The 113553-nt window shown below is 50.1% G+C and carries 117 protein-coding genes, 2 tRNA genes and 1 riboswitch (2 of these 120 only partly in view); of the genes, 65 read left to right on the top strand and 54 right to left on the bottom strand.

Features of this window, described 5'->3' with window-relative positions; genetic code table 11:
• Window positions 1-527, bottom strand: the 5' portion of a protein-coding gene (ssuE, locus tag GFB57_RS19270) for an NADPH-dependent FMN reductase (RefSeq protein ID WP_003035849.1). Its footprint begins 49 nt before the window's first position; 527 of the gene's 576 nt are visible here — the first part of the coding sequence; it begins with the start codon at window positions 525-527; its stop codon lies beyond the left edge, outside the window.
• A gap of 367 nt (window positions 528-894) precedes the next feature.
• Here ssuE and pyrD point away from each other — a divergent pair, with 367 nt between their 5' ends.
• Complete coding sequence (pyrD, locus tag GFB57_RS19265; protein ID WP_003035851.1) at window positions 895-1905, top strand: quinone-dependent dihydroorotate dehydrogenase; 1011 nt, start codon at window positions 895-897, stop codon at window positions 1903-1905.
• A gap of 165 nt (window positions 1906-2070) precedes the next feature.
• Window positions 2071-2613, top strand: coding sequence for a cell division protein ZapC (gene zapC / locus GFB57_RS19260; protein ID WP_003035852.1), 543 nt, complete (start codon window positions 2071-2073; stop codon window positions 2611-2613).
• On the opposite strand, the gene GFB57_RS19255 is transcribed toward zapC, so the two are convergent.
• Complete coding sequence (locus GFB57_RS19255; RefSeq protein ID WP_003035854.1) at window positions 2610-3716, bottom strand: YcbX family protein; 1107 nt, start codon at window positions 3714-3716, stop codon at window positions 2610-2612. The genes zapC and GFB57_RS19255 overlap by 4 nt on opposite strands.
• Before the next feature lie 98 nt (window positions 3717-3814).
• Here GFB57_RS19255 and rlmKL point away from each other — a divergent pair, with 98 nt between their 5' ends.
• From rlmKL to rmf, 6 genes are all read left to right on the top strand, one after another.
• Complete coding sequence (gene rlmKL, locus GFB57_RS19250) at window positions 3815-5923, top strand: bifunctional 23S rRNA (guanine(2069)-N(7))-methyltransferase RlmK/23S rRNA (guanine(2445)-N(2))-methyltransferase RlmL (RefSeq protein WP_003035856.1); 2109 nt, start codon at window positions 3815-3817, stop codon at window positions 5921-5923.
• Window positions 5924-5935: 12 nt separating this feature from the next.
• The gene (locus tag GFB57_RS19245; RefSeq protein WP_003035859.1) at window positions 5936-7843 is read left to right on the top strand and encodes an ABC transporter ATP-binding protein; all 1908 of its coding nucleotides are present in this window, start codon (window positions 5936-5938) and stop codon (window positions 7841-7843) included.
• Window positions 7844-7857: 14 nt separating this feature from the next.
• Window positions 7858-9111: a membrane integrity-associated transporter subunit PqiA gene (pqiA, locus tag GFB57_RS19240; protein WP_003035862.1), complete on the top strand. Its 1254-nt coding sequence runs from the start codon at window positions 7858-7860 to the stop codon at window positions 9109-9111.
• A gap of 4 nt (window positions 9112-9115) precedes the next feature.
• Entirely contained in the window at window positions 9116-10756 is a 1641-nt protein-coding gene (gene pqiB, locus GFB57_RS19235) for an intermembrane transport protein PqiB (protein WP_003035864.1), read from the top strand.
• Complete coding sequence (gene pqiC, locus GFB57_RS19230; RefSeq protein WP_003035868.1) at window positions 10753-11316, top strand: membrane integrity-associated transporter subunit PqiC; 564 nt, start codon at window positions 10753-10755, stop codon at window positions 11314-11316. Before pqiB ends, pqiC begins: the two co-directional genes overlap by 4 nt.
• A gap of 256 nt (window positions 11317-11572) precedes the next feature.
• Window positions 11573-11740, top strand: coding sequence for a ribosome modulation factor (gene rmf / locus GFB57_RS19225; protein ID WP_003035871.1), 168 nt, complete (start codon window positions 11573-11575; stop codon window positions 11738-11740).
• 107 nt (window positions 11741-11847) lie between these two features.
• On the opposite strand, the gene fabA is transcribed toward rmf, so the two are convergent.
• Both fabA and GFB57_RS19215 read right to left on the bottom strand, forming a co-directional pair.
• Window positions 11848-12366, bottom strand: coding sequence for a bifunctional 3-hydroxydecanoyl-ACP dehydratase/trans-2-decenoyl-ACP isomerase (fabA, locus tag GFB57_RS19220; protein WP_003035875.1), 519 nt, complete (start codon window positions 12364-12366; stop codon window positions 11848-11850).
• A gap of 68 nt (window positions 12367-12434) precedes the next feature.
• Window positions 12435-14195 carry a Lon protease family protein gene (locus GFB57_RS19215; RefSeq protein WP_003035878.1) on the bottom strand — a complete coding sequence of 587 codons (1761 nt, stop codon included), beginning with the start codon at window positions 14193-14195 and terminating at the stop codon, window positions 12435-12437.
• Between the two features lie 185 nt (window positions 14196-14380).
• Between GFB57_RS19215 and matP the strand changes: the two genes are divergently transcribed.
• The gene (gene matP, locus GFB57_RS19210) at window positions 14381-14833 is read left to right on the top strand and encodes a macrodomain Ter protein MatP (protein WP_003035881.1); all 453 of its coding nucleotides are present in this window, start codon (window positions 14381-14383) and stop codon (window positions 14831-14833) included.
• A gap of 89 nt (window positions 14834-14922) precedes the next feature.
• Here the strand turns inward: matP and ompA are convergent, their stop codons facing one another.
• Window positions 14923-15969, bottom strand: coding sequence for a porin OmpA (gene ompA / locus GFB57_RS19205; RefSeq protein WP_003035883.1), 1047 nt, complete (start codon window positions 15967-15969; stop codon window positions 14923-14925).
• A gap of 357 nt (window positions 15970-16326) precedes the next feature.
• Complete coding sequence (gene sulA, locus GFB57_RS19200; RefSeq protein WP_003035886.1) at window positions 16327-16836, bottom strand: SOS-induced cell division inhibitor SulA; 510 nt, start codon at window positions 16834-16836, stop codon at window positions 16327-16329.
• A gap of 217 nt (window positions 16837-17053) precedes the next feature.
• Between sulA and GFB57_RS19195 the strand changes: the two genes are divergently transcribed.
• Window positions 17054-17668, top strand: coding sequence for a TfoX/Sxy family DNA transformation protein (locus tag GFB57_RS19195; protein WP_003035889.1), 615 nt, complete (start codon window positions 17054-17056; stop codon window positions 17666-17668).
• On the opposite strand, the gene yccS is transcribed toward GFB57_RS19195, so the two are convergent.
• Together yccS and GFB57_RS19185 are read right to left on the bottom strand one after the other, a co-directional pair.
• Window positions 17646-19799 (bottom strand): YccS family putative transporter, encoded by a 2154-nt coding sequence (yccS, locus tag GFB57_RS19190; protein WP_008320230.1) that lies wholly within the window; start codon window positions 19797-19799, stop codon window positions 17646-17648. The two genes, GFB57_RS19195 and yccS, sit on opposite strands and share 23 nt — an antisense overlap.
• 18 nt (window positions 19800-19817) lie before the next feature.
• Complete coding sequence (locus GFB57_RS19185; RefSeq protein WP_003035892.1) at window positions 19818-20264, bottom strand: YccF domain-containing protein; 447 nt, start codon at window positions 20262-20264, stop codon at window positions 19818-19820.
• Between the two features lie 125 nt (window positions 20265-20389).
• Here GFB57_RS19185 and helD point away from each other — a divergent pair, with 125 nt between their 5' ends.
• Window positions 20390-22444, top strand: a complete 2055-nt coding sequence (gene helD, locus GFB57_RS19180; RefSeq protein ID WP_003035894.1) for a DNA helicase IV — start codon at window positions 20390-20392, stop codon at window positions 22442-22444.
• 32 nt (window positions 22445-22476) lie between these two features.
• Here helD and mgsA read toward each other — a convergent pair whose 3' ends face one another.
• Both mgsA and GFB57_RS19170 read right to left on the bottom strand, forming a co-directional pair.
• Window positions 22477-22935: a methylglyoxal synthase gene (gene mgsA, locus GFB57_RS19175; protein ID WP_003035897.1), complete on the bottom strand. Its 459-nt coding sequence runs from the start codon at window positions 22933-22935 to the stop codon at window positions 22477-22479.
• Between the two features lie 93 nt (window positions 22936-23028).
• On the bottom strand, window positions 23029-23691 hold the full coding sequence (locus tag GFB57_RS19170; RefSeq protein ID WP_003035900.1) for a DUF2057 family protein: 663 nt from the start codon (window positions 23689-23691) through the stop codon (window positions 23029-23031).
• 172 nt (window positions 23692-23863) lie between these two features.
• On the opposite strand from GFB57_RS19170, the gene GFB57_RS19165 reads away from it, so the two are divergent.
• Window positions 23864-24277 carry a CoA-binding protein gene (locus tag GFB57_RS19165; RefSeq protein WP_003035903.1) on the top strand — a complete coding sequence of 138 codons (414 nt, stop codon included), beginning with the start codon at window positions 23864-23866 and terminating at the stop codon, window positions 24275-24277.
• 61 nt (window positions 24278-24338) lie between these two features.
• Here GFB57_RS19165 and hspQ read toward each other — a convergent pair whose 3' ends face one another.
• The gene (gene hspQ, locus GFB57_RS19160; RefSeq protein ID WP_003035905.1) at window positions 24339-24656 is read right to left on the bottom strand and encodes a heat shock protein HspQ; all 318 of its coding nucleotides are present in this window, start codon (window positions 24654-24656) and stop codon (window positions 24339-24341) included.
• 57 nt (window positions 24657-24713) lie between these two features.
• Window positions 24714-25904, bottom strand: a complete 1191-nt coding sequence (rlmI, locus tag GFB57_RS19155) for a 23S rRNA (cytosine(1962)-C(5))-methyltransferase RlmI (protein ID WP_003035908.1) — start codon at window positions 25902-25904, stop codon at window positions 24714-24716.
• A 94-nt stretch (window positions 25905-25998) separates the two neighbouring features.
• Between rlmI and yccX the strand changes: the two genes are divergently transcribed.
• Window positions 25999-26280, top strand: a complete 282-nt coding sequence (gene yccX / locus GFB57_RS19150; RefSeq protein ID WP_003035911.1) for an acylphosphatase — start codon at window positions 25999-26001, stop codon at window positions 26278-26280.
• On the opposite strand, the gene tusE is transcribed toward yccX, so the two are convergent.
• Window positions 26277-26606 carry a sulfurtransferase TusE gene (tusE, locus tag GFB57_RS19145; RefSeq protein WP_003035914.1) on the bottom strand — a complete coding sequence of 110 codons (330 nt, stop codon included), beginning with the start codon at window positions 26604-26606 and terminating at the stop codon, window positions 26277-26279. The genes yccX and tusE overlap by 4 nt on opposite strands.
• An 88-nt stretch (window positions 26607-26694) precedes the next feature.
• Window positions 26695-27354, bottom strand: a complete 660-nt coding sequence (yccA, locus tag GFB57_RS19140) for an FtsH protease modulator YccA (protein WP_003035917.1) — start codon at window positions 27352-27354, stop codon at window positions 26695-26697.
• A 271-nt stretch (window positions 27355-27625) separates the two neighbouring features.
• Here yccA and GFB57_RS19135 point away from each other — a divergent pair, with 271 nt between their 5' ends.
• Both GFB57_RS19135 and GFB57_RS19130 read left to right on the top strand, forming a co-directional pair.
• Window positions 27626-29254, top strand: a complete 1629-nt coding sequence (locus GFB57_RS19135) for an ABC transporter substrate-binding protein (RefSeq protein WP_003035920.1) — start codon at window positions 27626-27628, stop codon at window positions 29252-29254.
• A 142-nt stretch (window positions 29255-29396) separates the two neighbouring features.
• Window positions 29397-29484, top strand: a tRNA-Ser gene (locus tag GFB57_RS19130).
• Window positions 29485-29638: 154 nt separating this feature from the next.
• Here GFB57_RS19130 and GFB57_RS19125 read toward each other — a convergent pair.
• The 8 genes from GFB57_RS19125 to GFB57_RS19090 all read right to left on the bottom strand — a co-directional run bounded on the left by GFB57_RS19125 (window position 29639) and on the right by GFB57_RS19090 (window position 36832).
• The gene (locus GFB57_RS19125) at window positions 29639-30442 is read right to left on the bottom strand and encodes a cytochrome c1 (RefSeq protein WP_008320240.1); all 804 of its coding nucleotides are present in this window, start codon (window positions 30440-30442) and stop codon (window positions 29639-29641) included.
• 2 nt (window positions 30443-30444) lie between these two features.
• The gene (locus GFB57_RS19120) at window positions 30445-31605 is read right to left on the bottom strand and encodes a cytochrome b N-terminal domain-containing protein (RefSeq protein WP_008320242.1); all 1161 of its coding nucleotides are present in this window, start codon (window positions 31603-31605) and stop codon (window positions 30445-30447) included.
• A gap of 1 nt (window position 31606) precedes the next feature.
• A complete protein-coding gene (gene petA, locus GFB57_RS19115) occupies window positions 31607-32158 on the bottom strand; it encodes a ubiquinol-cytochrome c reductase iron-sulfur subunit (protein ID WP_003035923.1) in 552 nt (183 codons plus the stop codon).
• Window positions 32159-32185: 27 nt separating this feature from the next.
• Window positions 32186-32626, bottom strand: a complete 441-nt coding sequence (locus GFB57_RS19110; protein ID WP_003035925.1) for a pseudoazurin — start codon at window positions 32624-32626, stop codon at window positions 32186-32188.
• A 10-nt stretch (window positions 32627-32636) separates the two neighbouring features.
• Entirely contained in the window at window positions 32637-33452 is an 816-nt protein-coding gene (locus GFB57_RS19105; protein ID WP_003035928.1) for an ABC transporter ATP-binding protein, read from the bottom strand.
• On the bottom strand, window positions 33449-34516 hold the full coding sequence (locus GFB57_RS19100) for an iron ABC transporter permease (RefSeq protein WP_016149890.1): 1068 nt from the start codon (window positions 34514-34516) through the stop codon (window positions 33449-33451). Before GFB57_RS19100 ends, GFB57_RS19105 begins: the two co-directional genes overlap by 4 nt.
• Window positions 34517-34582: 66 nt before the next feature.
• A complete protein-coding gene (locus GFB57_RS19095) occupies window positions 34583-35635 on the bottom strand; it encodes an ABC transporter substrate-binding protein (RefSeq protein WP_003035934.1) in 1053 nt (350 codons plus the stop codon).
• 220 nt (window positions 35636-35855) lie between these two features.
• Window positions 35856-36080, bottom strand: a riboswitch (cobalamin riboswitch).
• 242 nt (window positions 36081-36322) lie between these two features.
• Window positions 36323-36832 (bottom strand): GNAT family N-acetyltransferase, encoded by a 510-nt coding sequence (locus tag GFB57_RS19090; protein WP_008320248.1) that lies wholly within the window; start codon window positions 36830-36832, stop codon window positions 36323-36325.
• 317 nt (window positions 36833-37149) lie between these two features.
• Between GFB57_RS19090 and deoD the strand changes: the two genes are divergently transcribed.
• The 3 genes from deoD (at window position 37150) to GFB57_RS19075 (ending at window position 39979) form a co-directional block, all read left to right on the top strand.
• A complete protein-coding gene (gene deoD, locus GFB57_RS19085; RefSeq protein WP_003035940.1) occupies window positions 37150-37857 on the top strand; it encodes a purine-nucleoside phosphorylase in 708 nt (235 codons plus the stop codon).
• A gap of 38 nt (window positions 37858-37895) precedes the next feature.
• Entirely contained in the window at window positions 37896-39059 is a 1164-nt protein-coding gene (tsgA, locus tag GFB57_RS19080; protein ID WP_003035944.1) for an MFS transporter TsgA, read from the top strand.
• Between the two features lie 86 nt (window positions 39060-39145).
• Complete coding sequence (locus GFB57_RS19075; RefSeq protein ID WP_003035947.1) at window positions 39146-39979, top strand: outer membrane protein OmpK; 834 nt, start codon at window positions 39146-39148, stop codon at window positions 39977-39979.
• 44 nt (window positions 39980-40023) lie between these two features.
• On the opposite strand, the gene GFB57_RS19070 is transcribed toward GFB57_RS19075, so the two are convergent.
• The 4 genes from GFB57_RS19070 to dsbA all read right to left on the bottom strand — a co-directional run bounded on the left by GFB57_RS19070 (window position 40024) and on the right by dsbA (window position 42863).
• A complete protein-coding gene (locus GFB57_RS19070) occupies window positions 40024-40710 on the bottom strand; it encodes a Crp/Fnr family transcriptional regulator (protein WP_003035951.1) in 687 nt (228 codons plus the stop codon).
• A gap of 122 nt (window positions 40711-40832) precedes the next feature.
• Window positions 40833-41126: a chaperone modulator CbpM gene (gene cbpM, locus GFB57_RS19065; protein ID WP_003035954.1), complete on the bottom strand. Its 294-nt coding sequence runs from the start codon at window positions 41124-41126 to the stop codon at window positions 40833-40835.
• The gene (gene cbpA / locus GFB57_RS19060) at window positions 41126-42046 is read right to left on the bottom strand and encodes a curved DNA-binding protein (RefSeq protein ID WP_003035957.1); all 921 of its coding nucleotides are present in this window, start codon (window positions 42044-42046) and stop codon (window positions 41126-41128) included. Before cbpA ends, cbpM begins: the two co-directional genes overlap by 1 nt.
• Window positions 42047-42239: 193 nt before the next feature.
• A complete protein-coding gene (dsbA, locus tag GFB57_RS19055) occupies window positions 42240-42863 on the bottom strand; it encodes a thiol:disulfide interchange protein DsbA (RefSeq protein ID WP_003035960.1) in 624 nt (207 codons plus the stop codon).
• A 397-nt stretch (window positions 42864-43260) separates the two neighbouring features.
• Here dsbA and GFB57_RS19050 point away from each other — a divergent pair, with 397 nt between their 5' ends.
• The 17 genes from GFB57_RS19050 (at window position 43261) to agp (ending at window position 59489) form a co-directional block, all read left to right on the top strand.
• Window positions 43261-43665, top strand: a complete 405-nt coding sequence (locus GFB57_RS19050) for a VOC family protein (protein WP_003035964.1) — start codon at window positions 43261-43263, stop codon at window positions 43663-43665.
• A gap of 70 nt (window positions 43666-43735) precedes the next feature.
• A complete protein-coding gene (locus GFB57_RS19045; RefSeq protein ID WP_003035968.1) occupies window positions 43736-44098 on the top strand; it encodes a hypothetical protein in 363 nt (120 codons plus the stop codon).
• 48 nt (window positions 44099-44146) lie between these two features.
• Window positions 44147-46027, top strand: a complete 1881-nt coding sequence (locus GFB57_RS19040) for a protein-disulfide reductase DsbD domain-containing protein (protein ID WP_003035972.1) — start codon at window positions 44147-44149, stop codon at window positions 46025-46027.
• Window positions 46024-46647 (top strand): DsbA family protein, encoded by a 624-nt coding sequence (locus GFB57_RS19035; protein WP_003035975.1) that lies wholly within the window; start codon window positions 46024-46026, stop codon window positions 46645-46647. The genes GFB57_RS19040 and GFB57_RS19035 overlap by 4 nt, the downstream gene beginning before the upstream one ends.
• Window positions 46637-47143, top strand: a complete 507-nt coding sequence (locus tag GFB57_RS19030; RefSeq protein ID WP_003035978.1) for a protein disulfide oxidoreductase — start codon at window positions 46637-46639, stop codon at window positions 47141-47143. The genes GFB57_RS19035 and GFB57_RS19030 overlap by 11 nt, the downstream gene beginning before the upstream one ends.
• A gap of 195 nt (window positions 47144-47338) precedes the next feature.
• Window positions 47339-48091, top strand: coding sequence for an NADH:ubiquinone reductase (Na(+)-transporting) subunit C (gene nqrC, locus GFB57_RS19025; protein ID WP_003035981.1), 753 nt, complete (start codon window positions 47339-47341; stop codon window positions 48089-48091).
• A 272-nt stretch (window positions 48092-48363) separates the two neighbouring features.
• On the top strand, window positions 48364-50313 hold the full coding sequence (locus tag GFB57_RS19020) for an FTR1 family protein (protein WP_032933625.1): 1950 nt from the start codon (window positions 48364-48366) through the stop codon (window positions 50311-50313).
• Between the two features lie 29 nt (window positions 50314-50342).
• Complete coding sequence (locus tag GFB57_RS19015; protein ID WP_003035987.1) at window positions 50343-50870, top strand: iron transporter; 528 nt, start codon at window positions 50343-50345, stop codon at window positions 50868-50870.
• Window positions 50871-51070: 200 nt separating this feature from the next.
• Window positions 51071-52450, top strand: coding sequence for a Fe-S-containing protein (locus GFB57_RS19010; RefSeq protein ID WP_003035988.1), 1380 nt, complete (start codon window positions 51071-51073; stop codon window positions 52448-52450).
• Between the two features lie 2 nt (window positions 52451-52452).
• A complete protein-coding gene (locus tag GFB57_RS19005; protein ID WP_003035991.1) occupies window positions 52453-53736 on the top strand; it encodes an ABC transporter permease in 1284 nt (427 codons plus the stop codon).
• Window positions 53726-54856, top strand: a complete 1131-nt coding sequence (locus GFB57_RS19000) for an FtsX-like permease family protein (RefSeq protein ID WP_003035995.1) — start codon at window positions 53726-53728, stop codon at window positions 54854-54856. Before GFB57_RS19005 ends, GFB57_RS19000 begins: the two co-directional genes overlap by 11 nt.
• Window positions 54857-54860: 4 nt before the next feature.
• Window positions 54861-55556, top strand: a complete 696-nt coding sequence (locus GFB57_RS18995; RefSeq protein ID WP_003036000.1) for an ABC transporter ATP-binding protein — start codon at window positions 54861-54863, stop codon at window positions 55554-55556.
• A complete protein-coding gene (locus GFB57_RS18990) occupies window positions 55543-56028 on the top strand; it encodes a TlpA disulfide reductase family protein (RefSeq protein ID WP_003036003.1) in 486 nt (161 codons plus the stop codon). The genes GFB57_RS18995 and GFB57_RS18990 overlap by 14 nt, the downstream gene beginning before the upstream one ends.
• A gap of 24 nt (window positions 56029-56052) precedes the next feature.
• On the top strand, window positions 56053-56541 hold the full coding sequence (locus tag GFB57_RS18985) for a hypothetical protein (protein WP_003036005.1): 489 nt from the start codon (window positions 56053-56055) through the stop codon (window positions 56539-56541).
• 86 nt (window positions 56542-56627) lie between these two features.
• Window positions 56628-57383: a sulfite exporter TauE/SafE family protein gene (locus tag GFB57_RS18980; protein WP_003036008.1), complete on the top strand. Its 756-nt coding sequence runs from the start codon at window positions 56628-56630 to the stop codon at window positions 57381-57383.
• A gap of 69 nt (window positions 57384-57452) precedes the next feature.
• Complete coding sequence (locus GFB57_RS18975) at window positions 57453-58160, top strand: winged helix-turn-helix domain-containing protein (RefSeq protein ID WP_008320268.1); 708 nt, start codon at window positions 57453-57455, stop codon at window positions 58158-58160.
• Window positions 58161-58247: 87 nt separating this feature from the next.
• Complete coding sequence (gene agp, locus GFB57_RS18970; protein WP_003036012.1) at window positions 58248-59489, top strand: bifunctional glucose-1-phosphatase/inositol phosphatase; 1242 nt, start codon at window positions 58248-58250, stop codon at window positions 59487-59489.
• Window positions 59490-59527: 38 nt separating this feature from the next.
• Here agp and GFB57_RS18965 read toward each other — a convergent pair whose 3' ends face one another.
• Together GFB57_RS18965 and wrbA are read right to left on the bottom strand one after the other, a co-directional pair.
• Window positions 59528-59755 carry a YccJ family protein gene (locus GFB57_RS18965; protein WP_003036015.1) on the bottom strand — a complete coding sequence of 76 codons (228 nt, stop codon included), beginning with the start codon at window positions 59753-59755 and terminating at the stop codon, window positions 59528-59530.
• A gap of 20 nt (window positions 59756-59775) precedes the next feature.
• Entirely contained in the window at window positions 59776-60372 is a 597-nt protein-coding gene (wrbA, locus tag GFB57_RS18960; protein ID WP_003036019.1) for an NAD(P)H:quinone oxidoreductase, read from the bottom strand.
• 386 nt (window positions 60373-60758) lie between these two features.
• On the opposite strand from wrbA, the gene GFB57_RS18955 reads away from it, so the two are divergent.
• The 3 genes from GFB57_RS18955 to rutR all read left to right on the top strand — a co-directional run bounded on the left by GFB57_RS18955 (window position 60759) and on the right by rutR (window position 62705).
• Window positions 60759-60932 (top strand): general stress protein, encoded by a 174-nt coding sequence (locus GFB57_RS18955; RefSeq protein WP_003036022.1) that lies wholly within the window; start codon window positions 60759-60761, stop codon window positions 60930-60932.
• A 161-nt stretch (window positions 60933-61093) separates the two neighbouring features.
• On the top strand, window positions 61094-62008 hold the full coding sequence (locus GFB57_RS18950) for a DMT family transporter (protein WP_003036024.1): 915 nt from the start codon (window positions 61094-61096) through the stop codon (window positions 62006-62008).
• 58 nt (window positions 62009-62066) lie between these two features.
• Complete coding sequence (rutR, locus tag GFB57_RS18945) at window positions 62067-62705, top strand: HTH-type transcriptional regulator RutR (protein WP_003036026.1); 639 nt, start codon at window positions 62067-62069, stop codon at window positions 62703-62705.
• Here rutR and GFB57_RS18940 read toward each other — a convergent pair.
• Together GFB57_RS18940 and putA are read right to left on the bottom strand one after the other, a co-directional pair.
• Entirely contained in the window at window positions 62702-63097 is a 396-nt protein-coding gene (locus tag GFB57_RS18940) for a lysozyme inhibitor LprI family protein (protein ID WP_003036029.1), read from the bottom strand. The genes rutR and GFB57_RS18940 overlap by 4 nt on opposite strands.
• A gap of 59 nt (window positions 63098-63156) precedes the next feature.
• Window positions 63157-67119, bottom strand: coding sequence for a trifunctional transcriptional regulator/proline dehydrogenase/L-glutamate gamma-semialdehyde dehydrogenase (gene putA / locus GFB57_RS18935; RefSeq protein WP_003036031.1), 3963 nt, complete (start codon window positions 67117-67119; stop codon window positions 63157-63159).
• Window positions 67120-67541: 422 nt separating this feature from the next.
• On the opposite strand from putA, the gene putP reads away from it, so the two are divergent.
• From putP to phoH, 6 genes are all read left to right on the top strand, one after another.
• On the top strand, window positions 67542-69050 hold the full coding sequence (gene putP / locus GFB57_RS18930; protein ID WP_003036036.1) for a sodium/proline symporter PutP: 1509 nt from the start codon (window positions 67542-67544) through the stop codon (window positions 69048-69050).
• Between the two features lie 212 nt (window positions 69051-69262).
• Complete coding sequence (efeU, locus tag GFB57_RS18925; RefSeq protein ID WP_003036041.1) at window positions 69263-70096, top strand: iron uptake transporter permease EfeU; 834 nt, start codon at window positions 69263-69265, stop codon at window positions 70094-70096.
• Window positions 70097-70154: 58 nt separating this feature from the next.
• Window positions 70155-71282: an iron uptake system protein EfeO gene (gene efeO, locus GFB57_RS18920; RefSeq protein ID WP_003036044.1), complete on the top strand. Its 1128-nt coding sequence runs from the start codon at window positions 70155-70157 to the stop codon at window positions 71280-71282.
• Between the two features lie 5 nt (window positions 71283-71287).
• Window positions 71288-72571 (top strand): iron uptake transporter deferrochelatase/peroxidase subunit, encoded by a 1284-nt coding sequence (gene efeB, locus GFB57_RS18915; protein ID WP_290366872.1) that lies wholly within the window; start codon window positions 71288-71290, stop codon window positions 72569-72571.
• Window positions 72572-72818: 247 nt separating this feature from the next.
• A complete protein-coding gene (locus GFB57_RS18910; protein ID WP_008320287.1) occupies window positions 72819-73115 on the top strand; it encodes a hypothetical protein in 297 nt (98 codons plus the stop codon).
• Window positions 73094-73882, top strand: a complete 789-nt coding sequence (phoH, locus tag GFB57_RS18905; RefSeq protein WP_003036052.1) for a phosphate starvation-inducible protein PhoH — start codon at window positions 73094-73096, stop codon at window positions 73880-73882. Before GFB57_RS18910 ends, phoH begins: the two co-directional genes overlap by 22 nt.
• A 383-nt stretch (window positions 73883-74265) precedes the next feature.
• On the opposite strand, the gene GFB57_RS18900 is transcribed toward phoH, so the two are convergent.
• The 4 genes from GFB57_RS18900 to GFB57_RS18885 form a co-directional block, all read right to left on the bottom strand.
• Window positions 74266-75189, bottom strand: a complete 924-nt coding sequence (locus GFB57_RS18900; protein ID WP_003036056.1) for a VirK/YbjX family protein — start codon at window positions 75187-75189, stop codon at window positions 74266-74268.
• 936 nt (window positions 75190-76125) lie between these two features.
• The gene (gene rarD, locus GFB57_RS18895) at window positions 76126-77040 is read right to left on the bottom strand and encodes an EamA family transporter RarD (RefSeq protein ID WP_003036060.1); all 915 of its coding nucleotides are present in this window, start codon (window positions 77038-77040) and stop codon (window positions 76126-76128) included.
• 567 nt (window positions 77041-77607) lie between these two features.
• The gene (locus tag GFB57_RS18890) at window positions 77608-77925 is read right to left on the bottom strand and encodes a hypothetical protein (RefSeq protein WP_128295736.1); all 318 of its coding nucleotides are present in this window, start codon (window positions 77923-77925) and stop codon (window positions 77608-77610) included.
• A 293-nt stretch (window positions 77926-78218) separates the two neighbouring features.
• Window positions 78219-78306 (bottom strand) — tRNA-Ser (locus GFB57_RS18885).
• 236 nt (window positions 78307-78542) lie between these two features.
• Between GFB57_RS18885 and ghrA the strand changes: the two genes are divergently transcribed.
• From ghrA to GFB57_RS18865, 4 genes are all read left to right on the top strand, one after another.
• Window positions 78543-79481, top strand: a complete 939-nt coding sequence (gene ghrA / locus GFB57_RS18880) for a glyoxylate/hydroxypyruvate reductase GhrA (protein ID WP_003036066.1) — start codon at window positions 78543-78545, stop codon at window positions 79479-79481.
• Window positions 79482-79567: 86 nt separating this feature from the next.
• On the top strand, window positions 79568-80305 hold the full coding sequence (locus GFB57_RS18875) for a phosphatase (protein ID WP_003036071.1): 738 nt from the start codon (window positions 79568-79570) through the stop codon (window positions 80303-80305).
• Between the two features lie 23 nt (window positions 80306-80328).
• Window positions 80329-80883 carry a molecular chaperone gene (locus tag GFB57_RS18870; RefSeq protein ID WP_003036073.1) on the top strand — a complete coding sequence of 185 codons (555 nt, stop codon included), beginning with the start codon at window positions 80329-80331 and terminating at the stop codon, window positions 80881-80883.
• 101 nt (window positions 80884-80984) lie between these two features.
• Complete coding sequence (locus GFB57_RS18865) at window positions 80985-81467, top strand: DUF1097 domain-containing protein (RefSeq protein ID WP_008320293.1); 483 nt, start codon at window positions 80985-80987, stop codon at window positions 81465-81467.
• 46 nt (window positions 81468-81513) lie between these two features.
• Here the strand turns inward: GFB57_RS18865 and csgG are convergent, their stop codons facing one another.
• The 4 genes from csgG to csgD are packed head-to-tail and all read right to left on the bottom strand — an operon-like array spanning window position 81514 to window position 83859.
• Window positions 81514-82347, bottom strand: coding sequence for a curli production assembly/transport protein CsgG (csgG, locus tag GFB57_RS18860; protein WP_003036082.1), 834 nt, complete (start codon window positions 82345-82347; stop codon window positions 81514-81516).
• Window positions 82348-82372: 25 nt separating this feature from the next.
• Window positions 82373-82786, bottom strand: a complete 414-nt coding sequence (gene csgF / locus GFB57_RS18855) for a curli production assembly/transport protein CsgF (RefSeq protein ID WP_003036084.1) — start codon at window positions 82784-82786, stop codon at window positions 82373-82375.
• A 25-nt stretch (window positions 82787-82811) separates the two neighbouring features.
• Window positions 82812-83204 (bottom strand): curli production assembly/transport protein CsgE, encoded by a 393-nt coding sequence (gene csgE, locus GFB57_RS18850; protein WP_003036087.1) that lies wholly within the window; start codon window positions 83202-83204, stop codon window positions 82812-82814.
• A 4-nt stretch (window positions 83205-83208) separates the two neighbouring features.
• The gene (gene csgD, locus GFB57_RS18845; RefSeq protein ID WP_003036091.1) at window positions 83209-83859 is read right to left on the bottom strand and encodes a biofilm master transcriptional regulator CsgD; all 651 of its coding nucleotides are present in this window, start codon (window positions 83857-83859) and stop codon (window positions 83209-83211) included.
• A gap of 761 nt (window positions 83860-84620) precedes the next feature.
• Between csgD and csgB the strand changes: the two genes are divergently transcribed.
• From csgB to GFB57_RS18815, 6 genes are all read left to right on the top strand, one after another.
• Window positions 84621-85079 (top strand): curli minor subunit CsgB, encoded by a 459-nt coding sequence (gene csgB / locus GFB57_RS18840; RefSeq protein WP_003036094.1) that lies wholly within the window; start codon window positions 84621-84623, stop codon window positions 85077-85079.
• Between the two features lie 40 nt (window positions 85080-85119).
• Window positions 85120-85569, top strand: coding sequence for a curli major subunit CsgA (gene csgA / locus GFB57_RS18835; protein ID WP_003036098.1), 450 nt, complete (start codon window positions 85120-85122; stop codon window positions 85567-85569).
• Window positions 85570-85630: 61 nt separating this feature from the next.
• Window positions 85631-85963 (top strand): curli assembly chaperone CsgC, encoded by a 333-nt coding sequence (gene csgC / locus GFB57_RS18830; protein WP_003036101.1) that lies wholly within the window; start codon window positions 85631-85633, stop codon window positions 85961-85963.
• Window positions 85964-86115: 152 nt separating this feature from the next.
• Window positions 86116-86436: a type 1 fimbrial protein gene (locus tag GFB57_RS18825; RefSeq protein ID WP_003836793.1), complete on the top strand. Its 321-nt coding sequence runs from the start codon at window positions 86116-86118 to the stop codon at window positions 86434-86436.
• 100 nt (window positions 86437-86536) lie between these two features.
• Window positions 86537-87079: an O-acetyl-ADP-ribose deacetylase gene (gene ymdB, locus GFB57_RS18820; protein WP_003036110.1), complete on the top strand. Its 543-nt coding sequence runs from the start codon at window positions 86537-86539 to the stop codon at window positions 87077-87079.
• Complete coding sequence (locus tag GFB57_RS18815) at window positions 87015-88502, top strand: phospholipase D family protein (RefSeq protein ID WP_085952495.1); 1488 nt, start codon at window positions 87015-87017, stop codon at window positions 88500-88502. The genes ymdB and GFB57_RS18815 overlap by 65 nt, the downstream gene beginning before the upstream one ends.
• Before the next feature lie 23 nt (window positions 88503-88525).
• Here the strand turns inward: GFB57_RS18815 and mdoC are convergent, their stop codons facing one another.
• On the bottom strand, window positions 88526-89686 hold the full coding sequence (gene mdoC, locus GFB57_RS18810) for a glucans biosynthesis protein MdoC (RefSeq protein ID WP_003036115.1): 1161 nt from the start codon (window positions 89684-89686) through the stop codon (window positions 88526-88528).
• A 271-nt stretch (window positions 89687-89957) separates the two neighbouring features.
• Between mdoC and mdoG the strand changes: the two genes are divergently transcribed.
• From mdoG to GFB57_RS18795, 3 genes are all read left to right on the top strand, one after another.
• Window positions 89958-91493 carry a glucans biosynthesis protein MdoG gene (gene mdoG, locus GFB57_RS18805; protein ID WP_003836790.1) on the top strand — a complete coding sequence of 512 codons (1536 nt, stop codon included), beginning with the start codon at window positions 89958-89960 and terminating at the stop codon, window positions 91491-91493.
• Complete coding sequence (gene mdoH / locus GFB57_RS18800) at window positions 91486-94014, top strand: glucans biosynthesis glucosyltransferase MdoH (RefSeq protein ID WP_003036122.1); 2529 nt, start codon at window positions 91486-91488, stop codon at window positions 94012-94014. Before mdoG ends, mdoH begins: the two co-directional genes overlap by 8 nt.
• Before the next feature lie 76 nt (window positions 94015-94090).
• Complete coding sequence (locus GFB57_RS18795) at window positions 94091-94318, top strand: YceK/YidQ family lipoprotein (protein WP_003832117.1); 228 nt, start codon at window positions 94091-94093, stop codon at window positions 94316-94318.
• On the opposite strand, the gene GFB57_RS18790 is transcribed toward GFB57_RS18795, so the two are convergent.
• The gene (locus tag GFB57_RS18790) at window positions 94319-94696 is read right to left on the bottom strand and encodes a MysB family protein (protein ID WP_003036128.1); all 378 of its coding nucleotides are present in this window, start codon (window positions 94694-94696) and stop codon (window positions 94319-94321) included. It abuts the gene before it with no gap.
• 692 nt (window positions 94697-95388) lie between these two features.
• On the opposite strand from GFB57_RS18790, the gene GFB57_RS18785 reads away from it, so the two are divergent.
• Entirely contained in the window at window positions 95389-96720 is a 1332-nt protein-coding gene (locus tag GFB57_RS18785; protein ID WP_171847528.1) for a sensor domain-containing diguanylate cyclase, read from the top strand.
• Window positions 96721-96783: 63 nt separating this feature from the next.
• Here GFB57_RS18785 and mdtG read toward each other — a convergent pair whose 3' ends face one another.
• Both mdtG and GFB57_RS18775 read right to left on the bottom strand, forming a co-directional pair.
• Window positions 96784-98004, bottom strand: coding sequence for a multidrug efflux MFS transporter MdtG (gene mdtG / locus GFB57_RS18780; RefSeq protein ID WP_003036133.1), 1221 nt, complete (start codon window positions 98002-98004; stop codon window positions 96784-96786).
• A gap of 155 nt (window positions 98005-98159) precedes the next feature.
• Window positions 98160-99080: a Kdo(2)-lipid IV(A) acyltransferase gene (locus GFB57_RS18775; protein ID WP_003036136.1), complete on the bottom strand. Its 921-nt coding sequence runs from the start codon at window positions 99078-99080 to the stop codon at window positions 98160-98162.
• Between the two features lie 220 nt (window positions 99081-99300).
• Between GFB57_RS18775 and GFB57_RS18770 the strand changes: the two genes are divergently transcribed.
• Window positions 99301-100353, top strand: coding sequence for a rhodanese-related sulfurtransferase (locus GFB57_RS18770; protein WP_003036140.1), 1053 nt, complete (start codon window positions 99301-99303; stop codon window positions 100351-100353).
• 46 nt (window positions 100354-100399) lie between these two features.
• Here GFB57_RS18770 and GFB57_RS18765 read toward each other — a convergent pair whose 3' ends face one another.
• The 9 genes from GFB57_RS18765 to mdtH all read right to left on the bottom strand — a co-directional run bounded on the left by GFB57_RS18765 (window position 100400) and on the right by mdtH (window position 107146).
• Window positions 100400-100975: a YceI family protein gene (locus tag GFB57_RS18765; RefSeq protein WP_003036144.1), complete on the bottom strand. Its 576-nt coding sequence runs from the start codon at window positions 100973-100975 to the stop codon at window positions 100400-100402.
• Between the two features lies 1 nt (window position 100976).
• The gene (locus GFB57_RS18760) at window positions 100977-101543 is read right to left on the bottom strand and encodes a cytochrome b (protein ID WP_003036146.1); all 567 of its coding nucleotides are present in this window, start codon (window positions 101541-101543) and stop codon (window positions 100977-100979) included.
• A 262-nt stretch (window positions 101544-101805) separates the two neighbouring features.
• The gene (locus tag GFB57_RS18755) at window positions 101806-101919 is read right to left on the bottom strand and encodes a YceO family protein (RefSeq protein ID WP_003036148.1); all 114 of its coding nucleotides are present in this window, start codon (window positions 101917-101919) and stop codon (window positions 101806-101808) included.
• 55 nt (window positions 101920-101974) lie between these two features.
• Window positions 101975-103090, bottom strand: coding sequence for an N-methyl-L-tryptophan oxidase (gene solA, locus GFB57_RS18750; RefSeq protein WP_003036151.1), 1116 nt, complete (start codon window positions 103088-103090; stop codon window positions 101975-101977).
• A 114-nt stretch (window positions 103091-103204) separates the two neighbouring features.
• Window positions 103205-103459, bottom strand: coding sequence for a biofilm formation regulator BssS (bssS, locus tag GFB57_RS18745; protein WP_003036154.1), 255 nt, complete (start codon window positions 103457-103459; stop codon window positions 103205-103207).
• A gap of 340 nt (window positions 103460-103799) precedes the next feature.
• Window positions 103800-104045 carry a DNA damage-inducible protein I gene (gene dinI, locus GFB57_RS18740; RefSeq protein WP_003036157.1) on the bottom strand — a complete coding sequence of 82 codons (246 nt, stop codon included), beginning with the start codon at window positions 104043-104045 and terminating at the stop codon, window positions 103800-103802.
• 65 nt (window positions 104046-104110) lie between these two features.
• A complete protein-coding gene (gene pyrC / locus GFB57_RS18735) occupies window positions 104111-105157 on the bottom strand; it encodes a dihydroorotase (protein WP_003036160.1) in 1047 nt (348 codons plus the stop codon).
• Between the two features lie 105 nt (window positions 105158-105262).
• Window positions 105263-105823, bottom strand: a complete 561-nt coding sequence (locus tag GFB57_RS18730) for a lipoprotein (RefSeq protein ID WP_003036163.1) — start codon at window positions 105821-105823, stop codon at window positions 105263-105265.
• Between the two features lie 114 nt (window positions 105824-105937).
• Complete coding sequence (mdtH, locus tag GFB57_RS18725; RefSeq protein ID WP_003036166.1) at window positions 105938-107146, bottom strand: multidrug efflux MFS transporter MdtH; 1209 nt, start codon at window positions 107144-107146, stop codon at window positions 105938-105940.
• Window positions 107147-107405: 259 nt separating this feature from the next.
• On the opposite strand from mdtH, the gene rimJ reads away from it, so the two are divergent.
• From rimJ to murJ, 4 genes are all read left to right on the top strand, one after another.
• The gene (gene rimJ, locus GFB57_RS18720; RefSeq protein WP_003036169.1) at window positions 107406-107990 is read left to right on the top strand and encodes a ribosomal protein S5-alanine N-acetyltransferase; all 585 of its coding nucleotides are present in this window, start codon (window positions 107406-107408) and stop codon (window positions 107988-107990) included.
• A gap of 34 nt (window positions 107991-108024) precedes the next feature.
• On the top strand, window positions 108025-108672 hold the full coding sequence (locus GFB57_RS18715; protein WP_003036171.1) for a YceH family protein: 648 nt from the start codon (window positions 108025-108027) through the stop codon (window positions 108670-108672).
• A gap of 1 nt (window position 108673) precedes the next feature.
• Window positions 108674-109597 (top strand): Gfo/Idh/MocA family oxidoreductase, encoded by a 924-nt coding sequence (locus tag GFB57_RS18710; RefSeq protein ID WP_003036174.1) that lies wholly within the window; start codon window positions 108674-108676, stop codon window positions 109595-109597.
• Between the two features lie 222 nt (window positions 109598-109819).
• Entirely contained in the window at window positions 109820-111355 is a 1536-nt protein-coding gene (gene murJ / locus GFB57_RS18705; protein ID WP_003036176.1) for a murein biosynthesis integral membrane protein MurJ, read from the top strand.
• A gap of 85 nt (window positions 111356-111440) precedes the next feature.
• Here the strand turns inward: murJ and flgN are convergent, their stop codons facing one another.
• From flgN to flgA, 3 genes are all read right to left on the bottom strand, one after another.
• On the bottom strand, window positions 111441-111863 hold the full coding sequence (gene flgN / locus GFB57_RS18700) for a flagella biosynthesis chaperone FlgN (RefSeq protein WP_003036178.1): 423 nt from the start codon (window positions 111861-111863) through the stop codon (window positions 111441-111443).
• Window positions 111864-111866: 3 nt separating this feature from the next.
• The gene (gene flgM, locus GFB57_RS18695) at window positions 111867-112160 is read right to left on the bottom strand and encodes a flagellar biosynthesis anti-sigma factor FlgM (RefSeq protein ID WP_003036183.1); all 294 of its coding nucleotides are present in this window, start codon (window positions 112158-112160) and stop codon (window positions 111867-111869) included.
• 93 nt (window positions 112161-112253) lie between these two features.
• The gene (gene flgA / locus GFB57_RS18690; RefSeq protein ID WP_003036186.1) at window positions 112254-112913 is read right to left on the bottom strand and encodes a flagellar basal body P-ring formation chaperone FlgA; all 660 of its coding nucleotides are present in this window, start codon (window positions 112911-112913) and stop codon (window positions 112254-112256) included.
• Window positions 112914-113070: 157 nt separating this feature from the next.
• Here flgA and flgB point away from each other — a divergent pair, with 157 nt between their 5' ends.
• Window positions 113071-113487 (top strand): flagellar basal body rod protein FlgB, encoded by a 417-nt coding sequence (flgB, locus tag GFB57_RS18685; RefSeq protein WP_003036189.1) that lies wholly within the window; start codon window positions 113071-113073, stop codon window positions 113485-113487.
• Window positions 113488-113490: 3 nt separating this feature from the next.
• Window positions 113491-113553: the beginning of a flagellar basal body rod protein FlgC gene (gene flgC / locus GFB57_RS18680; RefSeq protein ID WP_003036191.1), read on the top strand. 342 nt of this gene lie beyond the right edge of the window; only the first 63 of its 405 coding nucleotides appear in the window; it begins with the start codon at window positions 113491-113493; the stop codon falls past the right edge of the window.

Here is a 113553-nt window from a genome sequence, read left to right as displayed (position 1 = left end):
TCGCGACGATGCAACGCCAGCCAGAAGGTATCAAGCGCACTGTCCAGACGCTGCTGAAGGTTGGGCGTAAACTGAGGTTTATGTTGATAATCAATTACCTGCGAATCATCGGCAAACACACCGTGCAGGATCTCCTGGGCCTTTAATGCGCTCAGTACCGGTTTCAGCGCGTAATCGACGGCAAGCAAATGCGCCACGCTGCCGCCGGTAGCCAACGGCAAAACTACTTTCCCTTCCAGCGCTCGCTCGGGGAGCAGATCGAGCAGGGTTTTCAGGGCGCCAGAGTAAGCGGCTTTATAGACCGGCGTGGCGACAATCAGCCCGTCTGCATCCTGCAATTGTTCGCTAAATGTCTTCAACGCCGGACTGTCAAAACGGGCATAGATTAGGTCTTCCGGGGCAAAGTTATGCAGGTTCCAGTGAAAGACTTCGACATCATGACCGTTTAGTTTTTCTCGGGCATATTCCAGTAACGCGCTGGAGCGAGAGGGAAAGCGTGGGCTTCCCGCCAGAGTAATGACGCGCATAATTTTAATCTCCCCTTATAACTAATTGTTTGCTTTTGCTTAACATTGATAACAATTTATGCAGTCTGGCAGAGAGATTTTGTTTATCGAAATGATTTATACGGGATAGAAAAGTCGAAAAATAAATATACCCGTCATACTTCAAGTTGCATGTGCGTTGGCTTTCCTCGCTCACCCCAGTCACGTACTGGTGTACGTTCCTGGGGATTTGCTGCGTCGCCGCCTTCCTGCAATTCGAATTATTTAGGGTGTAAAAAGCAGGGGCGAGGAAAACGATTGCTATTTATTGCCGCAGGTCAATTCCCTTTTTGCTCGCGATCGCACATAATACGCCCCCGGTTTGCACACCGGGAATCCAGGAGAGTTCATGTACTACCCCTTCGTTCGTAAAGCCCTTTTTCAGCTCGATCCAGAGCGCGCTCATGAATTGACATTCCAGCAATTACGTCGCATTACCGGCACACCGCTTGAAGCGCTTGTGCGCCAGAAAGTACCGGCAAAACCGGTTACCTGTATGGGGTTGACGTTTAAGAATCCGCTCGGGCTTGCTGCCGGACTGGATAAAGACGGGGAGTGCATTGATGCGCTCGGCGCGATGGGATTTGGTTCCATTGAGATTGGTACCGTGACGCCACGCCCTCAGCCGGGTAACGATAAACCGCGTCTGTTCCGTCTGGTCGATGCAGAAGGTTTGATCAACCGTATGGGGTTTAATAACCACGGGGTTGATAACCTGGTTGAGAACGTTAAAAAATCGCATTTTGACGGTATTCTGGGGATTAATATTGGTAAGAATAAAGATACCCCAGTAGAGAACGGCAAAGATGACTATCTGATTTGTATGGAAAAAGTCTATGCTTATGCGGGTTATATCGCTATTAATATCTCTTCACCGAATACGCCGGGATTACGTACGCTGCAATACGGCGAGGCGCTAGACGATCTCCTGACGGCAATTAAAAATAAGCAAAATGATCTGCAAACGATCCACCATAAATATGTTCCAGTGGCAGTAAAGATCGCGCCGGATCTTTCTGTGGAAGAACTGATCCAGGTTGCTGACAGTTTAGTTCGTCATAATATTGATGGCGTAATTGCGACTAACACTACGCTCGATCGTTCTCTCGTTCAAGGAATGAAAAATTGCGATCAAATGGGTGGCCTGAGCGGTCGACCGTTACAATTAAAAAGTACAGAAATTATTCGCCAGTTGTCTCAGGAATTAAAAGGCCAGCTGCCGATTATTGGTGTTGGTGGTATCGACTCGGTGATTGCTGCACGTGAGAAAATAGCTGCTGGTGCAACCCTCGTACAGATTTATTCGGGCTTTATTTTTAAAGGTCCGCCGTTGATAAAAGAAATCGTCAGCAATATCTGAATGCTACCTTAATCACAAACCAGGGCTTTATTTCTAGCCCTGGTTGTTTTATATTCCTTTACTGTTGCTTATTTAAACATTCTGAGCTTTTATTATTAGGGCAATAAACGAAGCGGCAAAAGGATACTGTCGTAACGGTGATGATTAAGGAAAGGAGAGAAACTGATGCGAATTAAACCCGACGATAACTGGCGCTGGTATTATGATGAAGAGCACGATCGTATGATGCTCGATTTAGCCAATGGCATGTTATTCCGTTCGCGTTTTGCTCGTAAAATGCTCACTCCTGATGCATTTTCTCCGTCAGGTTTTTGTGTTGATGACGCCGCGCTTTATTTTTCCTTTGAAGAAAAATGTCGCTACCTGGATTTAGCCAAAGAACAAAAAGCGGAACTGGTGCTCAATGCGCTGGTGGCGATTCGTTATCTCAAACCGCAAATGCCGAAAAGCTGGCACTTTGTTGCACACGGTATTAACTGGTCGCCGGTCGTGGGTGACGCTGCCTGTGTTGATTTAAGCGATACCGATGAACAGGTAAACCTGTTAGTGGTTGAGCCGGGTGAAAACGCCGCGCTTTGTCTGCTTGCGCAACCTGGTGTGGTTATCGCCGGGCGTACGATGCAGCTTGGCGATGCGATTAAAATAATGAATGACAGACTGAAACCGCAGGCCGTTGTTGACAGTTTCAGCCTTGAGCAGGCAGTTTAGCTCTCCAGCCTGATTGCCGTTTTGGGAACACAACTGCAGCACAGAATCGTTCCGTCGTCCCCTATCGCTGATTTCTTCAACGGGCTAACTTCGCCATCTACCAGTCGAATTCGACAGCATCCGCAAATGCCTGCCCGGCATGAATAGGGAACCCGGATACCCTGGTTTTCCAACTGCTCAAGCAATACCTGCTGATTATTTCCGCGAAAGGTCTGTCCCTGCCAGTCAATCAGCACCGTGGCATCAGGCTGCTGCTCGGCGACGGTATCATCAGATTCCGCTGCGCCGTACGCCCTGGCGGGGCCGGTTGCCAAAATCTCTATCTCATCGCCGACGCGAATAACGCCACTGTTGCGTGCGATAAGATTCTGGCCGAAATCGACATCGCCGTTATCTACCGCAGTACGGAAGGTTTGCAGTGTTGCGAGCGGTTCGCCGGATGGATGTTTCTGGCCTTTTTCCGGGCTAACGGTAGTGAAAATACAGCGGCTACAGGGTTTTGCAACATCAAAAATGACGTCGCCAATACGAATCACTTTCCAGGTATCTTCTTCCCAGGCGCCAGCTCCCGAAACCACCAGATTGGGGCGAAACTGTTCCATTTTGACGCTTGCCGGAGAGCGCTGTTGCACATCGCGCAGAGATGCTTCGTTGGCCAGCAGATAGGGATAACCATCAGCGAAGGATAAAGGAACATCAACATGTCGTTTTACACGGCGCGTCAGCTGCGGACCGACCCAGCGTAACTGCACGTCACGGGAGAAAAAACTGCTAAGCCACTGGTTAATAGCCACTGGCGCAATGCGCGCGGTAAAATGATTACCCCATACTTCAGTTGGCGCATCCTGGGTGGCGAAGTCGACAAATCGTACGAGCGCACTGCTGCCGTCTGGGGCCGTAAGATGCAGCCCATCGTGGAATGGGGAAGGCGTAAAACGGACCATTTGTGGGAACTGGCGGGCGGTTATGAACGTTCCATCAGGTTCAGTGATCATAAATATACGGTCAAAGGCGAGACCGCTAATATCTGCCAGGGCATGCGTAAGCCCAATGCCGCGCATTGATTTAACCGGATGAATAAAAAGTCGGGTTAACGTGACCACTGTACAGCCCCTCGAATGAAAATAAGCCTTCAACTTTATGACATACAGCCCATATTAGCTATAATGCGCAGCAATTTTCTCGGAGTAAAAGTGACATTATGAATTCTCTGTTTGCCAGTACGGCCCGCGGGCTGGAAGAGCTGTTAAAAACTGAACTGGAAAACCTCGGCGCGCTGGAGTGTCAGGTCGTTCAGGGTGGGGTCCATTTTAAGGGCGACACGCGGCTTGTTTACCAGAGCCTGATGTGGAGTCGCCTGGCCTCGCGCATTATCCTGCCGATGGGAGAGTGCAAGGTCTACAGCGATCTTGATCTGTACCTCGGCGTTCAGGCAATCGACTGGACAGAGATATTTAACCCTGGTGCTACGTTTGCCGTTCATTTTAGCGGCCTGAACGAAACCATTCGTAACAGCCAGTACGGCGCGCTAAAGGTCAAGGATGCGATTGTCGATGCATTTACCCGTAAAAATATGCCGCGTCCGAATGTGGATCGTGAATCTCCGGATCTGCGCATCAACGTCTGGTTGAACAAAGATACCGCCAGCATTGCGCTCGATCTGAGCGGTGATGGTTTGCACCAGCGTGGCTATCGCGATCGCGCGGGTCAGGCACCGATTAAAGAAACGCTGGCCGCCGCTATTGTTATGCGTTCTGGCTGGCAACCGGGAACCCCGTTACTCGATCCGATGTGTGGTTCCGGCACACTGCTGATTGAAGCGGCGATGTGGGCAACCGATCGCGCGCCGGGCCTGCACCGCGGGTACTGGGGCTTCAGCGGTTGGGCGCAGCACGACGAAGCCGTCTGGCAAGAAGTTAAAGCCGAAGCGCAGGTGCGTGCGCGTAAGGGACTGGCTGACTATACCTCGCATTTTTATGGATCCGACAGCGATGCGCGAGTGATTGAAAAAGCGCGCAGTAACGCTCGCCGCGCCGGTATCGCCGATCTGATGACGTTTGACGTTAAAGATGTCGCCAAACTGAGCAATCCGTTGCCGAAAGGACCGTATGGGACAGTTATCAGTAACCCGCCTTACGGCGAACGTCTGGATAGCGAACCGGCGCTGATTGCCCTGCACAGCTTGCTGGGCCGTACGATGAAAAACCAGTTTGGCGGCTGGAATTTGTCGCTGTTCAGCGCCTCTCCGGATCTGCTCAGCAGCCTGCAATTACGTGCCGACAAGCAGTTCAAGGCGAAAAACGGCCCGCTGGATTGTGTGCAGAAAAACTATCACGTTGCAGAGACCACCGCGGACAGCAAGCCTGCCACGGTCGCGGAAGATTATGCTAACCGCCTGCGCAAGAACATCAAGAAACTGGAAAAATGGGCGCGTCAGGAAGGCATTGAATGTTATCGCCTGTATGACGCTGATCTGCCGGAATACAACGTTGCTGTGGATCGTTACGGTGAGTGGGTCGTGGTTCAGGAATATGCTCCACCGAAGACCGTTGATGCGCAAAAAGCGCGCCAACGCCTGTTTGACATTATTGCCGCAACGCTGTCAGTACTGGAAATCGCGCCCAATAAACTGGTGCTGAAAACCCGTGAACGCCAGAAAGGCAAGAATCAGTATCAGAAGATGAATGAGAAGGGTGAATTCATTGAGGTAAGCGAGTACAACGCGCGCCTGTGGGTGAACCTGACTGACTACCTTGATACGGGTTTATTCCTCGATCACCGTATTGCGCGCCGTATGCTGGGGCAGATGAGTAAAGGTAAGGACTTCCTTAACCTGTTCTCCTACACCGGCAGCGCCAGCGTACATGCAGGATTGGGCGGTGCGCGTAGCACCACGACGGTTGATATGTCGCGTACCTATCTGGAATGGGCGGAACGCAACCTGCGTCTGAACGGCCTGAGCGGTCGCGCTCACCGTTTAATTCAGGCCGATTGCCTGGGCTGGTTGCGTGATGCCAATGAACAGTTTGATCTGATTTTCATCGATCCACCGACGTTCTCTAACTCAAAACGTATGGAAGACTCGTTTGATGTGCAGCGCGATCATCTGGCGCTGATGAAAGATCTGAAACGTCTGCTGCGTAAAGACGGCACGATCATGTTCTCCAACAACAAACGTGGGTTCCGTATGGATCTCGACGGTTTGGCTGAACTGGGATTGAAAGCACAAGAAATCACCCAAAAAACGCTTTCCCAGGACTTTGCCCGTAACCGTCAGATCCACAATTGCTGGCTGATTACCGCAGCCTGAAAGGAAAATTAAATGTCATTAATCAGTATGCATGGTGCATGGCTGTCGTTCAGCGATGCCCCGCTTCTTGATAATGCTGAACTGCATATCGAAGATAACGAGCGGGTCTGTCTGGTTGGCCGTAATGGCGCGGGCAAATCGACGCTGATGAAGATCCTGAACCGTGAACAGGGTCTTGACGATGGGCGTATTATTTATGAGCAGGATCTGGTTGTGGCGCGTCTGCAGCAGGATCCGCCGCGCAACGTGCAGGGTAGCGTCTACGATTTTGTCGCCGAAGGGATTGCAGAACAGGCGGTTTACCTCAAGCGTTATCACGATATCTCGCATCTGGTGATCGCCGATCCGAGTGATAAAAACCTCCAGGAACTGGCGAAGGTTCAGGAACAGCTGGATCACCACAATCTGTGGCAGCTGGAAAACCGTATTAATGAAGTACTGGAACAGCTTGGCCTGGAAGCAGACATGGAGCTGGCATCGCTTTCCGGCGGCTGGCTACGTAAGGCGGCGCTGGGCCGCGCGTTAGTGAGCAACCCGCGCGTGCTGCTGTTAGATGAACCGACGAACCACCTGGATATTGAAACCATTGACTGGCTGGAAGGGTTCCTGAAAACCTTCAATGGGACAATTATTTTCATTTCCCATGACCGTTCATTTATCCGCAATATGGCGACGCGCATTGTCGATCTTGACCGCGGCAAGCTGGTGACCTATCCGGGGAGTTACGATCAGTATCTGCTGGATAAAGAAGAAGCGTTGCGCGTAGAAGAGTTACAAAACGCGGAATTTGACCGCAAGTTGGCGCAGGAAGAAGTCTGGATCCGTCAGGGTATCAAAGCGCGTCGTACGCGTAACGAAGGTCGCGTGCGCGCACTGAAAGCCATGCGTCGCGAGCGTGGCGAACGTCGCGAAGTGATGGGCACAGCGAAGATGCAGGTCGAAGAGGCTAGCCGTTCAGGCAAGATTGTTTTCGAAATGGAGAATGTGGATTACCAGGTTGACGGAAAGCAGCTGGTGAAAGATTTCTCCGCGCAGGTGCAGCGTAGCGACAAGATCGCGCTAATCGGACCTAACGGCTGCGGCAAAACAACGCTGCTGAAGTTGATGTTAGGTCAGCTTCAGGCTGACAGCGGACGCATTCACGTCGGTACCAAGCTGGAAGTGGCCTATTTCGATCAGCACCGCGCCGAACTGGATCCCGATAAAACCGTGATGGACAACCTGGCTGAAGGTAAGCAAGAGGTGATGGTTAACGGTAAACCTCGCCATGTGCTGGGTTACCTGCAGGACTTCCTGTTCCATCCAAAACGTGCGATGACGCCAGTACGTGCGCTCTCTGGCGGGGAACGTAATCGCCTGTTATTGGCGCGTTTGTTCCTGAAACCCAGCAATCTGTTGATTCTCGATGAACCAACGAACGATCTTGACGTCGAAACGCTGGAACTGCTCGAAGAGTTGATTGATAGCTACCAGGGCACCGTGCTGCTGGTGAGCCACGACCGTCAGTTTGTCGATAATACCGTGACCGAATGCTGGATCTTCGAAGGCGGCGGTAAAATTGGTCGTTATGTCGGCGGTTATCATGATGCGCGCAGTCAACAATCGCAGTATGTGGCGTTTAAGCAGCCAGTTGCGAAAAAAACAGAGGAGCCAGCCGCTCCTAAAGCAGAAATTGTCAAACGCGGCACCAGCAAACTAAGCTATAAACTGCAGCGCGAACTGGAGCAGCTCCCCGCGTTGCTTGAAGAACTGGAAGCTAAGCTGGAAGCCTTACAGGCTCAGGTTGTTGACGCCGCGTTTTTCAGTCAGCCTCACGAGCAAACGCAACAGGTGTTAGCTAATTTGAACGAAGCGGAACAAGAACTTGAGCAAGCCTTTGAGCGCTGGGAGTATCTTGAGTCTTTGAAGAATGGCGCATAATTAAAGGAGCACCTATGTGCGAACATCACCATGCCGCGAAGCATATTTTGTGCTCGCAGTGTGACATGCTGGTGGCGTTACCTCGCCTTGAGCATGGTCAGAAAGCGGCATGTCCACGATGTGGCACTACGTTAACCGTTGAGTGGGACGCGCCCCGGCAGCGTCCCACTGCCTATGTTTTAGCCGCACTATTTATGCTGCTGCTGTCAAACCTCTTTCCCTTTGTGAATATGAACGTCGCAGGGGTGAGTAGTGAAGTGACGTTGCTGCAAATTCCCAGCGTGCTCTTTTCTGAAGATTACGCCAGTCTCGGCACCTTCTTTATCTTATTCGTTCAGCTGGTTCCGGCCTTTTGCCTGCTGACGATCCTGCTACTGGTAAACCGGGTTCAGATGCCCGAGCGGCTTAAAGCATGGCTGGCGCGCATTTTGTTTCAGTTAAAAAGCTGGGGAATGGCAGAAATCTTCCTCGCCGGCGTGCTGGTGAGCTTTGTTAAGCTGATGGCCTACGGCGATATCGGCGTGGGCAGCAGCTTTATTCCGTGGTGCTTCTTTTGCGTTTTACAGTTGCGTGCATTTCAGTGCGTTGACCGTCGCTGGCTATGGGATGATATTGCGCCAATGCCTGTCATAAAGCAGGCCTTAAAACCTGGCGTGCCTGGTATTCGACAGGGACTGCGTTCCTGCTCTTGCTGCACTGCAATACTTCCCGCTGATGAACGGGTGTGCCCACGTTGTCAGACGAAAGGTTATGTGCGGCGTAAAAACAGTCTGCAATGGACGTTGGCATTACTGTTTACGTCAATCATGCTTTATCTTCCTGCCAATATTCTGCCGATTATGATTACCGATTTGCTCGGGTCAAAGCTGCCGTCAACCATACTTGAGGGGGTGGTTTTAATCTGGAGCGAAGGCTCGTATCCGGTGGCTGCGGTTATCTTTATCGCCAGTATTATGGTGCCGACGTTGAAAATGATCGCCATTGCCTGGCTATGCTGGGACGCCAAAGGGCACGGCAAACGCGACAGTGAACGTATGCACCTGATTTATGAAGTTGTGGAATTTGTCGGTCGCTGGTCAATGATTGACGTATTTGTGATTGCGGTACTCTCTGCGCTGGTGCGCATGGGAGGGTTAATGAACATTTATCCTGCAATGGGTGCTTTGATGTTTGCTTTAGTCGTCATTATGACAATGTTTTCTGCGATGACATTTGATCCGCGTCTGTCGTGGGATCGTGAACCAGAACCAGGCCATGAGGAGTCCTGACAGCATGGAATCTAAAAGTGGGGAAGCCAAAGTGCAAAAGGTAAAAAACTGGTCGCCCGTGTGGATATTTCCTATCGTCACTGCACTCATTGGCGCGTGGGTTCTGTTTTATCATTACAGTCATCAGGGGCCACAGGTCACGCTTATTACCACCAATGCCGAAGGTATTGAAGGGGGCAAAACGACGATTAAGAGCCGCAGTGTGGACGTCGGCATCGTTGAGAGCGCAACCCTGACTGATGATCTGACCCATGTGGAGATTAAAGCGCGTCTTAACTCCGGAATGGAAAAGCTGCTGCATAAAGATTCTGTCTTTTGGGTGGTGAAGCCGCAGGTTGGACGTGAAGGTATAAGTGGGCTCGGCACGCTATTGTCCGGGGTTTATATTGAACTGCAGCCTGGCAATAAAGGCAGTAAGCTGGAAAATTACCAACTGCTGGATTCACCGCCGCTGGCCCCGCCAGATGCAAAAGGGATCCGTGTGATTCTGGACAGCAAAAAAGCCGGTCAGTTGAGTCCGGGCGATCCGGTGCTTTTTCGCGGCTATCGTGTAGGTTCGGTTGAAACCAGCACATTTGATGCGCAAAAGCGTACGATCAGCTATCAGCTTTTCATTAATGCGCCTAACGATCGTCTGGTGACCAGTAATGTGCGTTTCTGGAAAGACAGCGGGATCGCCGTAGATCTTACCTCAGCAGGTATGCGCGTAGAAATGGGTTCGCTCTCCACGCTGTTTGGCGGTGGTGTAAGTTTTGATGTGCCAGAAGGTTTAGAGCAGGGCGAGCCGGTCGCACAACAGTCAGCGTTTAATCTTTATGACGATCAAAAAAGTATTCAGGATTCACTGTATACCGATCATATCGATTATCTGATGTTCTTTAAAGATTCGATTCGTGGCCTGCAGCCTGGTGCGCCGCTGGAATTCCGTGGCATCCGCTTGGGTACGGTGAGTAAAGTACCTTTCTTCTCACCGAATATGCGCCAGGTGTTCAACAATGATTACCGCATTCCGGTGCTGGTACGCATCGAACCAGAACGTCTGAAGGCGCAGCTGGGCGAAGATACTGATGTTGGTGCTCATCTGGCGGAATTGCTTAAACGTGGATTACGGGCATCGCTCAAAACCGGGAACCTGGTGACCGGCGCGCTGTATGTCGATCTCGACTTCTACCCGAAAGAGCCGCCGATTACTGGTGTGCGTGAATTTAATGGTTATCAAATTATTCCGACCGTGAGCGGTGGTCTGGCGCAGATCCAACAGCGTCTGATGGAAGCGTTGGATAAGATTAATAATCTGCCGCTGAACCCGATGATTGAGCAGGCAACCAATACGCTGTCGGAAAGCCAGCGCACGATGAAGCATCTGCAAACCACGCTGGATAACATGAACAAGATCACGTCCAGCCAGTCGATGCAGGATCTTCCGGCGGATATGCAGAACACGCTGCGTGAACTAAATCGTAGCATGCAGGGCTTCCAGCCTGGTTCCGCGGCCTACAACAAGATGGTGGCAGATATGCAGCGTCTTGATCAGGTGCTACGTGAACTGCAACCGGTACTGAAAACGCTGAACGATAAGAGTAATGCGCTGGTATTTGAAGCGAAGGACAAAAAAGATCCAGAGCCGAAGAGGGCGAAACAATGAAAAAGTGGCTAGTGGTGATGATGGCGGTCTGGCTGACGTCATGCAGCTCCAGCGGAGAGAATAAAAGCTATTACCAGCTCCCTATCGCACAAGGCGGTGTGCAGAGCTCCGCCAATCAGGGAAACCGTCTGCTGTGGGTTGAACAGATTGCGGTACCTGATTATCTGGCCGGTAATGGGGTGGTTTACCAGACCAGCGATGTGCAATATGTTATAGCCAATAATAATCTCTGGGCCAGCCCATTAGATCAGCAATTGCGCAATACGCTGGTTGCTAACCTCAGCATGCAGTTGCCTGGCTGGGTTGTTGCTTCGCAGCCGCTGGGAAGCACTCAGGACACGCTGAATGTCACCGTAACCGGCTTCCACGGTCGGTACGATGGTAAGGTTATCGTGAGTGGTGAATGGTTGCTGAATCATCAGGGACAACTGATCAAACGTCCATTCCACATCGAAGCTGTACAGACTAAAGACGGCTACGATGAGATGGTGAAGGTTCTTGCCAACGCCTGGAGTCAGGAAGCGACGGCTATTGCTCAAGAGCTGAAACGCATCCCATAAGCTTAAATAATTGTAAATTATGCCGCCCCTGGCTCACCGCCCGGGGCGGTTTTTTTTATTTTTTTAGCCGTGGAGATAGCTGTTCTGACTGACTATTTTTGTACAAATGATTTAGAGGCTAGCTCACAAATATGACACTGGCGTGAATTTTGCGCATTGACGAGCCTAATGTTTAGGGGTATTCGTTTAGTGTGATTGCACACTTAGTAATCACTGTTTTCTTTTCCACCAGACCAAAAAATGAGGGAAACGAGGCATGAAGAGACAAAAACGAGATCGCCTGGAACGGGCACATCAACGTGGATATCAGGCCGGCATTGCCGGACGCTCAAAAGAAATGTGTCCCTATCAGACGCTGAATCAGAGGTCATACTGGCTGGGAGGCTGGCGAGAAGCCATGGGGGATAGGGTTTTAATGGCCTGATTCTGTCTCTTTAGATAAAAGAAACCTCCGCAGAGCGGAGGTTTCGCCTTTTTGCACACCAGATAAAACGGAGAAACGTTAATGTCTGGCTGCTACGCCGTCCTGGATTAGAACGCGGAAGTGTCCTGGAACAGACCCACTTTCAGATCGTTTGCGGTGTAGATCAGGCGACCATCAACCAGCACTTCACCATCAGCCAGGCCCATGATCAGGCGACGGTTAACGATACGTTTGAAGTGAATGCGGTAAGTGACTTTCTTCGCAGTCGGCAGAACCTGGCCGGTGAATTTAACTTCACCTACGCCCAGCGCACGGCCTTTACCTTCGCCGCCCAGCCAGCCGAGATAGAATCCAACCAGCTGCCACATGGCGTCGAGACCCAGGCAGCCCGGCATCACCGGATCGCCAATAAAGTGACAACCGAAGAACCACAGGTCTGGGTTGATATCCAGTTCAGCTTCAACATAACCTTTGTCAAAGTTGCCACCGGTTTCGGTCATCTTGATGACACGGTCCATCATCAGCATGCTTGGTGCTGGCAGTTGTGGCCCTTTTGCGCCAAACAGCTCACCGCGACCAGAGGCAAGAAGGTCTTCTTTCGTATAGGATTCGCGTTTATCTACCATGTTCTCTGTAAGCCTTATTTTATTGAAGCACGCAGGATAGCTAACACGTGTACGCTGAACAAGTCCGATCAGTTCGGAATAATCCAGTTCAGCCAACGTAGCGGCCATGGAAAACGGTGACGACCTTCCTGTTGCGTAGCGGTGGCAATACGCTCCTGAATGGTTTGCATCAGCGTTGTCTGGCCTTCGCCATCCCACACCAGATTTAACAACAGTGGCAGCGCATCAGTTACGTCATCCACCGCCCAGATAGTGAATTTTTCTTCTTCTATGGCCTGTAGCAGCGCGGGATGCAGGCTGAGGTGTCTGACGTTAGCCGAAGGAATGATAACGCCCTGCGTGCCCGTCAGCTCACGCTGCTGGCAGATGGCGAAGAAACCTTCAATTTTCTCATTCAGACCACCGACAGGTTGCGCCCGACCAAACTGATCGACAGAACCGGTAATGGCGATACTTTGATTAACAGGCACGTCGGCGAGGGCGCTGATCAATGCGCACAGTTCTGCCATAGACGCGCTGTCACCGTCCACTTCGCTGTAAGATTGCTCAAAGGTCAGCGAGGCAGAGAAGGGAATTTGCTGCTCAAGCTGGAGTTCCGACATCAGGAACGCCTGCATAATCATCATACCCTTGGCATGAATATTTCCGCCGAGCTCGGCTTTGCGCTCAATGTCCGTAAACTCGCCGTCGCCAATATGCACGACGCAACTGATACGAGAAGGTTCGCCAAATGCGCGTGGGTGGCCTGGAAACTCAATCACCGACAAGGCGTTGATCTGGCCAATACGCTCGCCTTCTGTCTCGATAAGGATCTGCTCTTGCAGAATTTCATCCTGCATGCGTTCAGCCAGGAATCCCTCACGCCATTCGCGCTGAGCCAGCATCAGGCTGAACTGCTCAGCGTTGCAGGTTTCGCTCTCGCATAACGGGGCCACCTCTTTGAACTGTCTGGTGATCCACAGCGGGTTAAGAGGCAATGTATCCTGTTCACCGGTATAGCGAACGGCTTCACGGATCAAAACCTGCCAGGCATCAGGAGCGGGGTAAGGCAAATTATTGCGCATGGCAGTATGCGTGACCCACTGACACCACTGCGTCATGGTTTCGGCATCCACTATCTGCAGATTATCTTCAAACTCGCTGTAAATGGCCTGTTCAGCCAACTCTGGTTCCATGTCCTGGAAATCCGCCAGCGATTCACGCTCGCCCACCAAAATCACTTTCAGTTTAAGCGGCATAGGCGGAACAGAGACAGGCAGCGGGCGAGACTCATCAAAAGCCACCCAATCAAAACGCTCGTGGCTGACAATGGCTTTCAGACGCATCCACAACAGCGGTTGGGCCAACAGCGTGCGCAATGAGATAACCAGCACACCCCCATTGGCCTGATGTACCAGACCTGGCTGCAGCGTAATTTCGCCATTGAACTGACGTAGACAGCCAAACAGTTGTTCAGCTTCGGCCCAGTCAGCGCTGACCACCTGCGTCAACGTCGCAAAATTGTCTTCCGCTTTTTCAGCTGTACGATAACGAATAGTGTGACCGGAGATGTCGTAATGGCCGCCAGTCAGGCTTCCTGCATCCGTGTGCAAGGGACGTGCAGCCTTTGCAATAAGGTTGAGATACTCAAGCTCCTCCGGTGCTTTCACCAACATGAACGAGGATGTTGTCCAGTGCTGAAGAAGCTGCTCTAGCGCGAATTGTAAACGTGGCTGAGTATCACTAAGTAAGGTGTCGGTGTCGTCAGTGACGTGCGGCTGTGCAAATACTTCCTGATAACTGTCGGTATCAGGAACCAGATCACGCCATGCAAGTTTCGTAATGGTCAAAGTTGATGTTTTTTAGTCTGTTGTAAAAAACGAGATTATACCGTAACCCTCACCACTAAACACCTGGAAAGCGCCGCGAAACGGTTGTGATGACGCGCGGCAGTTCACAGGCTGGATATTCTTTTCTTCAGATGCCGAAAAAGCTGATATTCTGATAAGAGTTACACGGTAACATTGAGATCGCAATGAAATATCAACAACTTGAAAATCTTGAAAGCGGATGGAAATGGAAGTACCTGGTGAAGAAGCATCGCGAGGGGGAGTTGATTACCCGCTATGTGGAAGCCAGCGCTGCCAAAGAAGCCGTTGATTTGTTGCTAACCCTCGAAAATGAACCGGTTCGGGTCAACGCCTGGATTGAAGAATACATGAACCCTGCACTGCTCAATCGTATGAAGCAAACGATCCGGGCGAGGCGTAAGCGGCACTTTAATGCAGAACATCAACATACGCGTAAGAAATCTATCGATCTGGAGTTTATGGTCTGGCAGCGTCTGGCAGGTCTTGCGCAGCGGCGCGGAAAAACACTTTCTGAAACTATAGTGCAGCTGATTGAAGACGCAGAGCATAAAGAGAAGTACGCGAACAAAATGTCGACATTGAAGCAGGATTTACAGGCGTTGCTGGGAAAAGACTAGCGGTTGGCTGGTGTAACAAGAGGCTTGTTTTGAGTGGAAACAGATGAAAAAAAACCCCGCATAGCGGGGTTTTTTTATAAGACGATAACTTAAGCCTGAGGCTGAGTTACAACGTCTTTGATGCCTTTAACTTCGATCTCAACACGACGATCCGGAGCCAGGCAGTCGATCAGTGCAGCGCGAGCTTTCACGTTGTCACAGGTGTTGCCAGTAACTGGGTTGGATTCACCCATGCCACGTGCAGAGATTTTGTCAGAAGGAATACCTTTAGAGATCAGGTAATCAACAACGGACTGAGCACGTTTCTCGGACAGACCCTGGTTGTAAGCGTCAGAACCGATGCGGTCAGTGAAGCCCAGAACCACTACGGAACCGTCTTTCGGATCCAGGTTGCTCAGCTGGCTGTACATCTGGTCCAGAGCCTGCTGGCCTTCTGGTTTCAGAGTTGCTTTGTTGAAGTTGAACAGAACGTCAGACTTCAGAGTGAAGTGCTTGGTCTGTACTTCTGGAGCCGGAGCCGGAGCAACAACTACTGGAGCTGCTTCTTCCTGCTGGCCGAAACGGTAAGAAACACCAACGCTCAACAGGCCGTTATCCGGACGACCACCAACGGTGTTCGCGTCACCGATGTTGTTGGTCCACTGATATTCCAGACGGGTAGCGATTTCAGGAGTAATTGCATACTCTACGCCACCAGCGAATACTGGGGATACACCAGTGTCGTGGTCTTTGAAGCCTTGGTTGTTTTTAGCGTCTGCACGCCAAACCATACCACCCAGACGGGTATAAACGTCCAGATCGTCAGTGATTGGGTAACCCAGTTTAGCGGTCAGCTGAACGCCCTGAGCTTTGAATGCGCCATTTTCAGTGTTGCCTTTGTACGGCATACGACCTAACCAGTCGTAACCCATTTCAAAACCAACGTACGGGTTAACCTGATAACCACCGAACGCACCAGCACCCAGTTGGCTTTCGTGGGTCGGTCCGTTGTTGTCGATCTGGTTGTTGCCAATGTCATGGTACTGAGACCAGCCCAGTTTAGCACCAGTATACCAGGTGTTATCTTTCGGAGCGGCCTGCGCCACGGTAGCGAAACCAGCCAGTGCCACTGCAATTGCGATAGCTGTCTTTTTCATTTTTTGCGCCTCGTTATCATCCAAAATTCGCCATGAATATCTCCGAAGAGAGATAACACGGTTAAATCCTTCACCCGGGGACCAGTTCAATAGTTGCTCTACCGATATCTGCGGCTTACGCCGAGCACCCCTGGCGATGTAAAGTCTACAACGTAGTTGAAAACTTACAAGTGTGAAGTCCGTCAGGCATATGAAAAAAAAAGGCTTGTATACATAATATTTAACATTTATTGATGACTAAATGCACTGAGGATTTCCTGAAAACCGCTTGAGACAGGCGTTCGGACGAAAAACGCGTTAAAGCTCAAAGGCAAATTGAAGCATGAAAAAAAATTCCAGGATAAATCCTAATTTTACTCAATGATACAAATTCGAGTGAATTTTTAGCCCGGAATGCTGTCTCCCCGCAAGTGACTGTGCGCAAACAGGACGCATGATAAAACCCATCGCATTACCTTCGTCAGCCGCTTTTACCAGCTCGGCATGTTCATCTTCCGTTAATTCTTCTGCCAGCCAGCCGATAACGACACTGTAATTACCTGTGCGCAGCGCACGGATCATCGATTCCAGCGTATTGCAGGGGGAGAGTTGGCTAATCTGCATTACTTTTGTCAATGGAAGTCCGGCTGACTGCACCCACTCCCGGCTTAATTTTTGCTGAGGCGTCAGCCACAGCTGCCAGCGTGATTGCTGCCCTAACTGTTGCAGCAGAGGAAGCAGCAGTAGTTGCGTCATCATGGGCTGGTCCTCGCGATAGACTACTTCACTGATAAGCCCAGCGGTTGCGTTCTCTGATGAAACGCGCGCAATGTTGCTTGATGCGGAAGAGAACGACGAAGAACGATTTGCATAGCCTGAAGTGTACATAATCAATCCAGCCCTGTGAGTTACTGTATGAATATACAGTAACCCTGCTATCAACAAAGATCAACCTTATTTTCGGAAACAGGTTCGCAATTTTTAGTCATCGTCACGGGAAAAATAAAATTCATCTTGCCCCATACGCATAAGTTGCCTATTTTCGTCATTAACGGATCCGCTACTGAAAATCATTTGCTTACGTTATGATTTAAAAAGGATTTTTATGAAAGAGCTTTCTTATGCAAGGATCTATAAATCGCAGGAATATCTGGCTTCTCTGGGGACAATTCACTATCGCTCACTGTTTGGTGGCTACAGTCTGACGGTTGGCGATACGGTCTTTGCCATGGTCGCCAATGGTGAGTTGTATCTTCGCGCCTGTGAACAGAGCGCCCAGTATTGTGTACAAAATTCTCCTGTCTGGCTGACATTTATTAAGCGGGGACGTCCTCTTGTACTTAATTATTACCAGGTGAACGATGCCCTGTGGCAAAACCAGCAGCAACTGGTGTCGTTATCGCGATATTCGTTGGATGCAGCGGTTAAGGAAAAACAGAGTCGCTTTACCCAGCATCGTCTGCGGGAATTGCCGAATATGACGTTTCATCTGGAGACTCTGCTGAATGAAGTTGGAATTAAAGATGAGGGGACAATGCGGTCGTTGGGAGCACAAATGTGCTGGCTGAAACTTCGGCAAAATAACCCGGCTCTGACGGTAAAAGTACTCTATGCCCTTGAAGGCGCGGTAGGGGGGATACATGAAGCCGCGCTCCCGGCGACGCGTCGCCAGGAGTTGGTGGAGTGGGTAAGTTCTCTTACGCCGGAACCGGGGTATTAGAAGGTAGTACGGCAATTTGCTGCTGTAATCGTCGGATTTCTGGGAGCAGAGCGATCAATAACCCAACTTGCTGAACGACCAGAGGCTCTTTACTGTCCGGGCGTGGTTCCAGGTGCTGAATTCGCTGCTTCAGCCCTTCTAACGCCTGGTATACGCGTTGCTCGTCAGCGGGTTGATGGTGAAGGGCATCATCAACATAGCAAACAGCGTCATCCAGCAATGCCAGAACGTCTGGATTGGTCAACTGTTCGCGATGTGCGCCAAGCGCAGAAATATAGCTGGTAAACGTATGGTTGAGACACAGTAAACGGAACGCCGTTTCGCGGGTTTGGGCCGTCACATCCGGCTCGCTCGACATGTTTGACACCACGGAGGCGAGTTCAGCATCACTGTTATGCGCGTCACGGCGAGCGATACGGTAGGCCAGGCGATTATCACGACCCTGATGATATTGTTCGAGAATTGCATCAAGGTAGCGGCAGTTAGCGTCAGTCGCCCGTTCAATTACCCGTGGTAGATTACGAAAACGCCAGTCTGGCCAGATGAAACTGACAGCCGCCCAGGCGATAGCACAGCCAATTAGCGTATCGATGACACGCGGCAGCGCAACCTCAAAGCCTTCGCCGAGCAGGTTAAAGCACAGTAATACCAGCAGCGTGATAAACATGGTGGCATGCGCATACTGGACGTTGCGAAAGGCAAAAAACAGTACACCAGTGATCACTAAAAGTATTAGCTGCCCTTCTAAAGAGGGCACAAACCACAGGATCGGTAAACCGATGGCAATCCCAACCAACGTGCCGATAATCCTGAGCGCCAGGCGATGTCGGGTGGCATTGTAGTTTGGTTGACAGACAAACAGGCTGGTCAGCAAGATCCAGTATCCGTGATTCATGCCGGTTACCTGGATAATGGCATAACCAACACAGAGCACTAACGACATGCGGACGGCATGGCGAAACAGTGCGGACTCTGGGGTGAAATTACGGCTCAGGCGTAACCAGATATCACTGAATCCATGGGGACTGTCATCAGCAAGCTGATTTTCAGACTCATTGCGCGAGAGTACCTGAGCCTGTTCAGACTCAATGGTGGCCAGTTGCGCATCGATAGCCCGCAGGTTCGATAGTAAGAATCCCAGCGTATTGAGCAGATCTGCAGGCTCACCACTGGCACGCATGCGCTCAAGTGCGGCATCTATATGGGTGAAGACGCGTTCAAAGTGCGGATCGTGCTGGTAAGGCGTGCGCAATAAAATACAACGAGACAATTGTGAGCAGGCTTGTCCTTGCATCGACATCAACCGCTGGAAGCGGAACATCACATCGCTGTGACGGAAATGATCGCGTAGCGTTTGATATTGAATATGTGAGGAGCTTGCGCGTTCATGAATATCCTGCGCCACAAAATAGTAATGTAGCGTGCGACGTGTTCCCCGTTGTCCACGGTCACCGCGCAGGCGAGTCAGCAGCGACACTTTGGTCTGGTTTAGCGTTGCCATCAGTTGCCCATTAGCGAGGGCTAAATCATACAACGGCGCCTGGCTTTCATCTTCTATGTCGGGATCAAAAAGACGCGACTTCAGTTCCAGGTAGTGCGCTAATTGTTCGTAGCTGCGTGCCAGATTGTCCTGTAAGGGGCGGATGGGAAACAGAAGATGTCCGGTGAGCGTCAGCAGGTTATACCAGATAGCGCCAGCGAGCAGCAGGATTGGTTGTTGATACCACTGATCGTAAAGCGAGGTGCCCAGCATCGTGTAAATGGCGATCAGCAACGCGCCAAAAGCGATGGTTGCATAGCGCTGGCCTAATCCCCCCAGCAGAATAAAACCGCTGGTGGAAAGCGTTAACCCAATAGCAAACAGCCAGGGCCATGGGAAGAGCAGTTCAACGGAGGCTGAGGCAATAAAAAAGCACACCAGCGTGATGATTAAATTGCGCAGTCGGCCCGCGAGACGATCGTCGAGATCGGTAAGTGCGGCAGCGACCATACCTAGCGTGAGAGGGATGGTCAGCTTGACGTCACCCAGCCACCAGGGCAGCGCCGTTGTACCGCATAGCGCGATAAAAATCCGCACGTAGTACAACCAGGTGCTGTTCCAGGTATAGCGTTTGAGCAGAGGACTTAACATAAAGGCCATTGGTCCTGATTATTCAAAGCGACGACGTGCATTGGCTTCACGCGCTGCACGGGCAACTTCTACTGAAACTACCCGGCGGCCCACCGGCCAGAGCGCAATAGCAGCGATTTTAAAGTTCGCAATGCCAACCGGAATACCAATAATCGTTATGCACTGAGCAATACCAGAGACAATGTGCATCAGACACAACCACCAGCCGAAGAAAATCAGCCAGAAAATATTGAGCACGGTGCCGCCGGTATTCAACAGGACGCTTTTACCGGCCGGATTCAGTTCATCGACATGTATCGCTTCGTTGCCATAGGGAAACAGCGAAAGTCGGGTTATCTCCCAGCATGAACGGGTCAAGGGTAAAGTAAAAATAAGCACGATACTGACCAGCGTTGCCAGTAACCAGGCCAGGGTGGTGGCGAACCCCCCAAGCACAAAATTTAAAATATTCAGAACAGTACGCATAAACCCTCGGTTAACTCTGGTTTTCTGTGAATTCGGCAATTGTAACGTTTTTTTGGGCTGGAGCACGTTTTCTCTGGCGGTTACACTGATAAGCAAACCTCTTCGTGTGGATCCGCTTGAGTCTTATGGAACTGAAAGCTACTTCTCTTGGAAAACGTCTGGCACAACACCCTTACGATCGGGCCGTTATTCTCAATGCCGGGATTAAAGTTTCCGGCGATCGCCACGAGTATCTTATTCCTTTCAATCAGTTACTGGCTATTCATTGCAAACGTGGTCTGGTGTGGGGCGAGCTGGAGTTTGTTCTCCCGGATGAGAAGGTGGTTCGTCTTCACGGTACAGAGTGGGCGGAAACCCAGCGCTTCCATCATCATTTGAATGCACTCTGGCAGCAGTGGAGCCAGGAAATGAGTGACGTTGCTGCGGGGGTTTTACAGCAGCAGTTGGATGCGATAGCGGCGCGTAGTAGTGAAAGTAAATGGCTGACGCGTGAACAAACGTCAGGGCTGCAGCAGCAGATTCGCCGTGCCTTTGCCGCGTTACCGCTCCCGGTTAATCGGCTGGAAGAATTTGAAAATTGCCGGGAGGCGTTACGTCAATGCAAGGCATGGTTGAAGGACATTGAAGCCTGCCGCTTACAGCACAATCAGGCGTACACCGAGGCAATGCTGGAAGAGTATGCTGAGTTTTTCCAGCATATTGAATCTTCGCCGTTGAATCCGGCTCAGGCGCGTGCGGTGGTGAACGGTGAACAATCCTTATTGGTTCTTGCGGGGGCCGGAAGCGGCAAAACATCCGTATTGGTCGCCCGTGCGGGCTGGCTGCTTGCTCGAGGAGAGGCGGCGGCTGAACAGATCCTGTTGCTGGCGTTTGGACGCAAAGCAGCCCAGGAGATGGATGACCGCATTCGTGAGCGTCTGCATACGGACGAGGTCACTGCGCGGACGTTCCATTCACTGGCGTTGTACATTATTTCGCAAGGTAGCAAAAAAGTTCCAACAGTGAGCAAGCTGGAAAATGATGCCGCCGCTCGCAGTAAACTCTTTATAACGACCTGGCGTCAGCAGTGCAGTGAGAAAAAGGCTCAGGCTAAAGGCTGGCGACAATGGTTAGAAGAAGAAATGCAGTGGTCTGTACCCGAAGGTAACTTCTGGGATGACGAAAAATTACAGCGCCGTCTGGCCTCCCGGTTGGATCGCTGGGTTAGTTTGATGCGGATGCATGGTGGAGCACAGGCGGAGATGATTGCTAATGCTCCGGAGGAGATCCGCGATCTGTTCAGTAAACGCATAAAGCTAATGGCGCCGCTGCTCAAGGCCTGGAAGAGTGCCCTGAAGGATGAGAATGCCGTCGATTTCTCCGGGTTGATCCATCAGGCTATTGTCATTCTGGAGAAGGGGCGGTTTATCAGTCCGTGGAAACATATTCTGGTCGATGAATTTCAGGATATTTCCCCTCAGCGCGCCGCCCTGTTAGCCGCCTTGCGAAAGCAAAACTCGCAGACCACGCTGTTTGCCGTGGGAGATGACTGGCAGGCCATTTACCGGTTCAGCGGAGCAAAGCTTTCTCTGACGACCGCATTCCAGCAAAATTTTGGTGAGGGCGATAGCTGTAATCTGGATACGACTTACCGTTTTAATAGCCGGATTGGCGAAGTCGCAAACCAGTTTATCCAGCAAAACCCACATCAGCTCACGAAACCGCTTAACAGTCTGACGACCGGTGATAAAAAAGCAGTCACGTTGCTCGATGAAAGTCAGTTAGATCTGTTGCTGGATAAGCTGTCGGGTTTTGTGAAAGCTGAAGAGAGAATTCTGGTGCTGGCGCGGTACCATCATCTGAAGCCAGCCAGCCTGGACAAAGCGGCCACCCGCTGGCCCAAGCTGCAGTTGGATTTTATGACTATTCATGCCAGCAAAGGGCAGCAGGCGGATTACGTCATTGTTATGGGGCTTCATGACGGGAATGACGGTTTTCCGGCTCCGGCTCGCGAGTCGATTATGGAAGAGGCGTTACTCCCGGCTGTTGAAGATTTTCCTGATGCTGAAGAGCGGCGGTTGCTGTATGTGGCGCTAACGCGTGCACGACATCGGGTATGGCTACTGTTTAGCAAAGACGCGCCATCATGTTTTGTTGATGAGCTTAAGCAATTAGACGTTCCGGTGACCCGGAAACCCTGAAAAGCAGGCGGCAGTTGCCGCCTGCTTAGCGTTTATTTGAGGCGTTCTGCAAGATAACGGGCGTAATCCGGGATCAAGATATCCGTTGCGTCGTTGAAGTTTGGCGACTGGATAATAAAATCAGCCGTTGACACGTTGGTGGCGACCGGAATGTTCCAGACTGTGGCCAGGCGTAGCAGGGCTTTGACATCAGGATCGTGGGGAACGGCGTTGAGCGGATCCCAGAAGAAAATCAGCACATCAATTTTCCCTTCTGAAATTAGCGCACCCACCTGCTGGTCACCCCCCATCGGGCCGCTCAGCATGGCGTTGACGTCCATTCCTGTCGCGCGTTGAATTAAATTTCCTGTTGTTCCTGTAGCATACAGAACGTGTTTTTCCAGTAATGGCTGGTGGCGTTCAACCCAGCTCATCAACATCTTTTTGCAGTGATCGTGTGCGACCAACGCAATATGTTTCTGCGCTGGTAATGTGCGAGTCGTTAATTCCATAGTACAGCTCCCAAGTTAACCTTGTTACAGAGTACTGGAAGCACTTGACGCTGCAAGAGAAAGACAAAAAAAATGCGTATGCGAACATAAATGTCACGATGGGGGCTGTTTCTCAGCCCATTGTAAGAAGTTACTTCGCGTTTGTGCGTCAGCCTGTTGAAACCAATATTTTAAGCGTTGCTCAGTCAGCGTTTGCGACTGAGGCGGCACGCGGTCCAGTTCAGATACCCCGGAAAGCAGCGAACTGTCATCGGCCATCATCGTGGCAAATTGCGGTAAAGACGCATGCTTAGCCGCTTTGTTATAGCGCTCTGTTTCTATTTCATAATCTACGATTTTTGCGGTGGATGTGATTGACAGAATATCCAGCTTAACCGGTATAGGCATGGAATCCCCATCCAGCAGTTCTACGCGTGGGGCATCATCAAAATGCGTTGCATCTCGCTCGTTGCTCAGACGTGGCAGGTGAAAATTAACCTGACTGACGAGTTGGGTATCAAAGCTGATGACCAGCGGGGGCGAAATATACAGACGTTCTTCGTGGCTGGACAGGCGAATGGTTTTTTCTACGCGAAACACAAGCTGGTGCCGACCATTTTCCAGCTCAATACTTTCGGCACCACGCAGTAATGAGCTGGAGACTTTTTTTCCGTCCAGCACCAGAAGGTCAATATCATTAGACAGACGTAGAGAGGTAGCAAAAACGGTTACCGGCAAACACAGGGCAATTAAGGCTGTCACAATGCCGGCTTTCATAGGTTTCTCCTGTCCAGAAAAAATCTGTATAAGATGTATCTAAATTTTTCGATAATCATGTTTACTAACATATAGACATATTTTTGAGTTTAGCTCTCATGCGCCAGTATGGGATGAATGGTCGCAAAGTCAGGTTTGTCGTACACTTTGTTAAACAGCCTGGAGGAAAACGATGAAAGAGACCGATATTGCTGGCATTTTGACAACGACCCGCACGATTGCACTGGTGGGAGCAAGCGATAAACCCGATCGCCCAAGCTATCGGGTTATGAAATATTTACTCGATCAGGGCTATCACGTTATTCCTGTTTCACCGAAAGTTGCCGGAAAAACACTGCTGGGGCAGCAGGGCTATGCGACGCTGGCAGATGTACCAGAGAAAGTGGATATGGTAGATGTCTTCCGTAATTCCGAAGCGGCGTGGGGTGTTGCTCAGGAGGCAATTGCCATCGGCGCGAAGACCCTATGGATGCAGCTCGGCGTGATTAACGAGCAGGCAGCCGTACTGGCTCGTGATGCAGGGTTGACGGTGGTAATGGATCGTTGCCCGGCGATTGAGATCCCGCGGCTGGGACTGGCGAAGTAAGGTTGATCTGTAGCCGAACAAAACGCACAGACCCGATTAGCTAATCGGGTCTGTGTTTGCATCAATTGCGCAGGCGCGGGGCCTGAAGCTGTTTTCGAATTGTTCGCGCCAGTTCATCCATCGACGGTTGCTCCGGATGTTCTTCCTGTAGCTCGCTACTCAGTTGTGCTTCGGCCAGATACGTATGTACTGGCAGACCATTATCGTCTTCCATCACCACGTGATACCAGGGAGCGGCGCGAAGTTCGTCGTTAACCGCCAACTCATCGGCTGACGGTTGATCAAGCGAATATTCCGGGTCGATATCCACGACCACTCCGAGGTAACCTAACAGGGAATGGCGGACCTGCTGGCCGATACCGAATTTGCTGGCAATCATAGTCACCTCCCGGGAAATAGATACCCTCTATGTAAGGGTAATATTCCACTTTTCAAGTTACATGATGCGACAGGCAAACCCTTTCAGATACAGCCCTTCCGGGTAGGTAGCGATCACCGGGTGATCGGCGGCCTGACGGAACTGCTCTATAAATTGTACATCACGACCAGCATCTATTGCGGCATCAGCGATGATTTTCTGAAATAAATCGGTGGTCATAAGCCCAGAGCAGGAGAAAGTCAGCAGTACGCCGCCCGGATTGAGCAACTGAATAGCCAGCATATTGATGTCCTTATAGCCGCGGCAGGCGCCCATCAACTGGCTTTTGTTTTCGACAAATTTCGGCGGATCCATCACGATGACGTCGAATTTCTCACCACGATCGCGATAAGCTCGCAGAAGTTTGAACACATCATCACGCACGAACTCAGCTTTGCTCAGATCCAGCTTGTTCAGTTCCACGTTTTGGCGGGCAATATCGAGCGCTTCCTGAGAGGTGTCAACGCTGACGACCTGACGGCATCCACCCATTAATGCTGAAACCGCAAATCCACCGGTATAAGAGAAACAGTTCAGCACACGCTGATTTTCCACATAACGACGCGTGGCCAGGCGGCTATCGCGTTGATCGAGGTAATAGCCGGTTTTGTGACCATGCTGAATATCAACCAGCAGCTTCATGCCGTGCTCTTCAATTGGCAGCAGTGCTGGCGGAAGCTCGCCCGTTACTGGCCCTTGAGTCAGCTCCATACCTTCTTTTTTTCGCACCGCTACGTCGCTACGGTCATAAATGGCGCAGTCCGGGAAAACAATTTGCAGAGCGCTAATCAGCGCGGCGCGTTGGTATTCAGCCCCCGCACTGAGCAACTGCAACACCAGGAAGTTGCCGAAGCGGTCAATGGTGACACCCGGCAGACCATCGGATTCGCCGGCGATCAGACGGTAGCTATCCAGACCGTCTTTTTTCGCCAGCCAGTCACGCCATGCCTGCGCCTGCTGCAGACGACGGGTGAAGAAATCAATATCGATGGACTCAGACTTGTCAAATGTCCAGACGCGTGCACGGATCTGCGACGCGGGTGAGTACGCGCCGCGTGCTAACCATTTACCCTGATGGTCAACAATATCGATGGTTTCACCGAGGTTGGCTTTACCTTCCATACGTGCGACAGCACCGGAAAATACCCACGGATGGCGGCGCAGTAATGATTTTTCGCGCCCTTTGGCTAACACTAAACGTACACTCATAATTTACTATTCTGTCAATTCAAAGAAATGGGCGCCATTGTCCTGAGTTTTACGCATATTTGCAACGCGCGCAGTGATGATAAGGAGAACCGCAATGTCGAAAGTCTGCATAATCGCCTGGGTCTATGGCCGGGTTCAGGGGGTAGGATTTCGCTACACCACCCAGCATGAAGCACAACGGCTGGGATTGACCGGATACGCGAAGAATATGGATGACGGCAGCGTAGAGGTTGTCGCCTGCGGTGAAAGTGACCGGGTGGAACAACTGATGAAGTGGTTGAAAGCCGGGGGACCGCGAAGCGCCAGGGTAGACAGAGTTCTCAGCGAACCCCATCGTCCTGGCGACGAGCTAAAGGGATTTAGTATCCGTTATTAAATACATTTCACCGGTTTCGGCAGGCCGGCAATTTTAGTCGCCTGCTTGGCCGGACCTTTCGGGAACAGGCGGTAGAGATAACGGCTGTTGCCTTTCTCTTCGCCAAACTTGTTGGCCATCGCTTTTACCAGCATGCGGATAGCGGGGGAGGTATTAAATTCCAGATAAAAATCGCGGACAAAACGCACCACTTCCCAATGTTCTGCGGAGAGCGTAATGCCTTCGTTTTCGGCGATTTTCTCGGCCAGCGGCTCGCTCCACAGCGTGGTATCTTTCAGATAGCCTTCGCTATCGGTACTGATTTCTTTACCTTCAAAGATCAACATAATTCGTCACTACGTTAGTCAAACTGGCGGCAGTTTACCAAAAAAGAAAGCCCCGCATAAGCGGGGCTGGATAGTGCGAGTTGACAACTTAGTCGCGGCTGGCGAAGCCCAGAATGCTCAGCAGGCTGACGAAGATGTTGTACAGCGAAACATACAGGCTGACCGTTGCACGGATGTAGTTGGTTTCACCGCCACGGATGATATTGCTGGTTTCAAACAGGATAGCGCCTGAAGAAATCAGAATAAACACCGCGCTGATGGCCAGATGCAGAGCTGGCAGTTGCAGGAAGATATTCGCAACCATACCAATCAGCACCACCACGATACCTGCCATCAGCATACCGCCGAGGAAGGACATGTCTTTACGGGTGGTCAGCACATAGGCAGAACAGCTGAAGAAGACCAGAGCAGTGCCGCCCAGCGCCATACCGATAACATCACCCATGCCTGCAGACAGGTAGGTGTTCAGAATCGGTCCCAGAATGTAGCCCAGGAAGCCGGTGAATGCGAAAGCAGACAGAATTCCGACCGGCTTATCCGCAGTTTTATATGTCAGGAACATCAGACCATACATACCCACCAGCGTCAGGATTAGACCCGGGGATGGCAGCATCAGCACGGTGCTTGCCGTTGCGGTGATGGCAGAAAACGCCAGCGTCAGGCTGAGCAGAAAATAGGTATTGCGCAGCACTTTATGCGTGCTGAGTAGCGATGTACGGTCGCGCGAAGAACTAATAATACGATCCATGAGTCACTCTCTTATGACAGATGTAATTAATGACGGAGGATAATGAAATCACGGGTAATGACACAGCGATTTTACCCATCTTTACGCATTTTAACCCGCTAGACTTAAGCATTTTATTTCAGCAAAAGTGCCTAAATTAGATGTTACCACTTATTGTTTGAAAATGTCAGATCGACATCTTATAGGTCACTGAAAAATATTGCGTTATTTACTGTATCCCTTTATGAGTGATTGCGGTGTCATCACAAAACAGAACAATAAGGTGCAGGGAATGACTCAACACAAATCGAAGGTATTTACGTTTACGCTGTTGGCCGCCTGTGTGATATCAATAAACGGCGCGGCATGGGCAGCTCATGTTCCCGCAGGAACAGCATTGGCTGAAAAGCAGGAACTGGTGAGAAATAACGGCAGTGAGCCGGCATCGCTGGATCCGCATAAAGTCGAAAGCAACGTTGAGTTTAATTTAATCAGCGATATGTTCGACGGTCTGGTTGCTGTTAATCAGGATGGGTCTATCGAGCCCCGCCTTGCGGCATCCTGGGAGAATAAAGACAATACTATCTGGACCTTTCATTTACGTCCGGGCATTACCTGGTCTGATGGCTCTGCGATTACCGCACAGGATGTTGTCTGGAGCTGGCAGCGTCTGGTCTCGCCGCAAACGGCTTCACCTTATGCTTCGTATCTGGGCAATATGCATGTTGCGAACGCGGTTGATATTGCCCAAGGGAATAAAGATCCCGCTACACTAGGGGTCAAAGCCCTGGATGATACCACGCTGGAAATTACCCTGACGCAACCGACGGCGGCGTTTCTGGCGATGCTGGCGCATCCATCGCTGGTGCCGCTGGATAAAGTTCTGATTGGGCGTTTTGGCGACAAGTGGACCCGACCAGAACATTTTGTCAGCAGTGGGCCGTACAAACTATCGCAATGGGTGGTCAATGAGCGCATCGTTGCCGAGCGTAACCCACATTACTGGGACGATCGGCATACGGTTATTAATAAAGTTACTTATTTGCCCATCAGCTCAGAGTCGGCTGACGTAAACCGCTATAAGGCCGGTGAAATCGACATTGTTTATAGCGTACCGGTCAATCAGTTCGCCCAACTGAAAAAAACGATGGGCGATGAACTGCATGTCTCACCCCAGCTTTCAACGTATTACTATCAGTTCAATACAACCCGCGCGCCGTTTAATGATCCGCGCGTGCGCCGGGCGCTGAATATGGCGTTGGATAAAGACATCATTGCGCAAAAGGTGATGGGGCAGGGGCAGCGAGCAGCGTGGGTTATCAGCCAGCCGGAAATAGGTGGGGTGAAACTGCATGCACCGGAGTATGCGTCATGGCCGCTCGAAAAACGTATTGCTGAAGCCAAAAAACTGCTTGCTGAAGCCGGTTTTGGTCCTGAGCATCCGCTTAGCTTGAATTTGCTCTACAACACCTTCGAAACGCACCAGCGTATTGCGATTGCCGCATCGTCGATGTGGAAGAAAAACCTTGGCGTCGAGGCGAAGCTGCAAAACCAGGAATGGAAAACCATGCTGGACACTATGCACACCGGTAATTTTGACGTCGTGCGCTATGCGTGGATAGCCGATTATGATGATGCTTCAAGTTTCCTCAATATTTTCCGTACCGGTGATAGCGAGAATACTACCAAGTACAGCAATCCCGCCTTTGATGAAGCGATGCGTAATGCGGCGAAAGCAAATTCACTGGAAGAACGAGGCAAATACTATCAGCAGGCTGAAGATCTTTTAGGTGATGATGTCCCTGCGATTCCGGTTTACCACTATGTCCGCACGCATCTGGTGAAGCCGTGGGTGGGGGGATTTGCGCCGGATAACCGGGGAAATTACTACACCAAAGATATGTACATCAAAAAACATTAAGCGTTGTAGCTGGTATTTGTGCTGATTAAATGGTCAATCTGTTGTTATTTCAGTCGATTAACAATATTTTGGCTGTTTTTCAGGCAAACGAACACATTGGTGCTTTACAGGCCCGTTCGGGATGTTTATAGTGCGCCTCATTGGAAGCGTGGCCGAGCGGTTGAAGGCACCGGTCTTGAAAACCGGCGACCCGAAAGGGTTCTAGAGTTCGAATCTCTACGCTTCCGCCAAACATAAACCCCAAGCTATCAAATAGCTTGGGGTTTTTTCGTTTTGCTCGGTTTATATTTTGTCTTCCTTTACTCGTCTTAGTCGCGCAAGAGCAACAGTGCTGCTGACCGGTTGAATGCTGGTGAACTGAGTAATCACCCCGCCTCGCAAAAGCTACATGAGCGAACGTCTCTTCATTCGTCGTAATATCCATAGCAGCCCCAGCATAATAGCCAGATAGCCCATAACGTAAATCCCTTGCTGTTTTCGTTCAGAGAGCGCCGGATCGGCTGCCCATGCCAGAAAGGCGGTAACATCCCTGGCGTATTGCTCCTCAGTTTCAGCTTTCTGCGACGCCGGACTCCATTGGATCTCTCCGCTATTCAGTGGTTTCGGCATGTTAATCACGCCGCCCGGAAAATAGCGGTTAGCCTTCAGTTCGGGATCGTCAGGAAGATAGCCGGTGAGTAGCGCGTAGACGTAATCAGCTCCCTGGTCCGTGTAGGGCAGAAAAGCATCTAACAGGAATTGCGGAAATCCACGATCGTATGAGCGGGCGCGGACGATATAGCTCAGGTCAACAGGTTCTGCGCCATTATTAAGGTATCGAGCTTCCCGCTCGTTTAAATATGGCGATATAAAGCTGTCATTTAGCGTCCCGTCCCGCTCACCCATCTGGCCGTCATCCTGAATCTCAGGAAACTGATAGCCGTTAGCGATACTTCTTGCTTCTTCTTCTGTGAGTTCCGGGCCGCCGGATCTGGTCAAGGTTCGAAAGGTAAGGTGCTTCATGCCGTGACAAGCGCGACACTTCTCTTCATAAACCTGCAGACCACGCCGAAGCTGCTCTTTATCATACTGGCCATTGATGCCGCTGAAACTCCATTCCTGTCGTTCAGGCGTGGCTTCTTGCGCATAGGTGGAGCCCAGTCCCAATAGAGAAAAACACAGAACACTGAATTTCAATAGTCGTTTCATCATCAGTCCTGTTTTTCCAGAAAACGACGGCAAGGTAATACGATTAAAAACCAGGCAAACCAAATCAGCGTCGAAAGCTGGGACGCGGCACGTATCCAACCTTCTTCGTTACGAAAACCGTCAAGAAGGTCGGGGCCAACCAGCGCTTTCGATCCTAACCAGCCTAAAAAGCAGGCATTGATGACCCACAGCCAGAATCCGCATTTGACCAGCTTGCTGTAATGGCGAAAACGAGCCCGGGAGGTATCAAGCCAGGGAAGAAAATAGAAAATCAGTATCGAACCGCACATCGCGGCTAGTCCTACGAATTCATTCGGGAAGCAGCGCAAGATGGAGAAGAAGGGAAGGAAATACCATTCTGGCGCAACAATTGCCGGTGTAATCGTTGGGTCTGCGGGAATAAAGTTATCGGCGCTGCTCAGATAGTGCGGAGCAAAGAATAAAAACCAGGCGAAGAGCATCAAAAAAAGGGTGATTTTGATGGCATCGAGATCGGTAATTTTGTAATCGAACAACAGGCTCCTGGACTCTTTCTCGCTGAACTTCTTTTTCATCGCCTGGGCAAACGCTGACTGTACGGTTCGTATATGAAAAACCGTTGCCACGACAATCACAAAAGGAAGAATAAAGTGGATAACAAAAAAGCGGCCAAGCATCGGTGTTCCCGGCGTATGGCTACCGACTAAATATGCGTATAACGTATCACCCACTAGCGGAATGGCCTGGGCAAAGCGAGTAATGACCGTTGCCGCCCAGTAGCTTTTTTGCCCCCAAATAAGACTATAACCAAGAAATGCGGTTATCATCAGGAGGATATACAGCGTGACGCTAATCAACCACATTGTTGTCCAGGGCTTGCGGTACACGTTGTAGTACATACCGCGAAAAATATGCAGATAACAGGCAAAGAAAAAGAGCGATGCGCCAATAGCATGCATATTGCGTATCAGTTCTCCGTGGCGAACCGCACGCATAATATGAATAATGGAGTCAAATGCCAGCCCGGCTGTCGGGACGTAAAACATCGCCAGTACGATACCTGTCAGGATCTGCACGCCGAGCATAACCAGCAGGATTGCGCCGATAGCGAACAGCCAGAGTCCGGTAATCGAGCGAGGAAAAGGAATTCGCCAGCGAAGCGAATAGACGCGCTCACTCATCATGTCAGGCTTCCTTAGTGCCGATACGCACGATCTGACCATCAGAATGAAAGGCGTAATCCGGGATTGCCAGGTTGGTCGTTGCGGGGCCGCGCGTCACGCGCCCGGAGGTATCAAATTCCGAGCCGTGGCACGGACAAATCCAGCCCAGCCCTCCCGGCTGGGCGTTGGGGACACATCCGGCATGTGGACAGTACCCTTGAACCACCAGCCATTGGGGATGAACCGCAGAGACCCTCTCGCTGTCAGACTGTGGATCAATAAGCGTATGCCAGTCGGCATTTCTGGCGGCGACAATCTCTTCCTGCGTGCGGTGGTGAATAAGAATCAGCTTTCCCTGCCATATGCGCCTGATGGTTTGTCCAGCAGCGACACCCGCAAGAGAAACATCAATCGGTTCATTTTCCCCTAGCGTTTTCTCATCCGGGCTTAAGGCCGAAACCAGCGGCCACACAGCAGCCGCGATGCCCGCCGCGCCGACGAATTTCGTCAGTTTACACAGGCATTCCCGACGCTGTTCCTGGATTTCGCCATCTGCAAGTTTTTTGTCTGCCACCTTGTATTTCTCCCAGAGTAATGCGGATTATTGTTTGTCGATACGCGCGTAAATTTCCTGAAAGCGCTTATCAGCAATACCTGGCGCTTTGAATGCCCGATAGCTGTCCGGTAACGTGGTATCGCCAACCTTAATCATCATCACCATGCCCTGAGCGTAATGCGGTGAACATTTGATGCCGTAAAATCCAGGGTTGTCATAAGTCACCTCGATCTCTTCATCTATTTTTCCCATGAAACCGGGATAGTCAGCTGGAGACAATTCAGCAATTGAAGCCGCGTTGTGGCTCTTATGCTTACGGATAAACTTCACCGTATCACCGGGTTGGATCTCCAGATAATCCGGCTCGTAGACCATCGGCCCCGCAGACCCACGATTCTTCATCAACACTTCGTGAGTTTGCGCGAAGGCTGAAGAGGCGAGGGCGAGTAAACACAAAACTTTCAGACTCTGTTTGAGGTATTTCATCGATTCTTCCTTAAAATTCATCAGGTCTTTGATAACGAATAAAACAGTTTTCACTACCCGCTTCATGTTCGACAACGGCGTCGATACCAAACCAGGCATGGAGATTTTCGCGGGTAAAAACGGTGCAAGGTTTACCCTGCATCGCCATATGTCCGGAGGTCATTACGATGATGCGATCGCAGAACATCGCGGCATGATTAAGGTCGTGCAGAGCAGCAATCACCGTGAGCTTTTCACGTTTAACCAGACTCAGCAGGCCAATCTGATGTTGAATGTCGAGATGGTTGGTGGGTTCATCCATCAGCAACAATTGAGGCTGCTGCGCCAGCGCCCGTGCGATATGCAAGCGCTGTTTTTCTCCCCCGGAAAAGGTATGCCAGCAGCGGTGCTGGAATTCACTGAGATCGACCTTCTCCAGCATCGTTTGTACGATATCGTCATCTTTGGCAGACCAGGGGGTGAGCAGGCTAAGCCAGGGGGTCCGTCCCAGAGAAACGGCTTGTAAAGCGGTAAGCCGCTCGCTGGTTTCAGCCTGTTGTTCGACCAGCGCCACCTGTTGCGCAAGATGACGCCGCGAATAGTGCTGGAGCGCTTTTTGCCGCAGAGTGATGTGCCCGGAAGTCGGCTTCAGCAAACCGGCCAGCAGTGAAATCAGTGACGTTTTGCCCGAGCCGTTGGGACCGATGATACCGACAAACTCGCCGGGAGTTACGCGAAGAGAAATATCATCAACAATCGTCTTACCCTTTACCTTCCAACGCAGATTGCAGGCTTCAATAACGGCTTGCGCAGAGGTAACAAGTGGCTGTACGAGGTTTACCGTCATTTGTTCTGGTTTCCTCTTATCAGAATGATTGAAAACGCAGGCGCGCCGACCAAAGCCGTGATCACCCCAATTGGCAGTACCTGACCGGGTAGTAACGTGCGGGAAATAACATCGGCGACAATGAGGAAAATGGCGCCGGTAAGCGCACTAACCGGCAGCAGTCGATGATGCTGGTTGCCGACCAGCAAACGAGCGGCATGAGGGATCACCAGACCGACAAAGCCGATCGCACCAACAATGGAGACCATAATCGCTGTCATACCGGTGACAGCAGCAATCAGTACTGCGCGGGTACGTTTGACCGGAATGCCCAACGATGCCGCGGATTCAGCGCCAAAGGAGAACGCATCAAGGTGGCGGACATAACAGAAGCACAGCGCAATACCGACCAGAGCGGTAGGAATAGCTAAGACAACATCGGGCCAGCGTACACCGCTCAAATTGCCTAACAACCAGAACATAATTCCGCGTGCTTGCTCGGCGTTTGCTGAGCGGGTGATGATAAGCGACGTAATCGCATTGAACAGTTGCGAACTGGCGATCCCGGCAAGAATGATTTGGGTTGTAATCCCGCCGCCTTGTTTACCGCCAGCGGCCATCGCCAATAGCGCAACGAACAGAAATGCCGTCAGCGCACCAATGAACGCCCCTAAAGACATACTGATGATGCCAGCCCCCAGTCCCGTGAGCGCAATCAGCACCGCACCGGTAGATGCTCCGGCAGAAATCCCCAGTAGATAAGGTTCGGCGAGCGCATTGCGTAGCAACGACTGTAACACTACGCCGGAAACAGCCAGGCAGGCGCCGCAGCTGGCTGAGACCAGTGCTCGGGTCAGGCGGTAGTTCCAGACGATCCCCGCATCCAGTGCATCGACAGGATAGTGGGTATCGAAAAGATGATTTGCCAATGTGCTGAGTACGTGCCGCCAGGGGATAAACGTTTCGCCGATGGAAATCCCCGCCAGCAGTACGCAACACATCAGCGCACTGACCCAAACGGCATGACCACCGACTCTCACCGCAAGCTGACCAACAGCGCGACGCATCCTGCGAGAATCACTCATGATTATCTGCGTTCCTGAGTAACGGAGATGCGCTATACCGTGCCGTGATATAGCGCAAAATGTAGATTAATGAGCAGCCTGCGGATGCGCTAAGCCATATTCAACCAGAGCGTCAGCCAGTTTTTCCACTCCATCAATAGTTCTGATCCCGGCATTCATTGTCTGTACGTCAATGGCCGGCAGATGGTTTTCTTTGACGGCAGGAATCAGTTTGGTGACAGGATCGGACTGGAGGTATTCCATCTTGATCTTCCAGTCATCTGCCGGGAAGCGTCGGCGGCTCATCTCACCGAGCACAATGACAGAAGGGTTAGCTTTAGCGATGGTTTCCCAGCCCACCGTTGGCCACTCTTCAGCAGAATCAATGACATTTTTCACACCCAACGTTTGGGCTATCCATGCTGCTGGGCCAAACTTCCCGGCAACGTAAGGATCGAGCTGTAAATCGGCGCTTGAGAACCAGAACACGGCGGAAACATTCTTATCCATGCCGGTAATTTTATTTTTTGCTGCTGATTCACGTGCTTTAAGGCTGGCAATCAGCGCTTCGCCTTTATCCTGAACATCAAAAATTTTTGCCAGATCGGCGACTTCCTGATACACCATGGCAATATCAAACATGCCCTTACGAACACCATCACCCCCATCTTCGTTATCCTTAGCACAGTCAGCTGGTGCAGTGTAAACGGGCACCTTCAGTTCACTAAACTGTTCGTATGAGGCAACTGTGCCAGCAGGGCCGATTTGCCACTCAAATTGGCTGGCAACCAGATCTGGTTTTTTAGCCACAATTCCTTCAAAGCTGGGAATATTTTGCGCAATAACGGCAACTTTTTCATTTGCTGCTTTGTAAGCATCCAGTACTGGGCCAAACCACAACGAAGTACCCACGACACGATCGGCCAGTCCCAATGAATAGAGAATCTCGGTACTGTTCTGACCCACCGTTGCCACACGCGTTGGTGCCTGATTAAAGGTAATATCGCGGCCACAGTTTTTAATCGTCAGAGGATATTCGGTTTTTGCCGCGTTAGAAAAACCGGAAGTCAACAGTACAGTGGTTCCAACAATAGCCAGAAGCGTTTTTTTAGAAGAGAAAAATGTAGAATTAGCGTGCATTATCATCGTCCCGTTGATGCCAGAATCTTAAAGTCTGGTCATGGCTCATTTCATTCCATATATCGGGAGGAGACATGAAGATAGATGACATTGAATCGTGAATTTTAAGAATGAAGATATGCAACAAATGCAAATAAGCCTTACTTAGCCAAAATCTTATTCATAAATACACTACTGCTTGCGTCAAATAATTCATCCCATGGACCATCCCGTCCACTTAATGGTATACATCGTTGACAGCAGGTCTCCTGACTCACGGTAATCAGAATATCGGCCTTCCCATAAAGACGAGCTTTACAGTGACCTGTGGCTTATTAACCACACAAGGATATTCTGCATCCGCCTACAGTTGCGGGGGCAGTTATGGAATTGAATTGAATAATTCTCACCATATTCCTATTCATATACAAAAATGTAATGAAATGCTGTCAAAAGCGACTCTAACGGCAATTGTTAACGAGGTCAACCGTATGAATAAACAGGGAAAACCTCATACCTCTGGTAAAATTGTTATGTTTTACAGTTGGTTATGCTTAAATCCTTTATCTCGGATGTATACATGAAAATAACAATAAAAAGCTAAATGAGAATTGATTGATATTGATCAAGCTATAAACGCGGTTTTATTTTTTCAATTTAATCATATTGATCGTTATCAATAACGCAGTTAATTAGCGTTGGGTTAATTTAATAATGTGATCTCTGCATATGTACCAATTGCCATTCATCCTGCATATCCATAACGACGCTAAAATCTTTACGCAACCAAAAATGATACCCTCCAGGCAAGAAATGATGAGTATGAAGATATAAGGTTTTATATTTTTGCTGCTGGCAGAACATTTGAGCTAAAGCAAACAACCGGCTTCCGATTCCCTGTCTGCGGTAGCGCGCATCCACGTAGCAACGACAAATTTCTGCCGTTTCAGGCAAATTATAGTGCCCACGTAGCTCAGTGATACGATCATCATATTGACATACCGCAAGTGTAGCGATGAGCTCTTGTTTTTCACTCCATGCGCAAAGTAATAGATTTCTTTCTTGCAAAATATACTGCTGCCTGAGATCGAAGATATCTTCTTCAGCAGCAGGCATGACTCTCCCGGCATTGAAGAACAAATTAAGATGCTTAATAAGGAACGACTGAACAGCAGGTATATCGGCGTGAGTCATCTCACTAAACCTTAATCGGGTCATGGCAGGCATCCAAGCTTAGAGTGGAATACGATAATAACAATAAGACCACTTTCAAAACAATATTGACGCTGCTATGGCTACTCGCGCCAACGCGGTAGTCACCAGCGATTTGGGGGCTAATCTGTTCTTTTATTGTTCTGGGTCTTGCTTTTCCTAACTGTTGCCGGGGCATAGTTTTCCTCTGCATCCTAAGCCTGCAACTCTAACTCTCAGAAATGAGAGGCCGATCCTTTGAGCAGGACTTTTGTCCTCAATCCTCTGCAAACGTCTGGTTACAATCCCTGCATATCTCCAATACCCATAATTCAGGAATTGTTATGACTGCACATATTAATGCTAAAGCGGGTGATTTTGCGCCAACTGTGATTATGCCGGGCGATCCGCTGCGCGCAAAATTTATTGCCGAAAATTATCTTATGGATTACCGCGAAGTTACCAACGTGCGTAATATGCTGGGCTATACCGGTCTTTATTTTGGTCAACCTGTTTCGGTGATGGGACACGGTATGGGTATTCCGTCTATGACGCTATACGCCCATGAGCTGGTACATGATTTTAATGTGAAGAGAATTATTCGCGTCGGTAGCCTGGGGGCAACACAACCGCATGTCAAAATGCGCGACATTATTCTGGCTCTCGCTGCCGGAACGGACTCTGTCACAAATTTAAAACGTAGCGCGGGCTACACGATGGCGACATCCGCTCACTTCCCATTACTACAACAGGCGTGGATGCTGGCGCAGAAGGCCGGAATCGACATTAAGGTCGGTAATGTTTTCAGTGGCGATCTTTATTACGATCCTGACGAAAACCTCATTCCTGCACTGGAAAAGTTTGGTGTACTGGGTGTGGATATGGAGGTGGCCGGCTTATACGCCTTAGCACACCAATTTAATATTGAAGCACTGGCTATTTTAACGGTGTCCGATCATTGCCTGACAGGCGAAGAAACCACGGCAGAGGAACGACAATTAACTTTTAAAAATATGATTGAGCTGGCGCTAAATACAGCCGTTACGGCTTAGCATTGGCTTTTAATTGAACCAATCAGGGATGTCATTATATGAAGAATAAAATAGCACTTACACTGATTAGTTTTCTGGCAAATTTTATTATGGCGGGGTTTGCCAGTCAGTTTGGAATGCTGATTGAACCGATTGCGGTACGTTACAGTGCTGATGTGAATACCGTTGCCTCGATATTTTCGCTGCTTAACGGTGGGGCATTAGCCGGGACCATCGCCGCCTTTTTCCTGATAGAAAAAATTGGCGTCAAGCGAATGACGTTTATTATCTATTCGATAGTGTTCCTTTGTTCGCTGGCAATGCACTTAAGCCCCGGCTTATGGCCGGTGATGGTTGCCATGACTTTGGTGGGCTTTTGCGGTGGGATTGGCCTGTGTGTGGCAGGAACGATTGTCGTTTCGGTATGGCAGGATCGCATTCAAAGTACAATGTTGGTGGTACAAGACGCCACCTTTAACGTCGCAGGCGTGGTTTTTCCGCTGATCACCACCTACGCCCTGACGCACAATATGTCATGGAGTTACAGCTATCTAAGTGTTGGCATGGTGGCCTTACTTACGTTAGGTGTGGTGGCGCTCACTCGTTTTACTGCCTGTGAAACCGCGTCTGCGGAAGATCGGACAGACGCGGTGAAGTCTGAGTGGAACCCAGGGATTATTAGCGGAGGTATTGGTCTGTTCTTAGGTATGCTGGCGCTGTATACCTTCCTGACCTGGGCACCATTATTTGTGAAGAATAAATTTGGCATTCCATTTGAAGAAGCCGGTAATATTATTACGCAATACTGGGGAGCGGCGTTGGTTGGGGCGCTAGTATCAACTGTCATTGTTTCTCGAGTGAGGATACATTATTTCCTGTTGAGTATTATTTTTCTCGCTTGCGTTATTACGACCATTATTGTAACGAAAGACAACATCTCGGGGCTTGATTATCTGGCTTATAGTTACGGATTCGTCTGTGCGGCGCTGTATAACTCCTTTATTGCCTACGGAGTTTCATTTGTGAAGCGCGCAAGTAGTCAGAATGTTTCATATATTTTAATTAGCGGTAGCGCCGGGGCTATGTTTAGTCCAGCGATCAGTGCGCTAATGGAAAAAACAATGGGCTTGCAGAAAATTATGTACGCAATACCAGTATTATATTTAATAATCTTTATCATGTTGATGGGTACATTAAAACTTAAACGTAACAAAGCACAGTAATAACACTTACCTCTCTAATTAGATAGTCAGTCGCCACACCATTTATTTGGTGGGGCGACACTCAACCTTGCTCAAAGGAATTGAAAATGATGAAGAATAAATCAATGATTAAAAAAACAGTTCTGGGCGCAATCGTTGCAATGAGCTGTACGCAAGCGCTTGCTGCTGATTATACCGATGGCAACGTCCGTAAAAATGATTTTAACTGGATGCAGATGAACTTAATGCAAAGTGTGGATGCGAAAGTGCCTTATGGTATTCGTAATGACACTTATCTGGAACTGGAGTTTGGGGCGCGTTCCGGAATTATCGATCTGTATGGTTATGTCGATTTCTTTGATATTTTTGACCGCAAGCAGGATGACCGCCATGGCGGCGATAACTTTTTCGCCAAGATATCCCCACGGTTTTCCCTGGATGCTATTTTTAATAAAGATTTATCCGTTGGGCCATTTAACGAATTCTATATCGCAACGGTAAATAACATTGGCGACCGGGAATTATTTGAACATTATGTCGGTCTGGGCACAGATGTTAAGGTTCCGTGGTTTGGTCTGGTGGGAATGAACATCTATGCGCATTATGTGCGTGAAAACTACGGTGCGGATAACGAAGGCAAGTGGGATGGCTACATGTTCTCGACTAACTGGTCGACGCCGTTCTATACCTTTGCCAACGGCAGCTACCTGAACTATCAGGGTTACTTTGACTATCAGTTCGCCGCTAACAAGATTGCTAATCAACCGTTATACAGCAATAACGCGATTGAATGGTATAACGGTATCTACTGGCATTCAGAGCATTATGCGGTGGGTTATGGCCTGAAGTATTTCCGCAATATGGCATTGATGGAAAATCACGGCGGAGCAGGGCGCACCACCGGACTCGGTCACTACTTCAACCTTACCTATAAATTCTGATTGCGCTGAACTGACACACCAACCTTCTCTACGGGGATGGTGTGTCAGTCAATGATGTCATTGCCGAGGAATTTACGCAGCCCATCCAGATCCTTAATTTCCAGTCCTTGCTTCGTGCGCGTTACCAGTCCGGCATCCGTCAGGGCTTTAACCGCCCGCCGATAGACCCGATCGGTGGTGCCGAACCGTTCTGCTTCCTGGTATTTTTTATGGAAACCATCCATCGGCTGTTTGTTCTGATGCTGGCGATACAGATCATACGCCACGTTATGAACGATAGGGTAGAGCATCCGGTGCAGGAAGATTTCCAGCATATCCTGATAATCAATCGCCATCGCACTGGCAAAAAATATCGCCAGTCTCGGGTGCTGGTTTAGCGCTTCTTCCAGACGATCACAGCTGCACACCGCCACGGTCAACGGCTCTTCGGCCACGATATCAAGCTGGCAGCGATACCCGGTAAAAAACTCCATTTCACCAAATAGTTGCTCATCACATTCCATTGCGCCCAACTGAAAACGGCGACCATTTTCCGCGCTGTAACGCAGGGAAATTCTGCCTGATTGCACCATGATAAGTCGATCGACTACCTGTCCCTGGCGATAGAGATACTCATCTTCGTGGATCATCTGCGTTTCAGAGAGCAGTTCCTGGAATATCTTCTCAATTAAGGCATCATCTTGCTGCCAGATATTGTTAAAACGACCTTTTGTGAGGGGCTTAAGCTGCATGGCTCAACGTCTTATTGTTTGAGATAATTCTTATCGCTGACTGTATGCCATCTACTGCTTAATGTCATTAAGAGCAGGTTTCGGGACAATAAAAGGGCCAGCACCATGCTGGCCCTGACGCACTAAGGATGGCTGATAAAACGGGACAGCCGCTGGCGCAGCAGGCGGTTTTCCTGACGCAGCTGCGCGTTCTCTTCCAGCAACGTCAATGCAACGGCAATCCCTGGCCAGTCAAGTTCCAGCTCCTGACGCAGGCGCACCGCGCGACGCATTACGGTCAGCGCATGATCGTCAAACGTCTCGTCTTCGTAGGGTTCTATCACCCCTAAGCCGACAACCTCATGCAGTTCTTCTTCTGACACACCGGTGTACAGACAAAATTCGGTAATGGTAAAAGTGACGGTAACGTTAGCCATTATGCTTTCCCCCACTCTTTGCGCGGATCAAAGGTCTTTTGTGCATCTGCCAGTTGTTGCCACAGGGCGGCACTGGTGTCGTCAGGTTTCGGTGGCATGACGATCTTGATCACCGCATACAAATCGCCTGTATGTTTTTTACTTACCAGACCCTTGCCTTTAATGCGTAGCCGCTGACCGGCCTGGCTGCCTGCAGGAATGGTCAGCAGGATGCTCTCTTTCAGCGTCGGAACGGTTACTTTCGCACCCAGCGCAGCTTCCCACGGCGCCAGAGGAACGACAACTTCCAGATCCTGATTAACGATATCGAACAGCGGATGCGGCGCAATATGAATCACCAGCCACAAATCACCGTTCGGCCCACCGTTTTCGCCGGGCGTACCCTGACCTTTCAGACGGATACGCTGGCCGTTACCGACGCCAGCCGGAATTTTCACGTTCAGTGTTTTAGGAATTTCTCGTTCTACCATGCCAAACGCATTGTAGACTGGCAGGTTGTAACTGATAGTGCGGCTATGCTCAGTAAGCGTTTCTTCGAGGAAGACGGCAACTTCTATTTCGATGTCATGCCCGCGGCTGGCAGGGCGCTGGCGCGACTGGTGCGCACGCTGACCAAAAATGGAGGAGAAGATATCGTCGAAATCTTCGGCGCTGTAGCTTTGCCCCTCTCCTTGCTGGAATTGACGGCTGAACTGAGGGTCGTTGCGATGCTGCCACAGTTGGTCGTACTCGGCACGTCGCTGTTCATCACTCAGGACTTCCCAGGCTTCAGCAACCTCTTTAAAACGGGCCTCAGCGTCAGTCTCTTTGCTGACATCAGGATGGTATTTACGGGCGAGTCGACGATAGGCGGTCTTGATTGTCTTGAGATCGTCTGTCGGTTTCACGCCCATAATGGCGTAATAATCCTTTAATTCCATAGCGTTCTCTCGTGTAAATCAACACTTGAAGAAGGTGTACCCCGACAACAGGTAACACCGCTAAGTTTAGGGTAATCCTGATAACGGCGAATGCCAACCGGGAAGAAAGGATATTGGACTAAATGATGTGATTACGCACCACCAACAGCGCTTTTGACTGTTGTGTGGTGCGAAAAGTGAGATTAGCGAAACGTCAGGATTTGGTGATCAGATAGCGAACCGTATCCGCGTAGCTCTTCACAAAAGAGTTTAGGTCGTCAGATTTCAGTCCTTTTGGATTGATCATATATTTACCGTTGATAAAAATGGCGGGCACACCGGTTAAATCTACCGCTTTAGCCATTTCTTGTTGTTTAGCGGTCAGGGATTTCACGGCAAAACTGTTCCAGGCGGCATCATAATCACTGGCGCTGACGCCCGCGCTGATAAATACGTTACGAATATCATCCGCTGTTTTAACGGTTTGTTTTTTCTGAACGGCATCAAAAAGCAACGGTTTAACTTTATCTTGTACGTTTAACAGCATGGCGACGGACCAGGCGTGCGTCATGTCTTGCCCCAGCGGACCTAAAAAGTCGACGTGGTATTCGGTGAGTTTGACATCAGCAGGCAGTACTTTTTTCACGTTATCCGTGATTTCAAAAACTTCATCGTACTGATAACAGGAAGGACAGTAAAATGAGAAAAACTTCAGCGCAGCTGGGGCGGAAGCGACGGGTTTTTCCAGGGTGATATACTCTTTACCGTCGGTAAATGATGCTGCCTGAGCGCTAACTGTAAAAAGTAACCCAATCAGGGGTAATAAATATTTTTTCATTTCCATATACTCTAAATAACATTTGATAAACAAATTATCTGCTAATGAATACGTTATTCATTGCGTCTGGATATAATAAGGAAATCCCCAGAAAATGCGCTGACCCTTACTTTCATTTACGCATCAGTACGTAGCGGGCATTATTTGTGTGCTGACATTGAAATATTCTCTGGCATTCTTCGTAAATAGTGAATGATAACTTCCGTGATATTTTCAGGGGTGTTTTTAGCAATGTTATAGTGTAATAAACAAAGACGAAAATATGATTAATTATCATTTCGCTTTTAAAGCGTGAATGGCAAGGTATTGCGCTAAGTATTTGCAAATACCCCTGTAGATTGTCTTTTTCTTGTCGCGCGTGAATGAATAGGGTAAGTGTCAGAGATGAGCAATCCAAATGGATATCACTATGATCGACCACCTGGATCACCTGGTACTAACCACCAATCATGAAGAGGCTTGCGTTCGTTTTTATGTCGAGCTTTTAGGCATGAGGTTGGAAACTTTCGCACAAGGTCGGAAAGCCTTCGTCTTTGGCAATCAGAAAATCAATCTCCATATTCGGGGAAAAGAGTTTGAACCTAAAGCCTACGCGCCAACGCCGGGGGCGCTGGATTTGTGTTTTATCACCACGCGTACACTGGAAGAGGTGACAGAGACGTTTCAAACCCATGGAGTCGAGATTATTGAAGGGCCCGTTGCACGAACCGGTGCGACAGGACCGATTCGCTCGGTTTATGTCAGGGATCCCGATCTCAATCTGATTGAAATCGCGGTATATCCAGCAGATGCCAGGACATAACTTTACAGCGCAAAGGTTGCCAAAAACCGGCGAGTGGTTAAGATAACTCGCATCAATGAGTGAGGGTATAATGGCGAAACGTCAACGGATGGGATGGTGGTTCCTCTGTCTGGCATGTGTTGTGGTGATGGTTTGCACCGCACAACGCATGGCGGGTCTGCACGCGTTGCAGATGGATACCGCTGTTACAAGCGTTGTCGCCAGCGCACAAGTGCAGACCGATGAAACCTTACCCGTTACCCCTTGTGAACTGAGCGCGAAGTCATTACTGGCTGCGCCACCCGTACTGTTTGAAGGTGCTATTCTGGTGCTGTGCCTGCTGCTGTCGTTGCTGGCGCCAGTGCGGGCGTTTCGTCTACCTTTTTTCCCACCGCGAGCCATCTCGCCGCCCACTCTCCGGGTGCATCTCCGATTTTGCGTCTTCCGTGAATGACAGAACAGCCGTTGCTGACTGTTAGATAATTATTCACGGAGAAAAACTATGATGACTGTTTTCAGGCAGACACTGCTCTGTCTGTTATTGCTATGGCTGCCCGTATCCTGGGCGGCTGAACCCGGCTGGCTGCGTTCACCCGATAACGATCACGCCAGCGTGCGGTTACGCGCTGATACGTCCGCTGGCGGTGAAACCCGTCTGTTGTTGGATGTCAAACTGGAGGACGGCTGGAAAACCTACTGGCGTTCTCCGGGCGAGGGGGGCGTTGCGCCTGCTATCGCCTGGAAAGAGGAAATGCCTGCGGTCGACTGGTTCTGGCCAACCCCAGCTCGTTTTGAGGTCGCCAATATCACTACCCAGGGGTATCACGATAAGGTGACGTTCCCGATGGTGGTGCGAGGTAGAGCGCCCGCCACGCTCAGCGGCGTTTTGACGCTATCCACCTGTAGCAACGTTTGCCTGTTGACGGATTTTGCTTTTTCCGTAACGCCCACAGCCCAGGACCCGACTTTTGCACATGACTATGCTCAGGCGATGGGACAGATCCCACTTGCCAGCGGCCTGACCGATGCTCTGAGCGCCGGCGCACGGGCGGGAGAGTTAGTCGTCGAGGCTCACCGTGCGGGAGGCTGGACTGCACCAGGGCTGTATCTGGATGCTGTTGATGATGCGGATTTTGGCATGCCGCAAATCCATGTTGAGGGGGAGACATTACGCGCCACGGTACCTGTACATGACGGTTGGGGAGAAGGCGCGCCGGATCTGCGTGGTAAGTCAGTCACCCTGGTGCTGGCAGATAACGGTGTTGCCCAGGAAAGTCGTCTTGCGATTGGCGAAGCCCCGGTTGTTGAGAACGCCTCACTCCCACTGTGGCAAGTGGTGCTAATGGCGCTGCTGGGCGGTTTGATCCTCAATCTGATGCCCTGTGTGTTACCGGTTCTGGGCATGAAGCTGGGCTCGATTTTGCTGGTCGAGGAAAAAAGTCGTCGCCAGGTCCGTCGTCATTTCCTCGCATCGGTAGCCGGAATACTTGTCTCATTTATGGCTCTGGCTCTATTGATGACGGTGCTGCGTTTAACCAATCAGGCGCTTGGCTGGGGGATCCAGTTTCAGAATCCATGGTTCATTGGCGTGATGGTACTGGTGATGCTGACGTTCAGCGCCAGCCTGTTCGGGTGGTTTGAATTCCGACTCCCTTCTGCGATGACTACCACGCTGGCGACTCACGGCGGCAACGGTCTGTCGGGACATTTCTGGCAAGGTGCATTTGCGACGCTGCTTGCTACGCCGTGCAGTGCCCCGTTCCTTGGAACGGCGGTGGCGGTGGCATTGACCGCTTCGCTGCCGACATTGTGGGGATTGTTTATCGCACTTGGGCTGGGAATGAGCTTACCGTGGCTGCTGGTGGCTCTGCGTCCCGGTCTGGCGCTGCGTTTGCCGCGGCCAGGACGCTGGATGAATATGTTGCGGCGTCTGCTCGGCGTGATGATGCTGGGTTCCGCTATCTGGCTTGCGACGTTGCTGCTCCCGCATTTCGGGTTCGTAGGGCAAAGCACCGGCAAAGAGAGCGTGAACTGGCAACCGCTAAGCGAGCAAGCTATTGAGGATGCGCTGGCGCAACATAAGCGCGTGTTCATTGACGTCACAGCAGACTGGTGCATCACCTGTAAGGTAAACAAGTTCAACGTCTTGCATAAAGATGACGTACAGGCCGCATTGCAACAGCCGGATGTGGTGGCGCTGCGCGGCGACTGGACACTCCCTTCTGAAGTCATTACCGAATTTCTAAAAAAACGCGGCCAGGTTGCTGTGCCGTATAACCAAATTTATGGCCCCGGTCTGCCGGAAGGCCAGGTGTTACCCACGTTGTTAACCCGCGATGCGGTACTGCAAACGTTGAACGATGCCAAAGGAGTTACCCCATGAAGATGATGATTGTTCTGCTGTTAACCCTGTTTTCTGCCGTCAGTATCGCGAAAGAGCCTGCACCGTTTACCCCGGAACAGGAAAAGCAAATTGAAGCATTAATTCAGGAAGCCCTGTTTAACGATCCCAACAGCCCGCGGATTGGCGCAAAGCAGGCAAAACTGACCCTGATAAACTTCACCGATTACAACTGCCCATACTGCAAGCAGTTGGATCCAATGCTGGAAAAAATTGTGCAGAAATATCCTGACGTGGCGGTAGTGATCAAACCGTTGCCGTTTAAAGGTGAAAGCTCGGAACTGGCGGCGCGGACCGTGCTGACGACATGGCATCAGCATCCGCAGCAGTTTCTGGCGCTACATGAAAAACTGATGCAGAAGAAGGGCTACCATACCGATGTCAGTATCAAACAGGCGCAGGAAAAAGCGGGGGCCAGTCCGGTGACGCTGGACGCCCAAAGTGCTGAAACGCTGAGCACTAACCTGCAACTGGCGCGACTGGTGGGTGTACAGGGAACCCCCGCAACGATCATTGGCGATGAACTTATTCCCGGTGCGGTGCCGTGGGAAACGCTTGAGGAAGTGGTAAAAGAAAAACTGGCGGCGGCCAATGCTCAGTAAACTGCGCCGCTGGCTGCGCGAAGGGCTGATCTTACTGGCTCTGTTGGCGGGGGCGATGCTGCTGATGGATGCCTGGCGCGCGCCGCAGCTCCCTGCCTCTTTTGACAGTACGCCTTTACAAACGTTGGATGGTGAAACCGTCACGCTGGCGGCGCTCAGCAAAGACGAGCCAGTGTTGCTTTATTTCTGGGCGAGCTGGTGCGGCGTATGCCGCTTCACAACGCCGGAAGTCGCCAGGCTGCGCTCGGAAGGGGAAAATGTGATGACCATTGCGTTACGCTCCGGAAATGAAGCTGAGGTATCTCGCTGGCTGTTGCGTAAAGGCGTGGAATTTCCGGTCATCAATGATGCGAATGGGGCTATTTCCCACAGTTGGGCGATTAGCGTCACGCCCACGTTGGTGGTGATGTCAGAAGGTCGGGTGGTATCAACCACCAGCGGCTGGACCAGCTACTGGGGCATGAAACTTCGGCTGTGGTGGGCGAAAATATTCTGATATTTGTGCCGGGGGAACCCGGCATTTTTTTACGATAAAAAGGTAAGAAAAACATGTTGTTCTGATATTTGATCCTAAAGCTACACACTAATAGTTATATATTTTTGATTTTTTTCTGTAGTTGCAAATTCACAAGGATAATGGCATATCTGATGATGTTTTAAATATCTTATTTCTCGCAGGGATTATAGAATAATGCGCAAGGGTAAAGTTATTGTTATATCAATGATGTTTTTTTGTATCCTTATTTTTATTGCTGCTATTGTCTGGTTTATGATGTATCAGGGGGAACTCACTGAACCTACCAGTGAAGAGAAATATGCCGCCATTCTGCATGCTTCAGGCCTGTTGAAATCAGATGAGCACGATAAAAAAACAATTAAAAATTTGTATCAACGTTATATTTTAGCGCGTAAGGTTAATCTGGATTCCGGTGAATGGGTAGCTGATGACGTCCAGACGCAGGGATGTAAAAAACTCGCTCCGGAACATGATCCCGCGAAGATCCATCAGCGCTGTACTATTGCAGATGTATATCTTGTAAAAGATAAAAGTAATAAAATTCAACAAATTATACTCCCTGTTTTCGGTGAGGGTGCGAAGTCAATGATGTATGCCTTTCTGGCTCTTGACCCAGACGGACGTACGGTTAAAAACCTGTATTACTATCAGCAGCGGGAAACTCCTTTTTTGGGAGCCAGAGTGGAAGATGAAAGTTGGCGCAAGCAATGGCCGGGTAAAAAAGTGGTTGATAATAACTGGATGCCAGCGCTAAGAATAACTCAGGAGAAACCAGAGAATATCGATGAATATACAGTGGATGGTATTTCTGGCGCGACCCTGACATCGAATGGGGTTGAGAGAAGCATCAACTACTGGACAGGCGAACAGGGTTACGGCCGTTTTTTGCAACGGATTACTCGTGGTCCTGATATAATAGTTCCCTGATCACTTTTGTCTTAAATAACGTTTATCTTCATACTCACTGTTGGCCTCATTTGCGTCAGTGAGTATGGGGCAACTCTATTCCATATCACCGATAAATTCTCCTGTATTGACGGCATCACTAATCAATCCCAAATGTCTCAGTTTCGTATTCATCACATTTTCATGAGATAAATTTACATAACTTGTTACCCGTTGACATTTTTATGATCCAGGTCATGTACAACGCAAGCTAAAATCGATAATGATAATAATTATCATTTGTATTTTACGGGATGCGTACCGTGCGTAAGTTCTGTGTTTTCCTGCTGACCACTTTGTGTAGCCTGCTTGTAAGCCTTCATGTATGGGCCGCAACAAACTATGCTCCATTCATTGAGGATATTGAGCAACGTCTTGATAAAACAGCAGAACTTTACTCTCAGCAACAAACTGATGAAGCGCGGCGAACGGTGCAAATGGCCTACTTTGAGGTATTTGAAAACCTTGAAGGTCCTATTCGAATCAACATTTCCGCCAGCAAAAGTTATGAGATGGAAAGCGCTTTTGGTGAGATCCGTCGCATGATTGGCGCAAAAAAATCGCTCTCTGACGTGCAGTCTAAAATCGACTGGCTCAAAGCCTCGCTGCGCGAAGTTGAACCTGTGTTAGATGGCGGACATCGCCTGGTTGCCGAAGAGCAGCACAATGCGTTTTCCAGGACAGATATCGCCGTACACTGGCAAGAGAGTTTTCGTGTTATCGACGATTTGTTGGCCCAGGCAGTAAATAACTATCAGGCCGGGAATTTAAGCGTAGCCAGCCAAAACGTTCAACAAGCGCACTATCAGGGTTTTAAAAACTCAGAGATGGAAATGTCGGTCAGACAGAATCGATCGGCAAAAGACGCTGCTGCGATTAACCAGCAATTTTCTGCGTTGATTGCGCTCACCGCAGAGCCAGATCGCCTTAATGATGTCTCTTATCAAGTCACTACGTTGTTACAGGATATTGAGGATCTTCTGCCTGGTTTGCCTACTACCCGTGACGAACAGCAGGTCACGGCGGTGCAAAATACGGGGAATACGCCCACGGCACAGGATGATATAGCCCGCGCAGACTGGGCTGCCGTCTCGTTGGGTATCCATCAAAGTATTCAGAAAGCGATTGCCCGTTACCAGGAGGGCGATGCGAAGAATGCCATTCTGGATGTGCAAGACAGTTATTTTGACCGCTTTGAAGCTAGCGGTATGGAAAACAAAATCGGTTCTCGCGATTCGGCGTTTAAAACCTCGCTGGAGGCTTACTTCACGCGTCTGGTTAGTCTGATGAAAGCGGGTCAGCCAGTGGAAAGACTCAACGCCGAAGCCAGCGCACTGGAGCAGGATTTACAAAAAGCGGTGGTGATGTTGGGAGAAGGAGTAGAAACCCAGTGGAGCCTGCTGCTCTACAGCCTGATGATCATTGTCCGCGAAGGACTGGAGGCCCTGCTTATTGTGGCGGCCATCGTGGCTTATATGGTGAAAAACAATCACCAGGATAAGCTTCCGTTAATTCGCCAGTCGGTGATTGTTGCATTATTCGCCAGCGTCATTACCGCTGTGATATTCCAACTCCTGTTCACGAATTCCGGCGCCAGCAGAGAACTGCTGGAAGGCGTAACGATGCTGATTGCCGTCGTCATGCTGTTCTTCATGAGCTACTGGTTACTGTCTAAAGTCGAGGCTCGCCACTGGAAAGCATGGCTGGAAGGGAAACTGTCCCACTCACTTTCCCGTGGTTCACTGGTTGGACTGTGGCTTACCAGTTTCCTGGCGGTTTACCGCGAAGGGGCGGAGACCGTGCTGTTTTACTACGCCCTGATCGGGGATGCGAATGATATTTCTGGGCATATGGCGATTGCGGCAGGTTTTGTTATCGGCTGTGTTGTTCTGCTGGTCGCCTGGCTCATTATGCGCTACTCGGTTGTACGCCTGCCTTTGAAGCCGTTCTTTATGTTTACCGGCAGTTTTATGTACCTGATGGCCTTTGTATTTGCGGGCAAAGGGGTTCTGGAACTGGTGGAAGGTAAGCTGTTCCAGCCAACGTTGATTAACGGCTTCCCCGAAATCAGTTGGTTGGGAATTTATCCCTACGTGGAAACGTTATTACCGCAGGCCATATTGCTACTTGCGGCGCTGGCGGCGCTGTGGGTGATGCGGAGGAAAAGCACTGTTCCTGGGGAAACGATAAAAACTAATCTATAGCTGTTATTTGAGACGAGAGGATATGTCTGATGACCATGAAGAAAACCCTGATTGCCAGTGCAGTGATGGCCGGTATTTTCACTGCTCCGGCAGCGTTTGCCTTTAAGGAGTATCCGGCAGGTGAGCCTGTCACCATGAATGAGATGGAACTGGCCGCTGTTTACCTGCAGCCAATCGATATGGAACCGCGTGGCATGGGATTACCGGCAGCAAAAGCCGATATTCACCTTGAGGCGGATATTCATGCCGTGGAAGGCAGTAAAAATGGTTTTGGCGCAGGCGAGTGGATCCCTTATCTGACTATCAGTTACACCTTGATTAACAGTGATACGGGTGAAAAACAAGAAGGTACGTTCATGCCGATGGTTGCCAGCGATGGCCCTCATTACGGTGCGAACATCAAAATGATGGGGGTGGGTAACTATAAAGTGACCTATCACATCGAACCGCCGTCAAAAGCAGGTATGCACCGTCATACAGACAGTGAGACCGGCGTTGGTCGTTGGTGGAAACCATTTGACGTGAGTTATGAATTTAAATACGTCGGCCTGAACTAAGCGCTTTTCCATCAGGCTGCTTGATTTGCCATTTTGGACCGGGCAGTGCTCACAATCTTACGTACGAAGTGTACCCACGATTTGTTTTGCGCTGCTCATGTCTTAACTGACCGCGAACTTATCCCCCTGATGGGCTGGCTCTAAATTATCGATGTACCTGGATAGTTACATCATTCAATCCGCCGTACAGAGTCGATGTTATGAGTTATTTTTTTGTCACGACGCTACAGGTTTTTTTCTGCATTGCGCTGCTCTCCGGGGTTCTCTGGAGTCGCATCGATCCCCCTTCTTTGCGCCCACTCGTCTGGACCTTACTCACAGGTTTAATCGTTGGCGTGCTGGTGGGACTTACCCTCCGTGGCTCGCAGCCAGTGCAATTGTTGCTGGTTGGCACAGAAGTGATGATTACGCTGCTGTTTGTGTTGAGCTTCTGGTGGGTATCAAAGCGCATTCGCTACCTGTGGCAGGGGATTTTGGTGTTTGGCGCAGCCCGACATTGGGCTTTGGATCCCAATCTCGGCGGATTAACCAGCACCCATGTGCTAAATACCGATCTGCTGTTGAATCTGACGGCAATGCTATTGGCATTTGCGATCCTCTGCCTGGTTGGGGTACTGAGCGCCATGCTGTTGCGTCGTATTCGTGGACTCTACTGGCCGTTGACGCTGATTCTGATGGTCATGATTTGGCTGCCATTAAGCGGTAATTTGTTGCTACTGCTAATGAAACTGCAGGTGCTACCGCTGGCGAAATCGCTATTGAGTTTCGTGGCCAAAGTGACAAACAACGCGGCGATGTATAACTGGTTGGGGGCCGCCCTATTACTTGCTCTGGCACTGTGCTGGGTACCGGCGTTGTTATGCGCGTTCCGCCAGACGCGTAAAGCCGATGAGCCGATTACTTATCGACTGGCGCTGGCGCATCGTCGAAATGCGTTTCGTCTTTGGCTGGTCACGCTAGGTTGTGCGGTGGTGGTGATCGCCGGACAACTGTGGTGGGAAAAAGTCGCCTCTCAACCGCCGCAGTTGTCAGAAGCCATTCCGGTACAACTTGCCAGTGATGGCATGGTTCATCTGCCAATAGAACGACTCCGTGATGGCAATCTGCACCGCTTTGTTTGGGTGGCTGATGATGGTAAAGCGGTACGTTTTTTCGTGATTAACCGTTATCCCGACAAGTTGCGTTTGGGGGTAGTTTTTGATGCCTGTCTACTGTGCGGCGATCAGGGTTACGTGATGGAAGGTAATCAGGTTATCTGCGTGGCATGCGGGGTACACATTTTCATTCCTTCGATTGGTAAACCTGGTGGTTGCAATCCTGTGCCAATTGAAAACTGGCGTAATGATGAGAAAGAGCTGGTGATCCCAGGTAAAGAGCTGGCTGCTGGCGTGAATTACTTCTCGACGGTCATGACCATCAAGGTGACCGACCCGGTTGATGGTTCCACATTGACCAATACTTCTGCTGACTACAAATACAGCTATGGTGGCAAAACCTGGTTTTTCTCGTCCGAGGCCAATTACGATCGCTTCCGTAAAACCCCGGAACAGTTCGTCCCTGCTGAATTGAGGGAGGAGTAACAATGCTGTGGAGAATGTTACGACAATCCTGGGGGCGTAATCTCCGACGCAAGGGGCTGGCTATTATGACCGTCTTTCTTGCGTCCAGCCTTATCTCCGCCCTGCTGGCGGTGTCGATTGATATTGGCGATAAAATGTCCAGAGAATTGAAGTCCTATGGTGCCAATATTTTGATTGAACCTGCCGGACAGGCGGCGCTTCCTGCACTTTTCAGTGAAAACAGTAATCCACTATCAGGACAGGATTTCCTTGATGAAGCGGAACTCCCCAACATTAAGGATATCTTCTGGCGCAACAACATTGTCGGCTTTGCCCCTATGCTTGGCGGTGATGTCGACGTTAACGGCAAAGAAGTACGTATTCTCGGCACCTTCTTCAGCCAACCGGTAGATATTCCAGATGAAGAAGGGTTTGAGACGGGGCAAAAAACGGTAAGCCCGTTCTGGCAAGTGACAGGCCACTGGCCGCAAGAGCCTGCTGGTGATGCTCCTCAAACACTGGTAGGGCATGCGTTGGCACGACAAACGGGCTGGAAGCCAGGCGATAAACTGCTGATCCGTACCAGCAGTACAACGTTGAATGTGGCCGTCAGCGGCATTCTCTCCAGCGGCGGGGACGAGGATAACCAACTGGTTATGCCGTTGAGCACGGCGCAAACGTTGCTGGATTTACCCGGCAAAGTACAGGCCATTCGTGTCTCAGCGCTGACGGTGCCGGAAAATGAATTGTCGCGTCGGGCGCGTGAAAATCTCGATGCACTGAATGCTGAAGAGTACGACCTTTGGTACTGCACTGCCTATGTCTCGTCCATTGCTCATCAACTGGAGGAGGCTATTTCCGGTGCAGAAGTTCGCCCTGTGTGGCAGGTTGCTGCATCTGAGGGGGTTGTAATCGATAAAATTCAGTTGCTGATGGCCGTAGTGACCGTCGCAGCACTGGCAGCTTCGGCTATGGGAATTGCGTCACTTATGACCAGCACCATTATGGAACGCGCTAAAGAGATCGGCCTGATGAAGGCGCTTGGCGCGCATCAGTGGCAAATCATGCTGTTGTTCTATCTTGAAGCCGCGTCCAGTGGACTGGCCGGAGGGGCATTGGGATGTGTTGCTGGATGGGGAATGGCGAAAGCGATTGGCCTGATGCTATTTGATGCGCCATTGAATTTTGCCTGGATTGTGGTGCCATGTGTATTGGTTATTGCGGTCCTGATTGCCCTGATTGGCACTTGGTTCCCGGCCCACCGTATTGCCCGCCTGTATCCTGTGGAGGTGCTGTATGGCCGCTAAACGTACGATGCTCTGGTTGCTGGTATGGCGGGCACTGCGTCTGCGTTTTCAGCGAGTTAGCGTAGTATTTGCCGCATTGATGGTCGGGGCGACCATTGTGACCGCGCTATCTGCGGTGTGGTTCGACATCAATACCAAAATGAGTGAAGAATTGCGGACCTTTGGCGCAAATTTCTACATCGGGCCAGGCCATGGCTCCGGCATGCCGCAGCAAGCGTTGCAGACTATTTTAGATCAGGCACCGCAAGGCCTGGTTTACGGAGCCAGTCCTTGGCTTTACGGTATGGCGCGTACCGAGCTGGAGAAGGTGGTGATTGTCGGCGTGTGGTTTGAATCCTTGCAAAAGCTGGTGCCGTACTGGCAGGTTCAGGGGAATTGGATTGGTGTCAGCTTTGACGATCGCAATGCGATGATTGGCATCAAATTGGCTGAGCGTCTTAACGTCCAACCGGGCGATAACATCATCCTGGTGGATCACAATCAGCGCAAAAACTTACAGATAAAAGGCATTGTTGAAGCCGGTGATGCGACAGATAACATGCTAATTGTGAGTCTTGAAGTGGCGCAGGCGTGGTTGCATCAGCCCGATAAAATCAGCCATGGGCTGCTGAGTGTCAGTAACGATGTCGGTCAGGTGGAAAACTATGCCAGCCGATTGCAGGCTCAATACCCGGATCTGGAGATCCGTCCAATACGGAAAGTCTCCGCATCAGAAGGACAGGTACTGGATAAAATAAAAGGGTTAATGGGGCTGGTATCGGTTGTGATCCTTGCGCTGTCATCTTTGTGTGTGAATACCACGTTGATGGCCATTGTGGGTGAGCGGGCAAGGGAATTTGCGCTGCAAAAAGCGTTGGGGGCCAGCAACGGTGATATTGTCCGGCAAATTCTCCTTGAAACCTGCATTATCGCGCTGGCTGCAGTGGTTTGTGGGTGGATCTTAGGGTACATGTTGGCCCAACTACTGGGACTGACTGTATTCAATGCCGCAATATCGCTACGCTGGCCAGTGCTGCCCATCACCCTGACATTATCTTTACTGGTCGCCATTCTGGCGGCGATTGTTCCGGTCCGTCGCGCGGTTAGCATCGAACCCGCAAAAGTGTTGAAAGGAGAGTAACGCCATGTCCGTTGTGCAGACCCCATCAATGGCGATTGAAACGCGCCATTTATATAAACGGTTCGGCGATGTTACCGCCTTAGATGACATCAACCTGCAAATAGTGCAGGGGGAGTTTGTCGCGATTATGGGCGCTTCTGGTTCGGGTAAAACGACACTGATGAATATTCTGACCTGCCTGGACACCGCGACAGAAGGTCAGGTGTTTTTAGATGGGATTGATGCTGCCGCACTGGATGAAGAGGGGCGTCGCCGTTTTCGCGCTGAGAAAATAGGGTTGGTATTCCAGCAGTTTCATCTGATCCCGTTTTTAACCGCGCTGGAGAATATCATGCTGGCGCAACACTACCATAGCGTGGTAGATGAAGCGGCGGCCAGGAAGGTTCTGGAACAAGTCGGTCTTGGGCATCGAGTAACGCACCTGCCGAGTCAACTTTCTGGGGGAGAGCAGCAACGGGTGTGCATTGCCCGGGCGCTGGTCAATGAGCCGCCGGTGATTTTTGCCGATGAACCTACGGGTAACCTCGATGAAGAGAATGAACAGCGGGTGTTGGATCTACTCACTGACCTGCATCGGCAGGGGCGCACGATTGTGATGGTGACGCATAATCCGGCGCTGGGGGTATTTGCCGATCGTATTATCCGTTTGCAGCATGGCAAATATCACGGTGAGGAGGCTAATCAACATGCGCTGGATTAACGTATTAACTTTCGCCATTTTGGTTCTGATTAGTGGATGTAAAGAAGAGAAGTTGGTGGTTGGGCAGCAAGCCCCGGCGCTGGCAACATTCGACCTGCAGGGGGGGAAGGCTGGGCTTGAGCGCTGGCGTGGAAAGGCTATTTATCTAAACTTTTGGTCGGCGGGATGCGGTGGCTGTCTTGCCGAAATGGACGCGCTGGAAGCGCTAAGTAAAAAGTGGGGCGATAACGTTGTGGTCGTGGCTGTGAATACCGATCCGGCAACGGTTAACATAGATGACTTACTGGCGAAACATCAGGTTTCTTACCCGGTACTCCGCGATCAGCTTAAGATTTCCCAGGAACGCTATCAGGTCATCGGCACGCCAACCTCTGTGTTAATTGACAGGGATGGTCGTGTACTGGAATTACACCAGGGGATGCGGAAACCGCCTGAGTTAGATGCAACGTTTGCGCGACTGGCCGCCCGATGAACGCGATACAAAGAGAAACACTATATGGCATTCAGGTGGAATAAAGAGAGTCTGGCCGTCCTGCGTGAAAACGCAGGCGTTCTCACGACGGAGCAGATTGCGGGGATGCTTCACACTAATATTACGGTTGTGCGCAATATGGCGTATCGACTGAAACTCAGCCTGCGGGTATCCGCCTACAATCAAAAACGTATTGAACAGGTACAAACACTCTATACGTCTTCTGAACCACTAAATCTGAAAGAGATTGCTGCAAAAACTGGACTGACATTCAGTACGGTGCAATACATTGTGTATGTGAAATTAAAAAGTAAACCATATACCAAACGGGAATACGTTTCCTTTGAAACTGATGATGCGGTTCATTATCGGATACAACGAGAGTTCATTGATACTGAGCGTTCCCTTTTACACAACATCCCAGATAACACGCGCTTTCATCAATTGTATTTGACAGATGGAACCTTATATTGTGCACGCAATATCCGCAGCGAAGTGATTATCTGCGAATGATTGAATGGCATATTTCGTCAACCGACGAAGCAAGTATTCATAGTTGCGTTTAATCTGGCTTATCTTTTTTTGTGGGAAAATAAAGAATGGCCAATGTATACGCATTTGAATCCTCCCTGGTGATGATGATTGCCGCCACATTTGTCCTCGCCGGGATGGTGAAAGGCGTTACGGGTATGGGGTTACCTACCGTGGCAATGGGGATCCTCGGATCGCTTATTTCACCGGTTGCGGCGGCGGCCATGCTGCTGTTGCCTTCGCTGATCAGTAATCTGTTTCAGTTTGGCGCAGGCGGAAATACGCGTCAATTGCTCAAACGACTGTGGCCAATGCTGCTGACAGTGGTAGTGGCGACTCTGCTTGCCAGCGCCTGGATTACCGGGGGTGACACCACCCGAACTCAGTTTGCGCTCGGCGTGGCGCTGGTGGCCTACACTATCTGGACGCTGGCAGGAAAGAAAATCACGGTGGCTCCGCAGCGTGAAAAATCGTATTCCCTCGTCATTGGATTTGTGACCGGCTTATTGACCGGCGGAACCGGGGTGTTTGTGATGCCCGCCGTACCCTGGATCCAGTCCCTGGGCTTTGAGAAAGATGAACTGGTACAGGCGCTCGGGATCTCTTTTACCTTTTCGACCCTGGCATTGGCGCTGGGTCTGTGGTGGCACAACGCGCTGCCCGTACAATCCCTAAGCTTGTCGGCTTTGGCCATTGTTCCTGCACTTATTGGCCAGTGGATAGGAACCCGTGTGCGAAGGGTTATTTCTCCGCTCGTGTTTAAACGCTGTTTTCTGTTTTGTCTGGTCGGGTTGGGTACAGAGATGATGCTGCGTGCTGTGTGACCGGTTCGGTGACTTTGCGCGACTTTCATGGCATCGTTAATTCAGAGATTCAGGGGCAATGAGGTCGTTATGGCATCCGTGATGTTACATGAAGAAGAGGGCGATCTGGAGTCGAAAATGGCACTCTCTGCGGCAGTGATGGCCGATAAATCGCGCTCGCGTATGCTGTGCGCCCTGATGGATGGCCGCGCCTGGACTGCAACTGAGCTCAGCGCGGTGGCGGATATATCCGCGTCGACCGCCAGCGCGCATCTGGCGCGTCTGTGCGAACAACGCTTTGTTGTGGCGCTTGCGCAGGGCAGACATCGTTATTTTCGCCTTGCAGGTTCCGATATCGCTGAACTGCTGGAACGCCTGATGGGCGTTGCGTGGGCGACATCAACGCCCCGGAGAATCACAACGCCGCCAGGTTTGCGGCATGCCCGCACCTGCTACGACCATCTCGCCGGAGAGGTCGCGGTGAGGTTGTTTGATACGTTGGTTTCCCGTCAGTGGTTAACGCCGGATGGTGAAACGCTGACTCCTCCTGGCCAGGAAAAGCTGGCCCAGATGGGGATTGTCCTGGCGGCGGGTTCATCCCGGCGGAAGTTAACCTGCGGTTGTCTGGACTGGAGCGAGCGATGTTATCATCCTGGTGGTGTGCTTGGCGCAACGCTGCTGCGCTGGTTCAGTGAACAGCGATGGATAAAAACCGAACAGGGCAGCCGCCACGTCATCTTCACACCTCTTGGCATTCGTAAACTCGAAACCGAGTTTGGTGTTAAAACGACACGCTAGATGGTCTGTTTTGCGAAAGCGTTCCCGGAAATATGTCATATTTCTGTCACACTCTGTTGTGATTGATAACAACAAGAGGTCGTAGGGATGAATAAATCGTTAATCGCCGCAGCCGTGGCAGGGGCTGTATTATTGTCAACCGCCGCGCAGGCGCAGACCGCGCCGGAAGGGTATCAGCTTCAACAAGTATTGATGATGAGTCGGCATAACTTACGTGCACCTTTAGCCAATAATGGCAGCGTTCTTGAACAGTCCACCCCCAAGCAATGGCCAGAGTGGGATGTCCCCGGCGGACAACTCACCACCAAAGGCGGTGTGCTGGAAATCTATATGGGTCACTACATGCGAGAGTGGCTGGCAGAGCAGGGGATGGTGAAATCGGGCGAATGTCCGGCACCGGATACGGTTTATACCTATGCTAACAGCCTGCAGCGCACTGTTGCTACGGCACAGTTCTTTGTCACCGGCGCTTTCCCTGGTTGCGATGTTCCGGTCCATCATCAGGAAAAAATGGGCACCATGGATCCCACCTTTAATCCGGTGATCACCGATGATTCCGCCGCCTTCAGCCAGCAGGCTGTTCAGGCTATGGAGAAAGAGCGTAGTAAAATGCAGCTCAACGATAGCTATCAGTTGCTTGAGCAAATGACCGACTACAAAGACTCTCCATCCTGTAAAGAAAAACAGCAGTGTTCCCTGACCGATGCCAAAGATACGTTCAGCGCGAAATACCAGCAGGAGCCAGGCGTATCGGGGCCGCTGAAGGTGGGGAATTCGCTGGTCGATGCCTTCACGCTGCAGTATTACGAAGGCTTCCCGATGGACAAGGTTGCCTGGGGCGAGATTAAATCGGATCAACAGTGGAAGGTTCTGTCGAAGCTGAAAAATGGCTATCAGGACAGCCTGTTCACCTCCCCGGAAGTGGCGCAGAACGTCGCCAAACCTCTGGTGAAATATATTGATAATGCGCTGGTTACGGAACGCGCGAAAGCACCGAAAATAACCGTGCTGGTGGGACATGACTCAAACATCGCTTCGCTGCTCACCGCGCTGGATTTCAAACCATACCAGCTTCACGATCAGAACGAGCGTACACCGATTGGCGGGAAGATTGTCTTTCAGCGCTGGCATGACAGCAACGCAAATCGTGATCTGATGAAAATCGAGTATGTGTATCAGAGCTCGCTGCAGTTGCGTAATGCAGACGTTCTGACGCTGAAATCCCCAGCGCAGCGCGTAACGCTTGAGCTGAAAGGATGTCCGATAGATGCGGATGGTTTTTGCCCGATAGATAAGTTCGACAGCGTGCTGAATGAGGCGGCTAAATAAAAGAAAAACTCCCCCGTGTTCGCGGGGGAGTCTGAGCGCTAGACGTTTTTACGTTCGATAGTCTGTTCACCCCAAAAGAGCGAATCTTTGTCTGTTTTTTCAAAGGCTTTGATGAGTACCTCATCGCTACCTTCTTCCCAAATTTTTTCCGCCAGTTTCTCGTCATAATGTGCGACTTCAAAAATGGCTTCGGCTATTTCCGGCGATGTATTGCGCAGACTTGCCCATTCGCCGACGCGATGGGCTTTCGCTTCTTGAGTTGGCATTCGAATCCTCCTGTTGAAGATTAGCCGTTGAGTTTTACTGCCAGACCTGCGACATATTCACCCTGATAGCGGGCGATAGATAATTCTTCCTGACTTGGCTGGCGGGAGCCGTCGCCTCCGGCAATGGTGGTTGCACCGTAAGGGGTACCGCCGCGAACTTGAGAGACATCAAACAGCTCTTGCGCCGCGTAACCGATAGGCACAATCACCATCCCATGGTGGGCAAGCGTAGTCCAGGTTGAGGTAATGGTTTGTTCCTGACCGCCGCCGGTTCCCGTTGAGCTGAATACACTGGCGAGTTTGCCGTACAGAGCACCAGAGGCCCACAGCCCGCCAGTCTGATCGAGGAAGGTACGCATCTGACCGGACATATTGCCAAAGCGCGTGGGGGTACCAAAAATGATGGCGTCGTAATCAGCCAGTTCTTGCGGGGTTGCGACTGGTGCGTTTTGTGTTTTGCCGCCAGCCTTAAGGAAAATCTCAGGCTGCATGGTCTCTGGTACGCGCTTAATAATCACTTCCGCGCCATCTACCTTATTTGCGCCTTCTGCGACTGCATGGGCCATAGTTTCAATGTGTCCGTACATGGAATAATAAAGCACCAGAACTTTTGCCATTTTACACTACTCCTCGAGTTAACCGTGTCCGTAGCGACTCGCTACCTACCTTTAAAGATATGACGTACTGTCAGGAGTGCAAATTTCACAATCACTTCTTTGATTTATAACAATTTTTACAACAACCTGCTTTGTAGCAAAATGATACATATTTAACTGGGGTGAATTCGGTAGTCATAAGAAAGACTTATTGATTTCTTAGGGTGATTATTTCTTTGGCACTCCTGATCCTGTTGCAGGATATTACAGTTAGCGTCTGCCCAGTCCACGCTTCACTATGCTTAATCCCACGCAGTTATTTTCAGGGCCTCGCCCGTAACGCTGCGTGAGGTATCACTCCTCAGTACCTATGCAATATGATGTCTAATCAATGACGGAGGTCAGTAATGGCAAACCATCGGGGCGGTTCCGGCAACTTTGCGGAAGACCGCGAAAGAGCATCAGAAGCAGGTCGAAAAGGTGGCCAGCACAGCGGGGGCAACTTTAAGAATGACCCGCAACGCGCTTCAGAGGCAGGCAAAAAAGGGGGCAAAAATAGCCACGGCAACAACAAATCGTAATTGTCGGGCTATCTGTCAGATATGTCGTGACGCCTGAGCGTCAGAGACAGACGTTACGTAGCCACCGCCGCCGGATCCTTCCGGCGGTTTTTTTTGTCTGCAAGGTTGAACTGTAACAAAACGCAACGCAGACTAATGACATTCAGTTAATCGGGTGTCTCATGTCATTACTCTCTCGTTATTCCTTTTCTGTTAAACCTCAGGAAGCGATCCTCATTGTGATCACCATGTTCTGGGGTGGCACGTTTCTGGCGGTGCAATATGCCGTTACCCTGAGCGGGCCTTTTTTCTTTGTCGGTGTGCGTTTTGCCACTGCCGCGCTGGCGGTCGCGATTTTGTCGTTACACACACTGCATAAGCTGACATGGCTGGAAGTCAAAGCAGGGGTGGCAATCGGTATCGCCATTGCGCTGGGCTATAGCCTGCAAACCTGGGGGCTACAGTTTATTCCCAGCAGTAAATCGGCGTTTATTACCGCGATGTACGTTCCGTTGGTACCGCTTTTACAATGGCTGTGTCTGGGGCGCATGCCTGGACTGATGCCGTGCGTCGGTATTGTACTGGCCTTTATCGGATTGATTTTTCTTGCCGGACCGGGAGGCAATTTACTGGCTTTAGGCGAAGGTGAGTGGATCACGCTCGCCGGTGCGGTGGCGATTGCGGCAGAAATTATCCTGATTAGCGCGTGGGCGGGAAAAGTGGATGTACGGCGGGTAACGGTAGTGCAACTGGCAACTGCTTCAATAGTGGCGTTTATTGCGATGGGACCAGCCGGAGAGACCGTACCGCCAATGTCTACCGGATTGCTGGTGGTGGCGCTGGGGCTGGGGATTTTCAGCGCGATTATTCAGGTCACCATGAACTGGGCGCAGCGTAGCGTTTCGCCGACGCGCGCGACGGTTATTTATACCGGTGAGCCAGTGTGGGCGGGAATCTTTGGCCGTCTGGCGGGTGAACGCTTACCGCTACTTGCATTGCTTGGTGCGGCATTCATTATTGTTGGCGTGCTGGTCAGCGAGCTGAAGTTCAAAAAGAAAAAAGCGCAGCCGCAAGAGGCGCCTCCGGAATCGCTTTAATTTAACCATTCACCGCGTGATTTGGTATGCTGGCGCCCTTACAAGAAGGAGAGGGCGCATGGTCCAACGCGCAGAGAAAAAAACAGGTAAGCGTTCGCAGGCCGTCAGTGCAAAACGCCAGGCCATATTAACCGCGGCATTAAATATCTTCTCCCAATATGGGATCCACGGCACGCGCCTGGAACAGGTGGCAGAGCAGGCGGGCGTGTCAAAAACCAATTTACTTTATTACTACCCGTCAAAAGAGGTGCTTTATATTGCCGTTTTACGGCAGATCCTCGACATCTGGCTGGCTCCATTAAAAGCTTTTCGCGAAGACTTTGCGCCGCTGGTGGCCATTAAAGAATACATTCGCCTTAAGCTGGAAGTGTCGCGCGATTACCCTCAGGCATCACGGCTGTTTTGTATGGAGATGCTGGCCGGAGCGCCTTTATTGATGGCAGAATTGGAGGGGGATCTCAAAACGCTAATTGATGAGAAATCCGCGCTGATTGCCGGTTGGATCAAAAGCGGAAAACTGGCTCCGGTCGATCCGCATCATCTGATTTTTATGATTTGGGCTTCAACTCAGCACTACGCCGACTTTGCCCCACAGGTAGAGGCGGTGACAGGCGCAACGCTGCGTGATGAAGCCTTTTTTAACCAAACGGTCGAGAGCGTACAGCGGATGATTATTGAAGGGATCCGCGTGCGTTAACTGGCCGGTGGTAAAGGGCAGCTTAAATCGCCTTCTTCACACTGCAAGAGCGAGGCGAGAAACGCTTCGCGCTCGTTGGTCTTATCTGTCAGGCACTGGCTGGTAATCATCGCCTGAACGCTACCGCCTTCGGTGCCAGAACTGAGTAATGCACAGTCCGCATCGCGCAAAGTTATCCAGGATATTTGCGCTTTTTTCAGTAAATCGCGCTGGGTTGGAGCGGCGCGCTTCAGCGCATTCTGATAAGTTTCATTAAGTTTGGCGTCGGCCGCCTTATACTGCTCTGCCGCACAGGTGTTCATCTCAATCTGCGTGTTCGCGTTGGCGCAGTCATCCGCCAGCACCTGGCCGCTCAGCAGCAGCGCTGCACATGTCAGTACGATTCGTTTCATGCTTCCCTCTGGCTTCATAAAAAAAGGCCCCGTTACCGGAGCCTTAATTAACCACAACCTTAGCCGATTGTCATCAGGCTGGCATTCCCCCCGGCTGCGGCGGTATTGACGCTCAGGGAGCGTTCAATGTACAGCCTCTCCAGCAGAATATTGCTCTCGCCACGGGCAAAGCCCTGGACCGACACAATCGCCCCTTCGCGGGCCGCCACTGCTTCACACAGTGCGCGAAGCTGATCGGAATCGCCGTGGAAAATAACGGCATCAAACGGCTGCGTGGCGATGTTGTCCGCTTTGGCAAACTGAATGCGCCCGGAGACCGTGGCTGGCAGGCGTTTTGCCAGGTCGCGATGGAACGTATCATCTGGCCACAGGATTAAGCTACCAACGGAAGTTACAGCGGCAACCTGTACCAGTGCATCCTGCTCATCATCGGCGATACACAGCACGCGTTCGCGCGGCAACAGCGTCCAGGTATTGCGCTCGCCGGTGGGTCCAGGCAGCAGGCGTTGCGTTCCGGCCTGCGCCAGTTCGCCAAACTGCTGGCAGAGCGCACGCAGTGCTGGACGGTCGGTTGCCCATTCGCTGAGCGCTTCCAGCGGTTGAACCAGTGCGGCTTTAAGCTGCGCATCGACCGGGTAGTCTGCATCCTGGCGGGCAAGGGTAATGCCTAACGCATTTTCCGGACGGTTTGCCAGCAGGCGGTACAGATACAGCGGCCCACCCGCTTTTGGCCCGGTTCCTGACAAGCCTTCGCCACCGAATGGTTGCACGCCGACGACGGCGCCGACCATATTGCGGTTAACATACAGGTTCCCCACATGTGCTGAGCCCGTGACCTGGGCGATGGTTTCATCGATACGGGTGTGTACGCCCAGCGTCAGGCCGTAGCCGGAGGCATTAATTTGCTCAATCAGGCTGCCCAGATTATTACGGGTGTAACGCACGACGTGCAGTACCGGACCAAACACCTCTTTTTGTAATTCATCGAAGCTTTCCAGCTCAATAAGCGTCGGGGCGATAAAGGTACCGGTTTGCCATTCCCGCGCATCGTCGCTATTTTCGCGCACGGCCTGGAACACCGGACGCCCTTTGGCGCGCATGGCCTGAATATGGCGCTCAATATTGGCTTTGGCTTCTTCATCGATAACCGGTCCAATATCGGTGGTCAGGCGGCCCGGGTTACCCATGCGGCATTCCGCCATCGCGCCGCGCAGCATTTTCAGCGTATGGTCGGCTACATCGTCCTGCAGACACAGGACGCGAAGCGCAGAGCAGCGCTGCCCGGCGCTGTCAAAGGCAGAAGCCAGGACGTCGACCACCACCTGTTCCGTCAGCGCGGAGGAGTCGACGATCATGGCGTTCATCCCGCCGGTTTCGGCGATAAGCGGGATTGGACGTCCCTGAGCATCCAGGCGGGTCGCGATATTGCGTTGCAACAGCGTGGCAACTTCCGTTGAGCCAGTAAACATGACGCCGCGTACGCGCTCATCGGAAGTGAGCTGCGCCCCGACCGTTTCGCCCTGACCAGGCAACAGTTGCACCACGCCTGGCGGTACACCTGCTTCGAGTAAAATGGCAATACCCTGGGCGGCAATCAGCGGGGTTTGTTCCGCGGGTTTTGCCAGCACGCTGTTGCCCGCCGCCAGCGCGGCGGCAATCTGCCCTGAGAAAATAGCCAGCGGGAAGTTCCAGGGGCTGATACAGACTACCGGCCCTAACGGACGATGGGTTTCATTATCGAAGTCATCGCGGACCTGACCGGCATAATAGTGCAGGAAATCTACCGCTTCGCGCACTTCCGCAATGGCGTTACTGAAGGTTTTACCTGCTTCGCGCACCAGAATGCCAATCAATTGCTGCATCTGGCCTTCCATTAGAACGGCGGCGCGATGCAAAATAGCGGCGCGCTCTTGTGGCGGTGTGGCGAACCAGATCGGCGCGTTATTTACTGCGTTCTGCAATGCCTGTTCCACTTCGCTGTGAGTCGCTTCACGCACGTAACCGACAATGTCTTTCGGTTCGGCCGGGTTGACGACTGGCGTCATTTCACCGTCAGCAACCGGATGTTCGAGTATTGGCTTAGCGTGCCATTTTTGCAGCGCGCTGTTGAGCAGGGCGGAGGACAGCGAGGCCAGACGATGTTCGTTAGCTAAATCCAGTCCGCCTGAGTTTTCGCGGTCTTTACCGTACAGGTCACGCGGCAGGGCAATTTTCGGATGTGGCAGACCAGCCTGGCCTTCCTGCTGCGCCAGTTTTTCAACGGCTTCGACCGGGCAGGCTACCAGTTCATCCAGCGGCAGGGTAGTGTCTGCAATGCGGTTGACGAATGAAGTGTTGGCGCCGTTTTCCAGCAGACGACGCACCAGATACGCAAGCAGCGTTTCATGCGTGCCTACCGGTGCATAAATGCGGCATGGACGGTTCAGTTTGCCATCGGCAACTTTACCGGTGACCTGCTCATATAGCGGTTCGCCCATACCGTGCAGGCACTGGAACTCGTACTGACCCGGATAGTAGTTTTGACCGGCTAACTGATAAATCGCCGCCAACGTATGGGCGTTGTGGGTGGCGAACTGCGGGTAGATCAGATTCGGTACCGCAAGCAGTTTTTTCGCACAGGCCAGATAGGAAACGTCGGTGTACACCTTACGGGTATAGACCGGATAACCTTCCAGACCGTCCATTTGCGCACGTTTGATTTCGCTATCCCAGTAGGCGCCCTTAACCAGGCGGATCATCAGGCGACGGCGGCTGCGCGTGGCGAGGTCAATCAGGTAGTCGATAACATACGGGCAGCGCTTCTGGTAGGCTTGAATAACAAAGCCGATACCGTTCCAGCCCGCCAGTTCAGGTTCAAAGCACAGTTTTTCCAGCAGATCGAGGGAGATCTCCAGTCGGTCTGCCTCTTCAGCATCAATATTGATACCGATGTCGTACTGGCGGGCCAGCAGAGTAAGCGACTTCAGACGCGGATAGAGTTCATCCATCACGCGGTCATACTGCGCGCGGCTATAACGCGGATGCAACGCCGACAGCTTGATAGAAATGCCCGGCCCTTCATAGATGCCGCGACCATTTGAGGCTTTACCAATGGCGTGGATTGCCTGTTGGTACGAAACCATATAAGCCTGGGCATCAGCGGCGGTTAGAGCCGCTTCTCCCAGCATGTCATAAGAGTAGCGGAAACCTTTTTCTTCCAGTTTACGCGCGTTAGCCAGCGCTTCGGCGATAGTCTCTCCGGTGACGAACTGCTCGCCCATCAAACGCATTGCCATGTCGACGCCTTTACGCACCAGTGGTTCACCGCTCTTGCCGATAATACGGTTGAGTGAGCGTGAAAGGCTGGCTTCATTATGCGTAGAAACCAGACGACCGGTAAACAACAGTCCCCAGGTCGCCGCGTTGACGAAAAGTGACGGACTGCGTCCAATGTGCGACTGCCAGTTGCCGTTGCTGATTTTGTCGCGGATTAACGCATCGCGGGTTGCCTTATCAGGAATACGCAGCAAGGCTTCCGCCAGACACATCAGCGCGACGCCTTCCTGTGAAGAAAGGGAGAATTCCTGCAATAAACCTTGTACCATCCCGGCGCGGCCGCTGGCGGTCTTCTGGTTACGCAGTTTGTCGGCCAGGCTGTACGCCAGCTTGTGCGCTTGCTCTGCGATGGGTTGCGGCAGACGAGCCTGCTCCATCAGCATCGGCACTGCGTCGGTTTCGGCGCGGCGGTACGCGGCGGTGATTGCTGCGCGGGAAACTGACTGCGGCAGGATCTGTTCGGCAAATTCCAGGAAAGGCTGATGCGCTTCATTCTGCGGCGTGGTTGACTCCTCACCCTCATTCGCGGCACCCGCCAGCAGGGCCGGTAGTTCAGGAAGCGCGTCGTCATTTTCCAGTCTTTCGAGATAATTAAAGATGGCTTGTTTGATCAGCCAATGTGGCGTGCGATCGATTCGTGATGCTGCTGTTTTAATACGCTCGCGAGTGGCGTCATCCAGCTTAACCCCCATCGTGGTGGTTCCCATGCCGTTTACTCCTGTTGTACTGAAATACGGGTCTGATAGTTACCGAGAAATATCCACTATGTTGCAACTTTGTGCAACCGTGTTAAATGTGACTTGGTTTGCAAGCTTGGAAATGAATGAGATGTTAATAAATATGAGTCTTATGATGTGGGCTGTAAAAATTAAAGAATCTTTTTCTCTGCGGTAGTTAACACTTTTAAAAGGTGCAACCGAAAAAAATGTGAGAGAGTGCAACCTACAGAAAAATGCTATCTACTCTGGATCAAATTTGATGTAAATGGTGTGTTAAATCGATTGTGAATAACCATCGCTTCCGGCAGGATACGGTCGCCCTGGTCAACATAGATATCTTTGCCACGTTCCGGCAGGGTAATAAAACGGCAAGCCACGGCATTGCTGATACATAATTTTGGAGAGTTTTGATGGCTATTAGCACACCGATGTTAGTGACATTCTGTGTCTATATTTTCGGCATGATATTGATAGGGTTTATTGCATGGCGTTCAACCAAAAACTTTGACGATTACATTCTGGGGGGACGCAGTCTGGGTCCGTTCGTGACCGCGTTATCCGCTGGGGCATCTGACATGAGCGGCTGGTTGCTGATGGGTCTGCCTGGCGCAATTTTCCTGTCGGGCATTTCAGAAAGCTGGATCGCCATCGGCCTTATTTTGGGCGCCTGGATCAACTGGAAGCTGGTGGCCGGACGTTTACGCGTACACACCGAATACAATAACAATGCGCTGACGTTACCGGATTACTTTACCGGTCGCTTTGAAGATAAAAGTCGAATTCTGCGTATTATCTCCGCGCTGGTTATTCTGCTGTTTTTCACCATCTATTGTGCTTCAGGGATTGTGGCAGGGGCGCGTCTGTTTGAAAGTACCTTTGGCATGAGCTACGAAACAGCACTTTGGGCGGGCGCGGCCGCGACGATCATCTATACCTTTATCGGTGGTTTCCTGGCAGTAAGCTGGACTGATACCGTCCAGGCCAGCCTGATGATCTTCGCCCTGATCCTGACGCCGGTGATGGTTATTATTGGTGTGGGTGGGTTCGAGGATTCGCTGGAAGTGATTAAACAAAAGAGCATTGAGAACGTGGACATGTTCAAAGGGCTGAATTTTGTTGCCATCATTTCCCTGATGGGCTGGGGTCTGGGCTACTTTGGTCAGCCGCATATTCTGGCGCGCTTTATGGCTGCAGATTCCCACCATAGCATCGTTCATGCTCGCCGCATTAGCATGGCCTGGATGATCCTGTGTCTGGCAGGTGCCGTGGCTGTGGGCTTCTTTGGTATTGCTTACTTTAACAACAACCCACAGCTTGCTGGTGCCGTTAACCAGAACGCCGAGCGTGTGTTTATTGAACTGGCGCAAATCCTGTTTAACCCGTGGATTGCCGGTATTCTGCTGTCTGCGATCCTCGCTGCGGTTATGTCGACCCTGAGCTGCCAGCTGCTGGTGTGCTCCAGCGCAATCACCGAAGACTTGTACAAAGCATTCCTGCGTAAAAATGCCAGCCAGAAAGAGCTGGTATGGATTGGCCGCATCATGGTGCTGGTCGTGGCGCTGGTGTCCATCGCGCTGGCGGCGAACCCGGAGAACCGCGTGCTGGGTCTGGTAAGCTACGCCTGGGCGGGCTTCGGCGCGGCGTTTGGCCCTGTGGTTCTGTTCTCGGTAATGTGGTCGCGTATGACCCGCAACGGCGCGCTGGCAGGGATGATCATCGGTGCGGTGACGGTAATCGTCTGGAAGCAGTTCGCCTGGCTGGGTCTGTATGAAATCATCCCGGGCTTTGTTTTCGGCAGCATCGGTATTGTGGTCTTCAGCCTGTTGGGTAAAGCACCTTCAACTGCTATGCAGCAACGTTTTGCCGAGGCTGACGCGCATTATCACTCAGCTCCGCCATCGCGTTTACAGGCAGAATAATTTATCTCCTGTCCCTGAAGCCCGCCGTGCGCGGGCTTTTTATTGCGCCCCCGCAAACCTGCATAACCATTACCCGCCTAACTGTTTACATTAAGTCATCATTCTCAAAACATTCTGCTTGAGTTTTTCTTTGCTGTAATGATAATCACTATCACTGTAATTTACTTTTCTTTTCATCAATTGACCGAGAATAACGTTTAAGGGTTCTTCGCATGTTTGTTCCATTTCTAATTATGTTGCGCGAAGGGTTAGAGGCCGCGCTGATTGTCAGCCTGATTGCCAGCTACCTGAAACGGACTCAGCGTGGTCGATGGATTGGTGTGATGTGGATTGGTGTTCTGCTGGCGGCGGCGTTATGCCTGGCGTTAGGGATTTTCATCAACGAAACCACCGGGGAATTTCCGCAAAAAGAACAGGAGCTGTTTGAAGGCATCGTGGCGGTCATTGCCGTGGTGATCCTCACCTGGATGGTGTTCTGGATGCGTAAAGTTTCCCGCAACGTCAAAGTCCAGCTTGAACAGGCTGTCGATAACGCGTTGCAACGCGGTAATCATCACGGTTGGGCGCTGGTGATGATGGTCTTTTTTGCTGTTGCGCGAGAAGGGCTGGAATCGGTGTTCTTCCTGCTGGCGGCATTCCAGCAGGATGTAGGCATCTGGCCGCCGTTAGGCGCGATGCTGGGACTGGCTACCGCAGTGGTTCTGGGATACCTGATTTACCTCGGCGGCATTCGCCTCAACCTCGGGGCATTCTTTAAATGGACCAGCCTGTTCATTTTGCTGGTAGCTGCCGGTCTTGCCGCAGGGGCGATCCGCGCTTTCCACGAAGCCGGGTTGTGGAATCATTTTCAGGATGTGGCGTTTGACCTGAGCAGTGTGCTGTCGACGCATTCGCTGTTTGGCACATTGATGGAAGGCATTTTCGGCTATCAGGAAGCGCCAAGCGTTAGTGAAGTCGCTGTCTGGTTTATCTACCTGATTCCGGCGTTGATTATGTTTGCACTACCGCCGCGTTCAGGCACTACGGCATCGCGTACCGCACCTTGATAAAAACGCGATGCAGAATACTTTTTAGTTACAACATACTTATTTATAGGGATAGGTTATGACGTTTAATTTTCGCCGTAGTGCGCTGCAGTTGGGTATTGCCGCGCTGTTTGCATCCGCTTTTTCTGCACAAGCCGCCGATATTCCGCAGGTGAAAGTCACGGTTAACGACAAACAGTGTGAACCGATGACGATCACGGTTAACGCCGGGAAAACGCAGTTCATCATCCAGAACCACAGCCAGAAAGCGCTGGAGTGGGAAATTCTTAAAGGCGTTATGGTGGTTGAAGAGCGCGAAAACATTGCACCAGGCTTTAGCCAGAAAATGACCGCTAACCTGCAGCCTGGCGAATATGATATGACCTGCGGTCTGTTGACTAACCCGAAAGGCAAACTGATCGTAAAAGGCAGCGCAACGGCGGATGCCGCACAGAGCGATGCTCTGCTGAGTCTGAGCGGCGCGATTACCGAATATAAAGCTTATGTGACAGCTGAAACCGCGCAGTTGGTTGCGGGCACTAAAGCCTTCACTGATGCGATTAAAGCAGGCGATCTGGAAAAAGCGAAATCGCTGTATGCGCCAACCCGTCAGCATTATGAGCGTATTGAACCGATTGCTGAACTGTTCTCCGATCTCGACGGCAGCATCGATGCGCGTGAAGATGATTATGAGCAAAAAGCCGCCGATCCTAAATTCACCGGCTTCCACCGCCTGGAGAAAGCGCTGTTTGGCGACAATACCACCAAAGGTATGGATCAGTACGCCGACCAATTAAATAGCGATGTTCTTGACCTGCAAACGCGTATTAGCGAGCTGGCTTTCCCACCGTCAAAAGTTGTTGGCGGGGCAGCAGGACTGATTGAAGAAGTTGCTGCCAGCAAAATCAGTGGGGAAGAAGATCGCTACAGCCATACCGATCTGTGGGATTTCCAGGCCAACGTCGATGGCGCGCAGAAAATTGTCGATCTCCTACGTCCTCAGTTGCAAAAATCCAATGCTGAGCTGCTGGCGAAGGTGGATGCGAACTTCAAAAAGGTTGATACCATTCTGAGCAAGTACCGTACCAAAGACGGTTTTGAAACCTATGACAAACTGACTGATGCCGATCGTAATGCGCTGAAAGGGCCAATCACGACGCTGGCGGAAGACTTGTCGCAATTACGCGGTGTTCTGGGTCTGGATTAAGCACTATGCAGCAAGATAATGAAAACGGCGTGAGCGAACCGTCACGCCGACGTTTACTGAAAGGGATGGGCGCCCTGGGTGGGGCGCTGGCGCTGGCGGGTGGGTGTCCGGTTGCCCACGCGCAAAAACCACAAAGCGCGCCGGGAACGCTGTCTCCGGATGCGCGTAGTGAAACGCAGCCGTTTTATGGTCAGCATCAGGCGGGGATCCTGACGCCGCAGCAGGCATCAATGATGCTGGTGGCATTCGATGTTCTCGCCAGCGATAAGGCCGATCTTGAGCGTTTATTCCGGTTGTTGACTAGCCGATTTGCGTTTCTGACCACCGGTGGACCGGCACCGGATACGCCCAATCCGCGTCTCCCTCCTATGGATTCAGGTATCCTCGGCGCATACATTGCGCCAGACAACCTGACGATGACGTTGTCGGTTGGTTCATCGTTGTTCGATGAACGTTATGGCCTGAAATCGCAGATGCCGAAAAAGCTGCAAAAAATGACCCGCTTCCCGAATGATTCGCTGGATGCGGCGCTGTGCCATGGCGATTTGCTGCTGCAGATTTGTGCCAACACTCAGGACACTGTCATCCACGCGTTGCGCGATATCATTAAACATACGCCCGATCTCCTCAGCGTGCGCTGGAAACGTGAAGGGTTTATTTCTGACCACGCCGCGCGCAGCAAAGGCAAAGAGACCCCGGTCAACCTGCTTGGCTTTAAAGACGGTACCGCGAATCCGGACGCTACGGATGCGAAGTTGATGCAAGACGTGGTGTGGGTGACGGATGGGCAGGGCGAACCTGCCTGGGCGCAAGGTGGCAGTTATCAGGCCGTCAGGCTCATTCAGTTCCGCGTTGAGTTCTGGGATCGTACGCCGCTGAAAGAGCAGCAAACGATTTTTGGTCGTGATAAACACACCGGCGCGCCGCTGGGTATGCAGCATGAGCATGATGTGCCTGACTATGCCAGTGATCCTGAAGGTGAGGTGATTGCGCTCGACAGTCATATCCGCCTGGCAAACCCGCGCACGAAAGAGACCGACTCGAGCCTGATGATGCGTCGTGGCTACAGCTATTCGCTCGGTGTGACTAATTCCGGTCAACTGGATATGGGGCTGTTGTTTGTTTGCTATCAACACGATCTGGAAAAAGGATTTTTGGCGGTGCAGAAACGTCTGAATGGTGAAGCGCTTGAAGAGTATGTCAAACCGATTGGCGGGGGATATTTCTTTGCTTTGCAGGGCGTTAAAACTGCAGACAATTATCTGGGACAGTCTCTGCTCGAAGCCTGATGATGATGCCCCGCAGTACAGCGGGGTTTTTCCTGACATCTTGATGAAGGAACAAACTATTTTTTATGATCGGTATGCGACTGAAATAATTCTGTCATCTCTCTGCAAGAGACTGTCTCTGGTGATAAGATAGAATTTAAGTTAACAATAAGTAAAAATATTGTTGCATTAGCGAAAGGTTATGATGTAATTATAAGTAATAGCGGTAGTTCCCGGCGGTGATAGTCATTCACTATGGAGATCGCGAATGGAAAAGTCCTGTACTGGACACGTTTTTCACAGTAACAGCAGTACCTTACGCGGACGTTTCTCTTCCGGTAGCCACCTCGTCACCGCTAAATCTCTCTCTCATTCACTTCTTATCCTTGTTACTGACGCCCTGTACGGTGCGCGTAGCCGTGTGTGGCGTCTTATCCGAAAGCAAGCAATGGCTTACAAGGAAGCCAACCCTCAGATGTTCGTGCGCATAATCGTGCCGCCAACGGCGCGTGTGATGTATACCTACAACTCAAGGTGCTATCCATGGGAAGACAAAAAGCAGTGATCAAAGCTCGTCGTGAAGCAAAACGTGTGCTGAGGCGGGATTCGCGTAGTCATAAGCAACGTGAAGATGAATCGGTCACCTCGCTTGTGCAGATGGGCGGCGTAGAAGCGATCGGTATGGCGCGTGACAGTCGCGACGCCACGCCAATCACGGCGCGGAATGAAGCTCAGGCGCACTACCTGAATGCTATCGAGAGTAAACAGCTGATCTTCGCCACCGGTGAAGCCGGGTGTGGTAAAACCTGGATCAGCGCGGCAAAAGCTGCAGAGGCACTGATCCACAAAGACGTGGACCGGATCATTGTAACCCGTCCAGTTCTGCAAGCTGATGAAGACCTCGGCTTCTTACCTGGAGATGTTTCCGAGAAGTTCGCTCCTTATTTTCGCCCCGTGTATGACGTGCTGGTGAAACGGCTGGGAGCCTCCTTCATGCAATATTGCCTGCGACCTGAGATTGGTAAGGTGGAAATCGCGCCGTTCGCCTATATGCGTGGACGTACATTTGAAAATGCAGTGGTCATTCTTGACGAGGCTCAGAACGTCACTGCTGCGCAAATGAAGATGTTTTTGACCCGCCTCGGGGAGAATGTGACGGTGATTGTGAATGGGGATGTGACCCAGTGCGATCTTCCAGCTCACGTTCGCTCAGGGCTTAGCGATGCGCTGGCCCGTTTCGAAGAAGATGATATGGTTGGGATTGTTCGTTTCAATAAAGACGATTGCGTCCGCTCTGCGCTCTGTCAGCGGACGCTCAACGCTTACAACTGATAAGTACTCCGTCTTCAAGGCCCGGGAAACCGGGCTTTGTTATTTGTGTGTTATTAAGTAAATTTTAGAAATTGAAATAGTATGCTCTGATGAAATAGAACATCGAAAACGAGTAGAAACCAGGATATCTGAAGTCGAGGGGGAACCTTGCCTGACTTGAGATATGTCAAAAGTTTGATTTATGAACTGTGGAATAGAGAACACCTTATTTTAGACTCATGCGTTTATCCAGTGATGAATGCGTCTCGCGGATCAGCGACCCGTTGAGCTCACAGCACTCAGCGGACGTTCGTGTAATGGTTCGCCAACGCGGAACGATAGCTACGCTTTTATCGAGATGTCGCATTCATCAGCCAGTTTCTGAGCTGAGTTACGACATTATGTTACATCTGATTTTGCAGAAGAATCATGATTTCCTCATTAATATGATCCAACAGGTCATACCGTCTCCGGTATTCCGCGCGTTTTTTACTGGCAAGCTCATTAAATGACTTACGCTCTACATAAATTGGCAACTTATACCAATTACCGTATGGACGACCAGCAACTGATTCCCAAAAATCACTGTACAGGGCAACAAAGTATTTACGTTTCTTGTACCGGTATCGCCATTGCCTGAAAACATGGCTCTGTTCACTAACTGCTAAAATATTAGTGATATCACAGCAACGCATCAATGAACAAAGAACCTCAAAAACGATCCGCTTAGGGAATAGTCCATAGCAGGCTTTAGTAGCGTCACGAATAATGTCTGGGCCAATATTTTTTGGTGCCCCCTGCAGACCGCCAATAAATGCACAATGTCCTTTTTTTGACGGGATAACCGAGAAGGACAATCGGGCCACCGGGGTGTTGTTAAAACTCAGAGATAACATCAGTTCTCCTTCACGATCAAAACCGCCTGAAGAACAGTGAATATCAAAATCCTCACCATTTTTTCCGGTGAAATGGACCAATAGCACATCTCTGTCGGGTAATAATAACGCCTGGTGTTTCACTGGTAAACTCTGGACAAAACGGTAGTGACCAATAATGTTTTTCCTTCGATTCCATGCCAGCCCTCCTTTATGTAAATAGGGACGATGAATTTTGGCTGGTAACGTAGGTTGCATCTCCAGAATCTTATCAATTGATTTAAGGGAATGTAATTCTTGATAATACCGAATACTGGAGACAGGGCTTATCATAGATCGTAAAAGATACATGAGTCGAAATTTTTTGTTCTTCCATTTGCTATGCAAAGGGCCACGTGCCAATAGAATTTGGTTAAAGAAACTTAGATATGATGTATTTTTCATAAGTATCATTATTAATTCAGGGTGTTTAAATTTATTTACGTGCAAGGTGTAAATACTGGAATCTCTGACGCTGTTTTGTTAATGCGAAACATTTTGAAAATAAATTCATGTCTGACATGCCAGTTTTGTTGATAATCATTAGGCGCTCTCTCGTTCGCATATCCTGATGAAAACAAATTTTTTTCATTCTACAGAGAAGAACATATATATTTGTTAAACAAAGTATACTTTACAAACATACCGATGTTCATTGAGTAAACTGGTAGGTTGACTTGTCAACCACATAACGAAGTAAATCATGTGATTCAGCGAGCCATGGGTGTTTGGAAAACGCACGACTTTGAACGTCAGGACAAATTTTGAACGATGACAGCTATCACAATTGGCTGTATTCCCGCGCAATACGCCGGTTTTCGTGGATTATTGTCAAATTGAATAACTTAAATTGGGATATACACATTCCTGACTTTCTTTCCAGATATAATGCCCAGTATATTTTTGGTAACCTTTTGTACTGAAAAGGAGTTTGCATTGTATGGTTATGAAACAGGCCCGCAAAACAATACCAAGGGGAACCTGATTCGCTGGCTGACGCACGAATAGGGTACTGCCGTTAAGAATATTTCCGGATACAGAGACTTTACCGATCGGCCGCAACATTCTCTGGTCACTCACGTTCTCAGAGAAATGCACTAGCTCGATGCCTGGTTGCAGTGCGGCAGTGTTCCGGGGGATTCACCGGTGATAAACAGTGCCAATCTGTATAAAGGTATCGGAAAAATTTTTTTGTCCGGCTTTAACCATGAACATGCAGTCAACTGTCCTATGTACCTAAATGACGTGGTAATCTTGAATAAACAAACTCGAGTTGTTTACTCATTCATACCTGAGCGCGTGTTCCAGGGAAACGAATAAGCGTACTGAGTTTTATATTCTGCATGTACATCACCGTAAAGTGCCTGCAGGATGATTACTTTCAGACCGTGGAGGATTACGTCGGTAATGATAGTAAAGACTCTCAAATATACATAGCAACAATCCAAACCATACCGCTGAAAAACAAAATAGCTCGGAGTAATTAATAACTTCTCCAAATATAAGTATGGCAATGAGAAATTGCAAAGATGGTTCTATATACTGAGCAAGACCTGTCACAATAAGAGATGTACGATTTAGCGCTACTGCAAATAACACTAACGGAATTACTGTAACGGGAGCGGTTAATATATAAAGGAACAGAGAGATGTCAGATGATGTAGTTATACTCGAGCCAGTATAGATAAAGATGAAAAGAGCAACAGGTAGAGCCCAGAATGTTTCAAGCGTGATTGAGGTTATTGCATCGTAATGGATAAATTTTCGCGCCAGTCCGTACAATGCAAATGAAAACCCCATGATTAACGCTAGTGAAGGAAAACTGTTTGCTGAAATAATCTGATAGCCAAGACCACATACACCGGATATTACTGCTATAAGTTGAAATAATGATGGTTTTTCTTTAAGAAAAATACAGCCAAGGCAAATGACAATAAGTGGGTTGATAAAATATCCCAGACTGGCGTCGAGTACCTTATGATTTGTTAATGCATAAATAAAAGCTGACCACGAAATTACCATTAGCAAGCCTGCTATCATGCAGGATATGAAGGAGGTTTTATCTTTCAGTAAATCGCGAAAAAACGTTCTCTTACGAAATAATAATCTTATTGGCAGTAATAGAGGTATAGACCAGAAAACTCTGTACATCAAAATTTCAGCGAGGGCTCCGCCAGATAGATATTGATAAAACAATGGGATCAGGCCCCATAATATAAATGCCAGAACAACAACTGCGGGTCCATTTCGCAGAAACTTTACCATTTATGTGTATCCTTGCTTGCCATACCGACATGTTCTTCTGAAGAGCATTGTCAACCCTTCACTCTGGCATGTACCTGCTCTTAAGAGAAACGTGTGCTGTTACAGTACTCAATCTCATTTACAGTCAGGGTGATATAAAAAACAAGGTGAAATTTATCATAATCGTATCTATAAAATGATGATAAAAATCAAGGGGAAGACTTCCGATTTGTATTGCGGGCTGGATCATCTTTCAGACGTCTGACGGGGAGTATTTGCCTTTCCCTGATTTCCTCGTCAATATCAAATAAGCACTCGTCGCAGAATTCTTTATCGAGTGAGAGCCACTATTCAAAGACGCTCCTTTTCTTATTACACCGTGCGCATCTCTTCATCACATCATCCTTTATGCTATTTCCCTGCCGAGCTTCCAGGACAAAAGGTGTTCGCTCCTAAATAAGACAGGAATTAGATTTATAAACAATCAGTTAAATTCGTTTTAGAGATTGTGGCACAGGGACAATCATGCGGGATAATTCATTTTGCAGATCAATTTTTACGTAATCGATCGACGAAATCGATCGATGCTTACACCCCTGTATTACACACCATTCGTGATGCTGCCGGACTCACAACACCTGGCCAGCATTCCTTGCTTAAGCGCATCATTACCGGGTGCAATGCCGCGCTGGAATAAATTAAAGCGATGCTCCACCAGCTTGCTGATATCTCAGCACAACCGGGAGTATTGGCGGGCAAACTGCGCAGGACTAGGCAATGGGTGATGGCTTCCGCTGCTGGTTGCTTGAGAAAGAGTAAACCGCTATGAAGGTCATTACCTGCAATCTGGACCGGAGGATCTGGCGTGATTTGATGAAGAAATCCGGCATGATAAGTCTCATGCATGCCGCTACCAGCGATAAGTAGAGCAGAAACCTTGAGCGGGGCGATATCCCCGCCATGCTGTGCAACATACGAAAAAAAAGCCCGTACTTGCGTACGAGCTCTTCTTAAAATATGGCGGTGAGGCGGGGATTGACTCGCTTCGCTCGCCCTGCGGGCAGCCTGTTCGCTGTGCTCACAGTCTGTCCAACTGGCTGCGCCAGTAGTCGAACCCCGGTCCGGGCTTCTCATACCCGCCATGCTGTGCAACATGCGAAAAAAAAGCCCATACTTGCGTACGAGCTCTTCTTAAAATATGGCGGTGAGGCGGGGATTCGAACCCCGGATACGTTGCCGTATACACACTTTCCAGGCGTGCTCCTTCAGCCACTCGGACACCTCACCATATTGTTGTTCCTGTGCTACCGGAACGGGCGCTAATGTAGGGGAAACACCGCCCCGTCGTCAATCAACTTTTTGAAAAAAATGTGCATTTACACAAACTTCAAGCAACATGGAGCATAAATAAGCGGGAATTGTTTTTTTTGCCAGCATCCTAAAATTTGCTACTCTGATGTTCCCTCGGAAAATGATGATAATAAGTGCGAGAAAGTTCTGCACAACAATGTTCAGGAGACAATGTGGATATAATTTTCTATCACCCAACATTCGATACGACCTGGTGGATTAATGCGTTGGCAAAGGCAATACCTGGTGCAAACGTACGTGAGTGGAAAGCGGGTGATAATGCACATGCTGACTATGCGCTGGTCTGGCATCCGCCGGTTGAAATGCTCGCAGGACGAAAATTAAAAGCCGTATTTGCGCTAGGCGCGGGCGTCGATTCTATTCTCAGTAAACTCAATGCTCATCCGGAAATGTTGGATGCGTCGATCCCGCTTTTCCGTCTGGAAGATACGGGTATGGGCCTGCAAATGCAGGAATATGCGGTTAGTCAGGTGCTGCACTGGTTTCGTCGCTTTGATGATTATCAGGCATTGAAAAATCAGGCGAAATGGCAACCGTTGCCAGAATATACTCGTGAGGATTTTACCGTCGGGATCATGGGGGCAGGTGTATTGGGCGCAAAAGTTGCCGAAAGCCTGCAAGCATGGGGATTCCCACTGCGCTGCTGGAGCCGTTCGCGTAAATCCTGGTCTGGCGTGGAAAGCTTCGCCGGTACTGAGGAACTGGGCGCGTTTTTGAGCCAAACTCGTGTGCTTATCAACCTCCTGCCTAATACGGCAGAAACCATAGGTATTATTAACGCTGATTTACTTAGCCAATTGCTGGATGGCGCCTACGTACTGAACCTGGCGCGTGGCGTTCATCTCAATGAAGACGATCTTCTGGCATCGCTGGACAGCGGCAAGGTGAAAGGTGCCATGCTGGATGTCTATAGCCGTGAACCGCTGCCGGAAACCAGTCCTCTGTGGAAACATCCGCGTGTGGCAATGACGCCGCATATTGCCGCGGTAACGCGCCCGGCGGAGGCGGTGGACTATATCTCCCGCACGATTTTGGATCTTGAGAGCGGGAAATCCGTTACGGGTCAGGTCGATCGCGTTCGGGGATACTAATGCTAACCCGGCGGATGCCGGGTTTCAGCTAATAAATAGCGGCGATACCTGCTATCCTTGACGAAAAATGACTACAGGAGAGAGTTATGTATCCCGTTGACCTGCATATGCATACCGTCGCCAGCACCCACGCCTACAGCACCTTAAGTGATTACATCGCTGAAGCCCGTCGCAAAGGCATCAAGCTGTTTGCTATTACCGATCATGGACCGGACATGGCGGACGCGCCTCACCACTGGCACTTTATCAATATGCGTATTTGGCCACGTGTTGTAGATGGCGTAGGGATCCTGCGCGGCATTGAGGCGAATATTAAGAATATTGAAGGCGAAATTGACTGTTCAGGTCCGATGTTTACCTCTCTGGACCTCATTATTGCGGGCTTCCATGAGCCAGTTTTTGCACCTCACGATAAAGAAACCAATACCCAGGCAATGATAGCCACGATGACCAGCGGTAATGTGCACATCATTAGCCATCCGGGAAATCCCAAGTATCCGGTTGATATTACTGCAATTGCCCAGGCGGCGGCAAAGTACCAGGTTGCACTGGAAATCAATAACTCTTCGTTTTTGCATTCGCGTAAGGGCAGTGAGGATAATTGTCGTGCGGTTGCTGCGGCTGTGCGCGATGCTGGCGGCTGGGTGGCGTTAGGGTCGGATTCACATACTGCTTTCACGCTGGGAGAATTTGGCGAATGCCGTAAAATCCTGGATGATGTTAATTTCCCTGAAGACAGAATTTTAAACGTCACACCTAAACGCCTGTTGGCGTTTCTGGAATCGCGAGGCATGGAGCCGATCGCGGAATTTGCTGAACTGTAATTGTTACTAACTGGAATATATCAATGAACGAGTTTTCTATCCTGTGTCGTGTACTGGGCTCGCTGTTTTATCGCCAACCGCAGGACCCTTTACTGGTTCCCCTGTTTACCTTAATTAGTGAAGGTAAACTGTCCGCCAACTGGCCGTTGGAACAGGACGAACTGCTCACTCGTCTGCAGAAGAGCTGCGATATGCCCCAACTGGCTGCAGATTACAACGCGCTGTTTGTCGGTGAAGAGTGTGCTGTGCCGCCTTATCGTAGCGCCTGGGTAGAAGGGGCGAAAGAATCGGATGTTCGTGCATTTCTTTCTGCCCGCGGCATGCCGCTGGCAGATACGCCGGCAGATCACATTGGTACGCTGTTGCTGGCGGCTTCATGGCTTGAAGACCAGTCTGCGGAAGATGAAAGTGAGGCGCTTGATACCTTGTTTGTAGACTACCTGCTGCCCTGGTGTGGTACGTTCCTTGGCAAAGTTGAGGCGCACGCAAACACGCCGTTCTGGCGTACCATGGCGCCGCTAACACGTGATGCTATTAGTGCAATGTGGGACGAATTGCAGGAAGATACTGACGAATAAATGTGATTTAAATCACTTTAAACTGCAACGCAAATTATATGCTTGCATAAATTGTGTGCACGATCTCATTCCTATGCCGTTTTTCTGCTAAGATACGCGGCATGAACATACTTCTCTCAATTGCAATCACAACGGGCATTCTCTCTGGGATCTGGGGATGGGTGGCCGTTTCTCTTGGCTTACTCAGTTGGGCTGGCTTTCTGGGGTGCACGGCCTATTTCGCCTGCCCGCAAGGTGGGCTAAAAGGACTATGGATCTCGGCGTGTACGCTGCTAAGCGGTGTGGTGTGGGCGTTGGTGATTATTAACGGTAGCGCGCTTGCCCCGCATATGGACATTATTGGTTATGTCATGACGGGAATTGTCGCGTTTCTGATGTGTATCCAGGCAAAGCAATGGTTGCTTTCATTTGTACCGGGCACGTTTATTGGCGCATGTGCAACATTTGCAGGGCAGGGCGACTGGCGACTGGTTGTACCGTCACTGGTACTGGGCCTGGTATTCGGCTATGCGATGAAAAACAGTGGTCTGTGGCTGGCATCTCGCCGTGAAAATCGAATATCGCCGACGCTGACCAGTAAATAAAAAAGCGTGAGGGTTTTCCTCACGCTTTTTATGCAGTAAAGATCCATCAGGATTCTGGCGGTACCGACATATGGCGGTATTTAACCAGAATGTCATTATCAACTTGTTTCTTATCCTGCAAATCCCACAATCCGCGATCGATGCCGTCATTAATTAAGAAGATAACGCCTGTTTCAATCGCTGACATCAGACAAAGCATAACCGGTTCGTTAGAGGTGTAGCCAATTTCACCTTCCAACAGACGCTGGTAGTCAATAAAGCGGAACACTCCAGCCTGTACTTCATAAGACAAAATGGTTTTACTGGTGTTCACTGACGACAGGATCTCACCGGTGCTGACGTTAACTACGCGCAGGTTTACCGCTATCTGGTCGAGCTGGTATTGCGTATCGGCGCCAATACCGAAATAACGCGCACCGACACCACCCGATTTAACGTTGCTTTCATAACCGATAATTGACCCTTCCACCATGACGTTTGCCGCGGTCAGGGACTGTAGCGGGATCCGGTTATTAATCGCAACCGTACCGTTTTCCTGAGCCGCACGAATGATTTTACGTTCGTTCAGCAAGTTCTGTAGCCCCTGACGTTCCAGAGGGACGAACCAACGAGAATCTTTCAATGCGGTGACAAGCATAGCCGTGGCGCTTTGCGGGACGGCGGTAGAGAAGTTACTTGCCGGGTAAGGTTTAAATTGGCCAGTCTCATCCTGAATGTTGTATACCGACACAAAGATCTTACCTGTAGGCATAGGCAGATGCGTCAAATCTTTATAGCTTTGGGCCCGGGGCATTAATGTCGGCTTAGCGGCTTCTTGAGGCGGAGCTGTTAAACATCCGCTGAGTAAAATTACTGCCACCATGATAAGTAAGCGCTGCATGATTTTTTCCTTTCGTGGCTATAATTTAAAAATCGGTCGACTGATTTTGTAAACCCGACACTTCAATAGTCGACGTTCTCCCCGTTTTCCTGTCCGTGACATTCAGTTGCAGTTGCCCATCCCGGTTGGCGATATCAACGATAAAATCGCTGGTTACCATCCTCCCCGGTTTACCGGTATTGATATTGGTGAGCAAGCCACCGAGTATTTGCGACTGTATTGCCTGGGTAAAGTTATCCAGTGCTGATGGGGTTTCAATCCCGTAATCGCCAGCACTCGGATCCTTATACGAGTTTTGCGCCTGAGCGCTGTTCAGTAAAAAAGAGCCGTTATTTGGGTTGCCACCAAAGTTAGGGTTGCGGAACTGGAACGTCATATTTCCGGCCCAACTTAATGGTGAAATCAGCATGAGCAAAACCACTGCATGTTTGACACGCATGAAAGCCTCCGGACAAAATCATGTTTTAGAATTCATCGCGCGCTAAATCGCTCGTACTTAATAGCGTTTGATCTATTTGCCGACGATTTAATGCTTCCTCAGTTTCTGCCAATGCGAAGACCACAATTTTGTCGAAGTCTCTTTTCGTCGGGAATAAAAAAGTCTGGAAGATAACGTCCTGATTGACAGTTATGGTGATCCAACTTCCCCAACGTGCACTGGGCCTTTCATTAATGGTTAAGTTTCCTGTGTACTTACTTTCCCACTTGTCACTAAAGGCACGATAAAAATCATGGCCAATAGAAGAGACAGTGTGGTCAGTCAACAGTCCGGGAACCTCCACCTCTACAGCAGCGTGTAGATTCCCGGCAGCAAGGAACAAATTTGCTGCCACAATCCAGGACAAATAGCTTTTCATGGCTTTATCGCCTGAGGTTGTCATTGGCCCACGAGACCGCCTGCGTACGATTTTTGACAGCTATCTTTTTGAAAAGATTATAAAGATGTGTTTTAACCGTATTTTCACTAATAAATAGTGAACGCGCGATTTCAATATTTGAGGCGCCAATACGCAGTTTATTAAGGATCTCTTTTTCACGGTGCGTAAGTAATGCCGACTCCGTGCTGTTATAGCGGTAGTTCCCGGAATGCGTGATCAGGTAGCTGGCGAGCTTTTGTGAAAAGTAGCATTCGCCACGCAACACACCTTGCAATCCGCTGACGACACGCTGCTCATCTTCTGTTGCGTAGAATACGCCATTGATATGCGGCCAGTTTTCAATATCCCGATAAGGATAATCATCTGGGGTATTCAACAATAACGTCTTTATATTGTTGTTTTTTCTGCTCAAATTATCTTGCCAGTAATGGATCAGTTTTTTGTCTGCCTCCATCATGTCCAGTAGAACAATGCAGCTGGAGGAAATATCATCCAGAGAACGTTGAATATTATGTAGTTTTCCGGTTAACGCCAGCGATTGTTTTAAATGCTGTAATAACGCAGTTGCCTGCAGGGATGGTTTAGTGATCAACAATAATGTATGACCATGAATACTATGGACTTCATTAAACATGATGAAACTCCACTTTTTTAGTCGCACACCTGACAGCTGTCTCTACTAAAATAGAGGCACCAGAAGTACTGACAGATGTTGCACTGCTGTGTAGAAATAAAATATCGACCCAACGGGGTGAAAATATTAAAACAAATGGACTTCAACTGATTTCAATCTAGCTATTACAAATCTTAAAGCAAGTGTTAAACATGTTACAGAATGTAAATTTATATATTAAAATATGATTTTTGGGTTTTTTAGAAGTTTAGATTTGATAGTAAAGTTGTACATTTTGGCGATACTGCATAGATTTAAAAAATCATACAAATTATAATATGGTATTGATTATTAAGAGTTAAATTTATGCTTAGATGGTTTTTGATTTCTAATGAATTCCGATCTTTTTGTCTTACTTTAAGTTGAACAATTTTAGATAGAAAAAAATGACGCTTGTCACGACTTGCAATGCTAACTATCGAAGTACCTCGCTACGAGGCCCAGAAAACGCGGAAAACGCGTTTTTTTTGTTACTGCATAGAAATTCATTCACTGGGTTAAAAAAGAAATGAAATCCAGAGCTGTAACGGTATTGTTCGCTGTTAATTAGTACTTTGGGGTGAATCTGAATATAAAAATACAACTGGCGGGTGAGTTATTTAAAATGTTTCCGCAGACATACTCTTCATCGTAACGTGGCGTTAACAAATGTAAGTCATGTTAACAACAATTTGAGTGGTAATTAATTTAACTTCATGTACGACCAGGTCCAGGGTGACAACATGAAAAACAAGTTGTTATTTATGATGTTTACAATGCTGGGTGTGCCTGGGATTGCAGCCGCGACTACAAGTTATGATTTAGCTAATTCAGAATATAACTTTGCGGTAAATGAATTAAGTAAGTCTTCATTTAATCAGGCAGCCATTATTGGTCAGGTTGGCACTGCGAACAGTGCAAATACCCGCCAGGGGGGCTCGAAGTTATTGTCAGTCATTTCGCAAGAAGGTTCTGGTAATCGAGCGAAAACAGACCAGACGGGATCATATAACTTTGCATATATTGATCAAACGGGTAGTTCCAATGATGCGAGTATTAAACAAGGTTCATACGGTAATACGGCGGTAATTATCCAGAAAGGCTCTGGTAATAAAGCCAATATTACCCAGTACGGTACACAAAAAACAGCAGTTGTGGTGCAGAGACAGTCGCAAATGGCAATTCGCGTGACTCAACGCTAATCCATTAACGACGTTTAAATCAATCCGATGGGGGTTTACCATGAAACTTTTAAAAGTGGCAGCATTCGCAGCAATCGTAGTTTCTGGCAGTGCTCTGGCTGGTGTTGTTCCGCAATGGGGCGGCAATCATCATGGTGGTGGCAGTAATTATGGCCCAGACTCTTCACTGAGTATCTACCAATATGGGTCAAACAACTCTGCAAATGCTCTGCAAAGTGATGCGCGTAAATCAGATGTCACCATCACACAACACGGGCGTGGCAACGGAGCTGTTGTTGGCCAGGGTGCTGATGACAGTACCATTAGCCTGAAACAAACCGGCTTCCAGAACAGTGCCACTATCGATCAGTGGAATGCAAAAAATGCTGATATTAGCGTGACCCAGTTCGGTGGCCGCAACGGTGCGTTGGTTAATCAGACAGCCTCTGACTCCAATGTGCTGATTCAGCAGGTTGGCTTTGGTAACAACGCTACAGCTAACCAACACTAATTCAGTTTTCTGACTGATAATAAACAGGGCGTGAGCCCTGTTTTTTTTTCGGGAGAATATGATGCATACGCTATTACTCATTGCCGCGCTGGCAAATCAAATAACATTCAATACAACTCAGCAAGGTGATATGTACACCATTATTCCTCAGGTGACGTTAACTCAACCGTGCGTATGTGAGGTACAAGTCCTCGCCATACGTAAAGGGTCCGGGGGACAAAGCCAATCGCAGCAGAAAACAAGCCTTTCGGTCCCCGCTAATCGGCCGATTGAATTAACTAAACTGAGCTTTAATATTTCACCTGAGGATTCGGTCAAAATTATCGTTACCGTTTCGGATGGGCAGTCTCTGCATCTGTCTCAGCAATGGCCAGACTCAAACAGTCACCAATGATTTTTTTGCTGTATTTGCATTAAGGGTGTGGCTGGGAATGCACTGCTGTTCTATGAATATAGAGACGTTTGAACGTTTTAATTTGATCGTTAATCACAGCGGCGAAGGATCATTTCGATCCCTCAAGGATGGCTAATCATTGAGGAACCCTTATGTGTACATTATTAAAGCGTTTTTTAAGTATCAGCTTGTGCAGCATTTCTCTTTTTACCCTCCCCGCAATGGCGCAACAAATCTCAACCGGCGGGGTTATTCATTTTCGCGGTGCAATAGTTGAATCACCTTGCGATGTTAACGCTCGGCAGCAGCAAATTGAATTGTCATGTATGCGCGACGGCACCACCCGTAATAGTCTCTACAATCAGCAACAGGTCGCGACTGCCCCTCAAAATGTGCAGCAAATTGCCACAGTCAAAATGCACTATCTCAATGAACAGAAAAACATGGCAATTCTTAACATTGAATATAAATGAATCATTCCGGCGTACATATGCACACGTTTGGTTAAAAAGTGAGATTTCGGGGAAAACCCTGCTGTACACTTAACAAATAGTGTTTGGTCAGGGGGAACTTATGCAATCACGTGTTCATGTGTTACATGGCGATATTACGACGATCGCTGTTGATGTGATTGTCAATGCGGCGAATCCATCGCTATTGGGCGGAGGTGGCGTCGATGGAGCGATTCATCGCGCTGCAGGGCCTGCGTTGCTGGCGGCCTGCAAACAGGTTATCCAGCAACAGGGCGAATGCCCAACCGGTCATGCGGTTATCACCCTGGCGGGAAACTTGCCCGCCAGGGCGGTGATCCACACCGTGGGGCCCGTATGGCAGGGTGGCGATCATCATGAAGCTGAACGCCTCGAAGAGGCTTACTTTAATAGCTTGCAACTGGCCTTAGCCAATGGTTATCAATCCATTGCTTTTCCAGCAATAAGCACCGGTGCTTATGGTTACCCCCGCGCTGCAGCGGCAGAGATCGCGGTGAAAACGGTGTTGAAATTTATCACCCGACGTACGCTTCCCGATCAAATATACTTCGTGTGCTTTGATGAAGAAAACGCTCGGCTATACAAGAGATTACTTACCCAGCAAGGCGATGAACGCACGGACTGATATGACGCGACTTGAGCGTGCCATCACGCCACTTTGTGAAAACCACCCGGGAGAATGCGGCATTCTGACGTTGGATGACAGCCTGGATGCATTTGCTGCTCGCTATCGGTTGACGGAAATGGCGGAACGTACCCTGGATGTTCAGTATTACATCTGGGAAAGCGACATGTCCGGGCTATTACTATTTTCCGTTTTGCTGGCCGCGGCGAAGCGGGGCGTCCGGGTGCGTTTGTTGCTGGATGATAACAACACGCCAGGTCTGGATGACACGCTGCGTTTGCTGGACAATCACCCTAATATAGAAATCCGTCTGTTTAATCCCTTTTCCTTTCGTATCCTGCGTGCACTAGGCTATTTAACCGATTTTGCCCGGTTGAATCGACGTATGCACAATAAAAGTTATACCGCTGACGGCGTCGTAACTCTCGTGGGTGGGCGAAATATCGGCGATGCCTATTTTGGCACAGGCGAACAACCGCTGTTTTCCGATCTGGATGTTATGGCTATCGGGCCGGTGGTCCAGGATGTTGCTGACGACTTTGAGCGTTACTGGCACTGCCGCTCGGTTTCAACATTGCAAAATGTACTTGAGGTGGCTGAGCCAGCTTCAACGCAAAAAATCGAACTTCCAGAATCCTGGTATAACGATGACATCACGCGTCGCTATCTACATAAGCTGGAAACCAGCCAGTTTATGACCCACCTCGATCAGAGGTCGCTACCGCTGATTTGGGCGAGAACGCGCTTGCTGAGTGATGATCCCGCAAAAGGAGAGGGGAAAGCGCCGCGCCACTCACTATTACCGCAGCGTTTGTTTGACGTGATGGGATCTCCCACCGAGCGTATTGATATTATTTCCGCCTACTTTGTACCAACTCGCGCCGGTGTGGCGCAGCTCCTGAGACTGGTGAGAAAAGGCGTTAAGATCGCGATTTTAACTAATTCTCTGGCGGCGAATGATGTCGCAGTCGTTCACGCAGGCTATGCACGCTGGCGAAAAAAGCTCTTGCGCTACGGTGTGGAGTTATACGAGCTCAAACCAACTCGCGATCGCGTTTCAGCAGTACATGACCGGGGATTAACCGGTAATTCAGGCTCCAGCCTGCATGCGAAAACCTTCAGCATTGACGGTTGTAAAGTGTTTATCGGCTCGCTTAATTTTGATCCCCGTTCAACGCTGCTCAATACGGAAATGGGGTTTGTGATTGAGAGTGAAGTACTGGCCGAGTTGATTCATAAACGTTTTATGCAAAGCCAGCGTGAAATGGCCTGGCAACTACGTCTTGATCGGTGGGGAAGAATCAATTGGGTCGACAGACTTTCTGGCAGTGAACAGGTACTGAAAAAAGAACCCGCCACAGGATTCTGGAAGCGGGTTCTGGTAAAGCTGGCGTCCGTGTTACCCATTGAGTGGTTGCTCTGAACCACACAATGATTGACGGAAAACTAACTGGCCACGGCCTTGTTTTTATCCTGCCTGACGGGTGGTTTACCCGAAAAGAGAAACTTCAGCACCGGGATCCGTAAATGGATTTCGTACAGTATTACCGCAATCCCGACTACAAACAGTAGACCGCAGAGAAAGCCCAGCAAATTCGACTTGATATGCGGTGTGATGTAAGCGCCAAAAAACAGCGTTAACGGATGATGCACCAGATAGATAAACAGAGATGCGTTGACAAAATAGGTCACGCGGGCTGACTGGAAATTCAACAAACGGTGACCAAGTGAAAAGACGACATTCACCATCCACAGGCCCATGACCATGGTAATAACATATTCGGTTTCATACATCCAGGCATCGCCGTTGCCGTAACGTTGATTGAGCAGGTATGCGACAAATGCGCATGCGGCGCCCAGCGTGCAGCCGCGCGATGGCGTGGTAAACAGCGCTTTCAGATTAGGATTGATAAACGCCAGCGCACCGAGCATAAAGAAAGGCACATAAAACAACGTTTGCATAACGATAAAATTAAACATGCCATCGCTGAGAATCGAAGGGTAGAGGATGAAAATCGTCCTTCTGACGGCGGCATAACCGAAACCCAGCACTGCAAAAATCAGCGTTAACTTTGTCATTGACACCGCAGGCGCGCTGCCGACGTCGCTTTGCGTCAATCTGTGTTTCATCTGGGTAAACACCCACATGCTCAGGGTCGTTAACACCACGAGAACCAGTAAAAACCACAGATGGGAAATCAGCTCCCAGGCCAGCGCGTTGTATTTATCGTAGCCGCTGAGGGTATGCCAGCTGTCTGCTTTGCCTTTCACGTATTGCAGCATGATAAATTGCGGCAGCGTAAGCAGCGGAATCGCGGTCAGCATAGGGATCCCCACGCGTTCTACACGCACTTTCCACCAGCGCTTTAACGGATAGCGTAGAAATAGCATGTAGGAAAAATAACCCGAAATGACAAAGAAGACTTGCATGCGAAAAGCATGGATAAAGTCATTGAACAAGGTCAACCACCACGATGGTTCTGCGCTGTTCACGTGCCATGTGTGGGTGGAGTAGATCAATGAAATATGAAACGGGATCCCTAACAACATTAGCCAGGCACGGATGGAGTCAAGAAAATATTCGCGTGGTGGTGATACAGAGCTCATAGACAGTTATGTATTCTCAGACTTTTCGTCTTATCCCTAAGACGAATAATGGTTACATTCGAGGGCAACCCTACACGAAGTCTAACAACCTGTCTCCAGGATAAGCACGCAAAGTGAAAACAGGCAGACGAACCTGCTTAAACCATGAGCCAGCGCGCGAACAATACAGGGATTCAGTTGTCGGAATACCCGATTATCCATTAAAATGGATCAGATCAATATAAGCACACAAAGGGGGAAGTGCTTACTAATTATGAAACATAAACTACAAATGATGAAAATGCGTTGGTTGGGTGCAGCAGTCATGTTAACGCTGTACACATCATCAAGCTGGGCATTCAGCATTGATGATGTTGCAAAACAAGCTCAATCCTTAGCCGATAAAGGCTATGAGGCGCCAAAAAGTAACTTGCCCTCCGTTTTCCGCGACATGAAATATGCGGATTATCAGCAGATCCAGTTTAATCGCGATAAAGCCTACTGGAGCAATCTCAAGACCCCATTTAAGCTCGAGTTCTACCACCAGGGTATGTACTTCGACACGCCGGTCAAAATCAACGAAGTGACCGCTACTGCGGTGAAAAGAATCAAATACAGCCCGGATTACTTTAATTTCGGCGATGTTCAGCATGATAAAGACACGGTAAAAGATCTCGGTTTCGCCGGGTTCAAAGTGCTGTATCCGATCAACAGCAAAGATAAAAACGACGAAATCGTCAGCATGCTCGGTGCCAGCTATTTCCGTGTTCTGGGTGCAGGCCAGGTCTACGGCCTTTCTGCGCGCGGTCTCGCGATTGATACCGCTCTGCCTTCTGGTGAAGAATTTCCCCGCTTTCGTGAGTTTTGGATCGAGCGTCCGAAACCAACTGATAAACGTTTAACCATTTATGCCTTACTGGATTCTCCGCGTGCTACCGGAGCGTATCGCTTTGTCATCATTCCTGGTCGTGACACGGTAGTCGATGTTCAGTCCAAAGTTTATCTGCGCGACAAAGTGGGCAAACTTGGCGTGGCACCGTTAACCAGTATGTTCCTGTATGGACCGAACCAGCCTTCTCCGACGACTAACTATCGTCCAGAACTGCATGACTCTAACGGTTTGTCCATCCACGCTGGCAACGGCGAATGGATTTGGCGTCCGCTGAATAACCCGAAACATCTCGCGGTGAGCAGCTTTGCTATGGAAAATCCGCAAGGTTTCGGTCTGTTGCAGCGTGGCCGTCAGTTCTCGCGTTTTGAAGACATCGACGATCGTTACGATCTGCGCCCGAGCGCCTGGATCACGCCAAAAGGCGATTGGGGCAAAGGTAAGATTGAGTTAGTTGAAATTCCAACTAACGATGAAACGAACGATAACATCGTTGCGTACTGGACCCCGGATCAGCTGCCTGAAGCCGGTAAAGAAATGAACTTTAAATATACCCTGACGTTCACGCGTGATGAAGACAAGCTTCATGCGCCTGATAACGCTTGGGTACAGCAGACACGTCGTTCTACCGGTGATGTTAAACAGTCCAATCTCATTCGTCAGCCTGACGGTACCATCGCGTTTGTGGTGGACTTTTCCGGCACCGATATGAAAAAGCTGCCGCAGGATACGCCGGTTACCGCACAAACCAGTATTGGTGACAACGGTGAAATCGTTGAAAACACCGTGCGCTACAACCCGGTCACTAAAGGTTGGCGTTTGGTATTGCGCGTGAAAGTGAAAGACGTGAAGAAAACCACTGAAATGCGTGCTGCCCTGGTCAATGCCGATCAGACGCTGAGTGAAACCTGGAGCTACCAGTTACCTGCCAATGAATAAGACAACTGAGTATATTGACGCAATGCCGCTTTCGGATATCGAAAAAGCGGCACTGCCGAAAACTGACATCCGCGCCGTTCATCAGGCGCTGGATGCTGAGCATCGTACGTACTCGCGCGAAGATGATTCACCGCAGGGTTCTGTAAAAGCTCGTCTTGAGCAAGCATGGCCGGATTCTCTGGCTAAAGAGCAGTTGGTTAAGGACGATGAGGGGCGCGATCAGCTACAGGCGATGCCAAAAGCAACGCGTACCTCTATGTTCCCCGATCCCTGGCGTACCAACCCGGTTGGGCGTTTTTGGGATCGTCTGCGTGGGCGTGATGTGACACCGCGTTATCTTTCGCGTTTGACGAAAGAAGAACAAGAGAGCGAGCAAAAATGGCGTACCGTAGGCACCATCCGCCGCTATACGCTGTTGATCTTAACGCTGGCGCAAACGGTCGTTGCAACCTGGTATATGAAGACGATCCTTCCTTATCAGGGGTGGGCATTCATTAATCCTGCAGACATGATGGGGCAGGATTTGTGGGTCTCCTTTATGCAACTGCTGCCCTACATGCTCCAGACCGGCATTCTTATTTTGTTTGCCGTACTTTTCTGTTGGGTATCAGCGGGGTTCTGGACCGCGCTGATGGGCTTCCTGCAATTGCTGATTGGACGGGATAAGTACAGTATCTCGGCCTCAACGGTCGGGGATGAACCGTTGAATCCTGAACACCGTACGGCGTTGATTATGCCTATCTGTAACGAGGACGTTGATCGCGTATTCGCGGGACTTCGCGCCACGTGGGAGTCGGTCAAAGCAACGGGCAACGCTGAGCATTTCGATGTTTACATTCTGAGCGACAGCTACAATCCAGATATCTGCGTGGCAGAACAAAAAGCGTGGATGGAGCTGATTGCCGAAGTGCAGGGCGAAGGACAGATTTTCTACCGCCGTCGTCGTCGTCGCGTGAAGCGTAAAAGCGGCAACATTGATGACTTCTGCCGTCGCTGGGGAAATCAGTACAGCTACATGGTTGTGCTGGATGCTGACTCAGTGATGAGCGGTGACTGTCTGAGCGGCCTGGTGCGCCTGATGGAAGCGAATCCGAATGCCGGGATTATCCAGTCTTCACCGAAGGCTTCCGGTATGGATACGCTGTATGCGCGCTGCCAACAGTTTGCGACCCGTGTTTATGGGCCGCTGTTTACCGCCGGGCTTCACTTCTGGCAGTTAGGCGAATCACACTACTGGGGCCACAACGCAATTATCCGCGTGAAGCCGTTTATCGAGCACTGTGCGCTCGCGCCGTTACCGGGCGAAGGTTCGTTTGCGGGCTCGATCCTCTCCCATGACTTTGTTGAAGCGGCGTTGATGCGTCGTGCCGGCTGGGGCGTGTGGATTGCTTACGATCTGCCGGGCTCTTATGAAGAGCTACCGCCGAACCTGCTGGATGAACTCAAGCGCGACCGTCGCTGGTGCCACGGCAACCTGATGAACTTCCGTCTGTTCCTGGTTAAGGGGATGCACCCGGTTCACCGTGCGGTGTTCCTGACTGGTGTGATGTCCTATCTGTCCGCGCCGCTGTGGTTTATGTTCCTCGCGCTCTCTACCGCATTGCAGGTGGTGCATGCGTTGACGGAACCGCAGTACTTCCTGCAACCGCGTCAGCTATTCCCGGTATGGCCGCAATGGCGACCTGAACTGGCGATCGCGCTGTTTGCTTCAACGATGGTGCTGTTGTTCCTGCCGAAGTTGCTGAGTATTTTGCTCATCTGGTGTAAAGGGACGAAAGAGTACGGCGGGTTTATCCGCGTTACGCTGTCGCTGCTGCTGGAGGTTCTGTTCTCCGTGCTGCTGGCACCGGTGCGCATGCTGTTCCATACCGTCTTCGTCGTGAGCGCTTTCCTCGGTTGGGAAGTGGTGTGGAATTCGCCGCAGCGCGATGACGATTCCACCCCGTGGGGTGAAGCATTTATGCGTCACGGTTCTCAGTTACTGTTGGGGCTGGTGTGGGCTGTGGGTATGGCCTGGCTGGATCTGCGTTTCCTGTTCTGGCTGGCACCGATTGTCTTCTCGCTGATCCTGTCGCCGTTTGTTTCAGTGATTTCCAGCCGTTCCACGGTGGGGTTACGTACCAAGCGCTGGAAGCTGTTCCTGATCCCGGAAGAGTATTCCCCGCCGCAGGTGCTGGTGGATACCGATACTTATCTGGTGATGAACCGTAAACGTACGCTGGACGATGGCTTTATGCATGCGGTGTTTAACCCGTCGTTTAACGCACTGGCCACGGCCATGGCGACTGCACGCCACCGCGCCAGCAACGTGCTGGAGATTGCACGCGATCGTCATGTGGAACAGGCGCTGAACGAAACGCCGGAGAAACTGAATCGCGATCGCCGCCTTGTATTGTTGAGCGATCCGGTGACCATGGCACGTTTACATTATCGCGTCTGGAATTCACCTGATAAGTATTCTTCGTGGGTGAACTACTATCAGGGATTGACTCTGAACCCGTTGGCGCTCAGGAAAAAATAAGCGTTCTGTAACGTGAAAATACCGGCCTGGTGCCGGTATTTTTTTATATTGACTAGAATGAGTCGTGAGGTAGCAGGTGCGAATATTGGCTGTAGGAATAATGATCTTCTTCCTGAGCGGATGCGGCAGCATTATTAGTCGTACCATCCCTGGGCAAGGACACGGAAATCAATACTATCCTGGCGTGCAATGGGATGTTCGGGACTCCGCATGGCGCTACGTCACTATCCTCGATCTGCCTTTTTCGCTGGTGTTTGATACGTTGCTGCTACCGCTCGACATACATCATGGACCTTACGAGTAATTATCGCTCATCCCATTCATCGGCTGCGGTCTGCCCCTCTTCGGTATCAAGGGGAGGTTCCAGCTGGAATTCACCTTCATCCCATTCGTGAAGCGTATTTTCTTCCTGCCACTCCTGGCGAATTTCAATTTCATCATAGTCGCCATCAAAAACGCTCTGAGCCGCTTCTCCGCTCAGTATTGGTAGACATTCACCATCTACATCATCCTCGTCAGCAAAGAATTCCGCCTGCCACATAATGTCGCCATCCTGTAGCACGTATTTTTGGATGCTTAGCTGTTGAACGCTGGCGTCGTCTGACTCAAGGTCAGGGTTATCAGCCAGAAACACTTCACGAGCTGCATCAATAGCCTCTTCCAACGTGGCATAAAAATTCATGTCATTCTTTGCCATTTTTCTTCTCCTAAGGCGAACAATAAAGGGGGATGATTCAATCTATAGACGGCGATCCGCAGAGCGTCAAACCCGTTAGCTGCGTGGCTAACTCAATCAGATGATTACTGCCTGCAATGCCAACGAGAGCAGGTGAAAGTAACCTCGGTAGTTTATGAAAAAATTTACATTGGCAGATACTGAAGCCGACGTAATATCAGGAAAAAAATTCAAGAAAAAAGAGTAATGTATGTGGTTTGCAATGCAGTAATGAAAATCAAATGAATAAAAGTTGGCGTTATATTAGAAAATCTTCAGTTTTAAACACCAATTTTTGTGTGTTTTAGAGGGGGAGTGCGAACGCTTATGAATTAATATTGCATAACTCAATCAAAATAAAGGAGAAAATTAATGCCCAATACGGAAGTGTTGCAGAGGTAATCAATGAAAGTGGCTAAACTTAGTGGTGTCTCTGGAAGTGACAAAGTGTCTTTTGCGTATAGGGGTTGTGAATGGTGCGAGTGATACTAAAATAGTATACATAATAAAAGATTATTAATGACAAAGGTTATAAATCTATAAGAAACCATTAAATAAGAAATGAATTAATGTTATTGAAATTGTGCGGGTATAATAGTTTGCAAAATCTTATGCTTTATTATATAAAATGCAAAATTAAGAATTACCTTAAGGTTGTTATGGATAACTATAATTCAAATAATGGAAGGTTAATGGCTTTCTATATAATCTGTTTGGCTAGCTATATTCTTGGCGGTTTGTGTCTTACACAATTTAAATTAACGATGCAAAGTGTCCCGCAAACAGTATATCTGATTATAATTGTAGGGTTGTTCTTTTTATATGGAATAATTTTCCTGTTTATGTTATTTCAGTATCTTTGTAGAAAAGATCTCACCTGCCTCATGATATTAGGCATGGCGTTTCTTGGCAATAACATATTTTTCGTCGAGACTATCTACATCGTTCAGGACTTGATTAATGATCATGCATCAATCGAAAAAAGAACTAACGATATAGCTATATTTTATTACTTTCGGCAGATTAGTTTCATCGCTCTGCTATTTGTTTCATTGAAATCTTATAAAATATCCTCGACAGTTATTGAAACCAAAGAAAGAGAACCTTGCTATATCGTTCTGTCTTTTTTAATCATGCTTGTTATCGCGGTGATGGCGCACACTCTGGCCAGTTACAACCCTAATTTTACACTCGAGATAACAAGCCTGAAGCCTGATAATGTCACGGTGCACTGGCATATTGGGTACATTTATTCGCTTATTATATCCTGGGGGCTGGTCCTGTTGTATTTAATCATTAAAACCAGAACGCACAACATCTTGTGGAAAAGTATAGGGCTACTGTGTTGCTCAGCAATATTGACCAATGTACTACTTCTGAGCCTGGATGAATATAGCATGTATATTTGGTATGTTAGCCGGGGAATTGAGGTGATAAGTGCCCTGTGTATAATCTCAATACTGATGTACAACACCTTCATCATCTTAAAAAAAGAAACGGATTCAGCTATTAAAGATGCAATGACTAAAATATATAATCGTAAACTATTCTATAAGTCATTAAAAGCATCATTAGCAAAAGGTGCAGTGTGTGTAATGGTTCTGGATATTGATAAATTCAAACGGATTAACGATACCTACGGTCATCAGGAAGGTGACAGAGTAATAATCAGCATTGTCGATATTATCAATAAATCAATCAGAGATACGGATATTTTTGCCAGAGTCGGTGGCGAAGAATTTGCGATCCTTCTTAAGTGTAACGATAAAGATGAGGCAATTGTTGTTGCAGAACGAATTAGGCGAAATGTGGAAAATGGTACGACAATACCAAATTCATATGATTTAAAAGAAAAAATGACGATAAGTATCGGTGTATATTGCAGTAAAATTGATGATGAATCAGCGGATAAAGTTGTTTCATATGCTGATGCCGCTTTGTATGAAGCCAAAAATTCTGGCAGAAATAAAGTGTGTTACTATTATCATTAAGACTGAAATATATGTCATGTGAGATAAATTTTTATTCTGAAGCTGCGAATATAAATATATAAATCATCCCACGACCTCTGTACTCCGACGACGGCGCAGGCTATTCCACGAGTACAGGGCGTTGAACAGGACGACTCCTGCGGTCACACAGAATACAGCACGAAAACCGTAGTTGGCGGATATCGCTGCCCCCATTAGAGGTCCTGTTACGTTACCAATGTCGCGAAATGACTGGTTATAACTGAAAATACGTCCAGCTATTTGATTAGTCGAGTTATAGACCAGCAGCGTTTGTACCGCCGGGAGCAGAGCGCCGTCGGCCGCCCCCAATAAAAAGCGCAGAATACCAAGCTGCCAGGGCGTCTGGACAAATGACATTGGAATTAGCAGTAACACGGAAACGATCAGCGCGACGATCAGGATCTTCTCCGGGCCAATCCGATCGCCTAATTTGCCAAGTTTTGGGGCACTGATTAATGCTGCAACGCCGGGGACAGAGGCTATCATCCCACTGATAAACGCAATATTGCTGACGTTGCCAGCCAACTCTCGAACGTACAGTGTCAGTATTGGCGCGATAGAACCGGTGGCTACCTGAATGATCAAAGTGGTGACAAACAGGCTCAGCACCAGTTTGGGGTTCTTTAAAGAGGCCACGACTTCACGAATGTGCAGCATTTCCTTCTTGCTCACCGGCTGGAAACGCTCGCGGATAAAAAATAGCGTCAGGATGAAGCAGACCAACAGCACGCTGGCGGTGATGAAAAATACGGGGCGCAGTCCGTACTGATCCGCGAGGAGGCCGCCCGCTAGCGGCCCGAGCAGTGCGCCACTAACGCCACCGGTGGAAAGCGTTCCCAGTGCCCAGCCGCTTTTATTGCGTGGAACCTGGGTGGCGATCAGTGCATTCGCATTGGGGATGAATCCACCAAGCAGCCCCAACAAGGCGCGCAGAATCAAGAACTGCCAGATATTTTGCGCCAGTCCCATCAGCAGCATAACAACAGCCATACCCAACGCAGATCGTAGCAGCATGATTTTTCGCCCCTTGCGATCGGCAAGGCCGCCCCAGAAAGGAGAGGCGATAGCGGAAAAAAGAAAGGTGATGCTGAAGACCAGGCCTGACCACATATTCAGTGCGCTATGTCCCGTGACGCCGAGACTTTCGACATAAAGCGGCAAAAAGGGCATGACCAGGCTAAATGCTGCGCCGGTTAAAAAACAGCCTAACCAGGCAACAGTGAGGTTGCGTTTCCAGTTTATGGGAGCATCTGAGGGTGACATAGCGTTCCGCAGTGTGGCGCGCTGTTTGCGCTATCGATTGAATATAAGTAAGCAGGCTAATTATGCGCCTGGTAGATAATTGCTGCAATGCGGATAGCAGTTAAACCTAAAGCAGGCAGGGAAGGTGTTGCAGCCCACAGGGCTGCAACAGTGTTTTAGTACAGGGAAGGAGAACCTTCAGGGCGCGTCTTGAAGCGACGATGCAGCCACATATACTGCTCTGGCGCCATCATGATGCATTGCTCAACAATTTTGTTCATCCACGCGGCAGTGGTCTCTGCGTCGTCCAAAGGCGGTGAACACTCCGGAGGCAGCATAATCAATTGATACCCTTTACCGTCAGGTTTGCGGCGAGGAACAAACGGTACCAGGCAGGCATTGGACATGCGCGAAAGCATCCAGGTCCCAGAGGTTGTTGCGGCTTGTTCAACGGCAAAAAGTGGTACAAACACACTGGCACGAGGGCCGTAATCGTGATCCGGCGCGTACCAGACCACTTCGCCCTTTTTCAACGCTTTAATCATCCCTTTCAGGTCTTTACGATCGAGCATTGATTTATTCGAGCGCATACGGCCCCAGGTTTGTAGCCAGTCGAGAAGCGGGTTGTCGTTAGGGCGATACACACCAATACCCGGTTCCTGCAAACCAAACTGACGTGCACCAAGTTCCAGAGTCAGAAAGTGCAGACCCACTAACAAGATCCCGCGTTTTTGCGCCTGAACGTCACGGATATGTTCCATCCCGATCACTTCAGTCCAGCGTGAAATACGCTTATCGGACCAAAACCAGGCCATTCCGGTTTCCATTACGCCCATGCCCACGGATTCGAAGTTCTTGACGACCATCTGCTGGCGTTCCTGCTCACTCATCTGCGGGAAGCACAGTTCCAGATTTCGGGAAACAATTTTTGCCCGACGTTTCATCAAACGTAGCGCCAGTCGACCTAATGCACAGCCCAACTTAAAGAGGATGGGGTAGGGTAACTGCACGATTAACCAAAGGATGCCAATACCTAGCCAGGTTAACCAATAACGTGGATGCAGTAATGCAGCCGAAAACTTGGGTAAATTCGTCATGTCTATCCTGTCTTCAAACGACCAATTCCCTGTATTGTCGCATTTTTTCGCGCGTATCAAAAATTTGTGACGGGAGAACGGTGATTAATTCTGCAATTGTTGTTGCAATTTTATAGTGAAGTATGAAATGTAGCGTAAAATGTGTGGATGTAAATTGGCGATGTTTGCTTTATTATGCCGCCGATTTTCATTTATTCCCTATTTGCAGGATACGTACACCATGCCAGTGTTACACAACCGCATTTCGAACGACGCCCTCAAAGCCAAAATGCTGGCCGAGACCGAGCCGCGTACGACGATCTCATTCTATAAATATTTCACCATTGCCAATCCTCAGCACACGCGTGATGCACTGTACCAGATGTTCACCGCATTGAACGTCTTCGGGCGAGTATATCTTGCCCATGAAGGAATTAATGCGCAAATCAGCGTACCGCAAAGCAACGTCGAGGCATTTCGCCAGCAACTCTATGCTTTTGATCCTTCATTGAACGATTTACGTCTGAATATTGCGCTGGATGATGACGGTAAATCGTTCTGGGTACTGCGTATGAAAGTCCGTGAACGTATCGTGGCGGATGGTATTGACGATCCAGACTTTGACGCCAGCAACGTGGGGGATTATCTCAAGGCAGCAGAGGTGAATGCCATGCTTGACGATCCTGAAGCGGTATTCATTGATATGCGCAACCATTATGAATATGAGGTGGGTCACTTCGAGAATGCGCTGGAGATCCCGGCAGACACGTTTCGCGATCAGTTGCCGAAAGCGGTTGAAATGATGCAGGCGCATAAAGATAAAAAAATCGTGATGTACTGCACGGGTGGGATCCGCTGTGAGAAAGCTAGCGCCTGGATGAAACACAATGGATTTAGCAAAGTCTGGCACATTGAGGGCGGTATTATTGAGTATGCCCGCAAGGCGCGTGAGCAGGGACTTCCGGTGCGTTTTGTCGGTAAAAACTTTGTCTTTGATGAGCGCATGGGCGAAAGGATCTCTGAAGATGTTATCGCACATTGTCATCAGTGCGGCACGGCATGCGATAGCCATACTAATTGCAAAAATGATGGCTGCCATCTGTTGTTTATTCAGTGCCCGGCTTGTGCGCAGAAATATAAAGGCTGCTGTAGCGAGCTGTGTAGCGAAGAGAGTGAGTTGCCGGAAGAGGAACAACGGCGTCGTCGCGCGGGGCGTGAAAATGGCAATAAAATCTTTAATAAATCACGTGGTCAACTGAATACCAAACTGGGTATTCCAGACCCTGCACAATAGTCGCTATGCCGGATGGTGGCTTGAGCCCCATCCGGCCATTCATGCGTTACTTCTGTTGCACACCTTCCACTGAGATGATCAAATCGACTTCCTGCGACGCCGGACCGAGATCGGTGGTGATGTTGAAATCCTTCAGCTTAATCTTACCTTGCGCTTCAAAACCAGCGCGCGTACCGCCCCAAGGATCGCCGCCCTGACCGATGAGCTTCGCGTCCAGCGTAACCGGTTTGGTAACGCCGTTCAGGGTCAAATTACCGGTGATATCCAGGTCATTACCTTCTTTCTTCACGCTGGTGGAGCTGAAGGTCGCCTGCGGGAATTTTGCTACGTTAAGGAAATCTGCGCTGCGCAGATGTTTGTCACGTTCGGCGTGATTAGTGCCAACACTGTTGGTGTTGATGGTTACGTTAACCTTATCGGCTGCGGGATTTTTCTCATCAAAGGTAAACGTACCGTCGAAATCTTTAAATGTGCCGTACAGCCAGCTGTAACCCAGATGCTGAATACGGAAATTAACAAAGGCATGCTGTCCTTCCTTGTCAATTTTGTAATCTGCCGCCACGGCCGACCCGGTGGTGAATAACAGAGAGGCGAGTGTAAGTCCCAGCAGGTTTTTTTTCATTTTAAGCTCCATAGTCAGATGACGATTTTCCCAACATGCGATTGAGGGTATCGTCGTTATCGATAAAGTGATGTTTCAGGGCCATCAGTCCGTGCAGTAGGGATAAAATCACCACGGTCCACGCAAGCCACAGGTGCAAGCTACCGGCGAGGTCGGCCTGAGCACCTGCGTTGGCAACGGTGGCTGGAATGTCGAACCAACCAAAGACGCTTATCGCTTTGCCATCTGCGGTGGAAATCAGATATCCGCTGACGACAATCGAAAAGAGCAGCAAATAAAGTGCGAGGTGACCCATTGCCGCTGCGATGCGGGTTAAACGGGAGTAGCTTGCCAACGCAGCAGGCGGAGGGGAGAACAACCGCCAGACAACGCGGATAACCAGTCCCATCATGAGTAGGATGCCGATGCTTTTATGCAGTTCAGGGGCCTGGTGATACCAGCCGTCATAGTAGCTAAGCGTGACCATCCATAAGCCCAACGCGAACATGCCATATACAGCAATTGCAACCAGCCAATGTAATATGGCTGACACTACGCCATAGCGCTGTGGACTATTTTTGAATTGCATAAGCACACCGATTTATATTTCAGAAGTGAATGAAAATGGCGTGTAAAAGACATTAATGCAACTAATAAATAACAATGGTGATGATATTTATTTTTTGTTCAGTAAAGTTGACTGATTATTGAATTAATCATCAAGGGATTAGTGTGAGAGTAGGTGATAGTGCTTGGTTTATGGGTGGTTATGATTTTTATTATTGTTCAGTTTATTGCAATGAAAATTAAGCTAATTTCAATTTTTGTCAATTATTGTCAGCGCGCAGGAATCAGAAAAACATAATATATATTACATCCATAATGGCCAGCAGCGACCATAAAATAATGTAGAGCATGAGATGCTCGCGAATATTATTAACCAGATAGTGAAAGATACGGCGCATTGACGTTATTCCTGTCATTAAAAATGGCCTCACCATCGAGGCCATTCATTTATTATCACTTAAAACGGCTTAGCCTGAAGGGGGTCAGGTCAAAGTCAGACGGTTTGTCCTGAGCGAAGTTTGCCGCAATCTCTCCCAGAACAGAGGCAAACTTAAAGCCATGTCCGCTCAGCCCGGTAATGATTAGCGTGTTGTCGTGCGCTGGCAGAGTATCGATAATAAAGTCTTCATCCGGTGAATTATCGTAAGTGCAGGACGCGCCGTGCAGGCAGCAGCCAACGCCCGGCAGAATTGTGCGCAGGAATGGGAAGGCTTCAGAACCATCGCTGGCTACAGCGGCAAATGGCTTACGCTCATCAGCAGAGTGAATGACTTGTCCGCCGTTGTGCTTACCAATTTTCAGCTCGTCGTTTTCTGCCGGGAAACCGTAGTATTGATCACCATTTGGCAGCTCGCCGGTAAAGGCTGGGAAGTTATTCTTAACGCTGTAGCGCCCATCGGCCTGATACCAGGCGAACACTTTGCGCACCGGTTGTATCGGTAGTTCAGGGACTAAAGCCTGCACCCAGGTACCGGCGCTGATCACTGCTTTTTTCGCGTGGTAGTCACCGTCAGCCGTTTCTACCGTGATGCCATCATCACCGTGATGAATTGCGCTGACCGGGCATTTAAACAGTTGCGCACAGCCGGCTTCTTCCGCCAGACGGATCCAGGTTTTAATTGCTAACTCACTGCGTAAAAAACCGGACTCTGCTTCAAACAGACCGATATAGTTGTCAGGTACACGAATCTCCGGCCAGCGCGCCATGATGGTTGCCGCATCCAGTTGTTCAACGTTGAGTTGCCACTGTTTGGCGCTTTGCGCTGCAGTAGCTAAGAAGGTGGACTCTGCCGGACCGAGGTTGATAACACCGGAGCGAACAAAAATCGGTTCTTCATTATGGGTGGATAGTTCATCCCACAATGTTTGCGCACGTAGCACTAGCGGAACGTATTTTTCACCTTCGCCATAAGCATGACGAATTAATCGAGTGTCACCGTGGTGGCTGCCCTGCTGATGCGGAGGCATATGTGCATCGATCATCAGAACCTTCAGACCGGCACGTGTGGCATAGTATCCAGCTGCGGCGCCTACTGAACCGCTGCCAATAATGATTAAGTCGTATTTCATCCGCTTCTCTCTGCAATCGCGATAGTAGCAGGTTAAATAACTGACCCGGAATATTCAACCTGGAAATAAGAAAGGCACCGTTAAGGTGCCTTTTGATGGTTGGATGTATCAGGTTTAATGTCGCTGATACTCATTTACCTGGTAATCGCCAGATTCAATTTTGGCGATTCCTGCTTCTAATATCGAAATAAATTGCCTGGCAACATCAGTGGTTAACCAGAGCGTTTGACCAACTTCAGTCCCATCCGGGTCAGGGCGATTCGGGGTCTGGTAGTGCAAACGCAGCATCAGCGCATCGTAGCTATCAACAGTGCTGATGTCCCACCCTACAAGCGGATGAGTCTGAATGACTTCATTATTCTTTTCCATCATGCCCCCTAATTCGTGTTACTAGACAACGGTTTTCGAGGTTCAATGCGTTTTTTTCTGAAGCAACTTCAGTATATCAATAAATAAGGGTATTCATTGAAAATTTAAAGAGGGAAGGGCATAAATTTTTTGTTTTCAGCGTTATCTGACTAAGAAACCAACATGTTATTCATTTTTTTTTAGTATGTTGCACAATTATTTTGTTGTTTTGGTTAAAAGATAATCGGTGGGTTAATATTAAATTAAATACTCGTCAGAAGAAATGCGCGATTGATTACAGGATAGTGTGTATAAAAAAGCCGGGGCGACCCGGCAAACAAACATCACTGCATATCATTATTTATTCGTTGATGAACCAGTCATCCGCGCTTTCCCAGGTTTCCTGTAGGATCTCGCTGATGCGTTCTTTGTCCTCTTTAGTCGCGCCAATAACCGACAAATTGTTTGCGCCGGCATAACGGACGGTAACGTTACCTTCGTTATCCGGAAAATGGTGCTGAATACGGCGGGAGAGTTCACCTGCCAGTGCGTCAATTGCACCGGCAGGTAAAGGTGAAGTTTTGGCAATAGTGACTTCAATACGCATAGTAGCCCCCTGTGGAATATACTGTTTATTTATACAGTTATTCGCATCAATTGGCTACACTTTTTTTAGCTTTTTACTGACCAGCGTACCGTTTCGCCACCCAGGAAAGGCACCAGCGTATCGTCTTCCAGTGCAATGCTCTCAGGAACCAGGTGCTCCATGCGTTCCAGCTCAATAAAGGTCTCATTTACCGGCAAGCCATAGAACTGTGGGCCGTTGAGTGAGCAGAAGGCTTCGAAATGGTCCAGCGCATTCATCTCTTCAAACACGGTGGCATAGCTGCCCAGCGCGGTCGGTGCATTAAAACAGCCCGCACAGCCACAGCTTGACTCTTTGCGATGACGCGCGTGCGGCGCTGAGTCGGTACCGAGGAATGCGCGCTTAAACCCGCTGGCAACCAGTTCACGCAGCGCCTGTTGGTGGACGTTACGTTTGAGGATCGGCAGGCAATACAGGTGAGGGCGAATCCCGCCAACCAGCATGTGGTTGCGGTTAAACATCAGGTGCTGTGGCGTAATGGTCGCAGCCAAAAGTTCGTTACCGTCGCGAACGTATTCGGCAGCATCTTTGGTGGTGATATGCTCGAACACCACTTTCAGCGAGGTCAAACGCTGACGCAGCGGTTCCATCACCGTTTCAATAAAGCGCGCTTCGCGATCGAAAATATCGATATCTGCATGCGTGACTTCGCCGTGCACCAGCAGTGGCATACCCAATTTTTCCATCCGCTCCAGCACCGGCATAATGGCGTCAATAGAGGTTACGCCATGCGTCGAGTTGGTGGTGGCATTGGCTGGATAGAGTTTTGCCGCGGTGAATACGCCTTCGTTGAATCCACGTTCCAGCTCGTTGGGATCCAGCGTATCCGTTAAGTAGCAGGTCATTAATGGCGTGAAGTCGTGTCCGGCAGGTACCGCGTCAAGAATGCGCTGGCGATAAGCGATAGCCGCGTCAACCGTGGTGACGGGCGGTACCAGGTTCGGCATGACAATGGCGCGGCCATAAACTTCACTGGTATAGGGCACGACAGTTTTTAACATGTCGCCATCGCGAAAGTGAAGATGCCAGTCGTCTGGGCGGCGGATCTTTAAAACCTGGGATGGTGCAGTCATCAATATGCTCCGGCTGAGGATAGTCTTTTTTGCCGGAAACAAAGGATAAGCGGAAACGTTTTCGTTTGCACGAAAAAAAAGGGCGCATCAGCGCCCTCAGTTTTATTAGTCGGTGAACGGGATGATGATTTCACCCGGTTTCACCTCAATACCTTTCGCCAGTTTTTTCGCCAGCGCTTCACCCTGGCTGCTGTCATCCTTCAGAATGTACGCTGGTTGCTGGTTGAAATAGTTACGCAGCGATTGATTTAAATACGGCATCAGCGTTTGCAGCACCGACTGCATTTTTTCTGGCGTGACGGTGGCGTCGACGACTTCCATCTCTTGCAGATAAATCGCACCTTTTTCTTTATTGAAAACCGGTAAGGCTTTCAGCTTCAGCTTCATGGTCGCTTTCTGACTGCCAAACAGGGAGTTCATGTCTAGGTTGGCATCGCCGGTCAGGGTTACTTTGTTTGGCTCTTCACGACCAATCTGGCTGGCGAGATTATTCAGTACGATATGTGCTTCAGCAACGCCGGGCAAACCGATGTCTTTTGAAAAGTTATTATGCTTTGCCAAGGCTTGATTAATTTCTTGCTCGCTAACCGTGTATTGCGTGAGTTGATTACAACCAACCAACAGGCCGCTGACAATCAGTGCAGCGGCAAAAAAAAACTTTTTCATGGGGTTCCTCAACATGATGCATGTGGCGTAATCGTGACACAAAGCATCACCGAGTACCAGCGCCCTGGACGCCAGCAGAAAAAACTGAAAAGCGCCCGGACGCAGGTTCGGCTATCAGGCGTCTGGCTCCAGCATACCTCGCGTTGGGCGTTTGAGACTGAATTGCCAGCCCAGCGCCAGGAAGGTGATGAAGCCAATAATACCGAGCATCATCCAGGGCAGCTCAGGCTGTGCCAGGGCCTTGCCCATGTCAAACAGCCAGCCGCCGCCGACATAGCCAATTGCGCCGCCGATGGCGAGCCCCAGTCGGCTGAAGCCCATATAGCTTCCTCTGGCCCGCGCATTCGCCAGCGAGGCGCTCAGGGTTTCACGCGCCGGTTCGGCGATGATCGAGCCAATATAGAACGTGCAGATCAGGGTGAACAACTGCTGCAAATTCCCGACGAGGCCAATGGGCATCATGCTCAGAGACATCACCAGCAGACCCGCCATCAGACGATGTTCAAGGCGAAAGCGTTTTTCACTCCAGCGTGCAATCGGGTACAGCAGCGTTAAAGAGAGACATGCCTCGATGGCATACATCCATTTCACGGCGGCCGGTGAGCCAGCGATGTCGTTCACCATGATGGGCAGCATCAGCATCACCTGTACCGCCAGCATGTAATAGCCCGCCAGCGTCAGCACATAGGTGACAAAGCGCTTGTCATGCATCACGTGGCTCATCCCTTCGCGCACCGGAATTTTCACCGTCGACAGTTTCCATGCCGGGAGCAGCCAGGCGTTAAACGCCGCGCACAGAACGAACAAAATTGCGCCGGTGGCACATACCAGACGGAAATCGTATTGCAATAACCAACTGCCGAGTAACGCGCCGACCACGGCCCCGGCGCTATCCTGCATCATCAGAATAGAGAAAAAACGCCCGCGCTTTTCCGGGCGGATCAGCTTGACTACCAGCGCCGAACGGGGAGGGTCGAACAGCGTGCCACCCAGCCCGGAAAGAAAGCAGGAAAACCACAGCAGCCACGGTTCATGCGCAATGCCCATGGTGGCGAACCCGGCTGCGCGCATCAGCATGCCGGTGACGATCATCGGTTTGGCGCCGAAACGGTCAGCAATAGCACCGCCGAAAATACCCAACCCCTGCTGGATAAATTGACGTAATCCAAGCGCGATACCGACCATCACGGCGGCCCAGCCCATTTGGTCGACGAAACGAATTGAGATCAGCGGGAAAACGACGAAGAAACCCAGCACGACCAGCATATTATCGATGAGAAGGAAGTATTTACCCAGGTTCCTTGCCTGCGAGACTTGCGACATTTCCCCTCCAGGGAAAAACTCGTCACTCTGGATAGAGTTTAAAAGATAAGCACCTCCTATTCTGCGGTGTCGTCATCGCTTTTCCCACCCTTCGCGGGACAATATTTTTTTATCAAAAGTCCGTCTTGATAGAGAGTTTTCATCAAAATGTGTGAATAATTCAAAAAATGGCATTTTGCTCTTTTCACAGGGTGTATTCGCACAGGTATAGTAATGCGAATAGCGTATTGAAGACGTTACGGGAAGGAGTAGGTATAGAATGTTTGGCTATCGCAGTAACGTGCCAAAAGTGCGCTTAACCACGGACCGCCTGGTCGTGCGTTTAGTGCATGAGCGTGATGCCTGGCGTCTGGCAGATTATTACGCAGAAAATCGTCATTTCTTAAAACCCTGGGAACCTATTCGCGATGAAAGCCACTGCTATCCGTCCGGCTGGCAGGCGCGTCTCGGCATGATCTCTGAGTTTCATAAACAGGGCACTGCCTATTATTTTGCGCTGCTCGATCCGGACGAAAAAGAGATTATCGGCGTTGCGAACTTCTCAAACGTGGTGCGGGGATCCTTCCATGCCTGTTATCTCGGCTACTCCATTGCGCAGAAATGGCAGGGGCAGGGGCTAATGTATGAAGCCTTAACTTCGGCCATCCGTTATATGCAGCGCACTCAGCGTATTCACCGCATTATGGCTAACTACATGCCACATAATAAGCGCAGCGGTGACCTGTTGGCGCGACTGGGTTTTGAAAAAGAAGGGTATGCCAAAGACTACCTGCTGATTGACGGGCAGTGGCGCGATCACGTGCTGACGGCGTTGACCACATCAGAATGGACCCCCGGCCGCTAAGTTTCAGATGCAGCCATGAGTAATGGAGAAGACGATGAAATACGAATTAACCGCCACCGAAGCACGAGTGATTGGCTGTTTATTAGAAAAACAAGTGACAACGCCGGAACAGTACCCACTCTCCGTTAATGGAGTCGTAACAGCCTGCAATCAAAAAACGAATCGTGAACCGGTGATGAACCTGTCGGAATCGGACGTGCAGGAGCAGTTGGATAACCTGGTTAAGCGACATTTTCTGCGCACGGTGAGCGGCTTTGGCAATCGCGTCACGAAATATGAGCAGCGTTTCTGCAACTCTGAATTTGGCAATCTGAAGCTTAGTGCCGCAGAGGTGGCCGTAATCACTACACTGCTGCTGAGGGGCGCTCAGACGCCTGGTGAATTGCGTAGTCGCGCATCCCGTATGTACGAATTCAGCGATATGGCCGAAGTGGAATCGACACTGGAAAATCTGGCAACCCGGGAAGATGGGCCTTATGTGATCCGCCTGGCGCGCGAGCCGGGCAAACGTGAAAGTCGCTATATGCACCTGTTTTGCGGTGAGGTTGATGAAGCCGTTGCCGCAGCAGATCAACTCCCTGCAGCCTCCGGTGATCTGCAGGCACGCGTGGAAGTGCTGGAAACGGAAGTCGCAGAACTTAAGCAGCGACTTGATTCATTGCTGGCGCATTTGGGAGACTAACGTGAATAAATTACGTATCGGCGTAGTCGGTCTTGGCGGTATTGCACAAAAGGCCTGGCTACCCGTGCTGGGCACCTCCGCGGACTGGACGCTGCAAGGCGCCTTTTCACCTTCGCGCGATAAAGCACTGCGTATCTGTGATACCTGGCGGATACCCTACGTGGATTCACTGGTGAATCTGGCGCAAACCTGCGACGCGGTTTTCGTCCATTCCAGCACCGCGACTCACTATGCGGTCGTCAGTGAATTGCTGAATGCCGGCGTTCACGTGTGTGTGGATAAGCCGCTGGCGGAAAACCTGCGTGAGGCTGAGCAACTGGTGGAGCTGGCCGCGCGGAAAAAACTCACGCTGATGGTCGGGTTTAACCGCCGGTTTGCACCGCTGTACCAGGATCTCAAAACCCAGTTGAGCACCGCAGCGTCTGTACGTATGGATAAGCACCGTACGGATAGCGTTGGGCCGCACGATCTGCGTTTCACTTTGCTGGACGACTATCTGCACGTAGTCGATACCGCATTGTGGCTGGCGGGAGGGCAGGCGCAGTTAAATAACGGCACGCTGCTGACCAATGAATCTGGTGCGATGCTTTACGCCGAGCACCATTTTTCTACCGGTCAAATGCAGATAACGACCAGTATGCATCGCCGTGCCGGTAGCCAGCGTGAGAGCGTGCAGGCGGTGACGGACGGTGGCCTGATTGACGTAACTGATATGCGGGAATGGCGGGAAGAGCGTGGGCAAGGTGTTGTTCATAAGCCGATAGCGGGCTGGCAAACGACCTTAGAACAGCGTGGTTTTGCCGGATGTGCGCGTCATTTCATTGAGTGCGTGCAAAATCAGACGGTTCCCCAGACGGCAGGCGAGCAGGCGCTACTGGCCCAGCGTGTTGTTGAAAAGCTGTGGCGGGAGGCGATGGCTGAATAACCCCCTGTAACATCTGGCGGTAGTAATTCATTGTAATCCAGGTACTATATGCCCACTCAAAATAACACCTCTTTTCAACCATAGGCTGATTTGTCGGCCTGATAAGGCGCTACGGTGTCGCCATCAGGCGCAGCAAAAGTGTCGGATGGCGGCGAGAATGCCTTATCCGACCTACGGGCAGGTTTGTCGGGGTTTTGCCTCAGAGTCTGGAATACAACATAGATGAATTTATTAAAGTCGCTGGCAGCCGTCAGCTCGATGACGATGTTTTCACGAGTGCTGGGTTTTGCGCGTGATGCGATTGTCGCCAGAATCTTTGGTGCAGGGATGGCGACAGATGCCTTTTTTGTGGCATTCAAACTTCCTAACCTGCTACGCCGAATTTTTGCCGAAGGCGCATTTTCGCAGGCGTTTGTGCCGATTCTTGCTGAGTACAAAAGCAAGCAGGGGGAAGATGCTACCCGCGTGTTTGTTGCCTACGTTTCCGGACTGTTGACGCTGGCGCTGGCTGTGGTGACGGTAGCCGGGATGTTGGCTGCGCCATGGGTGATTTTAGTTACCGCGCCGGGGTTTGCCGACACAGCGGATAAATTTGCGCTGACCACTCAACTGCTGCGGATCACTTTTCCCTATATTCTACTGATTTCACTGGCCTCACTGGTTGGTGCGATCCTTAACACCTGGAACCGCTTTTCTATTCCTGCGTTTGCCCCGACTTTTCTGAATATCAGCATGATCGGTTTCGCGCTGTTTGCGGCCCCTTATTTTCATCCGCCAGTGCTGGCGCTGGCGTGGGCCGTTACCGTGGGTGGCGTGCTACAGCTGATTTATCAGCTTCCGCATCTGAAGAAAATTGGCATGCTGGTACTGCCGCGTGTGAACTTCCGCGATGCGGGGGCGATGCGCGTCGTCAAGCAGATGGGCCCGGCGATCCTTGGGGTATCAGTCAGCCAGATTTCACTGATCATCAATACGATTTTCGCCTCGTTTCTGGCCTCTGGCTCAGTTTCGTGGATGTACTATGCCGACCGTCTGATGGAGTTTCCGTCCGGTGTGCTTGGCGTAGCGCTGGGGACTATCCTGCTGCCATCGCTGTCAAAAAGCTTTTCCAGCGGTAATCATGATGAGTATTGTCGCCTGATGGACTGGGGCCTGCGCTTGTGTTTCCTGTTGGCATTACCGAGTGCCGTAGCGTTGGGTATTCTGGCCAAACCGCTGACGGTGTCTCTGTTCCAGTACGGTAAATTTACTGCCTTTGATGCTGCGATGACCCAGCGTGCGCTGGTGGCGTATTCGGTAGGTTTGATTGGCTTGATCGTGGTGAAAGTGTTGGCTCCGGGCTTTTACTCGCGCCAGGATATAAAAACGCCAGTGAAGATTGCCATTGTGACGCTGATTATGACCCAGGTGATGAACCTGGCCTTTATCGGGCCGTTAAAGCATGCCGGGCTGTCGCTGTCGATTGGTCTGGCGGCGTGTCTGAACGCTTCACTGCTGTACTGGCAGTTGCGTAAGCAGAAAATCTTCACCCCGCAACCGGGCTGGACCTGGTTCCTGGCGCGACTAGTGATTTCCGTGTTGGTGATGTCGGCGGTGCTGGTTGGGATGCTCTACATCATGCCAGATTGGTCACAGGGAACGATGTTGTGGCGCCTACTGCGTCTGATGGCGGTCGTGGTGGCAGGTATTGCTGCTTACTTCGCAGCACTCGCTGTACTGGGCTTTAAAGTAAAAGAGTTTGTGCGCCGGACGGCATAAAGAATCAATGCCGGATGGCGGCATAACGCCGTATCCGGCCTACAAAAAGTGTAGGCCTGATAAGCAAAACGTTATCAGGCTTGCATCAGATAGAGAATTTTTTCCCGCCGCGGTGCGCAGCTGAAGTTTGACCGTTTGCGCCATACAACGCCGGTTCCTGGTGCGGTTTCAGCACTTGTATTGCTTGTTGATTACGCTCGATCTGCCCTTCCAGCAGCCAACCATTGTGCTGGTTGAGGTCGCGTAAGTGCTGCGTTTTCTTGGTGATAGTCTGCCAGCGTTCAGCAATCTCATCATTGGCGCTGCGCGTGGCGTCATGCTCCAGGCGGCGCTGTTGCTCAAGATAATCAAGGGTTGCCAGCAGCGAGCTTTTTTCTTCTGTAATACGCTGTAGCTGGCTGCCATTGATATGCCCTGCGGAAAGCTGCTGCTGTTCAGCATCCATTACCGTTTTCAGGTCATTGAGGACAGTCGTCATCTGGTCAAGTATTTCTGACAAACGAGTCATACTTTATTTACTCTGTAGGTAGCTCTGCGCCTCGCGAATCAGCGAGTCGGCAATTTTTCCGGTATCCATTTTCAATTCACCGTTACGGATTGCGGTTTTCAGTGCTTCCACGCGTTCCATATTGATGTCATTGGTGCCGGGCTGCATCAGTTTGGCCTGGGCGTCGCTCAGCATGACGCTGGTGCTGGTGGTCGCGGTGGTTTTTTCCTTCTGCGCTTTTTGTACCGGCGCATCGCTGGTTTCACGCGGCTGAACGGTGCTTACTGGCTTCAATGGTGAGGTACGATCAATGCTCATTTTATTTTTCCTCATCGAGGGGTTACGCTATAGCGGCCCGCTGTAATCATTGGTTGTTTATCTATCGGCACACGCTAAAAAATCTTTAACCTATTATAGGTTAATAAGAATATTCCCATCAGAATCGACGACGCCGCTCACCACCTGGCCTGAAATCATCCGCACTCGCGCATTCTGTGCGACAGCGGCGTTGTTCAGCGCTTTACCTTCGGCATTAACCCGAAAGCCATCTCCGTTGGCAATAACCAGCACGCGCTGACCGGCCTTGATCCGCCATGCCTGGCGCAACATCGAAAGCTGTATCGGTTGGCCCGGGACCAGATCGCGCAGGCTCACAGCATCCTGCACCTGACTCATATCCAGCACCGCGCGCGGCGGTAGTTGGTCCAGCCGACCACGTTTCAGCGTTACGCTGGCTGGGGTCAGGGTGCTACCTCGTGCTACAGGCGCGGCGGCTACTACGTAGTTTCCCGTCGCCTGCACGTTCACCTGCAGATAACGTTTTTCGTTGGCGCAGCGAGCCAGCACATTCACATTACCCCACAGTTTCGCGCTACCTGACACGCTTAATGCCGGTTGCTCACAGCTCGGCAATAAGTTTGGTGACGTTCGGATAGTGACCACCACCTCATCGCTAAATCCGGCCAGGCGCTGGGAAAACCATGCCGTTAGCTGCGAATTCAGGTCTTGCGCCAGCGTCATAGGGCTGAACAGCAGTGCTGCCACGACTATTCCACGTTTAAACGTTTGCATCAAAACCTCGCGCTTTTTCAGGTAGTGGCAGGATTTTACCTGTGTGACGCAGTCATCAACGCAACAAATAGCGACGCATTTTGCGTTTATTCCGGCGATAACGCGCGCGTAATGGGATTTAAGCTGTCGGCTGAATTTTGTCATTTGCGGAGGAGATATGCTCGATAAGCTCGACGCCGCCTTACGTTTTCAACAGGAAGCGCTGAATTTGCGCGCCCAACGCCAGGAAATATTGGCGGCCAACATTGCCAATGCCGACACGCCGGGGTACCAGGCGCGCGACCTGGATTTCGCCAGTGAATTAAAAAAAGTCATGGTGCGAGGACGGGAAGAAACCGGCGGCGTTTCGTTGACGCTGACCTCTGCACAACACATTCCGGCCCAGACCGTTTCTGCGCCGTCTACGGAGCTGCTCTACCGTATTCCTGACCAGCCATCTCTTGATGGCAACACGGTGGATATGGACCGGGAGCGCACGCAATTTGCAGACAACAGCCTCAAGTATCAAATGGGGCTGACCGCGCTGGGTGGACAAATCAAAGGCATGATGAACGTGCTGCAAGGAGGGAACTAATTCGTGGCGCTGTTAAATATTTTTGATATCGCAGGTTCTGCGCTGACGGCTCAGTCTAAACGCCTG

The organism is Citrobacter sp. S39, from assembly GCF_009495675.1.
In the GTDB taxonomy this organism is placed as follows: Bacteria; Pseudomonadota; Gammaproteobacteria; order Enterobacterales; family Enterobacteriaceae; genus Citrobacter; species Citrobacter freundii.
This window is presented reverse-complemented; position numbering and strand designations above follow the sequence as displayed.

Excerpts from the sequence above, each read along its gene's own strand:
- GFB57_RS18910 (WP_008320287.1), top strand. The coding sequence starts at position 72,819 with ATGGAAAAGTCCTGTACTGGACACGTTTTTCACAGTAACAGCAGTACC.
- helD (WP_003035894.1), top strand. The coding sequence starts at position 20,390 with ATGGAACTGAAAGCTACTTCTCTTGGAAAACGTCTGGCACAACACCCT.
- pqiA (WP_003035862.1), top strand. The coding sequence starts at position 7,858 with ATGTGCGAACATCACCATGCCGCGAAGCATATTTTGTGCTCGCAGTGT.
- GFB57_RS18995 (WP_003036000.1), top strand. The coding sequence starts at position 54,861 with ATGTCCGTTGTGCAGACCCCATCAATGGCGATTGAAACGCGCCATTTA.
- ymdB (WP_003036110.1), top strand. The coding sequence starts at position 86,537 with ATGCAATCACGTGTTCATGTGTTACATGGCGATATTACGACGATCGCT.
- rarD (WP_003036060.1), bottom strand. The coding sequence starts at position 77,040 with ATGGTAAAGTTTCTGCGAAATGGACCCGCAGTTGTTGTTCTGGCATTT.
- csgD (WP_003036091.1), bottom strand. The coding sequence starts at position 83,859 with ATGTTTAATGAAGTCCATAGTATTCATGGTCATACATTATTGTTGATC.
- GFB57_RS18865 (WP_008320293.1), top strand. The coding sequence starts at position 80,985 with ATGAACATACTTCTCTCAATTGCAATCACAACGGGCATTCTCTCTGGG.
- cbpM (WP_003035954.1), bottom strand. The coding sequence starts at position 41,126 with ATGGCTAACGTTACCGTCACTTTTACCATTACCGAATTTTGTCTGTAC.
- rutR (WP_003036026.1), top strand. The coding sequence starts at position 62,067 with ATGGTCCAACGCGCAGAGAAAAAAACAGGTAAGCGTTCGCAGGCCGTC.
- yccS (WP_008320230.1), bottom strand. The coding sequence starts at position 19,799 with ATGTTAAGTCCTCTGCTCAAACGCTATACCTGGAACAGCACCTGGTTG.
- GFB57_RS19170 (WP_003035900.1), bottom strand. The coding sequence starts at position 23,691 with ATGAAAGCCGGCATTGTGACAGCCTTAATTGCCCTGTGTTTGCCGGTA.
- GFB57_RS19185 (WP_003035892.1), bottom strand. The coding sequence starts at position 20,264 with ATGCGTACTGTTCTGAATATTTTAAATTTTGTGCTTGGGGGGTTCGCC.
- GFB57_RS18715 (WP_003036171.1), top strand. The coding sequence starts at position 108,025 with ATGAAATACGAATTAACCGCCACCGAAGCACGAGTGATTGGCTGTTTA.
- pqiB (WP_003035864.1), top strand. The coding sequence starts at position 9,116 with ATGGAATCTAAAAGTGGGGAAGCCAAAGTGCAAAAGGTAAAAAACTGG.
- GFB57_RS19105 (WP_003035928.1), bottom strand. The coding sequence starts at position 33,452 with ATGACGGTAAACCTCGTACAGCCACTTGTTACCTCTGCGCAAGCCGTT.
- GFB57_RS19075 (WP_003035947.1), top strand. The coding sequence starts at position 39,146 with ATGATGAAGAATAAATCAATGATTAAAAAAACAGTTCTGGGCGCAATC.
- csgF (WP_003036084.1), bottom strand. The coding sequence starts at position 82,786 with ATGCGTGTCAAACATGCAGTGGTTTTGCTCATGCTGATTTCACCATTA.
- bssS (WP_003036154.1), bottom strand. The coding sequence starts at position 103,459 with ATGGAAAAGAATAATGAAGTCATTCAGACTCATCCGCTTGTAGGGTGG.
- dsbA (WP_003035960.1), bottom strand. The coding sequence starts at position 42,863 with ATGAAAAAATATTTATTACCCCTGATTGGGTTACTTTTTACAGTTAGC.
- GFB57_RS19120 (WP_008320242.1), bottom strand. The coding sequence starts at position 31,605 with ATGATGAGTGAGCGCGTCTATTCGCTTCGCTGGCGAATTCCTTTTCCT.
- GFB57_RS18980 (WP_003036008.1), top strand. The coding sequence starts at position 56,628 with ATGGCCAATGTATACGCATTTGAATCCTCCCTGGTGATGATGATTGCC.
- pyrC (WP_003036160.1), bottom strand. The coding sequence starts at position 105,157 with ATGACTGCACCATCCCAGGTTTTAAAGATCCGCCGCCCAGACGACTGG.
- GFB57_RS19125 (WP_008320240.1), bottom strand. The coding sequence starts at position 30,442 with ATGAAACGACTATTGAAATTCAGTGTTCTGTGTTTTTCTCTATTGGGA.
- putP (WP_003036036.1), top strand. The coding sequence starts at position 67,542 with ATGGCTATTAGCACACCGATGTTAGTGACATTCTGTGTCTATATTTTC.
- GFB57_RS19100 (WP_016149890.1), bottom strand. The coding sequence starts at position 34,516 with ATGAGTGATTCTCGCAGGATGCGTCGCGCTGTTGGTCAGCTTGCGGTG.
- GFB57_RS18730 (WP_003036163.1), bottom strand. The coding sequence starts at position 105,823 with ATGAAAAAGTTTTTTTTTGCCGCTGCACTGATTGTCAGCGGCCTGTTG.
- mdtH (WP_003036166.1), bottom strand. The coding sequence starts at position 107,146 with ATGTCGCAAGTCTCGCAGGCAAGGAACCTGGGTAAATACTTCCTTCTC.
- flgA (WP_003036186.1), bottom strand. The coding sequence starts at position 112,913 with ATGCAAACGTTTAAACGTGGAATAGTCGTGGCAGCACTGCTGTTCAGC.
- csgE (WP_003036087.1), bottom strand. The coding sequence starts at position 83,204 with ATGAAAAGCTATTTGTCCTGGATTGTGGCAGCAAATTTGTTCCTTGCT.
- mdoG (WP_003836790.1), top strand. The coding sequence starts at position 89,958 with ATGATGAAAATGCGTTGGTTGGGTGCAGCAGTCATGTTAACGCTGTAC.
- mdoC (WP_003036115.1), bottom strand. The coding sequence starts at position 89,686 with ATGAGCTCTGTATCACCACCACGCGAATATTTTCTTGACTCCATCCGT.
- rlmI (WP_003035908.1), bottom strand. The coding sequence starts at position 25,904 with ATGAGTGTACGTTTAGTGTTAGCCAAAGGGCGCGAAAAATCATTACTG.
- GFB57_RS18765 (WP_003036144.1), bottom strand. The coding sequence starts at position 100,975 with ATGAAAAAAAACCTGCTGGGACTTACACTCGCCTCTCTGTTATTCACC.
- tusE (WP_003035914.1), bottom strand. The coding sequence starts at position 26,606 with ATGTTGATCTTTGAAGGTAAAGAAATCAGTACCGATAGCGAAGGCTAT.
- phoH (WP_003036052.1), top strand. The coding sequence starts at position 73,094 with ATGGGAAGACAAAAAGCAGTGATCAAAGCTCGTCGTGAAGCAAAACGT.
- dinI (WP_003036157.1), bottom strand. The coding sequence starts at position 104,045 with ATGCGTATTGAAGTCACTATTGCCAAAACTTCACCTTTACCTGCCGGT.
- GFB57_RS19070 (WP_003035951.1), bottom strand. The coding sequence starts at position 40,710 with ATGCAGCTTAAGCCCCTCACAAAAGGTCGTTTTAACAATATCTGGCAG.
- matP (WP_003035881.1), top strand. The coding sequence starts at position 14,381 with ATGAAATATCAACAACTTGAAAATCTTGAAAGCGGATGGAAATGGAAG.
- GFB57_RS19040 (WP_003035972.1), top strand. The coding sequence starts at position 44,147 with ATGATGACTGTTTTCAGGCAGACACTGCTCTGTCTGTTATTGCTATGG.
- GFB57_RS19000 (WP_003035995.1), top strand. The coding sequence starts at position 53,726 with ATGGCCGCTAAACGTACGATGCTCTGGTTGCTGGTATGGCGGGCACTG.
- GFB57_RS18950 (WP_003036024.1), top strand. The coding sequence starts at position 61,094 with ATGTCATTACTCTCTCGTTATTCCTTTTCTGTTAAACCTCAGGAAGCG.
- mdtG (WP_003036133.1), bottom strand. The coding sequence starts at position 98,004 with ATGTCACCCTCAGATGCTCCCATAAACTGGAAACGCAACCTCACTGTT.
- GFB57_RS19165 (WP_003035903.1), top strand. The coding sequence starts at position 23,864 with ATGAAAGAGACCGATATTGCTGGCATTTTGACAACGACCCGCACGATT.
- yccA (WP_003035917.1), bottom strand. The coding sequence starts at position 27,354 with ATGGATCGTATTATTAGTTCTTCGCGCGACCGTACATCGCTACTCAGC.
- csgG (WP_003036082.1), bottom strand. The coding sequence starts at position 82,347 with ATGCAGCGCTTACTTATCATGGTGGCAGTAATTTTACTCAGCGGATGT.
- efeO (WP_003036044.1), top strand. The coding sequence starts at position 70,155 with ATGACGTTTAATTTTCGCCGTAGTGCGCTGCAGTTGGGTATTGCCGCG.
- pqiC (WP_003035868.1), top strand. The coding sequence starts at position 10,753 with ATGAAAAAGTGGCTAGTGGTGATGATGGCGGTCTGGCTGACGTCATGC.
- GFB57_RS18785 (WP_171847528.1), top strand. The coding sequence starts at position 95,389 with ATGGATAACTATAATTCAAATAATGGAAGGTTAATGGCTTTCTATATA.
- GFB57_RS18870 (WP_003036073.1), top strand. The coding sequence starts at position 80,329 with ATGAACGAGTTTTCTATCCTGTGTCGTGTACTGGGCTCGCTGTTTTAT.
- GFB57_RS19135 (WP_003035920.1), top strand. The coding sequence starts at position 27,626 with ATGACTCAACACAAATCGAAGGTATTTACGTTTACGCTGTTGGCCGCC.
- flgN (WP_003036178.1), bottom strand. The coding sequence starts at position 111,863 with ATGACTCGTTTGTCAGAAATACTTGACCAGATGACGACTGTCCTCAAT.
- efeU (WP_003036041.1), top strand. The coding sequence starts at position 69,263 with ATGTTTGTTCCATTTCTAATTATGTTGCGCGAAGGGTTAGAGGCCGCG.
- ompA (WP_003035883.1), bottom strand. The coding sequence starts at position 15,969 with ATGAAAAAGACAGCTATCGCAATTGCAGTGGCACTGGCTGGTTTCGCT.
- zapC (WP_003035852.1), top strand. The coding sequence starts at position 2,071 with ATGCGAATTAAACCCGACGATAACTGGCGCTGGTATTATGATGAAGAG.
- yccX (WP_003035911.1), top strand. The coding sequence starts at position 25,999 with ATGTCGAAAGTCTGCATAATCGCCTGGGTCTATGGCCGGGTTCAGGGG.
- GFB57_RS19195 (WP_003035889.1), top strand. The coding sequence starts at position 17,054 with ATGAAAGAGCTTTCTTATGCAAGGATCTATAAATCGCAGGAATATCTG.
- GFB57_RS19090 (WP_008320248.1), bottom strand. The coding sequence starts at position 36,832 with ATGACCCGATTAAGGTTTAGTGAGATGACTCACGCCGATATACCTGCT.
- GFB57_RS18775 (WP_003036136.1), bottom strand. The coding sequence starts at position 99,080 with ATGACGAATTTACCCAAGTTTTCGGCTGCATTACTGCATCCACGTTAT.
- GFB57_RS18900 (WP_003036056.1), bottom strand. The coding sequence starts at position 75,189 with ATGATACTTATGAAAAATACATCATATCTAAGTTTCTTTAACCAAATT.
- nqrC (WP_003035981.1), top strand. The coding sequence starts at position 47,339 with ATGCGCAAGGGTAAAGTTATTGTTATATCAATGATGTTTTTTTGTATC.
- fabA (WP_003035875.1), bottom strand. The coding sequence starts at position 12,366 with ATGGTAGATAAACGCGAATCCTATACGAAAGAAGACCTTCTTGCCTCT.
- csgB (WP_003036094.1), top strand. The coding sequence starts at position 84,621 with ATGAAAAACAAGTTGTTATTTATGATGTTTACAATGCTGGGTGTGCCT.
- GFB57_RS19030 (WP_003035978.1), top strand. The coding sequence starts at position 46,637 with ATGCTCAGTAAACTGCGCCGCTGGCTGCGCGAAGGGCTGATCTTACTG.
- GFB57_RS18770 (WP_003036140.1), top strand. The coding sequence starts at position 99,301 with ATGCCAGTGTTACACAACCGCATTTCGAACGACGCCCTCAAAGCCAAA.
- GFB57_RS18985 (WP_003036005.1), top strand. The coding sequence starts at position 56,053 with ATGGCATTCAGGTGGAATAAAGAGAGTCTGGCCGTCCTGCGTGAAAAC.
- GFB57_RS19005 (WP_003035991.1), top strand. The coding sequence starts at position 52,453 with ATGCTGTGGAGAATGTTACGACAATCCTGGGGGCGTAATCTCCGACGC.
- flgB (WP_003036189.1), top strand. The coding sequence starts at position 113,071 with ATGCTCGATAAGCTCGACGCCGCCTTACGTTTTCAACAGGAAGCGCTG.
- GFB57_RS18890 (WP_128295736.1), bottom strand. The coding sequence starts at position 77,925 with ATGCATGAGACTTATCATGCCGGATTTCTTCATCAAATCACGCCAGAT.
- GFB57_RS19045 (WP_003035968.1), top strand. The coding sequence starts at position 43,736 with ATGGCGAAACGTCAACGGATGGGATGGTGGTTCCTCTGTCTGGCATGT.
- deoD (WP_003035940.1), top strand. The coding sequence starts at position 37,150 with ATGACTGCACATATTAATGCTAAAGCGGGTGATTTTGCGCCAACTGTG.
- mdoH (WP_003036122.1), top strand. The coding sequence starts at position 91,486 with ATGAATAAGACAACTGAGTATATTGACGCAATGCCGCTTTCGGATATC.
- csgC (WP_003036101.1), top strand. The coding sequence starts at position 85,631 with ATGCATACGCTATTACTCATTGCCGCGCTGGCAAATCAAATAACATTC.
- agp (WP_003036012.1), top strand. The coding sequence starts at position 58,248 with ATGAATAAATCGTTAATCGCCGCAGCCGTGGCAGGGGCTGTATTATTG.
- GFB57_RS19245 (WP_003035859.1), top strand. The coding sequence starts at position 5,936 with ATGTCATTAATCAGTATGCATGGTGCATGGCTGTCGTTCAGCGATGCC.
- GFB57_RS18825 (WP_003836793.1), top strand. The coding sequence starts at position 86,116 with ATGTGTACATTATTAAAGCGTTTTTTAAGTATCAGCTTGTGCAGCATT.
- tsgA (WP_003035944.1), top strand. The coding sequence starts at position 37,896 with ATGAAGAATAAAATAGCACTTACACTGATTAGTTTTCTGGCAAATTTT.
- GFB57_RS19050 (WP_003035964.1), top strand. The coding sequence starts at position 43,261 with ATGGATATCACTATGATCGACCACCTGGATCACCTGGTACTAACCACC.
- GFB57_RS19020 (WP_032933625.1), top strand. The coding sequence starts at position 48,364 with ATGCGTACCGTGCGTAAGTTCTGTGTTTTCCTGCTGACCACTTTGTGT.
- rlmKL (WP_003035856.1), top strand. The coding sequence starts at position 3,815 with ATGAATTCTCTGTTTGCCAGTACGGCCCGCGGGCTGGAAGAGCTGTTA.
- wrbA (WP_003036019.1), bottom strand. The coding sequence starts at position 60,372 with ATGGCAAAAGTTCTGGTGCTTTATTATTCCATGTACGGACACATTGAA.
- GFB57_RS18955 (WP_003036022.1), top strand. The coding sequence starts at position 60,759 with ATGGCAAACCATCGGGGCGGTTCCGGCAACTTTGCGGAAGACCGCGAA.
- cbpA (WP_003035957.1), bottom strand. The coding sequence starts at position 42,046 with ATGGAATTAAAGGATTATTACGCCATTATGGGCGTGAAACCGACAGAC.
- hspQ (WP_003035905.1), bottom strand. The coding sequence starts at position 24,656 with ATGATTGCCAGCAAATTCGGTATCGGCCAGCAGGTCCGCCATTCCCTG.
- putA (WP_003036031.1), bottom strand. The coding sequence starts at position 67,119 with ATGGGAACCACCACGATGGGGGTTAAGCTGGATGACGCCACTCGCGAG.
- mgsA (WP_003035897.1), bottom strand. The coding sequence starts at position 22,935 with ATGGAATTAACGACTCGCACATTACCAGCGCAGAAACATATTGCGTTG.
- GFB57_RS19015 (WP_003035987.1), top strand. The coding sequence starts at position 50,343 with ATGACCATGAAGAAAACCCTGATTGCCAGTGCAGTGATGGCCGGTATT.
- GFB57_RS18975 (WP_008320268.1), top strand. The coding sequence starts at position 57,453 with ATGGCATCCGTGATGTTACATGAAGAAGAGGGCGATCTGGAGTCGAAA.
- GFB57_RS19010 (WP_003035988.1), top strand. The coding sequence starts at position 51,071 with ATGAGTTATTTTTTTGTCACGACGCTACAGGTTTTTTTCTGCATTGCG.
- GFB57_RS18760 (WP_003036146.1), bottom strand. The coding sequence starts at position 101,543 with ATGCAATTCAAAAATAGTCCACAGCGCTATGGCGTAGTGTCAGCCATA.
- csgA (WP_003036098.1), top strand. The coding sequence starts at position 85,120 with ATGAAACTTTTAAAAGTGGCAGCATTCGCAGCAATCGTAGTTTCTGGC.
- efeB (WP_290366872.1), top strand. The coding sequence starts at position 71,288 with ATGCAGCAAGATAATGAAAACGGCGTGAGCGAACCGTCACGCCGACGT.
- GFB57_RS18755 (WP_003036148.1), bottom strand. The coding sequence starts at position 101,919 with ATGCGCCGTATCTTTCACTATCTGGTTAATAATATTCGCGAGCATCTC.
- flgM (WP_003036183.1), bottom strand. The coding sequence starts at position 112,160 with ATGAGCATTGATCGTACCTCACCATTGAAGCCAGTAAGCACCGTTCAG.
- rimJ (WP_003036169.1), top strand. The coding sequence starts at position 107,406 with ATGTTTGGCTATCGCAGTAACGTGCCAAAAGTGCGCTTAACCACGGAC.
- murJ (WP_003036176.1), top strand. The coding sequence starts at position 109,820 with ATGAATTTATTAAAGTCGCTGGCAGCCGTCAGCTCGATGACGATGTTT.
- GFB57_RS18875 (WP_003036071.1), top strand. The coding sequence starts at position 79,568 with ATGTATCCCGTTGACCTGCATATGCATACCGTCGCCAGCACCCACGCC.
- GFB57_RS19035 (WP_003035975.1), top strand. The coding sequence starts at position 46,024 with ATGAAGATGATGATTGTTCTGCTGTTAACCCTGTTTTCTGCCGTCAGT.
- GFB57_RS19095 (WP_003035934.1), bottom strand. The coding sequence starts at position 35,635 with ATGCACGCTAATTCTACATTTTTCTCTTCTAAAAAAACGCTTCTGGCT.
- GFB57_RS18940 (WP_003036029.1), bottom strand. The coding sequence starts at position 63,097 with ATGAAACGAATCGTACTGACATGTGCAGCGCTGCTGCTGAGCGGCCAG.
- pyrD (WP_003035851.1), top strand. The coding sequence starts at position 895 with ATGTACTACCCCTTCGTTCGTAAAGCCCTTTTTCAGCTCGATCCAGAG.
- GFB57_RS18790 (WP_003036128.1), bottom strand. The coding sequence starts at position 94,696 with ATGAATTTTTATGCCACGTTGGAAGAGGCTATTGATGCAGCTCGTGAA.
- rmf (WP_003035871.1), top strand. The coding sequence starts at position 11,573 with ATGAAGAGACAAAAACGAGATCGCCTGGAACGGGCACATCAACGTGGA.
- solA (WP_003036151.1), bottom strand. The coding sequence starts at position 103,090 with ATGAAATACGACTTAATCATTATTGGCAGCGGTTCAGTAGGCGCCGCA.
- GFB57_RS18965 (WP_003036015.1), bottom strand. The coding sequence starts at position 59,755 with ATGCCAACTCAAGAAGCGAAAGCCCATCGCGTCGGCGAATGGGCAAGT.
- sulA (WP_003035886.1), bottom strand. The coding sequence starts at position 16,836 with ATGTACACTTCAGGCTATGCAAATCGTTCTTCGTCGTTCTCTTCCGCA.
- GFB57_RS18990 (WP_003036003.1), top strand. The coding sequence starts at position 55,543 with ATGCGCTGGATTAACGTATTAACTTTCGCCATTTTGGTTCTGATTAGT.
- GFB57_RS19110 (WP_003035925.1), bottom strand. The coding sequence starts at position 32,626 with ATGAAATACCTCAAACAGAGTCTGAAAGTTTTGTGTTTACTCGCCCTC.
- GFB57_RS18815 (WP_085952495.1), top strand. The coding sequence starts at position 87,015 with ATGAAGAAAACGCTCGGCTATACAAGAGATTACTTACCCAGCAAGGCG.